Origin of the sequence: Pseudomonas agarici, assembly GCF_900109755.1 — a bacterium.
Taxonomy (GTDB): Bacteria; Pseudomonadota; Gammaproteobacteria; order Pseudomonadales; family Pseudomonadaceae; genus Aquipseudomonas; species Aquipseudomonas agarici.
Window position 1 is genome coordinate 115,343 of sequence record NZ_FOAR01000009.1, and the last position, 88,263, is coordinate 203,605.

Genomic DNA, 88,263 nt, shown 5'->3' on the forward strand with positions numbered 1-88,263 from the left:
GGCGGATCTGAAGATCGGCGTAGCGGGGCCTATGACCGGTGCCAACGCCGCATTTGGCGAGCAGTACATGAAAGGTGCACAAGCGGCGGCCGATGTGATCAACGCGGCTGGCGGCGTCAACGGCGAGAAAATCGTGCTGGTCAAGGGCGATGACGCTTGCGAACCGAAACAGGCAGTGACGGTCGCCAAGAATTTGAGCAATCAGAAGGTGGCCGGCGTTGTCGGGCATTTCTGCTCTTCTTCGACTATCCCAGCGTCGGAAATCTACGACGAGGCTGGCATCATTGCCATTACTCCGGGCTCCACCAACCCGCAAGTGACCGAGCGCGGCCTGTCGGCTATGTTTCGTATGTGTGGGCGTGACGACCAGCAGGGTATCGTCGCCGGTGACTACATCGTCGATATACTCAAGGGCAAGAAAGTCGCGGTCATCCATGACAAGGACACCTATGGCCAAGGTCTGGCCGATGCCACCAAGGCTCAATTGATCAAGCGCGGCGTGACCCCGGTGATCTACGAGGGTCTGACCCGTGGCGAGAAGGACTTCAGCGCCCTGGTCACCAAGATTCGTGCGGCCGGTGCCGACGTGGTCTACTTCGGTGGCTTACATCCGGAAGCCGGCCCCCTGGTCAAGCAACTGCGCACCGAAGGCCTGAAGAACGTCAAGTTCATGTCCGATGACGGTATTGTGACCGACGAGCTGGTGACTACCGCCGGTGGCCCGCAATACGTCGACGGTGTGCTGATGACCTTCGGTGCCGACCCACGCCTGTTGCCCGACAGCAAGGCGGTCGTTGAGCAATTTCGCAAGGCCGGTACCGAGCCTGAAGGTTACACGCTGTACGCCTATGCTTCGATTCAGACACTGGCTGCCGGCTTCAACGGCGCCAAATCGAACAAGGGCGAAGACGCGGCCAAATGGTTGAAGGCCAATCCAGTCAAGACCGTGATGGGTGAGAAGGCCTGGGATGGCAAGGGCGACCTGAAGGTCTCCGACTACGTGGTTTACCAGTGGGACGCGAGCGGCAAATACCATCAGTTGGAAAAACAGAAGTGACATGAAAGCCCGAACCGGCCAGCACTTTTGGACACTGGTCGGTCGTCATGCGTGTCCGTGCAGTAGCAGTACCTGTCTTTTCTCGTAGAACTGCACATGGCTGTACCGCGGCGGCGGTTGAACCCCGGTCCGTCGCGATGCGCTTCTGTACAGTCTCTCCAAATGCGTGAGATTGCGTTATGGATGGTATTTTCCTGCAGCAACTGGTTAACGGTCTGACCCTCGGGTCGGTCTATGGCCTGATCGCTATCGGCTACACAATGGTCTATGGCATCATCGGCATGATCAACTTCGCCCATGGCGAGGTTTATATGATTTCCGCCTACCTCGCGGCAATCAGTCTGGCTCTGCTGGCTTACTTCGGGATTGAATCCTTCCCGCTGCTGATGCTCGGTACCTTGATCTTCACCATCGTCGTCACCGGCGTGTATGGCTGGACCATCGAGCGCATCGCCTACAAACCGCTGCGCAACTCTACCCGCCTGGCCCCGCTGATCAGCGCCATCGGTATTTCGCTGATCCTGCAGAACTACGCACAGATCGCCCAGGGCCCGAAACAGCAAGGGGTTCCGACGCTGCTCACCGGCGCCTGGCGCATCGACATCGGCACCGGCTTCGTGCAACTGACCTACACCAAGGTCTTTATCCTGATCGCCGCTTTTTTTGGCATGGGCCTGCTGACCTACGTCATCAAATACACCAAGCTTGGCCGCATGTGCCGCGCCACCCAGCAAGACCGCAAGATGGCCTCGATTTTGGGGATCAACACCGATCGTGTGATCTCCTATGTATTCGTCATCGGCGCGGCGATGGCCGCCTTGGCCGGGGTGCTGATCACCCTGAACTACGGCACCTTCGATTTCTACGCCGGCTTCGTCATCGGCATCAAGGCGTTTACCGCTGCGGTACTCGGCGGGATCGGCTCGCTGCCGGGCGCGATGCTTGGCGGGGTGATCCTGGGGATCTCCGAGTCGCTGTTCTCCGGCTTGGTCAACTCGGACTACAAGGACGTCTTCAGCTTTTCGCTGCTCGTTCTCGTCCTGGTCTTTCGGCCCCAAGGCCTGCTCGGCCGTCCTCTTGTGTCGAAGGTATAAGCGATGTCTTCAAGCACTAAAAAAACCATTGATCTCAAAAGAAGCCTGACTGACGCGATCCTGGCCGGTCTGGTCGCCCTGATTGTGTTCGGCCCGATTGTCGGCGTGGTCCTCGACGGCTACGGTTTCAACCTCGAGGCCACTCGGGTGGCCTGGATTGTCGCTATCGTCATGCTGGGCCGCTTTGCCTTGAGCCTGTTCCTGCAGACGCCCAAGGGATTGCGCATTCTCGCCGGTTTCGAAAGCAGCGGCTCGGGCGTGCATGTGCTGGCGCCGGACTACAAGTCGCGCCTGCGCTGGATGGTCCCCCTGGTGATAGTCATCGCCGTGGTGTTCCCGTTCTTCTCCAACTCCTACCTGCTGGGCGTGGTCATTCTCGGCTTGATCTACGTGCTGCTGGGACTGGGACTGAACATCGTGGTGGGCCTCGCGGGTTTGCTCGACCTCGGTTATGTGGCGTTCTACGCCATCGGTGCCTACGGACTGGCACTGGGTTATCAATACCTGGGGCTGGGTTTCTGGACGGTATTGCCGCTGGCCGCGATCGCCGCCGCATTGGCCGGTTGCATCCTCGGCTTCCCGGTATTGCGTCTGCACGGCGACTACCTGGCCATTGTGACCCTGGGTTTCGGCGAGATTATCCGCTTGATACTCAACAATTGGCTGTCGCTGACCGGTGGCCCGAACGGCATGCCCGCGCCGCTGCCCACCTTCTTCGGTCTCGAGTTGGGCAAACGGGCCAAGGATGGCGGTGTCCCGTTCCATGAGTTTTTCGGCATTGCCTACAATCCGGACGTGAAGTACTACTTCATCTACGCGGTGCTGTTCCTGGTGGTGCTGGCGGTGCTGTACATCAAGCATCGCCTGGTCAAGATGCCGGTCGGGCGTGCCTGGGAAGCCCTGCGCGAAGACGAGATCGCCTGCCGCTCGATGGGTCTCAATCACGTACTGGTCAAGCTGTCGGCGTTCACCATTGGCGCCTCGACGGCCGGTCTGGCGGGGGTGTTCTTTGCCACTTACCAAGGCTTCGTCAACCCGACCTCGTTCACATTCTTCGAATCGGCACTGATCCTTGCCATCGTGGTCCTCGGCGGCATGGGCTCGACCATCGGCGTGGTGATTGCGGCCTTTGTGCTGACGGTGGCCCCGGAGCTGTTGCGTGGTTTCGCGGAATACCGTGTGCTGTTGTTCGGCGTGTTGATGGTGTTGATGATGATCTGGCGCCCGCGCGGCCTGATTCGGATCAGCCGTACCGGGGTGACCCCGCGTAAAGGAGTAGCGCCATGAGCGAAGTCGTCCTCTCGGTCGAGAAACTGATGATGCACTTCGGCGGCATCAAGGCATTGAGCGATGTCAGCCTCAAAGTCCAGCGCAACTCGATCTTTGCCCTGATCGGCCCCAATGGAGCCGGCAAGACCACAGTGTTCAACTGCCTGACCGGGTTCTACAAGGCCTCTGGCGGCAAGATCGAACTCAATGTCCGGGGCGAGCAAACCAACGTTATTCAGTTATTGGGCGAATCGTTCCAACCGCTCGATTTCGTCTCGCCGAAAGCCTTCCTCAGGCGCCTGTACTACAAGATGTTCGGTGGTACCCACTTGGTGAACCGTGCCGGTCTGGCGCGGACCTTCCAGAACATTCGCCTGTTCAAGGAAATGTCGGTGTTGGAAAATCTGCTGGTGGCCCAGCACATGTGGGTCAACCGCAACATGCTGGCGGGCATCCTCAACACCCAGGGTTACCGCAAGGCCGAGAGCGATGCTCTGGATACGGCGTTCTACTGGTTGGAAGTGGTCGACCTGGCGGAGTGCGCCAACCGTCTGGCGGGCGAGCTGTCCTACGGTCAGCAACGCCGTCTGGAAATCGCCCGAGCCATGTGTACCCGGCCACAGATCATCTGCCTCGACGAACCGGCCGCCGGCCTCAACCCTCAAGAAACCGAAGCGCTGAGCGCGATGATCCGGCTGCTGCGCGACGAGCACGATCTGACCGTGGTGCTGATCGAACACGACATGGGCATGGTAATGAGCATTTCCGACCACATCGTGGTGTTGGACCACGGCATCGTCATTGCGCAGGGCGGGCCCGATGCCATCCGCAATGACCCGAAAGTGATTGCGGCCTATCTGGGCGCCGATGAAGAGGAAGTGGTGCTATGAGCCAACCCATCCTCGAATTGAAGGATCTCGATGTGTTCTACGGGCCGATCCAGGCCCTGAAGAAAGTCTCGCTGCACATCAACGAAGGCGAGACGGTCAGCCTGATAGGCTCCAACGGTGCCGGTAAATCGACGTTGCTGATGTCGATCTTCGGCCAGCCGCGGGCGGCGGACGGGCAGATCATCTACCAGGGCGTGGACATCACCCACAAGTCTTCGCACTACATTGCCTCCCACGGCATTGCCCAGTCACCGGAAGGCCGGCGGGTGTTTCCCGATATGAGCGTGGAAGAGAACCTGCTGATGGGCACCATCCCGATTGGCGATCAGTACGCCAAGCAAGACATGCAGCGCATGTTCCAATTGTTTCCGCGTCTCGAAGAGCGGCGCACCCAGCGGGCCATGACCATGTCCGGCGGCGAGCAGCAAATGCTCGCCATCGCCCGTGCGCTGATGAGCCGGCCGAAACTGCTGTTGCTTGATGAGCCGAGTCTGGGCCTGGCGCCGATCGTGGTGAAGCAGATCTTCGCCACCCTACGAGAATTGGCCAAGACCGGCATGACCATCTTCCTGGTGGAGCAGAATGCCAACCATGCCCTCAAGCTGTCGGATCGGGCGTATGTGATGGTCAACGGGCAGATCCGCCTCAGTGGCAGCGGCCAGGAGCTGTTGGTCAACGAGGAGGTGCGTAACGCTTATCTGGGCGGGCATTGATTGGCCTGTTTTGCGCTGCAACGATGAAAACCCGAAACGCCTCGCGATCCTTGGATCCGGGGCGTTTTTCATATCCATGGCGGCGGCGCGAAATTGTGGACAACCCAATTGGAAACCTCCTGAAACGCGACATAAAATCGTCGCAAATAGTTGTTTTGTCACAGGTTTGAGTTGTCCCCGTTTGCTGTGGAGGTGGCTGTGGGTAACATGGGAGTAGCTCGCTGCAGGCCTTTGAAATCGTGGCTTGTAGCGTGTTGTGTGTTTTTTGATCAGTGATTTCTCCGCAAGTCTTCAAGGTATTTGTCAACAGATTTGTTACGGTTGAGTCAGTATCGAAAACCCCAGACAAACCTGTGGATAACTCTGTGGGCAAACTCTGGAAAGACCGCCGTGAGCAGCGTAGTTGCTGGCCTGGAGCCATCTCTATGAAGTCGGCTGGATGAGCTGCTCCGGCGAGCAGTGCATACGAGGTTGTCCGGGGTCAAGCGAAAAACTTTTGAAACAAAGCTGCGAGCCTTGTGGACAGGGGGTTCAACGCTTTTCGACTTGCCCCCAGAGACTGTGGACGAGACTGTGGATAAGGTGCGCACACCGGACGCGAAGGCCCGGCCCGTCTGTCTTGATGGTGATTGAGTGTTTTTTGTACAGGCGCGGCGGCGTCAATGTCGACAACGCACACAGTTGCCGGCCTTTCTTAGGCCGGGCATGCTGGGCAACAAACGAATTTACTTGCGGCTGTAACCGCGTCGAGCAAGGAGAACACTATGACATCCACGTTGTTCATTACGGGCGCCACTTCAGGTTTTGGCGAGGCTTGTGCCCGTCGTTTTGCCGAGGCCGGCTGGAAGTTGGTGCTGACCGGCCGTCGCGAAGAGCGCCTCAACGCTCTATGCGCCGAGCTTTCCCGGCAGACCGAAGTACACGGCCTGGTGCTTGACGTGCGTGACCGCAGGGCTATGGAAACTGCAATCGCCAACCTGCCGCCGAGTTTCAGCAAGCTGCGCGGGCTGATCAACAACGCCGGTCTGGCTCTTGGCGTGGAGCCGGCACCCCAGTGCGACCTGGACGACTGGGACACCATGGTCGACACCAATATCAAGGGCCTGATGTACAGCACCCGCCTGCTGTTGCCGCGGCTGATCGCCCATGGTCGTGGCGCCGGGATCATCAATCTGGGGTCGGTTGCCGGCAACTATCCCTATCCGGGCAGCCATGTGTATGGTGCGAGCAAGGCCTTCGTCAAACAGTTTTCTCTGAACCTGCGTTGCGACCTGCGGGGCGCGGGCGTGCGAGTGACCAATATCGAGCCGGGGTTGTGTGAAAGTGAGTTCTCGCTGGTGCGCTTCGGCGGTGATCAGGCGCGGTATGATGCGACCTACGCCGGGGCCGAACCGATTCAACCGAAGGATATCGCCGACACCCTCTTCTGGGTACTTAACACGCCGGCCCACATCAATATCAACAGCCTGGAGCTGATGCCGGTGAGCCAGACCTGGGCCGGGTTTGCCATCGAGCGCGACAAGAGCTGATCACTGGACCTGTGGCAATCAGCGCAGATAGTCTGCCAGGCCGTACAGGCAAGTCGCCAGATGATAAGGCGTGGTCGACGGCATGTCCTCGCGGCTGACCACGCCCGTGGCGTCCAGGCACTCATGCCAGCCACCCTCGTGCATGAAGCGTTGTTGCAGGCTCTGGAGCTGACGCCGCAGGCGTACCGAGTTATCCACACGCATGGTCAGAGCGCGCAGGTATTCGGCTTGGGCCCAGATCCTCTGGGTGCGGTCATGCGCGCTGCCGTCGATGGCGAGCATGGCGCTGACCGCGCCGGTCCGTGGATCGACACCCGTGCGCTCGGCATATTCGAAGCCGCGCTGCATGGTGGCATGCAGGGCTGTCCCGCGCATCAGTGGCGAGGACTCCAGGAGGAACAACCATTCGAACTGATGGCCGGGCTCGAACCAGTTATCCACGGCGCCCAACGGTTTTTCCAGCATCACGTCGTGTTGGTGATCGATAAAGTTTTTTTGCAGGGCACTGGTCAAGGTGATCAGATCGTGTTGCACGCGGGCATCGTCGCGTGCCGATAGCGTGGCTAGAAATGCCTCGGCCAGGTGCATCAGCGGGTTCTGCAACGGTCCACTGCCCAGGGGAGCCCAGTCGCGGTCCAGGCTCGCCTCATACAATCCGTCACCGCTGGCGAAACGCACGGCGATCGCGTCCAGGGCGGCGTCGAGCACCGACGCCACCTCTGGCTCGCGAACTTTGGCCCAGTAGTGGGCGCAGGCGAAGAGAATGAACGCGTGGGTGTAGAGGTCCTTGCGAGCGTCCAGCGGCGCGCCTTGCGGATCGATACTGTAGAACCAGCCGCCATGCTCGGCATCATGGAAATACCGCTGCAGGGAGCGCAACAGCGCGGCGGCGCGACCGGCGGCGTCGGGGAAGGCGCTGTCGCCGATCAGGCTGGAGAACAGGTATAGCTGACGTGCGCAAGCCATGGCGCGATAACGCCGCACCGGCAACGGTTGCCCCGTGGCGTCCAACGCTTCATAGGGCAACGCCAACTCGCCATTCCAGCCAGGGCCCTGCCACAGAGGCACGATCACCTGACGAAAGTGCTGTTGCAGTGCGTCGGACAGGGCAGTCAGTGCAGATTGGGAGGTGGAGCTGGAAACATCGGGCATCGTCTGGCGTCGTCAGAGCAAGGGCGTTTGTGCGACATGGTAACAGGCAGGCCGCTGTTGTGTCAGATAGGCCGTTGCTTGCGTCATGGCGCACGAGCTTACCCGTGACAGCGCCTAAACCGTACAAGCCACTACACCTCGGTCGTCCGCGAAGCCCCCTGGCCGTGTACGAACTGTGTTCGAAGCAAGGCCAGGTCGACCCTCGATGCTGCCTGGGCGAGCGCAGCGTCGGTCGGATATGAGCTCAAGCGATGTGGTACTGTCCCAATACGTCTTTATCCTTTTGCCACACTGAAACCCGAAAACAGGCTCGTTGCCGGTTTGTGATCGCCTTCGTTGCGATACTGGCCGAATTTGGCATACGAATCGCTACTGTGGGTATCGAACATGGTGGAGATGCCTTTCTTGTCGAAGACGTTCTCGCCGTTCTTCGTCACCGAGATTTCCCCATTGCCAATGCCGCGTTTGAAGTCGATCTGAAAGTCTGCCCACTTGCCGACATCTTTTGCCGCATCTCCTGGCTTGCCGATGTTGAACACTTTCGACGGTGCGTTGCTGTCTTGGCTGGTCTTCAGATGCAACTGGTATTGGCCATTCTTGGTAGTCAACCAAGCGCGCGGGCTGGGTTTGGCGTTGTTGTGGTCGAGTACCTGAAAGAAAGTGCCATCATTGTTAGACTCACGCTTCATGCCGAACTTGAAGCTGTATGGCTGCCCTTCCTGAAGCTTGGTGCCGTCCTTGATTTCGGCGCGGGGGCTGGTGGAGTGCTCGGTATAATGGCCTTTATTGAAGTCAACCTTGATCACATTGCCACGTTCTGGATCGTGGGCCATGCCAATTTTGTCTTCCGCGGATTTCTGCACACTCAATTGGTTGCCCAGTGAGTGCTCGGAGAAATTGCCATTCGCTGGGCTGCCCGGACCGCCTGGGTGATTCTGAGGCGCGCCAGTCGGGTGTGACTGGCTGTCGATAGGGGAGTGCCCCGAGGCGCCATTACCCTTTCCACCACCGGTCACTGCGCTGTTCGACGGCTCGTCGGAGGCGTCCGATTGGCCTTTCATCAACGTGCTCAATCGCTGAAGCATGTCCTGAATCAGCGTCATCAATTGCGTCAGGGGATCACTCTGATTGTCTGGGCCCGCCATGGCGTTGTTATGCGGTTGTTGTAGGAAATTGTGATGGCTGCCGAAATTGACCGGCGAGTTTTGCATGTGCGAGTGAAAGGAAATCGGCGAATTGCCAGTACCAGTACCAGCGCCTGATTGAGTGTTTGAAGGCGTAAGGTGCTGTGTGCTGGGCGGCAACTCGAGTGCAATGGTACGGATAAGCGAATTGATCGACGTCATGGTCTCGTCCTATCGTTGAGAAGTACAAACCGCCGACGTGACAGTGGGCAGCCCTCAGAAGACTGAGTGGCGATTGCAGTGGCTCGGTTCCAAATAGAAATACAGGTAGGAACGTTGCGCGGCGTGTCAGGCTCTGTCCGAAATGTAGCTGCGCTCGCCCACGCGGTGTTGAAAGCCCGGTTTACCGGTGATGCACCGCGTCTTGTGCTGGATTACTCGGTGCTGCCGAGTCCCTGCCAGTGTTTCAAGCCGATAAAGATGAAGCGCAATTGCTGGGTAATCTTGGCTTGCGGCGTCAGGTGTTCGGGCAGCGGTTCGAGCGGCGGGTCGATGATTTCCGGCAAGGTGGCGAACACGCTCTTGACGACCAGGTCGGCTATCACCGCCAGGCCGGGAGCATCCAAGTGCCGCAACTTGGGCATCAGGGTCAGGTCGGCGGCCAGATCGGAGCTGATGTGTTCGCGCAAGGTGGCGATGGCCTGGCGTACCCGCAATGAGCCGCCGTACTGCTCGCGAGCGAGAAACAGGAATTGTGAACGGTTCATCGCCACGACATCGAGGAAGATCCTTATCGAGGCATCAATGATTCCGCCCATGATGAATTCGTTGTGGCGAACCAGGCGGATGGTTTCCCGGAAGGTCTGGCCGACTTCGCAGACCAGCGCCAGCCCGAGCTGGTCCATATCGTCGAAATGTCGGTAGAAGCCGGTCGGCACGATGCCGGCGGTTTTCGCCACTTCCCTCAGGCTGAGGCCACCAAACCCGCGTCCACCCTCCATCAGTTGGCGCGCGGCGTCCATCAGGGCATGTCGGGTTTGTTGTTTCTGTTCGGCGCGAGGCAGCATCGAGAGAGGGGTTTTTCCGCAGGACAAGAGCGCAGCACTCTAGCAAATCAGCTTTGCCTGCGTCGAATGCGGTGGAGCAACAAGCGCGTGATGCGATGAGGCGGGGTTCCAGAAATGCCAAAGCCCGATCCAGGAGATCGGGCTTTGTTCCAGGCCAGCATGGGTTTAGCTCAAGGACTGATGACGTTCGGCCAGGCGATCGGCACCGCCTTCGACGATCAGGCCCTTGTCTCTCAGGCGATCATTACCACCTTCGGCGAGCGTTTGGCCTTTCTGGTTTTGCGGGGTCCGGTCACTGCCATCGGCGGCCAGGGAACGGATTTGTGGGGCCCGGTCGGAGGTGTCGTCCGAAGCCTGCAGACGACCTTGTGGAGTCCGTGCCGAACCATCGGCGGCCAGGGTCTGACCTTTCTGGTTTTGTGGGGTGCGGTCACTGCCATCGGCGGCCAGGGAACGGATTTGTGGAGCCCGGTCGGAGGTGTCGTCGGAAGCCTGGAAGCGGTCCTGCGGAGTCCGTGCCGAACCATCGGCAGCCAGGGTGTTGAGCGACTGGCTGACAGTGCCGTGGCTGCTTTGAGCTTGTGGCGTGGCTTGTTCGCGGGCCGGCAAGGCATAGGCGTTGGCAGCGAGGACGGCAAGGGTAAGGCTGAGTAGGAATTGGCGTTTCATGATCGGTTGCTCCGTGAGAAAGCTATAAAGTGGGTACGAAGCCAATGCTACTCTTGCAAAATCGATATGAAAGTTCATAAAGACAATGGTAATAATCAACGGAATTGATTGTTCTACCCCGACCCCTCTAGATCGGGGCTTTCCGAGCGTTACCCTGTGTTTTGTATTGGGTATTTTCTACCCACACCTAGGTCGTGAGAGGGTATTTACGGGGAAAATTTGCCTTGCCAGGCAGTTTCGGTGACTCCGAATTTGTCGATTAATGGCCTTTTGCATTAAACCTTGGCGGGTGTTCGTCAGTCGTAAAGGTATTGTGCATCGCTTTTTTGGACGTTCAGTTGTCATTAGGAGCCCCGTGCAATGACGCACACTCGAAAAATCCTCGCCTGGACCAGCGCCAGCCTTGTCCTGCTGCTGGCGGTGCTGGTGGCGATCATCGCGTTCTTCGACTGGAACCGGGTCAAGCCGCTGATCAATGCCAAGGTTTCCACTATTTTGCATAGGCCATTTGCTATCAATGGCAATCTGGCAGTGCGCTGGCAACGTGAGCCGGATGAGGGCGGCTGGCGGGCTTGGCTGCCCTGGCCCCATGTGATTGCCGAAGAGCTCACACTGGGCAATCCGGATTGGTCGAAGAACCGGCAGATGGTCGAACTCAAGCGCGTCGAGTTGCGGTTTGCGCCATTGTTGCTGCTGACGCGCCAACTGGCGATTCCGCGGATTGACCTGACCGCGCCAAATGCCAGTCTTGAGCGCCTGGCCGATGGTCGCGCCAATTGGACCTTCCAGTTCGACCCCACGGATCCGAATGAGCCACCGTCCGACTGGAGGGTGGATATCGGCGCCATCGGCTTTGACAAGGGGCATGTGAGCCTGGATGACCAAAGCCTGGACACCCGGCTTGACCTGCTGATCGATCCGTTGGGCAAGCCTGTTCCATTCAGCGATATCGTTGGCGACAGCGTGGCGAAGAAGGCCATGGAAAAGGGCGCTACGCCGCTGGATTATGCATTCGCGCTGAAGGTCAAGGGCCAGTACCATGGCCAGAACCTCGCAGGCTCCGGCAAAATCGGCGGCCTGTTGGCGTTGCAGGACGCAACCAGGCCCTTCCCGGTGCAGGCTGACGTAAAAATCGCCGATACCCGCATTGCCGTTGCCGGCACCCTGACCGACCCGCGCAATCTGGGCGCCCTGGACCTGCGCCTGACACTGGCCGGTAACAGCCTGGGCAATCTCTATCCGCTGACCGGGGTGACCTTGCCGGACTCACCGGCTTATGAAACTGATGGCCATCTGATTGCCCGACTCCATGAGCCGACAGGGGCGACCTTCACCTACGAGAAATTCAACGGCAAGATCGGCAGCAGCGACATTCATGGCGACCTGGCTTATGTCGCCAGTCAGCCGCGTCCCAAGCTTAGTGGGATGCTGGTATCCAACCAACTGCTGATGACCGATCTGGCTCCGCTGATCGGCGCGGACTCCAATGCCAAGCAGAAAGCCCGTGGCGGCGAAAGTCGCCAGCCCGCGGACAAGGCCCTGCCAGTAGAAGTGTTTCGTACCGAGCGCTGGCGTGATATGGATGCCGATGTGGCGTTCACCGGCAAACGTATTGTCCACAGCGCGGAGTTGCCCTTCACTGATCTTTACACCCACTTAGTGCTGACTGACGGCGAACTGAGCCTGGAGCCCCTGCGGTTCGGTGTGGCGGGCGGCAAGCTCGATGCGCAAATCCGCCTCAATGGCCGTACAGCGCCGATGCAGGGCCGGGCCAGGTTGACCGCGCGCAACTTCAAGCTCAAGCAGTTGTTCCCGACCTTCGAGCCAATGAAGACCAGTTTTGGCGAGCTCAACGGCGATGCGGACATCAGTGGCACCGGCAATTCGGTGGCCGAGCTACTGGGCACCTCCAATGGCGAGCTGAAAATGTTGGTCAACGATGGTGCGATTAGCCGGGGGCTGATGGAGATCGCCGGGCTTAATGTCGGCAACTACGTGGTTGGCAAGATCTTCGGCGACAAGGAGGTCAAGATCAACTGTGCGGCTGCGGACCTGGGGATCAAGGGCGGCTTGGCGACTACCCGGCTGTTTGTCTTCGATACCGAGAACGCGATCATCTATATCGATGGCACGGCCAATTTCGCCGATGAGCAACTGGACCTGAAGATCAGCCCCGAGTCCAAGGGCTTACGCTTGTTGTCCTTGCGTTCGCCTTTATATGTGCGCGGCAAGTTCATCAAACCCGATGCCGGTGTGCAGGCGGTACCCCTGTTGTTGCGGGGCGCGGGCATGGTTGCCCTGGGGGTGATCGCCGGTCCGGCGGCGGGGCTGCTGGCGCTGGTGGCGCCGAGTGGCGATGTGCCCAACCAGTGTGCGCCGTTGTTGGAGCAGATGCAGTCGGGCAAGGCGCCCAAGACCGTCAGCCATTGAGGGGTTGCCTCAACCTGCCGAGGCTTGTGGGAGTGGGTTTGCCCGCGAATGGAATACCGCGTTTTTCAGGTCTGGCGCCACCGTTTTTCGTCGCGATGCCGCCCAGATCGAGCTCCCACAGGGTGTGTCAAAGGTCCTTCAGGATATCCGCCATGTCATCGGCATGTTCTTCTTCCTGGGCGAGGATGTCCTCGAAGATCCGCCGCGTGGTCGGGTCCTGGTCACCGATGAATTGGATGATCTCGCGGTAGCTGTCCACCGCGATCCGCTCGGCCACCAGGTCTTCATAGACCATTTCCTTGAGGGTCTTGCCGGCCACGTATTGGGCATGGGAGTGCTGGGACAGCAGATCCGGATTGAACTCCGGCTCGCCACCCAGTTGTACGATGCGTTCGGCCAGGCGGTCGGCATGAGCCAGTTCCTGGTTGGCGTGTTCGAGAAATTCGTCGGCGGCGACGCTGGCCTTGAGGCCGGTGGCCATGAAGTAGTGGCGTTTGTAGCGCAGGGTACAGACCAGCTCGGTGGCCAGTGATTCATTGAGCAGCCGCAGGATCTCGTCGCGGTCTGCGTTGTAGCCTTCGGTGACCGCTCCGTTTTCGACATTCTTACGGGCGCGCTCGCGAAGAGTGGTTACATCGGACAGGTGCATGTCGCTCATCTCGATCTCCTGACTAATCTGGTTAGGTACCTCGCTCTGTCGGCGAGGTCGCTACCTGGTTGTGAGTCCCGACTGAGGGAAAAAGTTTTATCCAATTGGCTATTGGGGAAATCCTGGCGGCGCTCACGCCGATTGCGATAAGCCTGATCGTGGTGGGCGCGCTGGGGTTGAAATAAACAGCGGTGTCGCGTCGCTGTCATCTTCAATGCCAATGCTGGGGGTCTGACTGGCTCGTCGAAGCCAGCCTCCACTTCTTCTATCGTCATGGTAATCATCGATGTCGCAGGAACTTGCCACGCGTTATCCGTTGATATTGGTGCCGGGTATGCTCGGGTTTGTCCGTCTGGTGTGGTTTCCCTATTGGTACGGCATTGCCCCCGCGTTGCGCGGCGGCGGTGCGCAGGTGTTCGCTGTCCTGGTGTCGCCATTGCACTCCAACGAAGTGCGCGGCGAGCAGTTGCTGTTGCGGATCGAGCAAATTCGCCGCGAGACGGGGGCCGACAAGGTCAACCTGATCGGCCACAGCCAAGGCTCGCTGACCGCCCGTTATGCGGCAGCCAGACGGCCCGAGTGGGTGGCGTCCGTGACCTCGGTGGCGGGTCCCAATCATGGCTCGGAACTGGCCGATCATTTTCAGCGACACTATCGACCGACGAGCATTCGGGGGCGCCTGCTGACCCTGGTATTTTGCGCCGTCGCACGGATCATGACCTGGTTGGAAACCGGCTACCGCGGGCCGCGCCTGCCAATGGACCTGGTCGCGTCCCATCAGTCATTGACCAGCGACGGTGTGGCACTGTTCAATCGGCAATACCCGCAAGGATTACCGGATATCTGGGGCGGACAAGGGCCTGAGTCGGTCAATGGAGTACGTTATTATTCCTGGTCCGGCACCTTGCAACCGGGCATTACCGATCGTGGGCGCAACCTGTTCGACGGCACGAACCGCAGTTGCCGGTTGTTCGCCAGGACCTTTATCCGCGAAGCAGGGCAGTGCGATGGCATGGTCGGGCGCTACAGCTCGCACTTGGGAACGGTGATTGGCGATGACTATCCCCTCGACCATTTCGATATCGTCAACCAGTCATTGGGCTTGGTGGGCAAGGGCGCCGCGCCGATCCGCCTGTTTGTCGAGCATGCCCGGCGCCTGAAGGAGGCGGGGCTGTAGCACTGGGCCAATTGCTGGGCAGCCCTCGGCCTCGATCTACTGTCGCTATGCGGAGTTTGAGCCAGGCGGCCAGGTCGTGCCCCAGCGACATACCTGGCTTTCGCCCGAAAACCTTTCGCACAGAGCTGCGGATGGAGATGTAACCGTGTTTGTCTACACTGCTTCAGAGACCGTGCCTATCGGCGCGGTAACAAGGAGAAAACTCCATGAAGACACTGCGTATTCTTTTGTTGATGGTAGGCCTGCTTTTGTGTTCCCAGGGTTTTGCTGCCACCGCCGCGCAACAGGCCCAGCAGGATAAGATGAAGTCTTGTAACGCCGACGCCACTGCTAAGGCGCTCAAGGGCGATGAGCGCAAGACCTTCATGAGCAACTGCCTGAAAGCCGCCAAGCCCGCTACCCAGCAGGACAAGATGAAAACCTGCAATAGCGATGCGACCGCCAAGGCGCTCAAGGGCGATGAACGCAAGGCCTTCATGAGCACCTGCCTCAAGAACAAGTGATCCGGCCCGGTGAGGTCGGCGCCTGGAGACTTTGAGGTATTTCCCGTCGAGCCAGGAAATTGCCGCACTGCGGGCTGTCTCTTTGGTTATGATCCGGCGCGATAGTGGCGTTTGGTTACTATCGGTCTTTGACGCTCCGCGACTCCTTCCACGGTGCGTCCGTCGCCCCCCTAGTTCTGCCGGTGGAACGCTGGCAGACTGCTTATCCTTTGGCTGCATTTTGTTTTGAGGCTGTATGTCAGCGTTTTCCCAGCGTTACGTAGTCTTGGCCAGTTTGATCATCGTCTTCGGTGGGTTGCTGCTGGTATTGCCGTTGAAGTTGCTACCGAGCCTGCTGGCCGGCCTGCTGGTGTTCGAACTGGTCAATATGCTCACTCCCAAGCTTGAGCACCTGATTGCCGGACGGCGCGCGCGTTGGCTGGCGGTGGCCTTGCTGGGAACGTTGATCGTCAGTGTGTTGAGCCTGATCTTTGCCGGGGCCATTAGTTTTCTGTTGCATGAGGCGGAAAATCCCGGTGCCTCTCTGGGTAAGTTCATGCTCGTGGTGGACAAGGCTCGTGGGCAGTTGCCTCCGGTCATCGACGCCTACCTGCCGGCCAGCGCCGCGGAATTCCAAGTGGCTATCGGGCAATGGCTGAGCAAGCACCTGAGCGAATTGCAACTGGTGGGCAAGGACGCGGCGCATATGTTCGTGACCCTGCTGATCGGCATGGTGTTGGGAGCTATCGTGGCCCTGCAGCACGTCTCGGATGTCAGCCAGCGTAAACCCTTGGCCGCCGCCCTGTTCGACCGCCTGCGCCTGCTGGTGCAGGCGTTTCGCAATATTGTCTTTGCGCAGATCAAAATTTCCGCACTTAATACCTTCTTCACCGCGATCTTCCTGGCAGTGGTCCTGCCGCTGTGCGGGATCAAGCTGCCGCTGACCAAGACCCTGATCGTGCTGACCTTCCTGCTGGGGCTGTTGCCGGTGATCGGGAACCTGATGTCCAACACCCTGATCACTATCGTCGGCCTGTCGCTGTCGATCTGGGTGGCGGTGGCAGCGCTGGGTTACCTGATGTTTATCCACAAGCTGGAGTACTTCCTCAATGCGCGGATCGTCGGTGGGCAGATCCGTGCCAAGTCGTGGGAGTTGCTCTTGGCAATGCTGGTGTTCGAGGCCGCGTTCGGCCTGCCGGGGGTAGTGGCGGGGCCGATTTATTATGCGTATCTCAAGAGCGAGTTGAGGTTGGTCGAGCTGGTCTGAGTCCACGCCTGAGCCCCGCATGAACTTTGGCCTCGCCTGGCAAGCGCAGGCTGGCCGGCGAAGAACGATAACGCGCGATGGTCAGCCGTAACGCTTGCGTGCGTCGATCGCCAGGCCGCTGCCGATACTGCCGAAGATATTGCCTTCCACATGCCGGGCATTTGCCAGCATGGCCGAGATGCTCTGGCGCAGTGCCGGAATCCCGCTCGAGCCGCCGGTGAAGAACACCGTATCGACCTGTTCGACGCTCACGCCGGCATCATCGAGCAAACGAGTGACACTGTTGCCAATACGCTCCAGCAGGTTGCCGATGGCCGATTCGAACACTGCCTGACTCAGCTCCACGCTCAACCCCGGTTCGATACGATCCAGCGCTACGTGGCGGTTTTCGGCGCGGGTCAGTTGGATCTTGGTTTCCTCCACTTCCATCGCCAGCCAGTGCCCGGCGCGTTGCTCTATCAGCTTGAAGAGGCGGTCGATGCCGCCGGTGTCCTCTATGTCGTAGCGCATGCTACCCAGGGCCAACTGGGACTTCTGCGAGTACACCGAGTTGATGGTGTGCCAGGTCGCCAGGTTCATGTGGTGACTGGTGGGCATGTAGGCACCGCTTTTCATCCGGCTGCCATAGCCGAACAGCGGCATCACGCCTTGCAGGCTCAGTTGTTTGTCGAAGTCGGTCCCGCCGACATGCACGCCACCGGTGGCGAGGATATCGTCGTGGCGATTATCCAGGCGACGGCGTTCCGGCGACAGGCGCACCAGCGAGAAGTCGGAGGTTCCGCCGCCGATATCGACGATCAATACCAGCTCCTCGCGCTCGATGGTCGACTCGTAGTCGAAGGCCGCCGCAATCGGTTCGTACTGAAAGGACACGTCCTTGAAGCCAATCTTCTTCGCCACTTCCACCAGGGTATCTTCGGCCTCCTGATCGGCGACCGGGTCCTCGTCGACGAAAAATACCGGACGGCCCAGCACCACGTGTTCGAACTCACGACCGGCAGTTGTTTCCAGGCGACTTTTCAATTGGCCGATAAACAACCCGAGCAGGTCCTTGAAAGGCAGGGCGGTGCCCAGCACGCTGGTGTCATGCTTGATCAGCTTGGACCCCAGCAGGCTCTTGAGCGAGCGCATCAGCCGGCCCTCGTAGCCTTCCAGGTACTCGTGCAGCGCCAGCCGTCCGTAGACCGGGCGGCGTTCCTCGATATTGAAAAAGACCACCGAAGGCAGGGTGACGTTATCATCCTCCAGCGCGATAAGCGTTTCCATCCCGGGGCGCAGCCAGCCGACAGTGGAATTGGAGGTGCCGAAGTCGATACCGCAGGCACGGGCCGCAGAGGCGTTTTTCATGTCGTTCGAGCTCCGGTTAAAAACGGCCGCGCAGTGTATGTCAGTCGAGCGCGGAATCGAAGGCCGACTATCCGCTAAATCGTGCGTTGCCGACTTGAAAGACGAACCATCACCCCCAAACTTGCTGTCATTGGTTCGACTTGTGTCACGGCGATGAGCGGAAATCGCCCGCACGGCCGATAAACTTTTAACGCACCGCCCAGTCACAGTCTTGAGATCGGTCAATCCTTGCTGCGCCGAAAAGCGCATGCTGTGTGCTGCCGGGCGGCGCGATATCGATAACGCAGGGTGATCCTTAGATGGACTTCAAAGATTATTACAAGATCCTGGATGTTGAGCCGACGGCGGATGACAAGACCATCAAGGCCGCATACCGCAAGTTGGCGCGCAAGTACCACCCGGATGTCAGTAAGGAAAAGGACGCCGAGGCGAAATTCAAGGATGCTTCCGAAGCCTATGAAGCGCTGAAAAGCGCCGACAAGCGCGCCGAGTACGACGATTTGCGCAAATACGGCCAGCATGGCCAGCCGTTCCAGGGGCCACCGGGCTGGCAGGGGCGTGGCGCGAGTGGCGGCTTTGGCGGCGGTGCGGGTGGTGGTGACTTCTCGGACTTCTTCAGTACGATCTTCGGCTCGCGCGGTGCCGGTTTCAGTAGCGGACAATCGGGCCGCAGCGCCGGTCGTCGAGGGCAAGACGTGGAAATGGAACTACCGATCTTCCTGGAAGAGAGCCTGACCAACGAGTCGAAAAAGGTCACCTTCCAGGTGCCGCAGTACAACGCGGCTGGCCAGCATGTGAGCAACAGCAGCAAGAGCCTGAACGTGAAGATTCCGGCGGGCGTGACCGATGGCGAGCGTATCCGCCTCAAGGGGCAGGGCGCGCCGGGACTCGGTGGTGGGGTCAATGGCGACCTATACTTGACCATTCGCTTCACTCCCCACCCGAAATTCGATGTCGAAGGTGAGAACCTGATCATCACCTTGCCGTTGGCACCGTGGGAGCTGGCACTGGGAACCGAAGTGGCGGTGCCGACCCTGACCGGCAAGATCAACCTGAAGATCCCGCAGGGCAGCCAGAACGGCCAGCGCCTGCGCGCCAAGGGCCATGGCCTGCTGAACAAGGCCGGCCAGCGGGGTTATCTGTTCGTGCAACTCAAGACGGTCATGCCCAAACAGAGCGACGATGCCGTAAAAGCCTTGTGGCGGGAACTGGCGAAGAAGGCGGCATTCGACCCGAGAGAACAATGGAGTAGCTGATCATGAGCCCTGCCCTGAACGTTCAACTGGATATGCAAGCCTTCTGCGAGGCGTCCGAGCTATCGGCGGCGTATGTGATCGAAATCGTCGAACACGGTATTCTTGAACCTCAGGGCCGCTCACCGCAGGCCTGGCGCTTTCTTGAGCATGAGCTGATCATTGCCCGGCGTGCGGCGAAACTGCGCCGCGATCTTGAGTTGGAATGGCAAGGCGTCGCCCTGGCCCTGGAACTGCTGGGCGAGGTCCGCGAGCTGCGTGCGGAAAACCGCATGCTCCGACAGCGCCTGGAGCGTCTGGTCGAGGCCTAGTGGCTCGTGTGATCTCTGTACGAAATGCATCTGCGCTGGCCCGTATCGACGCCACAAGCCCGACGCTCGCTTAGGATACGGCACGTGATACTCGCGGTAGCACGATCCTGAATCGTGTGCCCTCTTCCTCGCTGGAGCTGACCTCGATACTGCCCCGATGGGCGCTCACCACTTCCTTGACGATAAACAAGCCCAGGCCCAGGCTGGTCGAGGCGCCCGTTTGCCCGAGTTCCTCTGCGGCGTTGCGCACCAGCGGATCGAAGATCGTCGCCAGGGCTTGGGCGGGAATCGGCAGGCCGAAGTTGTGTATGGACAAGCTGACGCTGTCGTCATCACCGATCAGGGTCAAGGTCACCTTGCGCTGGCTGGCGCCGTGCTGGAGGGCATTGCCGATCAGGTTCTGCAGCATCTGTTCGATCCTGCCCCGATCCCAGACTCCATGTACATTGCCTTTGACCTTGAGGCTCGGACGACAGTCCGGCTGTCCGGCCCAGGCTTCGTTGAGTGCGGCTTTGGCCGCGCTCACCAGGTCCATCGGCGCGGGATCTATCGGCAACGGACTGCCCAGGCGGCTGCGCACCAATTCCAGCAAGTCGTTGACCATGGTGCCCATATGATGGGCGCTGCGCTTGATGTTTTTCACATAGCCCATGGCCAGCTCATTGAGCGGGATCTTGCGTACTAGCATTTCCGTGGACATGGCCACCGCCTGCAACGGTGCACGCAGGTCGTGACCGAGAATGGCCAGGAAGATGTCCCGCGAGCGGTTGACCTGTTCGGCATAGGCGGCAGTTGACTCGGCCAGGGCTTCGTCGATGGCTTCGTTGAAGCGAATCATGTCCTGGAGGTAGGTCAGGTCCGGCGCAGACAGACTGCCGCCCCAGCGATGGATCACACAGGCACGCAGGTGACGGAACTCAGACGTCATCTGCACCAGGTCGAAACCGACGTTATGCCGTAGTTCGCCGTGGCTGGCGGCGGCGATATCGAGGCTGGGACTGTTCTCCGGACCTTCACCCTTGGCCTTGGCGGTTTGTTCACGGGTGCTTTGGGTGGTCTGCATATCCCGCGCGGCCGCCAGCAGGATTGATTTGGCGTGATCGCGCAAGGCGATCCGCCCCATGCTGTCTGCTGCGGGCGTCAGGGTTTTGGCAAACTGCTCCCAGTCATCGACGAGTGTGTCAACGTGTTGCACGATAAAATCAGACAAGCGCATGACCGATACCTTGATGAACAGTGCAAAAGAGGCTGGGCGTGTTGCATCTTAGCCGCTAATCGCTGCCCTGCCTGCGGCTGGAACCAGGGAATACCTTCACCCCATCGGCCTCGATCTGCCTTGAGCGCGCCGAAGGTGGCTTCGACAATTCGATCTGGGGTAGATGGGGTCGGGTATTGGCCATGAATCATTCTAGTGTCTTGTAGTAAATAGTGGTCGCCTGATGGCGCCCGTCCGGTGTCGTGCAGTAGTTTGGCAGTTCACCGACGCGGCTGTAGCCCAGTGCGCTGTAGAACGCCTCGGCGTCGGAACCGGTTTGGGTATCGAGGTACAGCAGGCCGCGCTTATGTTGCCTTGCCGCCTGCTCCAGGGCCTGCATCAGTTGCTGGCCGAGGCCATGGCGACGCGCCTCGCTGCGCACCAGCAGTTTCTGTACCTCGGCCCGGTTCAACCCGTTGGGCTTTAGGCACAGGCTCAGTTGCACGCTGGCCTGTACCTGTTTGTTACGCACCACCACCCAGAGCAACAGGCTGCCATCCCGCAGGGCAGCCTGCACGCTGTCGAAGTAGACGTGCGCCTGGAGAGCGTCGAGATCGGCCATGAATCCCACGCTGGCGCCGTGCCCCACGGCATCGAGCAATAGCTCGATCAAACCTTGACGGTAATGCGCAAAGCTTTCGTTATTGACGCGACGCAGTTGGGTGGTACTCATCGGCGGATCATTCCGTGTTGGCGGCGGGCGGTTCCGTGCCCGGATTCAGGCAGAGTTGCATGACGGTCAGGTCGAGCCGGCAGCCGAACTTGACGCTCACCTTTCAAGTGCTCCGACTCGTTTGTACCTGTCATTTCTGACAGTAGACGGCTGATCTTTCGAAGGCTTAATGTGCTGTTGAGTGCAGTTTGTTTCATCACGTTTGTATTCAAAGGAGCTATGTCATGGGTGTTATCACGATCACCGATGCGAGCGGTGACAGAGAAGTCTTGCAGCCTGAACTGGCGGTAGTTGCGAAATTCAGTAAGAGCAGGGTCAATAGTCGCCACCAACCCAATCCCAGCTCGAAGATGAACACCATCCTCGATAAGGTAGCGGGCACTTATACGGGCCAGGTCGTTTTTTTTAAAAGTAACGAGTCTGGTAAAAGAGCTTGGCAGCTCCCTCGCAGCGTTTGACTGTAGGTTTACCAGTACACAAACTATCAATGAGAGGGGTGTGAATCATGACTCGTTCAGATTTTTCAATTTATATTGACGCGACCATCAATGAGGCGGCGCAGAACCTCATCGATAAAGGCGATACGTCGGATGATATCGCATTCGGCAAATTGAGCTTTCTGCTGGCCTTGCGGCGAGCAGTCGACAAGAAGGCGACAGCACAGGATCTCGGCTTGCTCGGCGCGATCAACGACAGTTTGCAGCAATTGAGCATATTACCTGCGTCGAAAACCATGCTTTCCGATCTGCAAGACTGAACAAGCGACGGGTGACCCGATGGTAGCTGTCGCCCGTCCTTGAAGTCGACATCGGCGGTTTCGCAACAACAGCAGTGAGAACCGACCTGGATCGTTCGATCTCGCCGGGCTGGATCTGTTTATTGACGCGTCGCGGTTGGGCGGCGTTCATTGGCGGATCAGTCCATGTTGGCGACGGGCGGTTCCGTGCCCGGATTCAGGCAGAGTTGCATGAAGGTCAGGTCGAGCCAGCGACCAAACTTGACGCCCACCTGAGGCATTTGTCCGGTGCTCGTAAAGCCCAGGCGTGCATGCAAGCGAATAGAGGCGGCGTTACCGCTTTCGATCGCGGCGACCATGATGTGCTTGCCGTCATCCCTGGCGCGCTCGATCAGCGCTGCCATCAATTGTGGGCCAAGACCGTTGCCACGCTGGTCGTTGCGCACGTACACCGAATGCTCGACGGTGTGACGGAAGCCCTCGAAGGGCCGCCAGTCACCGTAGGAGGCATAGCCGAGCACACCGTTGGTGGCATCGACGACCACCAGGATCGGATAGGCCTGGGCCTGGCGGGCGCTGAACCAGGCCTGGCGATTGTCCAGGTCGACCGGTTGTTCGTTCCAGATCGCGGTGGTGTTGACCACCGCGTCGTTGTAGATGTCGCGAATGGCCGGCAGGTCGGCCTGCCGGGCGTCGCGGATAACGTAGGACATGAAGGGCCTCAGGCAATCGGTTGATGGACGGTGACCAGCGCAACGGTGAACATCAGCGGTTGGTCTTTTTCGCCGGGTAGATTCATGGCTTGCGATTATCGTCAGAACGCTACGGGTTAGATCCTAACAGCCTGCGCGCGCTCGGTTGCCCTATTTTTCCGCTACCTTGGTGGCCGAGGTGGGCTCGTCGGGGGCCGCAGTCGCGGGGGTGTGGCGCTTAGCGGCGGCGCATCAGTCCGATAAAAAACAAGCCGCCAATGGCCGCCGTCGCCACGCCGATCGGCAAGTCTTCTGGCGCGATCAGGGTCCGCGCCGCGACATCGACCCAAACCAGGAACACGCTGCCTAACAGCGCCGACACCGGCAGCAGCCGTCGATGCTCGGCACCGACAAGGCGTCGTGCGATGTGCGGCACCATCAACCCGACAAAACCGATGGAGCCGCTGATAGCAACCAGCACGCCGGTCATCAGCGAGGCGATCAGGAAGACCCTCAAACGTACATTGCGCACGTTCAGGCCAAGGGTCACGGCGGTCTGCTCGCCGGCCATCAGCGCATTCAGCGAACGGGCCATGCTGACCAGCAGGAACAGCCCCAGCAGCACGATCACCGTCGGAATCGGCAGCAGTTCCCAGCGGGCCAGACCCAGTCCGCCGAGCATCCAGAACAGCACAGCGGAACTGGCCCGGTGGTCGCCGAGAAACAGCAGCAGATTGGCGATCGCCATCATCACGAAGGACACCGCCACGCCGCACAGCAGCAAGCGGTCGCTGTCCAGTCGGCCTCGTCGGCTGGCAATGGCGAGCACCGCCAGCATGCTGCCTAAGGCGCCGAGAAAAGCGGCGATGGGTAAGGTCAGCAGGCCGACGATTTCACCGACATGCAGCACCACGATCACCGCGCCGAGGGTAGCGCCCGAGGTCACGCCCAGCAGGTGCGGGTCGGCCAGCGGGTTGCGGGTAACGGCTTGCAGCACCGCGCCGATCAAGGCCAGCCCGGCGCCGACCAGGGTGCCGAGCAGCAGGCGCGGGATACGGATCAGCCAGACAATATGCTCCTGCCCGGCGCTCCAGTCGACCGTGCCCGTGCCCAGCAGTTTGTACAGCAGGATCCGCCACACCACCTCCACTGGCACTTGCGCGGGGCCGAAGCCCAGCGATACCACGCAGGACACCAGCAACAGTGTACCCAGCGCGAGCAACAGCAGGGGGTAGCGGTGGCTCATCATTGTGAGTGGAAACCCTTGGCAAGAGTTTCGATGGCTTTGACGTTATCGATCCCCGGTGTCGCCTCGACATAGGGAATGACGATAAAGCGCTTGTGGCGAATTGCATCCACCGACTGCAAGGCCGGATGGGTTTCCAGAAAGTGTCGTTTCTGCTCGGCGCTGACCTCGCCGTAGTCGACGATGACGATCACCTGCGGGTTCTTCTCGACCACGCTTTCCCAGTTGACCCGGGTCCAGCTGGCGTCGACATCCTCCAGCACATTGCGCCCTCCCGCGGTCTCGATCAGCGCCTGGGGCATAGCCAGGCGGCCGGAGGTCATGGCGCGGTCTTCGCCGCTGTCGTAGAGAAACACCCGTGGGCGCTCGGCGGGCAGGTTCTTGCGCACCGCCGCGACCCTGGCCCGCATCTGGCTGATCAGGGTTTCGGCGCGGTCCTGGACGTCGAATATCTCGCCCAGGTTACGCAGGTCGTTATAGGTGTCGTCGAGGCTGGCACTTGGGCGCTTCATCATGAAGGCACAGGACTCGGTCAACTCGTAGACATTGATGCCCAGCGGCGCCAGGGTCTGCGGTGTGAGGTCGCCGCCGACGCGCATGCCGTAGTTCCAGCCGGCGAAGAAGAAGTCGACGTTGGCGTTGAGCAGGGTCTCCACGGACGGGTACTTGGCCGCCAGTTCCGGCAGGCCGTCGAGGCTCGTGGCCATTTGCGGGGGCAGCGCTTTCCAGCCGCTGACTCCGCTGTAGCCGGCCATCCGCGCCTTGAGGCCGAGGGCGAGCATCATCTGCGTCATATTGATGTCATGGCTGACCGCGTGTTTCGGCGCCTCGTTGAAGGTCACTTCGCGGTTGCAGCTCTGGAGGGTCAATGGGTAGTGGCTGGACTCGGCCAGGGTGGTCATGGAAGCGAGCAGGGAACCGAGGCAAAGCGCCAGAGGCCATAACTTCATGGTTGGGTTATCCAGGTGATTCGTGGGTAGCCGCGCAGGGGGTGACTATCGATCAGGGCCTCGACGCCGAACACGCTGCGCAACAGATCCTCGGTCAGCACGTCTTCGGGCGTGCCGCTGGCGACGATACGACCGTGGTTGATCACATACAATCGGTCGCAGAACGCCGCTGCCAGATTGAGATCGTGGATGCTCGCCAGGGTGCCGATCTTCAGGCGCTTGACCAGGGTTAGCAGCTCCAGTTGGTAACGCGGATCGAGGTGATTGGTCGGCTCATCGAGGATCAGCAGTCGGGGTTGCTGGGCCAGGGCACGGGCGAGGATCACTCGCTGTTTTTCGCCCCCGGACAGGGTGGCGAACTCATGGTCTTCGAAGCCCAATAGGCCGACCGACTCCAGGCATTGGCGAATCAGTTGGCGGTCCAATTCGCTGTCACCGTCGAACAGCTTCTTGTGGGGGGTGCGGCCCATGGCAACCACTTCTTCGACGCTCAGGCCAAAGGCATCGGGGAACTCCTGGAGCACCACGGCGATGCGCTGGGCGCACCAGCGGGGTGACTGTTTCCAGACGTTCTGGTGTTCGAGCAGGACCTCGCCGCTCTCCGGCCGGCTGAAGCGATAGGCACACTTGAGCAGGCTGGTCTTGCCACTGCCGTTGGGGCCGATCAGGCCGACGAACTCACCCGCCGCCACCCGCAGGTTGGCCTCACGCAGTTGGAACTGGTGATGGCAGTGGTTCTGGCCCAGGGGTGTCCAGGCCAGGTCGACGAGGGTCAGTGAGGTCATTTGGCGCTCATCAGAAGGTGTAGTCCGCCGTCACGAAGAACGAGCGCGGCTGTCCCATGATCCATTGTTGGCCGTCATTGTATTGGCTTTGGGCGTACTGGCGGTCGAACAAATTGTTCAGTTGCAGGCCCAGCGTGGTGTTGCGTAAAGCCTTCCATGACACATTGGCATCGACCACGGTGTAGCTCGGCAATTGGGCGGTATTGGCCAGGTCGGCATAACGCGCATCGACATAACGCACGCCGGCGCCTGCTTTGACATCGTCGCTGAGTGCCTTGTTCAGCCAGAGGTTGGCGGTGCGGCGGGGCACATCGGCAGGTCGGTTGCCTTTGTAGGACACGACGGTGCCGCCGAGCGACTGGTCAAAGTCATCGTATTGTGCCCGGAGAACCGATGCGTTGGCCTGCAACTGCCAGTCGTGCGTCAATTTCAGGTCGAGGCTGACTTCCAGTCCATCGGACGATTGCTGGCCCACCTGCAACTGGTTCTGCGCATTGCGTGGGTCGGTAGTGAGCAGCTTTTTCTTGACGATGTGATAGGCCGCCAGGGTCCATTCGCCGCGTTGGTCCCAGAACATCTGCTTGAGGCCGATTTCGCTCTGCTTGGCGGTCGACAGGTCAAACTTCTGATTGTTTGGACTGAGGGAAATCAAGCCGCTCACACCATCGGTGCTGGTCGCGTATTGGCCGTAGAGCGAAGTGTCGGGTGTTATGGCGTACACCAGGCCGACTTTCCAGTTGCTACCGGTCAGCGACTTGGCACTTTCGCTGCCATTGACCAGGTTGTCGCGATCTATATGCACGAAGTCGCGACGGACACCGGTCACCAGGGACCACTGCTCGTTGAGTAGCGTGCGGTTTTCGGCAAACGCCGAGAATTGGCGGGTGCTGCTGCTGTATTGGCTGCGAAACGGGCTGGCGCTCTCGAATACGCCGGGTGTCGGGTGGTTGATGTCGATGGGTTGCCCGCCGCTCGACACATCATCGAACGGCGAGTTGCTGGCCACGTTGAAGCGGATGCGATTGACGTCGATGCCCGTCAACGTCTGGCTGTCCAGGCCGAACAGGCTGTGTTTGAAGGTGAAGGTCTGGCGGTCGCCGATCTGTTCCTGGTAATGGCGGATGCCCAGGTAGCTTTGTCTGAGCAGTTGCTGACTGCTTTGATCGAAGTCGTAGCGCTCCGCGTTCTGCCAGCGACGCTGGGCCTTGAGGTAATAGAGCTCGTTGTTGGCACTGAGGTTGTCGTAGATCTGCCATTCGCTGCTCAGGCGCGTCCACTGGTCGTTGTAATGCTGTTTGTCGTTGCCGACGTTGTAGTTCTTGTCTCGCAGGCTTTGCCGGTAGTGGCCTTGGATCAAGGGGGTGCCGAAATTGTTCATCGGCTGTTGGTCGCCGTAGTCGTGGGCGAGAGTGACGACCAGGTTGTCGTTGGCCTGCCAGCGCAGGGCGGCGCTGACGAAGTCGCTGGCGGAGTCGCCACGGTCGATCCAGCCGTTTCCGCGTAGGCGATTGATGTTGATGCGGTAGCTCAGTTGGTCGGTCAGCGAACCGCCGCTGTCGAACGCCTGCTGTTGCTGGTCGTAGGCGCCATAGCCGAGGCGCAGGTGGTTTTCGATAGCGCCGTTGAACGGTTTTTTCGGGATCGTGTTGATCACTGCGCCGGTCGCGCCTTCGCCATAGAGCACGGACGCTGGGCCGCGCAGAACATCGACACGTTCCACGGACCAAGTGTCGACCGGGAAGGTTACGGTACCGGCACCGACATACATCCGGGTGCCGTCATATAACTGCATCACCGAGTTCTGCCCGGTAAAGCCACGGGCCTGCAGCGAGGTGCCGCCATCGCCGGGCGTACCTGTGCGGCTCAGGCCGGTGCTGCGCGACACCGCGTCCTGTACGCTGCTATCGCCGCGCTCGCGGATACGCTCCCCAGTGAGACTTTCGGTGCTGGCGGGTGTCTCAAGCGCCGTCAAACCCAAGCGCGAACCCGCCGTGGTGGGGGTCTTCAGATCGACTTCGGCGGTATCGACGGCAGGCGCGGTAATGGTGCCGGTGGGCAGAAGCAGCGTGGCATTTGCCTGGGCAGGGTCGAATGCCAACAGGCAAAGGCCGGATACAAGGTACTTGTTCATCGGGCTGGTAAGTCGCTTATCCTCAAGGGGACCCGCAGCGCATGGCCACGGGTCGGGTATCTCGCATTATTGTTATATGATAACAATGTCTGCTTGCAAGATGATGCCCCAAAAGTTTATAGAACCCTCTATTTCGCGCATCTCGGCGCTTTCAGGATGAAGGTGAGGCCGATTCATGTTGGTGCTCGGGCAACCGGACAGCGCAGATGAGTTCCCGCAGTGGACAGGCGCGTTCCATCCTTCAAGCGAATGCGACACGGCACCGCGTCTGGCGTTCAATGGTTTGGCTGGTTATTGAGCGTGCCTGTGCGGCATGTCCGAGGCGTCGTTGGGTGCTTGCTTGTGTACCACCACTTCAACGGTGACGTCGCCAGCCTTTTCAAAGTGCAGGGTCAACGGGAAGTGTTTGCCGTCCTGCAGCGGGCTGCGGTCCTCGAGGTCGAGCAACATCACGTGGTAGGCCATGGGGGCGAACTTCACCTCGCCCTTGGCCGGTACCTCGACGCCCGGTACCTGCTGCATTTTCATCAGGTCCCCTTGCATCACATGTTCATGCAGTTCGGCTTTTTTTGCGATGGGGCTGTCGACGCTCACCAAGCGATCAGACGTCAGGCCTTGGTTTCGAATGATGAAATAAGCAGCCACGGTGGGGGCATTGGGCGGCAGTTCCTGAGACCAGGGATGATCGATCTGCAACTGACCGATGCTGAATTCATGGGCATTGGCAAAACCGACGGGCAACAGCAATGCGGCCAGCAGCAGGATATTCTTGAGCATGGGTGTTCTCCATAACAATTCAAAACACAAAAAAAGGGGGGCGAGGGCGAATTCAGACGACTGGAGAGGCGCGGGGATTGAGCGAGGGCCATTGTTGGCGAGGCGTCGGCGATTCGCCATGGAACGCGAGGTGGCCAAGGCCCGTTTCGAGTGGGGCGACTGCCAACTGGGGCATATGCCCCGGCAATACCACCAGCGGCGCGGCGCCGGAGCAGCACCAGCAATGCTGCATCGTCGAGTGATCGTGGTTCGGCGCAGTGTTCCGCTCCCATTTGCCGATGGCGATGGCCGCGAGTCGGGTGCCGCTGGCCGAGCAGAAACTGCCCCAGAGCAATTGTTCGGAGGTGGAGCGATCCGGTGATGAGGCCATGGCTGTGGAAATCGGCATGGCGAGCAGATTGAACAGCATTGCCAAACAGGCGATCCAGGTAGCTACCGCGAGCCGTTGTCGGGACATGGAAGGGCTTCCGCCAGAAGTGCCAAAGTGCTGGGTTATTTAGCCTGAATGTTCTTGATAAGTAAAAGCAGGCGCTGCGGTGAAAGGTCGCAAAGCTTTATAGGACCTGCCCTGTGAATGCTTCTGGGCAAGCGTAGCAGTACTTGGCGTGATGACTGGGGCGGCAGGCGTCGTTGGCGAGTCAAGCGGCGGGCGCGTTGTGCACCACGATATGGATGCCCGGCGCCGCGCGAATCGCGGCAAAGATCGCCGCCAGGTTATCCATGCTCGGATTGCCATTGGCGCACAGTCTGCGGTGCAGGCTTTTGCTGGGTTTATCGGCTTTCCCGGCAGGGCCTTCAAAGCCGACGTTTGACAAGCGAAGATCCTGATCTATTGAAAAGCAATCGCCAACGCCGCCAGTGTTTCCTCAAGCGTCGAGAACTCGCGTGTGGTGGCTGGTAGTACGGGGCGCTTGAGGATCAGCACCGGTAGTGAGCGTTCACGGGCCACTTGCAGCTTGGGTTCGGTGGCGCTGCTGCCGCTGTTCTTGCTGATCAGCACATCGATGGCGCGATGCTCGAACAGCGCTCGCTCATCCTCCAGGTGGAACGGGCCACGGGCGCCGATGACTTCACAGCGCTCGGTACCGGGATACTGGTCGAGGGCTCTCAGGGTCCAGAACTGTCCGGCGGGGATTTCGTCGAGGTGCTGCAGCGGCTCGCGCCCGAGGGTGAACAGTGGTCGCTTGAACGGTTTCAGCGCGTCGACCAGTTCGGCCCAGTCGGCGACTTCCCGCCAGTCGTCTCCGGGCTCCGCGACCCAGGCCGGGCGGCGCAGGGCCCAGCAGGCAATGCCGCTGATACCTGCCGCCACGACAGCATTGCGGCTGATCTGGGCAGCATAGGGATGAGTAGCGTCCAGCAGCAGGTCGATGCCTGCGTCGCGAATAAAGCGCGCCAGTCCCTCGGCCCCGCCATAACCGCCGACCCGCACCTGGCAGCGCAAGTCGCCGGGCACCCGGCCGATTCCCGCCAGGCTATAGATATGTTCCGGCCCCAGTGTACGGGCAATCGCCAGTGCTTCGCTCACACCCCCCAACAAGAGTATTTTCATGGGCAAGCCCCGGCATGGCCAACGATGCCACCTTGGCGATCGATGGCGAATACTTCGACCTGTACCTGGGCCGGCACCACCCGGCGGGCAACCTCCAGCGCATGCTGGCAGACCACGTTACCGAGGGCGATCCCGGCAGCATGGGCCATGGCGAGTGCCTGCTGGCTGGTATTGGCCTGGCGGATGGCCTCCTGCAAGGTGTCATCGGCGCCCTCCGCCGCCGCCCACTCAGCCAGTTGTGGCAGGTCGATGCTCGAATGGCGGCTGTGCAAGTCCATGTGCCCGCCCGCCAGCTTGCTAATCTTGCCGAAGCCGCCGCACAGGCTCAATTTATCCACGGGCACTTTGCGCACATGTTTGAGCACGGCGCCGACGAAGTCGCCCATTTCGATCAGGGCAATCTCCGGCAGGTTGTACACGCGACGCATGGTGTCTTCGCTGGCGTTGCCGGTGCAAGCGGCGATATGCAGGTAGCCGTTGGTCTTGGCCACATCGATGCCTTGATGGATCGAGGCGATATAGGCAGCGCAGGAGAATGGCCGGACAATGCCGCTGGTGCCGAGAATCGACAGCCCGCCGAGAATGCCCAGGCGCGGGTTCATGGTCTTCAGGGCCAGGGTTTCGCCGCCCTGAACATTGACCGTCACCGAAAACCCGCCGGCATAAGCGTGTTCGGTGGCGAGTTGGCGCAGATGGTCGCTGATCATCTTGCGCGGCACCGGGTTGATCGCCGGCTCGCCCACCGCCAGCACCAAGCCCGGGCGCGTCACGGTACCGACGCCGGCGCCCGCGTGAAAGCGCACGCCGGGTTCGGCGATCAGGCGCACCTGCGAATACAACAGGGCTCCGTGGGTCACATCCGGATCGTCGCCAGCATCCTTGAGGGTCCCGGCTTCGGCGCCGTCTTCGTGCAGGCGGCAGAACTCCAGGCGCATCTGCACCTGGTTGCCCTTGGGCAGGATGATTTGCACCGCATCGTGGCGCACGCCTGTCAGCAGCAGCCGCGCCGCCGCCAGCGAGGTGGCCGTGGCGCAACTGCCGGTGGTCAGGCCGCTGCGCAGGGGCGCGGGTCGTTCCGGGGTTTCGTCACGCATCGAGAGGCTTGACCCCATCGAGCAGGGTGATGGGCAGTGCCTGGCGCCAGGTATCGAAGTTCCCCAGGGGCTGGGCCTGGGCGATATGGATCCGGGTCAGTTCACCGCCATGGGTTTGCTGCCAGCTCATTAACCGCATCTCGCTTTGCAGGGTTACGGCATTGGCCACCAGGCGTCCGCCGGGCTTGAGTCGGGCCCAGCAAGTGTCCAGCACGCCGGGGTGAGTCACGCCGCCGCCGATAAAGATCGCGTCCGGCGGCTCCAGCTCTGCCAGAGCCTCGGGAGCGCTACCGCGCACCAGACGCAAGCCGGGCACGCCGAGGGTGGCGCAGTTGTGTTCGATCAGTTGCTGGCGACTCTCGTGCGCTTCGATGGCAATCGCCCGGCAACTGGGGTGAGCACGCATCCATTCGATGCCGATGGAGCCACTGCCGGCGCCGACATCCCACAGCAGATCTCCGGGCACGGGGGCGAGGCGGGCCAGAGTGATGGCGCGTACATCGCGTTTGGTCAACTGGCCGTCATGGCGGAACGCGGAGTCCGGCAGCCCGCCGATTCGCGACAGGCGCGGAGTGGTCGGGTCGGCCAGGCAGTCGATAGCCACCAGATTCAACTTGGCGATGGTTTGCTCTTGCCAGGCGTCGGCTAGCGTGTCGATGCGGCGCTCCAGCGGACCACCGAGGTGTTCTAGGACACTGAGGCGACTCGGTCCGAAACCGCGTGCGCGGAGCAAGGCGGCGATGGCGGCGGGACTTCGCTCGTCATTGCTCAGGACCAGCAGGCGTAGCCCCGAATACAGTTGCGCACTCAGGGCCGCCACCGGTCGTGCGACTACCGACAGGCACACCACGTCCTGCAAGGCCCAGCCCAGGCGAGCGGCGGCCAGTGAATAGGCAGAGGGCGCGGGCAACACCTGCATTTCCTCACGGTTCATCTGCCGCGACAGGCTGGCACCGACACCGAACAGCATCGGGTCGCCGCTCGCCAACACGCACACCGGAGTGCCGCGCAGGGCCAGTACCGGCGCAGTGGAGAATGGGCTTGGCCAGACCTGGCGTTCGCCACGCACACACACCGGCAGCAGATCGAGCTGGCGTTGCCCGCCGAAGATCCGCGAAGCGCCCAGCAGGGCGCGCCGGGCATTTTTGCCCAGACCACTGAAGCCGTCTTCACCGATGCCTACTACTGTCAGCCAAGGCGTCATCTAAAATCCTCAAAACACCGCTGTTCCGACGGGCAGTCTTTTCATGCCTTCGGACAAAGCAGGCATAATACCGCGCCTTGGACGGCAAAATGCCTTTCCCTTACTGTCGGTTGCCCCTTGAACGAACGCCCGCTTGCCAATGCTATCCGCCCCTCGGCGTGTCCGGGGTTGCTGCGCATCGTCCCGGCGCTGGATGGCGGTATCTGTCGGATCAAGCTGGCCGGAGGCGTTATCAGCGCCGCCCAGGCTCAGGCCGTGGCCCAAGCCGCCGAGCGTTATGCCCATGGGGTGATCGAGGCGACCAACCGGGGCAACCTGCAAATTCGCGGGATCGGCGAGCAGCATGCGGCCTTGATCGCGACCTTGCTGGAGGCCGGTCTCGGGCCTGACGCCGAGACGCCGGACCGCCGCGAAAGGAGCCATGAGAGCGTCAGAGGCTTCGCGGATGCGTCCGCCTCCTGCGGCTTGACGCAGGTTGCTGGCGCCGACGATGTGCGCAATCTGATGCTCAGTCCCAGTGCCGGTATCGACGCACAGATGCTGATCGATACTCGCCCGCTCGCCGCGCAGATTCTCGCCACGCTACAGGGGCGCCGGCGCTTTCATGAACTGTCGGCCAAGTTCGCGCTGCAACTGGACGGCGGTGAAGCCCTGGCGATGCTCGAACATCCCCATGACCTATGGTTGTCGGCGCTGTTGATCGAGGACAGGCTATGTCTGGCATTTGGTCTCGCCGGCTGCCCGGCCTATGATGCGCCGTTGGCCGCGGTGCCTTTCGAGCAGGGTCATGAGTTGGTGGTGGCGGTGCTGGAACTGTTCCTCGACCTTGCCCGACCGGAGCAGACGCGCATGCGGCATTTGCTGGCCGAGGTTGCGGTCGAATCGTTCATGGCGCAATTGTCCGCTCGGCTAGATGTCGGGTTGACGCCCGTGCCGCATTGGCGGCGACCCCGTGCCGCGAGCCTGCGGCATATCGGGACTTATCCACAGCGGCAACCGGGGCGGGTGCATATCGGCGCCGCGTTCCCCCTGGGCCGACTCGACGCCACCCTGCTCGACGGCGTGGCTCGGTTGGCGCTGCGCCGGGGCGACGGCAGCCTGCGCCTGACGCCCTGGCAAAGCCTGTTGCTGGCCAATATTCGTCGCCAGGACGCCGCGAGCGTGACGGCCCGGCTGCGCCAACTCGGGCTGCTTTGCGAGGCTGACCAGGCGCTGGCGCGGATCATCGCCTGCAGCGGGTCCGGCGGCTGTACCAAGGGCCTGGCCGACACCAAGGCCGATGCCCGGCGGCTGGCGACGTGCTTGCCGGGACACGCCCAGGACGTCCATTTGTCCGGTTGTGGTCGGTCCTGTGCGGCGGCCCATGTGGCCCCGTGTACGTTGTTGGCGGTCTCACCCGGCCATTACGACCTCTATTTTCGCGATGTAGCTCAACCTGGCTTCGGTCTGCTGCACGCGCGCAACCTTACTATTGATGCGGCGGGCGCGTTGCTCGAAGCCCGCTCACGGAGCCGTACCGATGATTGATTACATTCGCGATGGTCAGGAGATCTATCGCAACTCCTTCGCGATCATTCGCGCGGAAGCGAACCTGGCGCGTATTCCCGCCGACCTCGAAAAGCTCGCCGTGCGTGTCATTCACGCCTGTGGCATGGTCGATGCCATCGACGGCCTGCGCTTCTCGCCGGGTGCCGGCCAGGCCGGACGCGATGCGCTGGCGGCTGGCGCGACGATCCTCTGTGACGCGCGCATGGTCGCCGAAGGCATCACCCGCTCACGTTTGCCGGCGAACAACCCGGTGATCTGCACCCTGCGTGACGAGCGCGTGCCGACGCTGGCGCGGGAGCAGGGCAATACTCGTTCGGCGGTGGCCCTGGAACTGTGGCGGCCACATCTGGAAGGCAGCGTAGTGGTGATTGGCAACGCGCCGACCGCCTTGTTCTACCTGTTGGAAATGCTCGATGCCGGTGCGCCGAAGCCGGCACTGATCCTCGGTTTTCCGGTGGGATTCGTCGGTGCCGCCGAATCCAAGGCAATGCTCGCCGCCGACAGCCGTGGCGTACCCTTCGTGATCATGCAAGGCCGCTTGGGTGGCAGTGCCATGGCCGCCGCCGCCGTCAACGCTCTCGCCACGGAGATTGAATGATGCCCCCACCTGGACGTCTGATCGGCCTCGGCGTGGGGCCGGGTGATCCAGAGCTGATCACCCTGAAGGCGCTACGCCTGCTGCGCGAGGCGCCGGTGGTGGCGTACTTCGTTGCCAAGGGCAAGAAGGGTAATGCCTTCGGTATCATCGAAGCGCACCTGCAGCCTGCCCAGTTGCTGTTGCCGCTGGTCTACCCGGTGACCACCGAAGCCTTGCCGGCGCCGTTGTCTTACGAGCAGGTGATCAGCGACTTCTACGACGAGGCCAGTCTGGAAGTGGCCGCGCACCTGGATGCCGGGCGCGACGTGGCGGTGATCTGCGAAGGCGATCCGTTCTTCTACGGTTCCTACATGTACCTGCACGACCGCTTGGCCGAGCGCTACGACGCCCAGGTGATTGCCGGCGTGTGTTCGATGCTCGGTGGCGCTTCGGTGCTTGGCGTGCCGCTGGTGTACCGCAACCAGAGCCTGTCGGTGTTGTCCGGCGTGCTGGCCCACGACGAACTCAAGCGGCGCCTGGTCGATGCCGATGCCGCAGTGATTATGAAACTGGGGCGCAACTTCCATAAGGTTCGCCAGGTACTCGAAGAGTTGGGGCTGGTCAGCCGTGCGCTGTATGTGGAGCGGGCAACCATGGCTAACCAGAAGATCGTGCCGCTCAATGAAGTCGAGCCAATGTCCTCGCCGTACTTCTCACTGATTATCGTGCCCGGCGAACGGTGGCAAGGATGAGCCGCCCGCAACCGGCCATTGTCACCCTCGGCAATGGCAGCCTCGCAACAGCCCGCAGGCTGCAACAGGTCTACCCGGATGCGCTGGTCTACGGACTGGTTGGGCGAGTCGAAGGCGCGGACCGGTTGTATCACGAGTTTGGCGCGACCTTGCGCCAGCTCTACCAACAGGACACGCCGATCATTGCCTTGTGCGCCGCCGGCATCGTGATCCGCACGCTGGCCCCGCTGTTACTGGAAAAGGGGGCCGAGCCGCCAGTACTGGCGGTGGCCGAAGACGGCAGCGCGGTAGTACCGTTGCTGGGCGGCTTGGGTGGGGTGAATGCCATGGCCCGGGAAATGGCGGCGGGCCTGGGGGTAGCAGCAGCTATCACCACCAGCGGCGAGCTGCGTTTCGGTACCTGTCTGCTGAATCCGCCCAGCGGTTATGCGCTGGGCGACCTGGAGCTGGGCAAACGCTTTGTCTCGGACTTGCTGGCTGGCGAAAGTGTGCGTATCGAAGGAGCGGCCCCCTGGCTGGCGCGGGCGCACTTGCCGGAGGATCGACAGGCGCGTCTGTCGATTCATGTCGGTAGCGCTGAGCGTGCGCCGGTTGCCGATGAATTGCTGATCTATGCGCGCAGCGTCCTGGTGGCGGTCACGGCCGCCGTGCCGGAGCTGGCGGGTGCGGTGCGTCAGGCCTTGCACGAGGCGAATATCGCCTGGCAATCGCTGGCTTGCCTGGTGGCGGCTGACAGTGAGATGGCCAACCCCGCCCTGCGGATGGCGGCTGCCGAATTAGCAGTGCCATTGCGCTTTGTCGCCTCGGTCGGTTCCGTCGCGCAAATGGCGCAACAAGCGATACCGCAGTTGTTACCGCCGATCTGTATCGGTGCCGAGCTGGCGATTGCGGTCGCCAGCCAGCCGTTGGAGCCGGAACGCATCGGTCGTTCTCGCGGACGCCTGGCGGTGATCGGCCTGGGACCCGGCGCCGCCGAACTGATGGTGCCGGCGGTAAAAGCCGAACTGGCCCGAGCCAACGATGTGCTGGGCTATGAAACCTATGTGCGCATGGCCGGCCCGTTTCGTGCCGACCAGGTGCTGCACTGTACCGACAACCGCGAAGAAATGCTGCGCGCCCGGCATGCGTTCGAACTCGCGGCCCAGGGGCGTTCGGTGGTAGTGGTGTCGTCCGGCGATCCGGGTGTATTCGCCATGGCGGCGGCGGTGCTCGAAGCCTTGCATGAGTCCGATGAGCCGAGCTGGCACGGCGTCGATCTGGAAATCCTCCCCGGCGTTTCCGCCTCTCTCGCCACTGCGGCCCAGGCCGGTGCCCCCCTGGGGCACGACTTCTGCGTGATGTCGCTGTCGGACAACCTCAAGCCCTGGAGCATTATCGAGAAGCGCCTCGACCTGGCGGCCCAGGCCGACCTCGCCCTGGCCTTCTACAACCCGATTTCCCGCTCCCGTCCCTGGCAGTTGGGACGGGCGCTGGAAATCGTCGCCCAGCACCGCACACCGCTGACACCGGTCGTGCTGGGGCGGGATATCGGTCGACCGGGTCAGACCTTGCGGGTGACCACGCTGGGTGCGCTGACGCCGGAGCAGGTGGACATGCGCACCATGGTTATCATCGGCTCGTCCACCACCTGTGTCTTCCCTCGTGCCGAGGGCGGCGAGTGGGTCTATACGCCGCGCTGGTATGGTGAAAAGCCCCGCTCCTGAGGCGCCGGGACTTCGGAAAGAGCTGACGATAAAAGGTCAGGGGATTGTCGTTTGACCTGACCGATGAAGAGGGGCGAGCGCGCTTTGCCGAGGCCATGTTCGTGTCAGGCGCAGTTCAGGGCACCAGGTAGCCGCGCACCCCGGTAAAGATGATCTGCGCCGCCAGGGCGCAGACGAACAATCCCATCAGGCGGCTGACGATCTGCAGGCCCTGGTCGCCGAGGATCTGTTCGATCCGGTTCGACAGGTACAGCACCACGCCGACGGTAAAACTGGCCAGGCCGATACTGACGATGGCGATAAGTTTGTCGTCCCAATGGGGCTGGCTCACGCCCATGACCAGCAACGCGCCGATGGTGCCAGGACCGACGGTCAGCGGGATGGTCAGCGGGACGATGGTCACGTCCTGTTGTACGTTGTCGCTCTGTATGGCTGACTTGCCCTGGGCCATGCCCAGTGCCGAGATGAACAACACGCTCCCGGCGCCAATGCGGAAGGCATCCACAGTGATGCCAAAGACACTGAAGATCACTCTCCCGAACAGGTACAGCAGCACGCTGGAGACCAGGGTGGCGAGCGCCACTTTCCAGGCCAGGCGTCGGCGCTCCTTGCTGGAGTAGCCACGGGTCAGGCTGATAAAGCAGGACAGGACGAAGAACGGGCTGTAGAGCACCAGCATCTTCAGGTAAACGCTGAACAACACGTGGAGCATGGCTTGGGCTCGAACGGGGGAGGGCCATGGCAGTCTATCAGGCGCCGCGCGGTCTGTCGGCTCAGGAGGTGGTCGGTGCCTGGACTTGTTGGTTGTTGCGCTGGGCCACCCAGTGTTCCACCAGCTCACGCAGTTGCGAGAGCTCAACGGGCTTGGCCATATGGCCGTCCATGCCGGCCTGGCGTGCCCGCTCCTTATGTTCGCTGAGGATATGCGCGGTCAGTGCCACCACCGGCGTGCGCACCCGTTGGTTGCCGACTTCCCAGGCCCGCAGTTGCTGGGTCGCGGAGAACCCGTCGAGTATCGGCATTTCGCAGTCCATCAGGACCAAGTCGTAGCGCTGGGCTTTCATCGCACGCAGCGCCTCTTCGCCGTTGCTGGCGGTGTCCGGCTGCAGATTGAGTTTGCCCAGCATACCGCGAATCACCTTGGTGGAAATACTGTTGTCTTCAGCGACCAGGATGCGGAAATCGCTCGGTACCGTGATGGGGGCCACCACGGGCGTGTTCAGGGTGAGCATCGAGGTCGGGCCGGTGCCGCGCTGGGTCAGTTCGTCGGCCAGGGTGGTCTTGAGGGTGTAGCCGGCCACCGGTTTGGCGAGGATGCGCTTGATACCGGCGTTACGCGCGATAATCTTGCTCGGCGCATTGCTGATACCGGTCAGCATGATCAGCAGAATGTCGTGATTGAGGCTCGGGTCTTCCTTGATCTTCGCCGCCAGTTGCATGCCGGTCATGCCGGGCATGTTCTGGTCGAGCAGGACCACGTCGAAGTAGTCACGCAAGTGCGCCTTGGTGCGCAACAGGGCCAGGGCTTCCTTGCCGGAGGGCACGGCACTGACATTCAAGCCCCAAGCGCTGCACTGCTGTACCAGAACCTTGCGGCAGGTGTCGTTGTCGTCGACCACCAGCACCCGTGCGCCTTTGAGCGGGCCGTCGAGGTCGCAAGTCGGGTGCTCCAGGTGCAGCGGGTCCAGCGGTAGCGTCAGCCACAGCGTGCTGCCTTGATTGGGGCTGTTCTTGATGCCGAACTCGCCCTGCATCAGCAGGATCAACTGGCGAGCGATCACCAGGCCCAGATGACCTCCCAGACGAGTCGCGGCCAGGAAATTCTTGCTCTGCAGCTCGGCGTGGAGCAGGGCATCACGTTCTTCGTCATCCATCGGCATGCCGCTATCCTGGACCGCAATGCGCAGGCGCGGCTGGCCGTTGCGTTCATCGAGGACGACAACGATGAGAATTTCGCCCTCATCGGTCTTTTTCAGGGCGTTTTCCAGCAGGCTGAGCAGGGCCTGGCGCAAGCGCGTGGGGTCACCGCTGATCACCCGTGGGACCTGCGGCTGGATAAAGCTGATCAGTTCGACGTTCTGCTGCTCGGCCTTGGCACGGAAAATACTCAGGCAGTCTTCGATCAAGGCATTGAGGTCGAATTGCACATCGTCGAGCTCGATCTGCCCGGACTCCAGCTTGGAGATGTCGAGAATCTCATTGATCAGGGTCAGCAGTTCGTTGCCTGCACTGTGGATGGTTTGTACGTAGTCGCGCTGCTTGACCGACAGTGGGGTGCCCAGCAGCAGCTCGGTCATGCCCAGCACGCCGTTCATCGGGGTGCGGATTTCGTGGCTGATCTTCGCCAGGAACTCCGCCTTGGCGGCGATTTCGGCATTGCTCGCCGCCAGGTCGCGGCTGACGCTGAATTGGTCTTCGGTGATGCTTCGGCGCCGCTCGCCCAAGGCGATGCTCATCAACAGGCCGCTGATGCAGATGAGGACCAGCAGGGCGACGATCAGACCTTGCGGCGGCACCAGGGTCAGGCCCAACAGGGCAGGCAGGATGACCAGCGTGCCGATATTGAAGATGACCATGGCGACGACGAACCACCGCGCCGGACGATAGCCCTTCTGCCAGTGATAGGCGGCGACCAGCAGGATGCTCAGGCTGGCCAGTCCGACCAGTCCGTAAGTCATCACGTTCAAGGGCAGAGTGTCAACGAACAGCAGCAACAGCCCGCCCAGGCAGATCACCAGAATGTCGCCCAGCAACAGCTTGTTCAGGGGATGCGGACCCAAGGGGGAGAAGAAGCAGTAGGTGAACATCAGGCCGCAGGGTGCGGTGAGTAGCAGTGCCAGGTAGGCGCCGGGTGTCTGCGCACCGTGCCAGTCGGGCAGCCACGGCCCTGCCAGGTTCAGCAGGAATAGGGCGCTGAGCAGCAGCAGGGCTTCGCACGCGGCCAGCCACAGGCTGCTGCTCGAACGGGTGTAGGCGAAGCGGGTCAGGTTATGCAGGATCAGCATCGACAGACAGCCGAACAACAGGCCATAGAGTAGCGTCTGGCCTTGGCCGGCAGCAGTCATCACTGCCGACTCGAGGGTGATGTGTGGCCGCAGCTCGTGTTTAGAGACCAGCCTCAGGTAGATGTCCAGAGGTTTGGAACTTTGTGTCAGGGGCAGCATGAAATCGCTGCTGGGCAACGGCCGTTCAGCTTTCGACAGGTCGTTGCCACTGCGGATCTGGTCGATCAGCGTGTCGCCGTCGAGGGTGTACAGGTCGAGGTGCGCGAGGTCCGGAGCAAAAACCCGCAGCAGCTGCTCGTGTTTGCTCGGCTGCAGACGAAAGCGCAACCACAGGGCACCTTCGGGGTGAGCGGCAGTCAGTCGATCAAGTTCGACGGGGCTGAATTGGTTGATGTAGCGCGAGGAGCGGATATCGCTAAGTTGCAGGTGGCCCTGATCATCGAGCAAAATCGCCCAGCCGCTGCCTTGCGAGGCTTGTGCGGCCGATGCGAGGCAAAGCAGGGTCAGCAGGCTGACGGTGAAACTTATGGCAATCCTGAGCCAGCGCACGGCGAAATCCCTTCGTAGGTTGATGCCTGAGTTATAACTATGCGCAGGGCGGGAATAATACGGCAAGGGTCTGAGGCCCTTGCCTATCCGGTCGGATAGTTTATTCCTGGCTTTCTGCGCGTTCGCGTGTAATTGCACGATAGCCAATATCACTACGGTAGAAGCAGCCTTCCCAATTGATTTTAGCTGCCAAGCGGTAAGCCTGCCCCTGTGCCGCCTCGACGCTGTTGCCCAGCGCCGTAGCGCACAGCACCCGACCGCCGGCAGTCACTACCTGACCATCCTTGAGCGCGGTACCGGCGTGGAAAACCTTGCCTTCCAGGCTGGCGGCGGCATCCAGGCCGTTGATCGGCGCGCCCTTGGCGTAATCGCCCGGGTAGCCGCCGGCCGCCAGGACGATGCCCAGGCTCGGCCGCGGGTCCCATTGCGCTTGGATCTTGTCCAGGGCTTGGGCCAGCGCGGCCTCGACCAGTAGCACCAGGCTCGATTGCAAGCGCAGCATGACCGGTTGGGTTTCCGGGTCGCCGAAGCGGCAGTTGAATTCGATGACCTTCGGATTGCCGGCTTTGTCGATCATCAATCCGGCATACAAGAAGCCGGTGTAGACATTGCCTTCCTCGGCCATGCCGCGCACAGTCGGCCAGATCACCAGATCCATCACGCGCTGGTGAACCTCGGCGGTGACCACCGGAGCCGGCGAGTAAGCTCCCATGCCGCCGGTGTTCGGGCCGCTGTCGCCGTCGCCGACGCGCTTGTGGTCCTGGCTGGTGGCCATTGGCAGGACGTTCTTGCCATCGACCATGACAATGAAGCTGGCTTCTTCGCCATCGAGAAACTCTTCGATCACCACCCGTGAACCGGCTTGGCCGAACGCGTTACCGGCGAGCATGTCGCGTACCGCGTCTTCGGCTTCGGCCAGGGTCATGGCAACGATCACACCTTTGCCGGCGGCCAGGCCGTCGGCCTTGATCACGATCGGTGCGCCTTTTTCACGCAGATAGGCCAGGGCCGGCTCGACCTCGGTGAAGTTCCGGTAATCGGCGGTCGGGATCTTGTGGCGGGCCAGGAAATCCTTGGTGAAAGCCTTGGAGCCTTCCAGTTGGGCGGCACCGGCGGTTGGCCCGAAGCAGTCCAGGCCACGGGCACGGAACAGGTCGACGACACCGGCTACCAGTGGCACTTCAGGGCCGACGATGGTCAGGGCGACGTTTTTCTCGGCAAAGTCGGCAAGTTGCTCCAGCGCCAGGACGTCGATGGCGACGTTCTCGCATTTGGCTTCGATGGCGGTGCCGGCGTTGCCGGGGGCAACGAAGACTTTCTCGACACGCGGGTCCTGCGCCACTTTCCAGGCCAGGGCATGTTCACGGCCACCGCTGCCGATGATCAAAACATTCATTTCAAAAACCTCGATGACGCAAAATTCTATGGAAACCTAAAGCGTCTGACGCTGTAGGAAGCGGTACTGAAGCCGGTAGATGCAAGGCGGAGTCGGCCTCGCTGAGCGCCGTTGCCTTTTGGCAATGAGCATCATCGAGGTCGGCTCCCGCGCAGCAGGTGCCGGTTTCCGTGCGGCCGTCGTCGTATCAGTGACGGAAATGGCGCATGCCGGTGAAGACCATGGCAATGCCGGCTTCATCAGCCGCCGCAATCACTTCATTGTCACGCATCGAACCGCCCGGCTGGATCACTGCAGTGATACCGACCTTGGCCGCGTTGTCGAGACCGTCGCGAAACGGGAAGAACGCGTCCGAGGCCATGACTGAGCCCTGCACCTGCAGGCCCGCGTGTTCGGCCTTGATTGCAGCAATGCGGGCGGAGTTGACACGGCTCATCTGGCCCGCGCCGACGCCGATAGTCTGGCGGTTTTTGGCGTAGACGATGGCATTCGACTTGACGTACTTGGCGACTTTCCAGGCAAAGATCAGGTCGTTGATTTCCTGTTCGGTCGGCGCGCGCTGAGTCACGACCTGCAGGTCTTGGCTGCCGATCATGCCGATATCGCGGCTCTGCACCAACAGACCGCCGTTGACCCGCTTGTAATCCCAGGCCGGGGCGCGGTGGACATCCCATTGGCCGCAGGCCAGCAGGCGCACGTTGGCCTTGGCGGCAACGATGGCGCGGGCTTCTTCGCTGACGGACGGGGCGATGATCACCTCGACGAACTGCCGCTCGACGATGGCGCGGGCGGTTTGGGCATCCAGTTCGCGGTTAAAGGCAATGATGCCGCCGAAGGCCGATTCGCTGTCGGTCGCGTAGGCCAGCTCATAGGCCCGACGGATGCCGCCCTCGGCGTCCGGGCTCACTGCCACGCCGCACGGGTTGGCGTGCTTGACGATGACGCAGGCCGGTTTGACGAAGCTCTTCACGCACTCAAGGGCGGCATCGGTGTCGGCCACGTTGTTGAACGACAGTTCCTTGCCTTGCAACTGGGTGGCGGTGGCGATGCCAACTTCGGCGGGTTTGGCTTCCACGTAGAACGCCGCGCTCTGGTGCGGGTTCTCGCCGTAGCGCATTTCCTGGGCCTTGACGAACTGGCTGTTGAAGGTTCGCGGAAACTCGCTGCGGCCTTCGGTGCTCAGGGTGGGCGCGGCCTGGTTCACGGTGCCCATGTAGTTGGCGATCATGCCGTCGTAGGCGGCGGTGTGTTCGAAGGCCTTGAGCATCAGGTCGAAGCGCTGGGCATAGGTCAGACCGCCGGCCTTGAGACTTTCCAGAACCTGGGCATAGTCGCCGGCATTGACCACGATGGCGACGTCCTTGTGGTTCTTGGCCGCCGAGCGAACCATGGTCGGACCGCCGATGTCGATGTTTTCGATGGCGGTCGGCAGGTCACAGCCGGGCTTGCCGATGGTCGCTTCGAACGGATAGAGGTTGACCGCGACCAGGTCGATCGGGCGGATGCCGTGTTCGCTCATGACGGCGTCGTCGATGCCGCGACGGCCGAGGATACCGCCGTGGATTTTCGGGTGCAGGGTCTTCACCCGGCCATCCATCATTTCCGCGAAACCGGTGTAGTCCGCCACTTCCACAGCGTCCACGGCGTTGTCGCGCAGCAGCTTGAAGGTACCGCCGGTGGAGAGAATCTCCACGCCCAGGGCTTGCAGTTCACGAGCGAAATCAAGGATCCCGGTCTTGTCGGAAACGCTGATCAGGGCGCGGCGGATCGGCAGGCGAGTAGTCTGGTCGGTCATCTCAGTGTCCATCAAAAAGCAAGGGAGTCAGCAAAAAAAGGCGACCGGTTCTACGCGGGCGCCTTTCTGGTTTGATTGAATGCTTACAGCAAATCGTACTGCTTGAGTTTCTTACGCAGGGTGCCGCGGTTCAGACCGAGCAGCTCGCTGGCCTTGGTCTGGTTGCCCTTGACGTAATTCATCACGCTTTCGAGCAGGGGCGCCTCGACTTCGGAGAGCACCAGGTTGTACACGTCGGTGACCGCCGCGCCCTCAAGGTGGGCGAAATAATTGTGCAGCGCCTTCTCGACGCTACCGCGAAGCGTCTGGCCTTCTTCGCTGGGCGTGTTGAGGTGCTGTTTCAAATTGACATTGTCGCTCACGGGCGTCGTTCCACTCACTAAAGTCTCGGTCATCATCGTCATGCGGCCACTCCCTCTGCGTTCCCTGTCGCCAGGCTCTTGTGACGCTCGGCAAAGAACTCATGAACGTTGGAGCACTGTGCTTCCGTCTCTTCCAAACGATTGAAGTGGGCGCGAAACTCCCTGGCGCCCGGCAAGGTTGCGAGATACCAGCCGACATGTTTGCGGGCAATGCGCACGCCCATGATCTCCCCATAGAAGGCATGCAGCGCGGCCAGATGTTCTAGCAGAATGCGTTCCACTTCGAACAACGGCGGTGCCGGAAGGGTCTCACCGGTACGCAGAAAATGCTCGATCTCACGAAAAATCCATGGTCGCCCCTGGGCGGCCCGACCGATCAACAGGCCATCGGCACCGGTTGCCTGCAGCACGTACCGGGCCTTTTGCGCCGAATCGATATCGCCGTTGGCGAAGACCGGGATCGACACCGCCTGCTTGATCGCGGCAATGGTGTCGTACTCGGCTTCGCCGGTGTACAGGTCGGCACGGGTTCGTCCATGCACCGCCAGGGCACTAATGCCTGCCTGCTCGGCGATCTTCGCCACCGTCAGGCCGTTCTTGTTCGCCCGGTCCCAGCCGGTCCGTATCTTCAAGGTGACGGGTACATCGACAGCCGCCACGACAGCGTGCAGGATCTCCTTCACCAGGTCCTGGTCTTTCAACAATGCGGAACCGGCCGCCTTGTTGCAGACCTTCTTGGCCGGGCACCCCATGTTGATGTCGATAATCTGCGCCCCCAGCTCGACATTGGCCCGGGCCGCATCTGCCAGCATCTGTGCATCACCACCGGCGATCTGTACCGAGCGAGGCTCGGGATCACCTGTGTGGATCATGCGCAGACGCGATTTGCGGCTGTTCCACAGGCTCATATCGCTGGTTACCATTTCCGAAACCACCAGGCCCGCGCCCAGGCGCCGGCAAAGCTGACGAAAGGGCTGGTCGGTGACCCCCGCCATTGGCGCGAGAATCAAGCTGTTCTGCAGTGTGTATGGGCCGATGCGTACCGCCGACATAGGACTTCCCTGTTGTGGGGCCGGATCATTAGAGTTCGAAAAAGGGTTGGCATGATACCCGCTCTCGATGACCGGATAAAGGCAAAGTTGGATAAAATCTGAACAGTTACTCCGTTATCGCCAACAGTTTGGTTAGCGCCGGAAAAAACCGGCAGACAGCACGGTGGACCCTGACTCACTCGGGTGAGTGGAAGCTGAGGCTATAGTTCACGGCCTTGGCACCTGGGTCGAGGATATCCAGGGCGATATGGATCGGGGTTTGGGGTGGCATTTCGCTTTGGCCGCTGAGGTCGCCACCCAGGTACTCGCTGGGCTTGAACCGTCGGCTGGCAATCAGGTGACCGTTGAGATCGGCGAAGCGCAATTCCAGCAGCGGGAATGGTTGGGAGAACGATGCGCGATTGTAGATGATCGCGTCGACTACCAATGCGCCATTGAAGTCCGGGTGGCTGCGCACTACCAGGTTGCTGCTTTTGATCCGGGCAATATCGACTTTGGAAGGCACCTTGCAGTCGATTTGTGGGCACAGCTGCTGGAACCAGGGGCGATATTGATCCTGGCGCGCCAGTTCGTCGAAATGATAGACGATGTACTGAGCGGCCAGCGACGCGCCCGCGAGCAGTACCAGCAGCAGCCACAGCAGGCGTTTGCCCCAGGGCGACCGGCGGCGTTGCCAGTCGAGATGAATCGGGTCGTCCTCAAGGTCCAGCAGCACGTCGTCATGCATGCCGGGCTCGTTGCGAGTGCGCGTGGGCTTCTGCGGAGGGCCGGTCACGGGTTCGTCTGCGTCGTGCGCGTCGGCGCTCAGCGATTGGTGAGTCGCATTGTCTGCCAGCTCGTGGTCTTCGATTTTCAGACGCGGGGCCTGGGGCTCTTCATCCAGGTCGGCGAGATCGAAGGACAGCGAGGGTTCGGTGCGGCTCGGCCCGGGCGGCTCGGCCTTGCGTTCGGTCCTGGCCGGAGCGGTTGGCGAGGACGGTTGAGCACTGGCGCTGTCGTCGTGTTCGGTGGCCGGCTCGCTGAACAGGCTGCCTGACCATGGCGTTTCGTCGTCATCGCTGTCGCGACGCGCACTGAAGGATTTGCCCTGGTCGCCGAATGCCTTGGCCGGCTGGATCTCGCGCTGTTCCAGGCGGGCCAGTTCTTCGTCGAGGTCCAGGCTGTCCAGGTCCAGCGCTTGCGTGGTCCATTGCTTCTGGCTGATGGCGCGTGGCGGCGCAGCGGCAGGTTCGGCAGGCAATGACGGCGCAGGAGGCACGACCGCAGAGGCCGCCGCAGGCTGGGCTGCCCCGGCCTCCTGGGTCGCACGTTGTTCGAGCAGCTGCCGTGCGGCGTTGAACACTTGCAGGCAGGAGCCACAACGAACCACTCCGCGGGCCACGCTCAACTGGGCATGGCTGACGCGGAAGCTGGTTTGGCAATGCGGGCACTGAGTGACGAAGCTATCGGTCATGCGGCGATCCGGTTGATCCAAGCGCTCATTCTAACGCCGACGGCCACTGATGCGCACCCAACCGTCGCGCTCGGCAAGCGGCTCCAGAGCAAAGTCATGGGCATAAGCGGCGGCCACTTCTTCGCCCTGTTCGGCGAGGATGCCCGACAGCGCCAGGCGGCCACCCGGCTTGACCAGGCTGGACAGTTGCGGGGCCAAGGACACCAGCGGGCCGGCGAGGATATTGGCGACCAGCACATCGGCCTGTATCCGTGGCAAGTGCTCTGGCAGATACAGGGAGAACAGCGCCTCGGCAATGTTGTTGCGTCCGGCGTTGTCGCGGGAGGCCTCCAGGGCCTGCACGTCGATATCGGTACCGACTGCTTGCTTGGCGCCGAGCAGCAGCGCGGCGATGGCCAGGATTCCCGAGCCGCAGCCGAAGTCGAGGACGTGGCAATCCTTGAGGTCCTGGCCGTCGAGCCATTCCAGGCAGAGCGCGGTGGTCGGGTGCGTACCGGTGCCGAAGGCCAGACCCGGATCGAGCAACAGGTTGACCGCGTCCGGCTGCGGGGCGGTGTGCCAACTGGGCACGATCCACAGGCGCTGACCGAAGCGCATGGGCTGGAAGTTGTCCATCCAACTGCGTTCCCAGTCTTGATCCTCGATCACCTCGCTATGGTGCTCGGGCAGCGGCGAACCGGTCAACAGCTCCAGGTGGGCAAGCACTCGGGCTGCTTCGGTGCCGCCTTCGAACAGCGCCAGCAGATGGGTATGGGTCCACAGCGGTGTGGTGTTGAGTTCGGGTTCGAAAATCGGCTGATCTTCGGCGTCCATGAAGGTTACCGAAACAGCGCCGACTTCAAGGAAAGCGTCTTCGTAGGTTTCGGCTTGTTCCGGGCTGATGGCGAGGCGTACTTGCAGCCAAGGCATGGCGGGCACCTGTGAAAAAAGTGAATGTGCAACCGGATCGGTCGCGAGCAACGCGCCAGTTTACGCGAGCGGGAAGCAGAAGACGACTATCATCCCTACTGGCTGAGAAGGTGGAAGTTGTGGTGAACGGGTGTGCCGGAGTGCGACAAGGCCGCAATCAAGCGGCCTTGTGTTGGATCACCTACTCATTGATGAGCAAGTTTGTGCTCCAGGTAATGAATGTTCACGCCACCTTCGCAGAACCCCGCGTCGCGAACCAGGTCGCGGTGCAGCGCGATATTGGTCTTGATCCCGTCCACCACGACTTCATCCAGGGCATTGCGCATGCGCGCCATGGCCTCGTCGCGAGTGGCGCCCCAGGTGATCAGCTTGCCGATCAGCGAGTCATAGTTCGACGGAACCTTGTAGCCGCTGTACAGGTGCGAGTCGACCCGCACGCCGTTGCCGCCTGGCGCATGGAAATGCTTGACCAGGCCGGGGCTTGGAATGAAGGTCTTGGGGTCTTCGGCGTTGATCCGGCATTCCAGCGCGTGACCGTGAATCTTCACGTCGTCCTGGGTGTACGACAGATTATTGCCAGCGGCGATGCTCAGCATCTCCTTGACAATATCAATGCCAGTGACCATTTCCGATACCGGATGCTCTACCTGCACGCGGGTGTTCATCTCGATGAAGTAGAACCGACCATTTTCGTACAGGAACTCGAACGTACCGGCACCACGATAGCCGATGTCGATACAGGCCTTGACGCAACGGGCCAGGACTTCTGCGCGTGCTTGCTCGTCGATGCCCGGAGCCGGTGCTTCTTCCAGAACCTTCTGGTGGCGCCGTTGCAGCGAGCAGTCGCGGTCACCCAGGTGGATCGCCTGGCCCTGGCCGTCGGAGAGCACCTGGACCTCCACGTGACGTGGGTTGGTCAGGAATTTTTCCAGATAGACCATCGGATTGCTGAACCAGGCGCCGGCTTCTTCGCGGGTCTGCTTGGCCGCTTCAACCAGCTCTTGTTCGCTGTGCACCACGCGCATGCCACGACCGCCGCCGCCGCCGGCGGCCTTGATGATCACTGGGTAGCCGACTTCACGACCAATGCGCAGAGCGGTGTCGGCGTCTTCGGGCAATGGGCCGTCTGAACCAGGAACGGTCGGCACGCCGGCGGCGATCATGGCTGCCTTGGCCGATACCTTGTCACCCATCAGACGAATGGTATCGGCTTTTGGGCCGATAAAGGCAAAACCGGATTTTTCGACCTGTTCGGCGAAATCGGCGTTTTCCGCAAGGAAGCCGTAGCCCGGGTGAATGGCCGTGGCGCCCGTGACTTCGGCGGCAGCGATGATGTTCGGGATATTCAGGTACGAGTGGGTAGCCAGGGGCGGGCCGATGCAGATGCTTTCGTCGGCCAGTTTCACGTGCATCAGTTCTGTATCGGCCGTCGAGTAAACAGCGACGGTCTTGATGCCCTCTTCCTTACAGGCGCGCAGGATGCGCAGGGCGATTTCGCCACGGTTGGCGATCAGGACTTTTTCCAGCTTCGCAGGTTTTAACATCGAAGGCGCTCCGCGGTTCAAACGATGGTGAACAGCGGCTGGTCATACTCAACCGGCTGACCGTTTTCTACCAGAATGGATTCGATCACACCGCTGGCTTCGGCCTGGATGTGGTTCATCATTTTCATCGCCTCAACAATGCAGATGGTGTCGCCTTTCTTGACGGTCTGGCCCACTTCGACGAACGCTGGCGAAGTCGGGGCCGGGGTGCGGTAGAAGGTGCCGACCATCGGCGACTTGACCACGAAGCCGTTCAGCTTCGGCGCGCCAGCGGCTTCAGGCACGGCAACAACCGCTGCGGACGGAGCGGCAACGGGGGCCGGAGCCTGGGCAGGCATCGGCGCGTAGTACTGCTGTGCCGGGGTCTTGCTGTGGCGGCTGATGCGTACAGACTCTTCGCCTTCCTTGATCTCGAGTTCGTCGATACCGGACTCTTCCAGCAATTCGATCAGTTTCTTAACTTTACGGATATCCATGAATCATCAACTCCCAAGGGTTGGTCAGGGGCGTTTATCGCTTGTCGTTCAAGCTGTTGCCTGTCTTTAAAGCTGCTCTAGGGCGGCCTCCAGGGCCAGTCGGTAACCGCTGGCGCCAAGGCCGCAGATCACGCCTACCGCCACATCTGAAAAATAGGAGTGATGGCGGAAAGGTTCGCGTTTATGCACGTTCGACAAATGCACTTCGATGAATGGGATGCTCACCGCCAGCAGCGCGTCACGTAATGCGACACTTGTATGTGTAAAAGCGGCTGGATTGATCAGGATGAAGTCCACGCCTTCGCCACCGGCAGCGTGGATTCGATCGATCAATTCGTACTCGGCGTTGCTCTGCAGATACAGCAGATGGTGCCCGGCTTCTCGGGCTCTACGTTCCAGATCCTGGTTGATCTCGGACAGTGTGACCGCGCCATAGACGCCCGGCTCGCGGGTGCCCAGCAGGTTCAGGTTGGGTCCATGCAGGACCAGTAGGGTCGCCATCGGCTGTTTCCTTGTTATCTGTGTGCAGTTGTCAATGCGCGCCGACTATGCCGCAAAGCCTGGATGACTGTCTAGTTAACTGCAATAGCCAGCACGATGTCCGATGTTTGCGCGAAGTTTGTGACCATGGCCTTGAATCTGGTCACTGGCGTGCCTCCTGGAAACCGGAGCCCTTGGCCGCCACTCGCGCAATCAGTGCCCAGGGGTGGTGCGCAAATAGATATTCACGGGGGTGTAGTCGACGCCATTGGCATGTCGATAGAGGGTGTTGCTGTGATAGTCGTAGACTTCTTTATCAACCGCTACGGTGATCGTCGAGTCCCGAATATCAAGGGTTATTGACTCATCCCGCGTGACGAGGAATGGGGTCGCGGTTTTCAGTTCGGACAAAATGTCGCTGTCGGCTGGCAGTGTTCGATACACATAATACCGATAGCTGAAGGGAACCGTCGCGCCACCGCGTTCGTCCTTTATACCGTAGATAAAGGCATCTGGAGCCAGTGGCGTGCGCAGTATCACTTCTGTCAGATGAGGCATATTCCGGGGGAAGATACATAGCCAGCCGATGTAAGCCAGCGAAAGCGCCAGTGATGCGGAAATGGCTACGAGATAAACAGGCTTTTTAGTAGTTTCTGAATTTGGCATACCTTATTCCTTCCTTGATCCATCGCTGATCTGCTGGATCGTCACCGAAAGGGGCTTGCCCCCACCAAGTGCCAAATTCTTCGGTGGATGTTCCTGCCCGGTTCTGGGCAAAACCTGCTGCCCGTAAAAGAACGCCTTCGCTGAAGCCTGCCGCGGTGCCAGTGGCGCCGTAATTGAAATTTCCAAAGGCTTCATATTCGCTGGATGTTTTTTTGTAGTCCCAAGGGCCGCGATTTCTGACTTGGGTGTAAAACCAAGAGTAAATAAAAGCCGATCCCGCCTTCAAAATATTTTTCTTATGGAAGGCCGTGGCCATATTTTCTTCGACAGAAACGCCGGGGGGCGACGTAGGTGCCCTCATAATATGCGCCCTTTGCATTGGTTTCAGCGCATGGAACCTATCATGAGCACAAGCTATTAAAGGGCTATGTTATAGGTGTTGAATTTTCTTATTGATCAATCAGATCTGCCCTTCGCATGGTCAAGGGCGCCAATCTTCATCGTTATGCCGTCCCAATAAATGACATGATCAGACGCGGAAGACTTGCACCGCCGTATGCAGTTCCCTACCCAGTTCCAGCAGGCGTTCGCCCTGGCGGCGACCCTCGCCGATGCGCAGCAGGTTGTCGCCGCCCAGTTGGTGGATGCGTTCCCTGTGGTCGCGGACTTCACTGAGTGTGCCTCCCACCAGCGCGTGCAGGCTGGCGAGTTCCTGTTCAATCACTTCGATGGCCTGGCTGGCACTGCTCAGGCGCAAGGCGTCGCCTCTGCCCAGACAGTCCTCGATATTGCAGCGCGGCCTGCACCTGGTTGCGCCCCGCATGTTTGGCGCAGTAGAGCGCTTCGTCGGCCTGGGTTGCCATTGTCAGGCTGTCACTGCCTGCATGCAGCTCGGCCACCCCGGCGCTGAAGGTACACCACAGATCCTGGGGCTGTGCCGGGTAATGGATTTCCGCGAAGCGCTGACGAATCTCGTCCAGTACCCGGTAGGCCGATTCCACGTCAGTGTCGGGCATGACAATGGCGAACTCTTCACCGCCATAACGGCCGATAAAATCGGTCTTGCGCAGGCGCTGCTTGAGAAACAGCGCCAGGCTCTTGATCACCCGGTCGCCCATGGGATGGCCATGGCTGTCGTTGACCCGCTTGAAGTGGTCGATATCGAGCATCGCGAAGCTCAGTGGCTTGCAGTCGCGACGGGCGCGCAGGCTGGCGTCTTCGAGTAATTGCAGGATATGGGTGTGGTTGTACAGCCCGGTCAGGCTGTCGCGGACCATCCTTGCCTTGAGGTTACGCGCCCGCGCTGCACGATTACGCACGGTAGTGATCAGGTGGCGTGGCTTAATCGGCTTGGTCAGGAAGTCGTCACCGCCCTCGCTCATGGCGTCGAGTTGCTTGTCCAAGTCGTCCTCGGCGGACAGGTAGATGATCGGCACGCTGACATACCGATCATTGTGGCGGATTACCTTGGCCAGCTCGGTACCGGTACAAGCTGGCATATACATGTCGAGAATGATCAGGTCTGGCTGGAAATCCGCCAATTCGGCCATGGCCTGGATCGGATCGATCAGTGTTCGGGTGACGATCCCGGCACCGTTGAGCAGGCGTTCGGTGTGTCGCGCCTGGGCCGGCGAGTCATCGATGACCAGGACTTTGTAGGGATCGTACTGGGCTACGCAAATCAAGACTTCGATTTTCTCCAGCAGACTGGAGGCCTCCAGGACGCCCGTGAGGAACTCCTGTCCGCCAGCGCGCACGGCGGCCAGGCGGGTCGGTGTATCGGTTTCGTGCAGGCTGAAAAACAGCAGCGGCAATTTGTGTTCGAGACCGAGCTGAGCTTCGACCGCCAGGCGTAGGCCCATGCCATTGCCACTGAAGTCGACGTCCATGACGAGCGCCGCCGGCAAGCGCTCGGCCATGGACGAACGGAACGCTGCGACACTGTCCAGCGGCTGGGCGCTGAGGCCGAAGAACGCCAGTTGCTTGGCCAGTCGCCCGGCGCATTCATGGTCCTGCAACATCAGGTAGACCGGCCTGCGCAAGGGGGGCAGGAAGGTGTGTTCGAGTTGATCGCCATGGCGCAGGCCGGTGTACGACAGACGCTGCATCAGGCGATTGAGGTCAGTGATCAGCGCGCTGCTCAGGCGACCGCGATTGGCATCCACCGCTTCCAGTGATTGGTTGATGCCATGAGCCAGTCGGATATGTTCCGGTTGCTCGAAACGTTCGGCGAAACGTAACAGGCGCAGGTTCGCTTCGCTGAGCTCGGCCATGTCGCTGCTCGACCATTCGCTGCGTTGTAGACGTTGCCATATCTCAAGAATCTGACGTGCCTGATGAATGACCCGCTGGGCAAAGTGGTGCTTAAGGCGCTCGCGACTGGGGTCTGCTGGCTCGGTCATATCCTGATTACCGGTTAGGCGAACAACGGAGGAGTAAATGGTGTCTTTATGCTATCACCTCTTTCTGTCAATACACTTGTCAGGTACTAATTTATCCGATTCATTAGGTGACCGGTCGGTCTGCTCGCAGGCCTTGTGTGGTGGGCGTTATCCATTGGACGGTGCTTGTGTGAAGCGTCCTAGGATGGCTTGATTTATAGTTGCCTGATGGATGACAACGCTGCGGCGTCCGGTTTTATTTGCCCCGGTTGATTTAAGCCGAAGCAGGCAAGGCACGATGACGTAGGGTTGTGGTCGAACCGATGAACTCAAGTGATTGAAAGGATAGAGCCATGCTGGACTGGAAAAAAAGCGCGGGCAGCGCGCCGGATCGTGCTGCCGAACCCGAGTCGGCGACCCGTGGCTACTTCGGCAGCCTGCTGTTGAGTCGCGCCCTGGCGACTTTGCTCGGCTTGTACCTGTTGGTGACGATCCTGCTCGGTTGGTACTGGAGCCAGGAGCCAGCGCTGTTTCCCGTGCAGCAGAACGCCCAGCTCGCCGCCGAGCAGGAAGGGCGCAAGATGGTCGTGGGGTTTACCACGGTCGCTACCCTCAAGACCGTTGTCGGTACGCTGTTGAGCAAGCCGGGCGGGTATCTCTCCAACGACCGCTTTCCACCCGGTCTATGGCTGGACAATATCCCCAGTTGGGAATACGGCGTGCTGGTTCAGGTTCGTGACCTGACCCGTGCCCTGCGCAAGGACTTCGCCCGTTCGCAGTCGCAGTCGGCCGAAGATGCCGACCTGGCTAAGGCGGAGCCGCGTTTCAACTTCGACAACAAAAGCTGGATGCTGCCGTCCAGTGAGTCGGAATACCAGGAAGGCATTAAATCCCTGACTCGCTACCAGGCCCGCCTGTCCGATCCGAACCAAAACAATGCGCTGTTCTACGCCCGTGCCGACAACCTGAACAATTGGCTTGGCGATGTCGCCACGCGTCTGGGTTCGTTGTCCCAGCGCCTGTCGGCCAGCGTCGGACGGGTCAAGCTCAATACCGCGCTGAAAACCGAAAGTGTGATTCCCGGCCAGGCACCGCAGGTCGATGAAGAGGTGGTCGAGACGCCGTGGTTGCAGATCGACAACGTGTTCTACGAGGCCCGCGGCCAGGCTTGGGCGTTGTCGCACCTGTTGCGGGCCATTGAGGTGGACTTCGCCGATGTGTTGGCGAAGAAGAATGCCACGGTCAGCGTGCGGCAGATCATCCGTGAGCTGGAGGCTTCGCAGGAACCGGTCTGGAGCCCGATGATCCTCAATGGCGGCGGCTTCGGTATCCTCGCCAACCACTCGTTGGTCATGGCCAATTACATTTCGCGAGCCAACGCTGCGGTGATCGACTTGCGCCAACTGCTCAACCAGGGTTGATCGATGAATGTCTCGCCGAAGGAGGCTGCCCATCGTCTCGCCTCCGATGCCGAACAGATCGCCTGGGTCGATGGCGAGGACCAGTTGCTGGGCGCTGTCGGTCGGGCCGAGCTGCGTGAACGTGGGCTGATCGGTCGCGGCACCTATATCCTGTTGTTCAATTCGGCCGGCGAGTTGTGCGTGCATCGCCGTACTTTGAGCAAGGCCATCTACCCCGGTTATTGGGATGTGGCGGCAGGCGGCATGGTCCTGGCTGACGAGAGCTACGCCGAGTCGGCGGCCCGCGAGCTGGAGGAGGAGTTGGGGGTGGGGGGTGTGGCGCTGACTGCCCATGAGCATTTTTTCTTCGACCAGCCAGGCAACCGGCTCTGGTGCGCGGTGTTCAGTGCTGTCTGGGATGGGCCGCTGTACGTGCAGCCGGAAGAGGTGCTGGAGGCGCGTTTTATCCCGGTCGATGCTGTCCTGCGCGAAACCGGGGAAAAGCCTTATTGCCCGGACTCTCTGGCGGCGCTGAAGCGCTATTTGCGGGCGCAGGGAGCGCAGGTCGCGAAACCTTTATGAAATGGCGCCGATTGGCTCTTGGGTCACCGGCTTTTTGCCGTTACACTGCGCGACTTTTCAAGCTCAAGCGGCCTGGCCGATTGAGTTGCGCTGCCCCTGCCTGAGTGGGGCTTCGCGGTCGCAGGCGCCTGCCCAGGCGTGGCGACCAGTCTTTATCCTCCCAAGAGGATTGCCGGTGGCCAAAAAAGCCGCATCCTTCGCCGCCCTCGGCGGCCTGGTGTTCTCCACCGACGCAGGTCGACATTGCCCGGACTGTCGTCAGCCGGTGGCCGCCTGTATCTGCAAGCAAACCCAGATCCCCGCCGGTGATGGCATTGCCCGTGTGCGTCGCGAAAGCAAGGGTCGTGGCGGCAAGACGGTGACCACCATTACCGGTGTGCCGCTGGCCGAAGACGCCCTCGGGGAACTGACAACCGCGTTGAAGAAACGCTGTGGTACCGGTGGCGCCTTGAAGGACGGCGTCATCGAGATCCAGGGCGATCACGTCGAGTTGCTGTTGACAGAATTGGGCAAACACGGTTTCAAGGCGAAGAAGTCCGGCGGCTAGCAGCCTCTGTGAAAACCACCGTGGAGTTGACCTGGCGGCCCGAATGAGCATGGCCCTGCGGCAGTCCCCATGGTTTTCACAGAGCCTGTTCCCGAACTGTCTCTAAACTCCAATCTGGATCCGGGGTCTTACCTGGATGCAGACGAATCGTCATTTTCATTCTTTAGACTGCGCGCAGCCTGGATCCAGGTGGCGCTATTTGACTTCATTTATAGGGGACTTCGATGTCCGTACGACGTACACGCAAAGACGATGGCAGCCAGTGGACAGTTGCGGATAGCCGCAGTGTTTATGGGATTCGTCATTGGGGGGCCGGGTATTTCGCGATCAATGACGCCGGTCGCGTCGAAGTTCGTCCGAACGGTCCGAGCAGTTCGCCTATCGACCTCTTCGAGCAGGTCGAGGAGTTACGCAAGAGCGGTTTGTCCCTGCCACTACTGGTGCGTTTCCCAGATATCCTGCAAGACCGTGTGCGGCGGTTGACCGGCGCGTTCGACGCGAACATCGAACGCCTGGAATACCAAAGCAAGTACACCGCGTTGTACCCGATCAAGGTCAATCAACAGGAAGCGGTGATCGAGAACATCATCGCCACCCAGAACGTCTCCATCGGCCTGGAAGCCGGTTCCAAGCCGGAACTGCTGGCGGTGCTGGCGCTGGCGCCAAAGGGCGGCACTATCGTCTGCAACGGCTACAAGGACCGGGAGTTCATTCGTCTGGCCTTGATGGGTCAGAAGCTCGGTCACAACGTCTTTATTGTGATCGAGAAAGAGTCCGAAGTGGAGCTGGTGATCGAGGAAGCGGCGTCGCTCAAGGTCAAGCCCCAGGTCGGTTTGCGGGTACGTCTTTCCTCCTTGGCCTCGAGCAAGTGGGCCGACACCGGTGGTGAGAAATCCAAGTTCGGCCTGTCGGCGGCGCAACTGCTGTCGGTGGTCGAGCGTTTTCGAGCGGCGGGGTTGGACCAGGGCATTCGTCTGCTGCACTTCCATATGGGTTCGCAGATCGCCAATCTGGCGGACTACCAGTACGGTTTCAAGGAAGCGATCCGCTATTACGGCGAACTGCGCAACCTCGGCCTGCCGGTGGACCATATCGATGTGGGTGGCGGCCTGGGTGTCGACTACGATGGCACTCACTCGCGCAATGCCAGCTCGATCAACTACGACATGGATGACTATGCTGGCGTCGTGGTCGGCATGCTCAAGGAGTTTTGCGATGCGCAGAACCTGCCGCACCCGAACATTTTTTCGGAAAGCGGCCGCTCGCTGACCGCTCACCACGCCGTGCTGGTGGTGCAGGTGACGGATGTCGAGAAGCACAACGACGATGTGCCGCATATCGAGAACCCCGAGAGCCTGCCGGAAACCGTGCAATGGCTGGTGGAGCTGCTGGGGCCTACCGATATCGAGATGGTCACCGAAACCTATTGGCGCGCCACGCACTACATGAGCGACGTAGCCACTCAGTACGCCGACGGCAAGTTGACCCTGGCCGAGAAAGCCTTGGCCGAGCAATGCTACTTCGCGGTTTGCCGGCGCCTGCACAACTCGCTGAAGGCCCGCCAGCGTTCGCATCGCCAGGTGCTCGACGAACTCAATGACAAGCTGGCCGACAAGTACATCTGCAACTTCTCGGTGTTCCAGAGCCTGCCCGATACCTGGGCCATTGGCCAGGTGCTGCCGATCCTGCCGTTGCATCGTCTGAACGAGGAGCCGCTGCGCCGCGCCGTGCTGCAAGACCTGACCTGCGACTCCGACGGCAAGATCAAGCAGTACGTCGACGAGCAGAGCATCGAGACCAGTCTGCCAGTGCATGCGCTGAACGAGGGCGAGGACTACCTGTTGGGGATCTTCCTGGTGGGCGCCTACCAGGAAATTCTCGGTGATATGCATAACCTGTTCGGTGACACCGACTCGGTGAACATCTACCAGAAGGAGGATGGCAGGGTGTACCACGCCGGTATCGAAACCCACGACACCATCGAGGACATGCTGCGTTATGTGCATCTGTCGCCGGAAGAGTTGATGACGCACTACCGCGACAAAGTTGCCAGCGCCAATATCAGTGTGAAAGAGCGGACCCAGTACCTCGACGCATTGCGTTTGGGTCTGACCCGCTCTTCCTACCTGTCTTCTTGAGGTAAGGCCGAGAGTTCCTGGGAAGAAGCCCTTTTAATATAGGTTTTTTTCCTTTAGTCATGTAGGCGGCGTCTGATTGTCGAAAAACCCACCCTTAGCGGTGGGTTTTTTGTTGGCTGAAGGCAAAGTGATGGCTTCCTCGGTTCCGCGTTTTGTGTAGGTCGTTTCCCTAACGTCTCTTCAGCCCTCTACTCGATCTTGTCTGTCGGCGAGAATCTCAAGTCGGTTCCATCCAGTCGGTCCATGTAGAGGAAAACCCATGTTCGATCCAGTCACCGAGTCGTTCTTTTGTCTGGATGTTGCCGGCTTGTCTCATTCGCTGCCTGTCACCTCGTTTCGCGGTCACGAGGCCGTCAGTGAGCTGTTCTCTTTCGAGCTGGATGTGTTGAACGAGGAAGCCGGACCGGACCTGAGTGGATTGATGTATCGCAGTTGTTTCCTGGTTCTGGGGGCGGACGGACAGGGCATCCACGCACAGATACAGGGCGTCAACCTGCGATGTGGCGGCCTGGCGCACGACCATTACCGCTTGCATCTGGGACCTCGTATGGGGTGTCTGGCACAGCGCTGGCGACGACGACTGTTCCAGCAGCGATCGGTGCCTGCCATTATTGCCCAGGTGCTCGGGGAGCACGGTCTGGGTGAAGATGACTTTCGCTTTGCGCTGAAGGGCCGCTGCACGTTGCGTCCGTATTGCGTGCAGTTCGAAGAGTCCGATCTGCAGTTCATCCTGCGATTGTGTGCCGAAGAAGGGATTCACTTTCACTTTCAGCATGCCAGGGACAATCATCGGCTGGTGTTCGCCGACAGCCTGGAGGCCCTGCGGCACGTTCACGCAGCACGCTTCTGTCCGGAGGACGGCGTGGGCGTCCGGGACTTTTGCGTCAATCTGTCGGGGCATTCCCGTCGACGCGCTGGACGTCCCCAGGACTGGGCGCAAGGTGAAAGTGATCTGCCGGGGCTGCACTGTGCCAGCTTGATGCCGTTGTCGGGCCATCCATGTGCGCCGTGGAACCGTCTGTGGTTGCTCACCGCCCTTGAGCATCGTGGCGACAGCAATCCCATGGACCCGCAGTCGATGATTTACTGCAATACCTTTCGCGCCACCTCCTGGGAAGTGGCCTTGCGTATTCCGATCCGGTACCCGAAGCCGCTGCTGTCCGGCCTGTTTCGCGCCTGGGTGGTTGCGGCGGATAAACACGGGGCCAGATCCGACGCGCCAGGGAAGGTGGCGGTGCGGTTGCTGGCGTTCTATCAGGGCGAGTGGGCCAGCGAGAGTGATTGTTGGCTGCCGCTCGCCGAGTCGACAGCAGGTGAGCGGCAGGTATCGGCGGCGGAGCTTGAGCCAGGTACCGCGATATGGGTACGTTTCCTGGGGGGCGATCCGGATCAGCCGCGGATCGTTGGCCGCTGCGATGCCTGGCGTTCGACCTCAATGCCTCGGATTGTGCCGGGGCGCCCTGGCGGGGTGGCATTCGAGCGGCTGCGAGAGGGGCATCCGCTGGTGCCTTTATGCCAAGTCGCGCCCGCGAGTGAGCGGTCCGCTGTCCGTGATTGCCCGGGGGCCGCCGCGGATGGCCGGGGCGGTGTCCCATGAGGGACGCTGATTGCACGATGCCCAGTACGCTGTGGCTGCTCCTGGACATTCCCAGCTCTGCGGGGCTGGTCGCGGTGTTGCAGGAACGCTACGCGAACTACGAGAGTCACTTGTTGTTCGAAGGCACGCCACTGCATGGCGTGCGTGACTGGGGGCCGCGACTGGTGAGGCTGGCCCCGGACTGCCCATTGGCGAAGCTGAGCCAGGCTTGGCCTCGCCAATGGGCCGGGCTTTTTCTGCTCAGCCGGGCTCCTGTGGCGGCTTTGCTGGCGCATCTGCGGCAGATGCTGCTGGTGCGCTTCGACGCGGATCGCGAAGGGGTGATCAGTTACTACAATCCGCAGACGGCCAGTTACTTCTTCGATGGTGTGGATGCCCGCGAACTGAGTCGTTGGCTCGGGCCGATCATCCTGCTCTACTGGCACGGTGGCACCTGGGCCGACAAGGCCGTTGGCAGTCTCGGTTGGCTACAACTGATCAATCCATGCCTGGAGGGGCCCGCCCTGAGCCACCGCAGGGGGCTTAGTGCCATGCAACAACGGCGATTACGAGCCTGCCTGCTGGAGCGCCATGCCTATCAGTGGAGCTGTGCCAGCGGCCATGATTACGACCGGACCTGGGGTCATCTGCAGGAAGGGATTGCCCAAGGCTTTCGCGACAGCGAGACCCTCGATGACTGGCTGGGTTTGCGCGCGCAGTATCCGGCGGCATCGGTTCCGTCTGGCTTGCAGGGCGACACGCCGAGCGAGCGCCTGGCAAACCTGCGTGTGACCTGGAGTCGAACGCATGGCTGATGGCCCGCGAGTGAGTGACGTCGACTCAGGCGCCGGTAGCGTTGGTGATACTCGGCTTCAATGACTCGGATTGTCGAACCAGCGGTCCTGTTTGCACAGCTTTAGGGCACAACCGACCAGGGTCAGGCCGCGTAGCAACATGAACAGCAGGAAACTTATCCACAGGCCATGATTGCCGTAGCCGCTCAAGGCCCAGGCAAAGGGCAGGCTGAGCAGCACGCTGAACAGCATGGCATCGCGCATTTCCCGGGCGCGGGTGGCGCCAATGAACAAGCCGTCGAGCAGGTAGCTCCAGACTGCGATCAAGGGCAGCGCCGCCAGGTAGGGCAGGTAGCCGAAAGCGGTTTCGCGCACGCTGGTAATATCGGTCTGCAAGGCAATGAACAGGTGGCCGCCGAGCAGGAACAGCAGGGCAAAGGCGAGGCTGGCTAACAACGACCAGCCAGCGGCAACGACCAGCGAGCGGCGCAGGGTTTGCCGCTCGCGGGCGCCGATGGCATGGCCGCACAGGGCTTCTACCGCATGGGCCAGGCCATCGAGAGCATGCGCCGTCAGCAACAGGCCGTTGAGTAGCAGGGCATTGGCCGCGACCGTGGCGTCGCCGAGCCGGGTGCCTTGCACCGTAATCAGGAAAAACACCGATTGCAGGGCCATGCTGCGGATGAAAATATCACGGTTCACCGCCAGCAACGGTCGCCAATTGGCCCATAGCGCCAGCGCGGCCCAGGCGATCTTACCGGGATAGGCGCGCAGGGCTTTGCCGGTCAGCGCCAGGCCGAGCAGGGCGCCGGTCCATTCGGCGATGACCGAGGCGCGGGCCGTGCCGACTACGCCCCAGTCAAGGCCGAGTACGAACCACAGGTTCAGCGCGATATTGATCAGGTTGGTGGTCAACAGGATTGCCAGCGGCGCCCGGGCGTTCTGAGTGCCGAGGAACCAGCCGACCAGGGCATAGCAGGCCAGGGCGGCCGGCAGCCCGAACAGCCGGGTGTGGAAGAAATCCAGGGTCAATTGATGCAGTTCGCTGGAGGGCTGCATGACCCTCAGGGCGAGGTCGCTGAAGGGCAGGGCGATTGCCCCGAGCAATGCCGCCAGCAGCAGACTCAGCAGCAGTCCCTGCAAGAGGATCTGCCGCAGCGCCGTGCCATCGCCGCGACCGGCGGCCTGTGCGGCGAATCCGGTGGAGCCCATGCGCAGGAAACCCATGGCCCAGGCGAGGAAAATATACAGGCTGGCACCTACCGCCACGGCGCCCAGTTGATGGGCGTGCGGCAGGTGGCCGATCACACTGCTGTCGACCAGGGCCACCAGGGGAACGGAAATATTCGATAGGATCATCGGCGCCGCGAGTGCCCAGACCCGGCGATGGGTTGGGCGGTCGCGCCAGTCAGCGATCAGCGTGGACATGCGGGCTCCTCGAAAGAGCGCGCATTGTAGCGCTGGTCTTGGCGGCTGCGGTGAGTGTCAGTGAATGATCCAGCTCAACAGCCACAACCCGAGCATCAGCCAGATAATGCCGAAAATGATCGAGGCCCGCATGAAGGCGCGGACCGCCGAGTAGAGGAACATCAGACCGATGATCAGGATCAGGATGCTGATCAGCGAGGTCTCCATGCCCAAGGCCCGTGCCAGGCCGTCGACGAAATTGCCGCCGGCGTGAGTCAGCAAATTGAACAGCCCGCTCAACCCGTCGACGATAAAACGAATCGCCGATCCCAATATCTGTCCCAGCCACTCGAAAAAATTCTCTACTTGCATATGTGTATCCTGATGAGGGCTTGGCAACGGGCTTCAGCGTTGGGCCATGCAGCGAGCCACGCGGTTCCCGCGGTAGGGTGGACAGCAGTTGTGACAGTCTGCAAGCCCTACAGGTCACGGGTGACACGCTGATCGATTCAACAAACCAACGGGCGCCTTAGATAAATCAAGGTCTGCGAGGCCTGCCCAGACACCAGGAGAACCACTACCTGGGCGGATAGTTGGCCAGCACCTGAGCCACCGTCTTGTTGATGGCGGCGCGGCGCTCGGCTGGGGTCGGCGTTTCATTGACCACCTGTTCGGCACTGCCGCGCCAGACCAACTTGCCATCTTGGCCATCGAGCAGGTCGATCTGAATTGTCGCCACCTGATAGTCGACATCACGGACTTCGCTATACCCCGGCGTGCCCCAGAGACCGCCACCTCGCCATGGGCCGCCCCAGCCGCCGCCGTAGTAAGTGCTGACCTGCTGCCGGCGATTGTCGACGATCAGGTAGGCCTGCACCCTGACATCGGCCTTGGCGCCTACCGGTGCCGGGCGCAAGCCGCGCTGGTCGAGCTGTTCAGCGACCGCCTGGCGAACACGCTGTTCGGTCAGGTCGCTCTTGATCCGTGGATCGTCGGGTCGATACTGCAGAGCGGGTTCTTTCCAGCTCCAACTGCGGTAAGCCGCGAAGTCGCGACTGGCGTCGAAGTCGTGGTTGACCTGAGTGCTTTGGCAGGCACTGAGCAGCGCCGCGAAAGCCACTAAAGCGAAACGGCGGAACATGATTTTTCTCCGGTTGCCAATTAGCTGGGTGGATAGGCGGCGAGGGCTTTGTGCACCGCCGCGCGTAAGGCGTCCGCGCGTTCGAGCTGATTGCCCTGGCTGGCGGTTTCGGCGCTGGCGCTCCAGATAGGCTGAGCGGTCGCGGCATCGAACAGGCTGATGCGGGCCACCAGCACCTGGACCTCATAGGTGCGCACGATCGGCACGCTGTTATACATACCGTAGCGGTTGCGGTAAGGACCACCCCCGTAGGCGCCGGCATAGCCGTAGTCTTCCTGGACCTGGCGCAGGCGTTTTTCCATATGCACCTCGGCGCTGACCCGCAGGTCCGCTAGTGTGCCCTCGCGACGGGGCCGTAGACCTTGTTCGTCGAGGGCGTTGCCGACCATCTCGGCCAGTTGCGCCGGGTCGGCCCAGGGGGTGCCGGCAGGCAGCCGGTCATTGAGCCAGGCCCAGGTACGGTAGCGGCCATAGTCACGGGCGGGTGCCGGGTAGGCACTCAGGTCCAGGGTTGCGGCGGCCTGCGCTGGTGCCGGCGGGATCGGCCGCGAGTCAGCGATATAAGGGTTCGGACTCGAACAGGCGAGTAAACCAAGGCACAGTGTCAACACGATAAAACAGCGATTCATTGCATCCTCCGCGTTACACCGGACGGCAAATCCAGTGCAGGTAACGCCCTAGCCCGGCAAAACTGGGGTGGCGACGATGGGCCAACTCCATTTCCAGCAGATCGGCCAGTTCGGTGCGGGCCTGAAATTCGACCGGCATATAGTCATGGAAAACCCGCACGCCACTCTGGGTTTCGACTGTCCATTGACCTTCAAGTTGCGCTGCCAGCTCTCGTGGATCAAGCGGTTGTTGTGGAGTCAGGCTGTGCTTTTCGCCGGCCATGTCGTTCTGGCGCATCTTGCGGAAATGGCCCTTGAGCAAATTGCGATAGATCAGCGCATCGCGGTTGTAGAAGGCCAGGGACAATTGGCCGTCCGGGCGCGTCAGTTGGTGCAGTACCGGCAGGATCGCATGGGGTTCGGCCAGCCACTCCAGCACCGCATGGCATAGCACCAGATCGTAGGGTTCGGTCAGTTGCCCGAGCAGATTCTGCCACGGCGCCTGGATAAAGGTCGCCGTCTGTCCCGCCTCGGCGAAGCGCTGGCGCGCGCCTTCGAGCATCGGCTCGGCGGGTTCGGCCAGGGTCAACCGATGACCGCGCTCGGCCAGCCACAACGACATATGGCCCAGCCCAGCGCCGATATCCAGCACCCGCAACGGTCGATCCGGCAGGGCTTCGATAAGATCGGCCTGAAGTACCGCGAGACGAATCGCGCCCTTGGCGCCACCGTAGATTTTTTCCGCGAAGCGGGTGGCCAATTGATCGAAATGGCGGTCGCTCATTGGCCGAACCGCCGTTCACTGTCGGCCAGCTTGGCCCGCACCACTGCGTTCATGTCCAGCCCCAGCTCGCTGCACAGCAACAGCAGGTAGAGGATAATGTCCCCGACCTCCTGCCCGGCATGGGCCAGCTCTTGCGCGGGCAACTGGCGCGACTGATCCTCCGTCAGCCACTGGAAGATCTCCACCAGCTCGGCCATTTCCACGCTGGCGGCCATTGCCAGGTTTTTCGGGCTGTGGAATGGTTTCCAGTCGTTGCGATCGCGGATACCGTGCAGGCGTTGGGTCAGTTCGTCGAGGTTCATGCGCAGTGTTCTCCTTCAAGACGGCTAGCTTCCGGCGGATGGGCACGGGAAGCAAGGCCTTGGCGCAGGGATAACATCAGGAGCAGATAAAATATTCGTCAGGACGGCTGGGCGTGCGATGTTTGGCGGCAATCAGCGGCGGCGCCGACGCTTTTTGTAACGCTGCTGAATTTCTTCTCGTAGCTGGCGAACCGTCACAAGGACCCTGCGCATTTCGCGATGACGTTGGCTATTGAGGGCTAGTAGGCTCAAAAGTGGAAGAATGATTCCTGTTATATAGACGATAAAATGAGGCGTATTACCTGTGAGTGAAAGTATCAAACATAGGCAAAGCACATTCAATGCAACAACACCCCACATCGCCCCTGGACGGCCAAGCAGCACCAGGTAATTGAACATCGTTAGTATTGTTGATACAAGGATAGCTACAATTATCGTATATGTGGCGCGCTTGGGGTAATCTTTAAAATAAGTGCTTGCCATCAGAGAGATAGTGCATGATGCTGAGAAGGAGCTTGAAAAAAATGCACACAAAAAAATAGGAAAATAGCGCGCCTTAAACGCCTTGAATTTTTTGCGCTCCAAATCATAAAAATCTATAATTTTCATAAAGTACTCCCGTTGCGACGGACTTTATACTTGCAGAGTAAGCATCAGCGGCGGCGCCGACGCCCTTTGTAATGCTGCTGAAGTTCTTCTCGTAGCTGACGAACCGTCACAAGGAACTTGCGCATTTCGCGGTGGCGTTGGCTATTAAGAACTAGTAGGCTCAAAAGTGGAAGAATAATCCCTGTTATATAGGCGATAAAATGAGGCGTATTGCCTGTGAGTGAGAGTATCAAACATAGGCAAAGCACATTGAATGCAACAACACCCCATATCGCCCCTGGACGGCCAAGCAGCACCAGATAATTGAACATCGTTAGTGTTGTTGATACAAAGATAACTACAATTGTCATGTATTTGGTGTGTCCGGGATAACCTTTAAAGTAAGCGCTTGTCATCAGAAGGATAGTGCATGCTAACGAGAAGCAACTTAAAAAAATTGCACACAAAAAAATAGGAAAGTAGCGCGCCATAAACAACGCCTTGAACTTTTTTAGTTTGAAATCAAAAAGAATTATACTCCTCATAAAGTACCCCCATTGCAATGGTGTTTATGTTTCCAGAGTAAGCGCTACCTGCCAGGCTTATGGAAGCGCCAAGAGCATCTTGTATCTGCGTAAGCGTCACATGCTGAATTTGGTCACTGGTATAGCGTTTTGGAAGTTTTCCAAGATGTTGTTCAAGTTTCAGTTGCTTTGCAGTCAGACTGGGATGCCGAATGGGCAATAATTCGCGGGTCAATGATTTTTGCTGTTGCCGTGAAAGCCCTTTCGAAAGGTCATACCAACTTCTACCAGTTGCAACTTTTCGAGCGTGCAATAACTTGAAAGTTGCAGTTGCCGAGGTGCCTGCGCCAAACAACGAAACAGCATCCAGAACGGGCATCATGTATCGATACCAGTCCTCTCGATCCATCTCATCGTTCAAAACAGGATCTGTGACTTCGTTATGGACCCTGACCATGCCCACGGCACACTGCGCGAAACTCGCTACCGCAACACCTAGCCCAATTTTCGAGACGATTAAGCTCGCTCCTCCGCTGAACGGAACAAGTACAGTTCCACTCAGTACAACAACCCATCCCAAGATGGCGCTAGTACAAGCCAAGCCCGCGCTCACCGCCTCTGCAACCAGTCGTGATTCCCGTGGCTGCGTCTCCAGCGCCCGCGCAAACTCCAACGGCGCCATGTACCTGGGCACCTCACGCAATATCACCTTTTTCGGCACAATGCTGCAAATCACCTGGAACTCGCGCAACGTTACTACCGTGAAATCGCTTTCGATATACACCACGCCAGCGCCCGCTATCGCCGGGTCCGCATCGATAGCGCGAAATAGGCGTGGCAGATCGACCTTGCCCTCTACGCGCTGCCGAGCGTTGCTGTGCGCCCCGGGAACACCGCTTTTCAATAGTTCGGAAATCATCCCATCATTCCCTGACCTGTTATGACGGTCTGGGAGCATAAGCAGTCCAATCAGCGGAAAATGTAGGACTTGCGAGTTAATGAGGTGGGCACATTCCCTTTCGCTGTTCCGCGCCTTGATCCAGACAGCCCCCTGCGAAGACAGTACCTGCCAACGCCAGTTCGGCGTGGATCAACGACACGGAGTGTGTATGGCAACCGATATGTTTTTGAAGCTGGGCGATATCAAAGGTGAGTCCAAAGACCAGCAACACCGGGACGAGATCGAAATCCAATCGATTCAATGGGGCATGAACCAGTCCGGCTCCATGCACACGGGCAGCGGTGGCGGTTCCGGCAAGGTCAGTATCAACAACTTGTCCTTCAGTAAATCCATGGACAAGTCATCCCCCAATCTGATGGCGGCGTGCTCCAGTGGCAAGCACTTTCCCGAAGCGACGCTCACCGTGCGCAAGGCCGGCGGCACCAGCCCGGTGGAATACCTGGTGATTACCCTCAAAGAAGTGATGGTGGCGTCCTATGGAACCCATGGTAATCAGGGTGAGGATATTTTGCATGAGGATATAGCGCTGAACTTCGCCAAGGTCGAAGTCAGCTACCAGGCGCAGAAAGCCGATGGTGGCAAGGATGGTGGGGTCATCAAGTATGGCTGGAATATTCGTGAGAACGTGAAGATCTGACCGTCGTTGACAACGCTGCTGCCGATGGATGTTAGGATCAAACCCTTAACGTTGCTCCCGTCATCATCAATAATGTTCTAGTGGCCTGTACGGTGAATAGAACTAACCCCACAGGCCACTAGTTCCGATGGATGGTCTGTCAGGCAATGGGTTGCCAAATACCGCTCAGATGTTCCAACCTCTCGGCGCCGGATAATTTGAACGCGCCGTTCGAGCCTGGCGCACTGGCCCACAAGTCGACTTCGCTGGGTAGGCGCACCGGTTTGCGGAAGGTCACGTCGATTTCGATATTCGCCGCCGGCAGGTGATTGCCCAGGGCCGCCAGCGTGCGTGCTTTGTTCCACAGGCCATGGGCGATGGCCTGGGGGAAACCGAACAGCCGGGCACTGAGGGCGCTCAGGTGGATCGGGTTGTAGTCGCCGGAGACCCTGGCGTATTGGCGGCCGATATCGGCGGGGCATTGCCAGCGGGTCAGTTGCGCCAGCTCTCCAGGTTGCCACTCGGTTTGCTCGGGCGGTTCGCCCGCCAGCTCGACCCCTCGGCAGAGCATGCGACTTTCGGCTTCCCACAACGGCCCCAGTGCGTCGTCGATCTGGGTCAGCAGGTCGAACGTCGCGCCCTTGGCGTGGGGCTGCAGGTTGCGCACCTGGACGCCGACCCGCAGGCTGGTGACGCCACCCAGTGGGCGCAGGATGCGGATACGGTTGTTCAGGTGGACCAGACCCATCAGGGGGAACGGAAAGCCCTTGGCGGTGAGCAGTTGCAACTGCAGGGGAAACGCCAGCACATGGGGGTAGGTTGCGGGCATCAGGCCGGTATCGGCAAAACCACACACCTTGCGGTAGGCCGCCAGGCGCTTAGTGTCGACAGTGACCCAGCAGCACAGGCCCTCGGCGGGCAACTGCGTGCCGGTGATCTTGCGCCGCCGTGCGGCGCGGATATACAACCCCGGCAACGCGGGGGCAATGGTCAGGTACTGCCAATTCACTTGCATGTTCAGGCCCCCAATACACTTTGTCCGCAGACCCTCAAGGCCTGACCGCTAAGCGCTCCCGAACCCGGTTGGGCCAGCCAGGCCACCGCCTCGGCGACATCCTGAGGCAAGCCGCCCTGGCCCAGAGAGCTCATGCGTCGTCCGGCTTCGCGCAAGAGGAAGGGGATATGCGCGGTCATCTGGGTCTCGATAAACCCAGGGGCCACGGCGTTGATACTGATACCGCGCTCGCGCAATAGCGGCGCCCAAGCCTGAGCGAGGCCGATCAGCCCGGCCTTGCTCGCGGCATAGTTGGTCTGGCCGCGATTGCCGGCGATGCCACTGATGGAGGCCAGCAGGATCACCCGGCCATCATCGTGTAGGGTACCGCTGTCGAGCAGGGCGCGGGTCAGCACCTGTGGGGCATTGAGGTTGACGGCCAGCACCGCATCCCAGAACTCCGGTGTCATGTTCGCCAGGGTCTTGTCGCGGGTGATACCGGCGTTGTGGACGAGAATATCGAGGCCATGGGGCAGTTGTTCGACCAGTTGCGCAGCGGCGTCTTCGACACAGATATCCAGGGCAATGCCGTGCGCGCCGAGCCGGGCGGCGAGGGCTTCGAGATCGGCCTGGGCAGACGGCACATCCAGCAGGATGAGCTCGGCACCGTCGCGCGCCAGGGTCTCGGCAATCGCCGCGCCGATGCCTCGCGCCGCGCCGGTGACTAGCGCCCGGCGCCCGGCCAGGGGCCGGCTCCAGTCCTGGACCTGGCTGGCGCAGGCCGAGAGGTGCAGCACCTGGCCGCTGACGTAGGCACTTTTCGGCGAAAGAAAGAAGCGCAGTGCGCCTTCGAGCTGATCTTCGGCATCCTCGTCGATCCGCAACACCTGTAGGGTGGCGCCGTGGCGTAACTCTTTGGCCAGCGAACGGCCGAAGCCTTCCAGGGCGCGTTGCGCACTGGCGGCGAAAGGATCGCGCAGGCTACTCGGAGCGCGGCCAAGTATCACCCCATGAGCGCAGGACTCCAGGTTTCTGAGCAACGGCTGGAAGAATTCACGCAACTGCTTGAGCTGCTCGGTCTGCACAATAGCGCTGGCGTCGAATACCAGGGCCTTGAGTTTCGGTCCGTGGCCGGGAATCCAGGCGGTACATCCCGGCACCTCGCTGTCGTAGCTGTAGACGGCATCGGTCAGCTTCAGGGCAAATGCGCCGACTTTTGCTGCCAGCGGTCCGCCGCCCAGCAGCAAGGCGCCTTCGATCGGCCGTAGGCGTCCGGCCTGCCAGCGTTCCAGGCGTGTCGGTGTCGGCAGGCCGAGGGCACCTACCAGACGTTGACCGATTGTCGAGTTGGCGAAGTCGATATAACGGTCAGACATGGAACGCTCTCCGGCAGCAGGGGTTCAAAGGTTGACCGCAAAGGATCGATAGTGGTTCGTTTTGCAGGAAAAGACCTACGCTTTTAACGGCAATGTCACTCAAATAATAGGGAGTTTTTTATGAATACGTTGCGCCGTGTTGCCATTATCGGGGGCAATCGCCTCCCGTTTGCCCGCTCCAATGGCCCTTATGCCACCGCGAGCAACCAAGCGATGTTGACGGCGGCGCTGGAGGGCCTGATCGAACGTTTCAACCTGCATGGCCTGCGGCTTGGGGAAGTGGTCGCGGGGGCGGTGCTCAAGCATTCGCGGGATTTCAACCTGACCCGCGAATGCGTGCTGGGCTCGCGGCTATCGCCGCAGACCCCGGCCTATGACATCCAGCAGGCCTGCGGCACCGGGTTGGAAGCCACACTGTTGGTGGCGAACAAGATTGCCCTGGGACAGATCGAGTGCGGTATTGCCGGTGGCGTCGATACCACGTCCGACGCCCCGATCGGCGTCAGTGAAGGGCTTCGACAGATTTTGTTGCAAATCAATCGCAGCAAAAGCATGGGCGAGAAGTTCAAGACGCTGCTGCAATTGCGCCCGCATCACCTGAAACCGCAACTACCGCGCAACGGCGAGCCACGTACCGGGCTGTCCATGGGGCAGCATTGCGAGTTGATGGCCAAGACTTGGAACATCCCCCGTGGCGAGCAGGATCAACTGGCCCTGGAAAGCCACCAGAAGATGGCGGCCGCCTACGCCGAGGGCTGGTACGACGACCTACTTACGCCATTTCTCGGTTTGACCCGTGACAACAACCTGCGTGCGGACCTGACCCTGGAGAAGCTCGCCGCGCTCAAGCCGGTGTTCGAACGTAGCGCCAAGGGCACGCTGACGGCGGGCAACTCCACCCCGCTGACCGACGGTGCCTCACTGGTGCTTTTGGGCAGTGAGCAATGGGCTCGGGAGCGGGGGCTGCCGATTCTGGCCTATCTGCGCGATGGCGAAGCCGCGGCGGTTGATTTCGTCAAGGGCGCTGAAGGCTTGCTCATGGCGCCGGCCTATGCGGTGCCGCGTTTGCTGGCGCGCAACAAGCTGACGCTGCAAGACTTCGACTACTACGAGATCCACGAAGCCTTCGCCGCCCAGGTCCTGTGTACTCTGAAGGCCTGGGAAGACCCGCAGTACTGCGAGACTCGCCTGGGGCTCGACGCGCCGTTGGGCTCGATCGAGCGCGCTAAGCTCAACGTCAAGGGCGGCTCCCTGGCGGCCGGGCACCCGTTTGCCGCGACGGGTGGGCGGATCGTCGCGAGCCTGGCGAAATTGCTCGACACGGCGGGGCAGGGGCGTGGGTTGATTTCGATCTGTGCCGCTGGCGGTCAGGGGGTGACGGCGATTATCGAGCGTTGATCGCGCATCGAGGCGATCTGATCGCAGGATCGCCACTCCCTTCGCGGGGGCCAACTCTGACCAGGACCGCACACAGGTTTCCCCAGGCATTGTCAGACCGACGGTCTTGGCCTAAGGTCGCAGCCGCCAGCCATCTTGCGACACAAGGTTGATCTATGCCGATTAACGGACAACGTGGGCTCGAAAGACAGATTCCCGTGCTGTCGACCCTGCCGCGCCCGCTTTACGCCCGCTCCGAGAGCCTCAATGCTGGCTCCTGGACGCCGCGGCATCGCCATGATTGGGTGCAGTTTTCCTATGCCATCAGCGGTGTGCTCGGGGTACATACCTGCGAAGGCAGTTTCTTTGCCCCGCCGCAGTGGGGCGTGTGGATTCCCGCCGGTCTGGAGCACGAGGTGGTAACTTCGATGCAGGCGCAAATGCGCAGCCTGTATGTGCGGCGCGAAGATTGCTCGTGGGCGGCGCAGCGCTGCCGGGTGCTGGAGGTGACACCGCTGGCGCGGGAGCTGATCAAGAGCTTCTGCCTGCTGCCGGCGGATTACCCACAGGAGGGCAGTGCGCAGTCGCGGTTGGTCCAGGTGTTGCTGGACCAGTTGGCGAGTCTGCCGGAGGTCGGTTTTTCGCTGCCGTTGCCACGTCATCCTCGCCTACTGGAATTGTGTAACCACTTAATCGAAAGCCCGGAGCAGGGCGTGACCCTGAGCGAATGGGCGGTGCGCCTGGGTATGTCCGAGAAAACCCTGATGCGGCTGTTCCAGCGCGAGACCGGACTGAGCTTTCGCGGCTGGCGCCAACGTATGCGCCTGCTGTCGTCGCTCAATGCTCTGGAGAAAGGCGACAGCGTGACCCATGCGGCGCTGTCCTGCGGCTATGACTCCACCTCAGCGTATATCGCGGCTTTCAAGGGCCTGTTCGGTTATACACCGGGAGAGTTGTTCCGCTAGGCGCGGGTTTCGAAGCGTTTCATCAGAGCGTTCCGTGCGCTGTACTGCGCTGTCAGCCGTTGCGCGTCGTCATGGCGCTACCTGAGTCTCCTAGCGGCCTGTGTGGTGAGTTCTATGAGTCAATTTCGGCGCCAGAAGTCCCAGGCCGGCGTTGCTGTTCCTCGCCATAGCTGGGCTATGACTCGTCACAGCGTCTTGGCCATGAACTTCTGGCATCCGAACTTGAGCTAACGAACTCACTGTACAGGCCACTAGGCTTCGTCCCAGACAGGAAAAATTGAGATTGTCTGGCAAAAATTCCTGTTTTTTGCTGAGTATTTAACGGCTGGAAATTGTCGGAAATGACCGGGTACTCTCCTGTTAATGGTCTGGCGAGTGTCAGCTATTATCTTTTGGGCTCATGGATTTGCTGCGCTAATCTGGCACATTGAGTGCTTTGGAGAACATTCGAGGTCGGCATCTTCCTTCCTGCTGTGAGAGGATGGCCGTATAACAAGTGACATTCGCGTGTTTGGCAATAAAGGACCCACAATTAAAGCTGATGAAGACTCCAAAACGCATTGAACCCCTGATCGAGGACGGTCTGGTCGACGAGGTGCTGCGCCCACTCATGAGTGGCAAAGAAGCAGCTGTTTACGTAGTGCGCTGTGGCAACGAGCTGCGTTGCGCCAAGGTCTACAAGGAGGCGAATAAACGAAGTTTTCGTCAGGCGGCCGAGTATCAAGAAGGCCGCAAGGTGCGTAATAGTCGTCAGGCTCGGGCGATGGCGAAGGGCTCCAAGTTCGGTCGCAAGGAAACCGAGGATGCCTGGCAGAACGCCGAGGTGGCCGCTCTGTTCCGTCTGGCCAGTGCCGGTGTGCGAGTGCCCAAGCCGTTCGATTTCCTCGAAGGCGTGCTGTTGATGGAACTGGTGGCGGACGAGTATGGCGATGCCGCGCCGCGCCTCAACGACGTCGTGCTGGAACCGGACCAGGCGCGCGAGTATCACGCGTTCCTGATTTCGCAGATCGTGTTGATGCTGTGTACCGGTCTGGTGCACGGTGACCTGTCGGAGTTCAATGTGTTGCTGACGCCGGATGGCCCGGTGATCATCGACCTGCCCCAGGCGGTGGATGCGGCGGGCAACAACCACGCCTTCAGCATGCTCGAGCGGGATGTCGGCAACATGGCCTCCTATTTCGGTCGGTTTGCCCCGGAGCTCAAGCGCACTCGCTATGCCAAGGAAATGTGGGCGCTGTACCAGGCCGGTACCTTGCATCCGGCTAGTGTTCTGAGCGGCGAGTTCGAGGAGCCGGAAGAATTGGCGGATGTCGGTGGTGTGTTGCGCGAGATCGAAGCGGCGCGCTTCGACGAGCAGCGCCGCCAGGCAATCCGTTCGGCCGACGAGGCCCCACCGGGTAAAATTGCCGAAGAGCCACCGCCACCCTGGATGCAGCACTGATCCGCATAGACGAGCGCCGCCACGCAGGCGGAGTGTGGCGGCTCAGGCTTTCGCGCAACGGCTCCCCGATGCCAGATCCCTGAGGATCGGGCAGTCCGGGCGCTGATCGCCTTGGCAATGTTGTACCAAGTCCAGCAGGGTATCGCGCAACCCGATAAGCTCGCCGATCTTGTGGTTCAACTCGTCGACATGTTGCCGGGCCAGGGCCTTTACATCGGCGCTGGCGCGTTGCCGGTCCTGCCAGAGCGTCAGCAACCTGCCGACTTCCTCCAGGGAAAATCCCAAGTCCCGCGAGCGTTTGATAAATGCCAGGGTGTGCAACTCGTCCGCCCCGTACAGGCGATAGCCACTGTCCGTGCGCGTGGCTGCCTTAAGTAGGCCGATGGACTCGTAATAACGAATCATTTTGGCGCTCAGGCCACTCTGGCGGGCTGCTTGGCCGATGTTCATGACGTCTCCTTCAGTCGAAGTCTTTGGGTTTCCAGGTCTTGAGCAGCAAGGCATTGCTGACCACGCTGACGCTGGAAAGGGCCATGGCCGCTCCCGCCAGCACCGGATTGAGCAGGCCGAAGGCGGCTAGCGGGATACCGATCAGGTTATAGACAAACGCCCAGAACAGGTTTTGCCGGATCTTCGCATAGGTCTTGCGGCTGATTTCCAGCGCTGCCGGTACCAGCCGTGGATCGCCCCGCATCAAGGTAATGCTGGCGGCGTGCATGGCGACATCGGTGCCGCCGCCCATGGCAATGCCGATATCCGCGGCGGCCAGGGCCGGGGCGTCGTTGATGCCGTCGCCGACCATGGCCACGACACCGCTCTTCTTCAGTTCGCTGACAATGGCGGCCTTGTCTGCCGGCAACACTTGGGCGCGAACATCGCCGATGCCCAGGGCCTCGGCCACCACCCGGGCGCTGCCAGGATTGTCGCCGGTCAGCAGGTGGCTGCTGATCTGCCGTGCATGCAACTGCGTGATCGCTTGCCGGGCACCGGACTTGAGTGTGTCACCGAAGGCAAACAAGGCGAGCACTCGCGACAGCGGTCGCTGTTCGATCAGCCAGGACAGGGTGTTGCCCTCGGCTTCCCAGGCGCTTGCCATTTCCTCCAGGGGGGCGATTGCCAGGCCGCTTTCCTCCAGCAGGCGCCGGTTGCCCAGGGCCAGGGCCCGACCACCGAATTCGCCGGCGATGCCACGTCCGGGCAATGAGCGGCTGTTGCGGATATCTGCAACAATCAGGTCACGCTCTGCGCAGGCATCGAGCACCGCCTTGGCCAGCGGGTGTTCGCTGCCGCGCTGAAGCGCTGCGGCCAGCTGCAGGGCAAGGGCTTCGTCACCGTCCACTGCGCTTAAATGAGTAATCTGCGGGGTGCCGGCGGTCAGCGTACCGGTCTTGTCGAAGACCACGGCGCTGACTTCATGGGCGCGCTCAAGCGCCTGGGCATCCTTGATCAGAATACCGTGACGTGCCGCAACGCCGGTCCCGGCCATGATCGCGGTTGGAGTGGCCAGGCCCAAAGCACAAGGGCAAGCGATCACCAGCACCGTCACGGCATTGATCAGCGCTGTCTCCAGGGGGGCGCCGTGCAGCCACCAGCCGACCAGCGTCGCCAGTGCCAGTAGCAGTATGCACGGTACGAATACCTGGCTGACTTTATCCACCAGTTTCTGGATCGGTGCCTTGCTGGCCTGGGCGTCTTCCACCAGGCGGATGATTCGTGCGAGCACGGTTTGCGTCCCCAGTGCCTGGGTCTTGATCAGCAACCGGCCTTCACCGTTGATGGCGCCGCCGATGACTTTGTCCCCCGGCTGTTTGGGCACCGGCAGGCTTTCGCCGTTGATCAGCGCTTCGTCGGCATGGCTCTGTCCCTCGATTACTTCACCGTCCACGGGAAAGCGCTGACCGGGCTTGACCAACACCAGGTCGTCGAGTCGCAGGGCGCTGATAGCGATGTGCTGCTCTCGTCCATCGATCACCCGGATCGCCCGTTCCGGACGCAAAGCTTCCAGGGCCAGGATGGCGCTGGCGGTGTGGCGCTTGGCACGGCTTTCGAGGTATTTGCCCAATAGCACCAGGGCGATCACCACCGCCGAGGCTTCGAAATACAGGTGGGGTATATGAGCGTGGCCGGCGCTGGCCCATTGGTAAAGGCTCAAGCCATAGCCGGCGCTGGTGCCGAGGGCAACCAGCAGGTCCATATTCGCGGCGCCGGCTCGGAGCGCTTTCCATGCGGCGCGATAAAAGCGTGCGCCGAAGATGAACTGCACCGGTGTCGCCAAGGCGAACTGCAGCCAGGCCGGCAGCATCCAGTCGTAACCGAATGGCTGGGCGAGCATCGGCAAGACCAACGGCAGTGCCAGGGCAATTGCCAGCAGTAGCGACCGGCGTTCGCCGCTCAGGCGCCGCTGTGGCGTTTGCGCCGTGGTGGCTTCGCCCTGCTGGGACAGGGGGGTGGAATAACCTGCCGCGCTGACGGCGGCGATCAGCAGCGCAGGGTCGACCTGGCCAAGCAATTGGAGGTGGGCTCGTTCATTGGCCAGGTTGACGCTGACGCTACGTACCCCGACGACCTTGCTTAGTGCCCGCTCGACACGGCCAGCACAGGACGCACAGGTCATGCCGACGATCGGCAGGTCGAGGAAGGTAGATTCGAGCATGGGCGCTACTCCTAGAGAAATTGCCCACAGGATCAACCTTGCCACCCTGGTAAGGTCAAGCCTCTCTTTTTTAACCCGGCTTATTGATAACCCAGCGGTACTGGCTTGAGGCGCAAGCCATTCGGCTCGTCGACGATGGCAAACTTGCGCACCTCACCGCCACGGAGCCTGATCAATTGCTCCGATGTCGCGAGCATGCTTGCGGCGCAGCCTGGAACCTGGCTCGGCAAGGTCTTCAAGCGCACGGAGATGTTTCCGGGCGGCAAGTTGAATGAGGTCGCCCGTTCCTGGAACAACCGAGCCGACAACTGATCGTGCAGGTAAACGCCTATTTCGCAGGAGGTCGAGACCTCCAAACGTTCACGGGAGATAATCAGTACCCCGTAGTTTTCTCCGGCAGCGCAGGCAAAGGGTGTCGCACCGAAAAGGCTGAGAAGGCCGAACAGACTGAAAACTGACCTGCGCATGGCAGAGTCTCCTGCGGTTGAATCGTCGATGACCAAGCTTGGCGTAGGGGCGAGCGAAATGCCAGCCCGGCAGCTTCACGAGGAACTTGACCTTGCTATCATGGCAAGCTTGAGACTGCTGCCGACCTCAATACAGGAGAAGTGTCATGCAAATCTTCAATGTCCAGGGCATGTCGTGCGATCACTGCGTCAAGGCTATTGTTCAGGCCGTGCGAGCCAAGGATCCGGCTGCCAGCGTGCGGGTGGACCTCGGCGCGAAGGAAGTTGGCGTGCAGAGCAGCCTATCGGTTGACGAAGTTATCGACGTGATCAGCGCCGAAGGTTACGAGGTGAAGCTGGCAAGCTGACCTTGCCGAGAGACGGTCAGTTATTTATTGAGCGACCTGTCGGAATGTTCAAGGCATCCTCGTGCAGCTAGACTAGGCGGCTGCGCGCACTGCCACCGGATGCCTGATGAACTTACGAATAATCCTGATTCTCGGTGCCCTGAGCGCCTTCGCTCCCCTGGCTATCGACTTCTACCTGCCGGGTTTCCCGTCGATGGCCATCGCCCTCGACACCGACGAAAAGCATATCCAACTGACGCTGGCGGTGTACTTCCTCGGACTGTCTATCGGGCAACTGGCTTATGGTCCATTGGCGGATCGCTTCGGTAGGCGCAGGCCATTGCTGGGAGGCGTCTTGCTGTTCAGCGTGGCGTCGCTGGCCTGTGCCTTCGCATCGAGTCTGGAATGGCTGATCGCTGCGCGTTTCCTGCAAGCGCTGGGGGGGTGCGCCGGGGCCGTGATTCCCCGTGCGGTGATCAGCGACAAGTGCGACGCTGTCGGTTCGGCCAAGGTTTTTTCGCAGTTGATGCTGGTGACCGGCCTGGCGCCGATCCTGGCGCCAATGTTCGGTGGTGTACTGGTCAATCTCTATGGCTGGCAGTCGATCTTTATCGTGCTGACGTTATTCAGTGCGTTGTCCGCCGTCGCCGTGGCCCTCGGCCTGCCGGAAAGCTTACCGGCCAACCAATCGCGCCCAGCGCTGTCGAGGGCGCTCCAGCAGTACGTCAGCCTGGTGTCGGATCGGGTGTTCTTCGGCCATGCCGTGACGGGTGGGATCGCCATTGCCGGGATGTTTGCCTACATCGCCGGTTCGCCTTTCCTCTTCATCCAGTTGTATGGGGTTCCCGCCGAGCACTACGGTTGGCTGTTCGGCAGCAACGCGGCGGGGTTTATCCTGGTGGCGCAGGTCAACGCGCGCTGGCTGGGCAAGCATGGCCCGGCCTTTCTGCTGGTACGTGCGGTCTGGGTCTATCTGGCGGCGGGACTTGCGCTGCTGGGCATCAGCACCTTGCACACCGCGCAACTCTGGCCGGTGCTGATTCCGCTGTTTATCTGCATTTCTAGCTTGGGTTGCATTATGCCCAATGCGGCGGCCTGTGCCATGCGTGGCCAAGGCGCGCGGGCCGGCAGCGCCTCGGCGATGTTCGGTTGCCTGCAATTCAGTGTCGCGGCGGGCGCGGCGTCGCTGGTCGGACTGTTGCATGACGGCAGCGCTACGCCGATGGCGTTGGTGATCGGCCTGTGCGGGGTGCTGACGGTGGTGGTTGCCATGGGGACTCGTCGTCTGGAGAACGCCCGAGTCGCACGCAGCTAGTAACTTGTGCGGTTAACTCAAAATGGTCAAGGCGTTGTGACGAGTCATGGCCCGCTAAGGCGAGCAACGGCTACGCAGGTCGGCGCTTGTGGCGCCGAAATTGGCTCACGAAACTGGTCACGGAGGCCACTCGATAGTGTGCGGGTCAACCGACGGTTTGCCTTTGTTGCTTGGGAAAGGAATAAGGGGCATACAGGCGTGCCTGCAGCGTGCTGACAAAGGCGCGTGCTTCACTTTCGCTACGGAAAATGACCGCATGCTGATCGAGCTGGACCTGCCACTGGCTGCCGTGGGACTTTGCTAACTCTTTTACAAGGATCTTCATGGCTGACTTCCTTTGGTTGGCAAGGCGGCCATTGTAAACCTGAATACGTTCGCTGAGATGACCTGGGTCAAGGATCTGACTGACGGTGTTTCCGTTTGTTTTTGTAGGTCCTCAATGACCTGCGAGAGTGCCGATGCGGCCTTGCGGCCTGGTCTTCGCGGCGTGCCGTTGTGAGAGTGGGCGAGCCCACACAGCTTTTGGTGGTCTTGACGCCCGCTCCCACCCTGATGCACCTGGCCCCGCATAAGTGCCGGCTGGTCGGTGTGCGGTTTGTTACAACCGGTGCAGGAATAAAAGTCGGCATCGATCCTATTGTGGTTTAGGCTTGATTTATTGGATCCAATGTTTTCCGCTTGAAACGTATTTTGTTACGTTCGCCGGAGTTACTTGCCGAAACGAGAAAAATCTCCAGGTTTTGGCACTTTTGCGCCTTGGTTTGAATGCCGGGATTTCCCAATATGGCTTCATGCGGTCGATCAATGTTTCAACAGGGAGTGAAGACATGGAATATGCACCTTGCATCAGTCAGATAGCCGCGTTGCTTGCAGATCCCAAGCGTAGTGCGATGATGTGGGCGTTGCTCGATGGCAGCGCACGGGCTGCCGATGAATTGGCCTTGCTGGCCGGTTTGTCCCTTTCATCCGCCAGCGCCCACCTGGCTCGCTTGAGTGCCGGAGGGTTGTTGCGGCTCGAGGCTCGTGGCCGCAAACGTTTCTTCCGCCTGGCCGCGCCAGAGATCGCCACGGCCGTCGAGGCGCTGGCGAGCGCTTCCCTGGCGAGCGCGCCGCTGGCGGTGCAGCACTCGATCAAGCTGCAGGCGCCGGATGCGCAGGCGCTCAAGCGTGCCCGTCTGTGTCACGATCACCTGGGCGGGGAACTGGCCTGCGAGTTGTATCAACGATTGCTGGCGGCGGGCTGGATTGAACAAGACGAGCAACGGATTCGCGTCACCAGCGCTGGCGCCCAGCGTTTTGCCGAGCGTGGGCTCTATATCCAGGCGTTGGCGCATGGCCGCCGCGAGACGGTCTGTGTTTGTCACGATGTACGTGAGCGGCGCCCGCACCTGGGTGGTGTGCTCGGTGCGGGGTTGTTGCAGCTGTTTCTGCAATCGGGCTGGTTGGTGCCCATGGAGGAGTCCAGGGCGTTGCGGGTTTCTGCGGCTGGAGAGCGACAGATCGACAAGTTCACCCCCATCGTCGAACTCGAACTGGCCGGCTGAAGTCTCGGTTGCGGTCGCCTGCGACAGGGATGCGAATAGATCGCAACCAAAAATAAACCCCTCCGGTGATACCGCACACTTGATCGAGCATTCGAATCGAGGAGTATCCCATATGGAAACCCAAGGCCGAACCCCACTAGGGTTTGATCAGTCGCGCCTCCAGGCTGTTCTGCGCCAGGCGCCGAGCCTGGTCTTGGGTCATGCCCAGGTGGGTGTGTAAGGCGTGGAAGTTTTCGGTGATGTAACCGCCGAAGTAAGCCGGGTCATCGGAGTTCACCGTCACCCTCACCCCACGTTCGAGCATGTCGAGGATAGTGTGTTGGGACATATGATTGAATACACGCAGTTTGGTGTTCGACAACGGGCAGACGGTTAATGGAATCTGTTCGTCGATGATCCGCTGCATCAGCCGCTCATCTTCGATGGCCCGCACGCCATGGTCGATTCGCTGAATCTTCAGCAGGTCGATGGCTTCCCAGATGTATTGCGGTGGGCCTTCTTCGCCAGCATGGGCGACGGTCAGGAAACCTTCGTTGCGTGCCCGCTCGAAGACTCGCTGAAATTTGCTCGGCGGATGACCCATTTCCGAACTATCCAGCCCGACTGCGACAAACGCATCGCGAAACGGCAGTGCCTGGTCGAGGGTTTTCTGCGCGTCGTCTTCGCTCAGGTGACGCAGGAAACTGAGAATCAGCCCGCTGCTGATGCCCAGTTGCTGCTCACCGTCCTTCAGAGCCGCCGCGATGCCGTTAAGCACCACTTCGAAGGGAATACCCCGATCGGTGTGAGTCTGCGGGTCAAAGAAGGGCTCGGTGTGGATGACGTTCTGAGCCTTGCAGCGCAGCAGGTAGGCCCAGGTCAAGTCATAGAAGTCCTGGGATGTGCGCAGCACATTGGCACCCTGGTAATACAGGTCGAGAAATTCTTGCAGATTGTTGAAGGCGTAGGCCTGGCGCAGGGTGTCGACGTCGGTCCAGGGCAAGGCGATCTTGTTGCGCTCGGCCAGGGCGAACAGCAATTCGGGCTCCAGCGAGCCTTCAAGGTGCAGGTGCAGTTCCGCCTTGGGCAGGGCGTTGAGCCAGTCGTACATAGGTTTTTCTCAGCAGGTGCGATGACCGGCATTCTACAATTGAGCGCCGAAGTGTTTGCTAAAATCTGTCAAAGCGGCTCATGGCTCCCGGACAGGGACCATGAGCCTGGGCAACCGTGGCGGGTTCACCATCGATGCCCAGGTCGGATCGGGCACGGATCCACTAACGTGTTCACGGGCAGGCGCCGGCTCCTCTGAAGTGTGGGTCCAGGTGTGCCTGCTCAGTGTTGCCGTGTTCGCTGATCCTGGGATAACGCGTGGGTCTTACCAGGGAATGGTTTCGCCCTTGTAGTTAATGAAGTGGTGACCGCCTCGGCCTGCATAGGCATTCACCTGGTCGATCAGGCCACGGGTGCTGGTGGCGATCTCGACCTGCGCCTCTTCCCCGCCCATATCGGTTTTCACCCAGCCCGGATGCATCGACAAGACGGTGAAGGTCGGCGCCTCGATTTCGCTCAGGAAGGTATTGGTCATGGAGTTCAGCGCGGCTTTGCTCGCCTTGTAGAACGCCAGCTCTGGGGCATCGGGCGTGGTCACGCTGCCCAAGCCCGAACTCATGAAGGCAATCACCCCGGTGCCGGGACGGATCTGGCCGACGAAGCGCTGCGCGAGGGCAACCGGGGCGATGGCGTTGGTCAGGAACAGCTGGCCGATCTCCGTCAGCGAGGCACTGGCGGGTGTCTGGTCGACCGGGCCCTTGACCCCGGCATTGACGAACAATAGATCGAATACCTGGCCTTCCAGGCGGTGGGCGAGGGCGGTGGCGGCCTTCTGATCATCCAGTTCCAGGCTTTCGATCCGCACCGGGCCGGCGGCTTTCAATGCATCGGCCTTGTGTACATCGCGCACGGTGGCAGTGACGTTCCAGCCGTCGGCCAACAACAATTGCACCAAACCGAGACCGAGTCCCCGGGAGGCGCCGATGATCAATGCGTTCTTATCGCTCATAAGAAAATTCCTTGTGAAGTGAAAACGGGCATCTCAGAGGACAACTCCGTTGCGGGCAATGCTGCAACGCCTGATGCCGTTCGCCGAGTTCAGCAATAGGCGCTTCGAGCAGTTTCAGCCTGCTCCTGGGTCGGGAGTACTCCACAGCGCGGCGAGGCTATCGTTGATCTCGCCGAGACCGAAGCGCGGGCGCCGGGCTCTCTGAGAGCCTGAGGTGGGAGCATACCCCAGGCTTTGTGCGCGTTGTCTGAATTCGTGGTTGCGAGCCACGCACACTGCCGTCGATTGATTCGGGTCAGCGCCTGTAGGAACTGATCGTTACCGCTGCGGTTGTCACTCCGTCGGGAAGTTTTCATTGGTTAAAAAATAACCAAACATCCTCAGGCTCGGCCAGATCGACAACCGCGCCACCCTTGCACGGGTTATCCACAGGTTGCTCCACAGTATTTGTGCGCAAGCGAGGAACTTGGCTATAACCACCGGGCGGCTATGCCCAAACGCGATAAATCCGGCTAAGCCATTGTTTTCAGAAAGTTTCGACGGCTCCACAGAACAATTGAGCGAAAATTGATCAGTGCTCGCAAAGCCACGTTACATAAGGGTTACAGGCGAATGTGCTCAGGTTATCCACAGTCGGGTGCACAGTCATTGTGGGCAAAAGCCAGCGTTTGTTGGTCATTCGCGTTCGGTGCCTGTGGACAACACGGGCACGGCTTGTCGCTGCAAGAGGATGCGCCCGCGACTGAGGTCGGACAATTGTCGTTGCAGAGGGTGTATATGACTTTCGCCGAGGGCAAGTTGCAGTTCCACCCCGTTGGCGGTGAAGTGCTCCTCGACAATCAGGCCACCGGCTTCGGCGACCCGCATCTTGACCCGTGTCAGCTCACTGAAGTCGCAGGCACAGCTTAGCGGCAGCCGGCTGATCAGCTCGATGCGGCTGGCATTCTGCAGGCACTTGTTGGCGCCGCCGCCATAGGCGCGGGCCAGGCCACCGGTGCCCAGTTGGATGCCGCCGTACCAGCGAATGACCAGTACCACCACCTGGTCGCAGTTCTGGGCCTCGATGGCCGCGAGGATCGGTCGGCCCGCAGTGCCGCCGGGCTCACCATCGTCGCTGCTGCGGTAATGATCGGCGAGCTTCCAGGCCCAGCAATTATGGCTGGCATCCAGGTCGCTGCGTTGCTCGATAAAGGCCTGGGCTTGGGCGACGTTGGTGATCGGCGCGGCGAGGGTGATAAAGCGGCTTTTGCGAATTTCTTCGCGATATTCGCAAAAGCCGGCAAGGGTAAACGACATAGGGAATCGGCTTTGAGTGTGAGGTCAGAGTGGCGGTGTTAGGCCGCAGCCCTTGAGAATGATGCGAATCAGGTTGTGGCTGGCGTCTTCCATGTCCTGCCTGGTCAGGCGTGTGCGGCCAGTGACGCGGCAGATCTGGGTCGCGAAGTCGGCGTAATGCTGGGTGCTGCCCCAGAGTAGGAAGATCAGGTGTACCGGGTCCACCGGATCCATTTTACCGGCGTCGATCCAGGCTTGAAAGACTTCGGTCCGTCCCTGGAACCAGGTGAGGTAGTCCTGATTAAAATAGTCGCTCAGGCATTCTCCTCCGCTGATGATTTCCATGGCGAAGATTCGCGAAGCCTGGGGGTAGCGGCGAGAGAATTCCATCTTGGCGCTGATATAGTGCGCCAGGGCCTCGGCTGGGTCGTCCTCGGCAGTGAGGTGATTAAAGGTGCTATCCCACAATTCGAGGATGTTGCTCAGCACCGCGATGTACAGCCCCAGTTTGTTGGTGAAGTAGTAATGCAGATTAGCCTTGGGCAGCCCGACATGCTGCGCGATGGTGTTCATGCTGGTGCCTTTGAAACCATGACGGGCGAACTCGTCTTCGGCGGCCTTGATGATTGCCTCTTCGTTTCTCCGCCGGATGCGGCTGGCGGGTTTTGCGACATGGACGGGGACTTCAACGGTCATAGGCGCTTCCGGGCTGATCGGTGGTTGCGGCTTGTCACAGATAACTTACCCACAGGAATCAGACAAGCCTTAGCGCCATAAAAGCCAGAATGACGCGTCATTCTGTCGCTTTCGAGGGCGGGATTTGCGTCAGTTGTCAGTGACAATCGGCATATAGAGGGCGGCAGGGCGCTGGGGCAAGGTAGCTTCGTGTTCGGCGCCTCAGCGCGTCGCGGCCAGACTTTCCAAGAAGCTTTCCAACACCAAATGGGGGCGCCTACCCTTGCGTGTGACCGATGCCAGGCTCAGATCATAGAAACGGCTGCCGGCCTTCAGTGCGCGCAGCCGGCCCTGCTGTACCCAGAGACTGGCGTAATGATCCGGTAGGTAACCGATATAGCGACCGGTCAGGATGAGAAAGGCCATGCCTTCACGGTCGGACGCGCTGGCCGTGCAATTGAGAGCTTGGTAATGCGCCTGGATGTCGGCGGGCAGACGGAAGGTGGGGGCAATCGCATCCAGATTGTTGAGGCGCGTGTCGTCCAATTGGCGGTCATCGACATAAAACAGCGGATGGCCCACCGCGCAGTACAGCAGCGAACGCTCGCTGTACAAGGGCTGGTATTCCAGTCCCGACAGGGCGCTGGCCTGGGGCACGACACCAACATGCAGGCGACCGTCGAGCACACCTTGTTCGACCTCGTTGGGAGCGATCATGCGGATCTGGATTTGCACGTCCGGCCCGCGCTCCTTTAACTGTGCCAGAGCATGGGTGATGCGCATGTGGGGCAGGGTGACCAGGTTGTCGGTCAGGCCAATGGTCAGTTCGCCACGCAGGTGCTGGTGCAGGCCGTTGACCTCGGTGCGGAAACTCTCCAGCGCACCCAATAGCTGCAAGGCCGAGTGATAGACCTCGCGCCCTTCTTCGGTCAGGGAGAAACCGGCGCGGCCACGTTGACACAGGCGCAGGCCGAGACGTTGTTCCAAGTCGCTCATCTGCTGGCTGATGGCCGAGCGACCGATGCCGAGCACGGTTTCCGCCGCGGAAAAACCACCGCATTCCACGACGCCGCGAAAGATCCGCAATAGACGGATATCGAAGTCGCTGACTTGCGCCAGGGGATCGGGGCGGCTGCTGCTCATAGTTTAGTCATCTGTTAACTAAAGATTAGAAATGTTGTATTTCAGCGACTTTATCGCTGTGGCAATTTAGTCGCAACATCGCTTTTAACACCCACGCTGCTTAATGCCTTGCGAGGTTTCGCCCATGAACATGCCTGAAAACGCTCCGTCGTCCCTGGCCAGCCAGCTCAAGCTCGACGCCCATTGGATGCCCTACACCGCCAACCGTAACTTCCAGCGCGATCCGCGCCTGATCGTCGCGGCCGAAGGCAGTTGGCTGATCGATGACAAGGGCCGCAAGGTTTATGACTCGCTGTCGGGCTTGTGGACCTGCGGCGCTGGGCATACCCGCAAGGAAATCCAGGAAGCGGTCGCCAGGCAACTGGGCACGCTCGACTATTCGCCGGGCTTCCAGTACGGCCATCCGCTGTCGTTCCAACTGGCGGAAAAAATCACCGCGTTGACGCCGGGCAATCTTAATCATGTGTTCTTCACCAACTCCGGTTCCGAGTGCGCCGATACTGCGGTGAAGATGGTCCGCGCCTACTGGCGCCTGAAGGGCCAGGCAACCAAGACCAAGATGATTGGCCGCGCCCGTGGTTATCACGGGGTGAACATCGCCGGCACCAGTCTCGGTGGCGTCAACGGTAACCGCAAGCTGTTCGGCCAGGCGATGATGGACGTCGACCACCTTCCACACACCCTGCTGGCGAGCAATGCCTTCTCCCGTGGCATGCCGGAGCAGGGGGGGATCGCCCTGGCCGACGAACTGCTCAAGCTGATCGAACTGCATGACGCGTCGAATATCGCCGCAGTGTTCGTTGAGCCCCTGGCCGGGTCCGCAGGTGTGCTGGTACCGCCACAGGGCTATCTTAAGCGCCTGCGGGAAATCTGCGACCAGCACAATATCCTGTTGGTATTCGACGAAGTGATCACCGGTTTCGGTCGTACCGGCGCGATGTTCGGTGCCACCAGCTTCGGCGTCACCCCGGACCTGATGTGTATTGCCAAGCAGATCACCAATGGCGCTATCCCAATGGGCGCGGTGATCGCCAGCAGCGAGATCTACCAGACCTTCATGAACCAGCCGACCCCCGAGTACGCAGTGGAATTCCCCCACGGCTACACCTACTCGGCACACCCGGTAGCCTGTGCGGCGGGCTTGGCGTCGCTCGAACTGCTGCAGAAGGAAAACCTGGTGCAGAGCGTGGCTGAACTTGCGCCGCATTTCGAGAGCGCCCTGCACGGCCTCAAGGGCGGTAAGAACGTCATCGACATCCGCAACTATGGTTTGGCTGGGGCGATACAGATCGCCAGCCGCGACGGTGACGCCATCGTGCGTCCGTTCGAGGCAGGCATGGCACTGTGGAAAGCTGGGTTCTACGTGCGCTTCGGCGGCGACACCCTGCAGTTCGGCCCTACCTTCAACAGTCGGCCGCAAGACCTCGATCGTTTGTTCGATGCGGTCGGCGAAGTGCTGAATAAGCTCGACTGACCCTTCTCTTTAGAAAAGCTGCTTTTGCGGGAGCGAACCTTCGCTCCCGTTAACTCTGTTCAGGAGCCCGTAATGAGCGCAATCCAACATTTGATCGATGGCCAGATGGTCAGCGATCATGGTCGCACCGCCGCGGTGTACAACCCGTCGACCGGTCAGGTCATCCATCAGGTACCGCTGGCGGATCGCGAGACTATCCAGCAAGCCATCGACTCAGCCAAGGCGGCGTTCCCGACCTGGCGCAATACGCCACCGGCCAAGCGTGCCCAGGTGATGTTTCGCTTCAAGCAACTGTTGGAGCAGAACGAAGCGCGTATCGCCCAGCTGATCAGTGAAGAACACGGCAAGACTCTGGAAGATGCTGTCGGCGAATTGAAGCGTGGGATTGAAAACGTCGAATACGCTTGCGCCGCCCCGCAGTTGCTGAAGGGCGAGTACAGCCGCAACGTCGGCCCGAACATTGACGCCTGGTCGGACTTCCAGCCGCTGGGCGTGGTGGCGGGTATTACCCCCTTCAACTTTCCGGCCATGGTGCCGCTGTGGATGTACCCGCTGGCGATTGTCTGCGGTAACTGCTTTATCCTCAAACCGTCCGAGCGTGACCCCAGCTCGACCCTGCTGATTGCCCAGTTACTGCTCGATGCCGGTCTGCCCAAGGGCGTGCTGAACGTGGTGCATGGTGACAAGACCGCGGTGGATGCGTTGATCGAGGCGCCGGAAGTCAAGGCACTGAGCTTTGTCGGTTCGACGCCGATTGCCGAGTACATCTATGCCGAAGGTACCCGGCGCGGCAAGCGGGTCCAGGCGCTGGGTGGCGCGAAAAACCATGCGGTGCTGATGCCCGATGCCGACCTGGACAATGCCGTCAATGCCCTGATGGGGGCTGCCTACGGCTCCTGCGGCGAGCGTTGCATGGCGATCTCCGTGGCGGTCTGCGTAGGTGACCAGGTCGCGGACGCTCTGGTGGCCAAGCTGGTGCCACAGATCAAGGCGTTGAAGATCGGTGCCGGTACTTCGTGCGGTCTGGACATGGGGCCTCTCGTCACTGGCGCCGCGCGCGACAAGGTGGTCGGTTATATCGACGACGGCCTGGCCGCCGGTGCCGAGCTGGTAGTGGATGGGCGTGGCCACAGCGTTGCCGGTCATGAAAGTGGGTACTTCCTCGGTGGCACCTTGTTCGACCGCGTCACCACACAGATGCGCATCTATAAGGAAGAGATCTTCGGGCCGGTGCTGTGTATCGTCCGGGTCGATAGCCTGGAAACCGCCATGCGGTTGATCAACGATCACGAATACGGTAACGGCACCTGCATCTTCACCCGTGACGGTGAAGCGGCGCGCCTGTTCTGTGACGAGATCGAAGTCGGTATGGTCGGGGTCAACGTGCCGCTGCCGGTGCCGGTGGCCTATCACAGCTTCGGTGGCTGGAAGCGTTCGTTGTTTGGCGACCTGCATGCCTATGGCCCGGATGGCGTGCGTTTCTACACCCGGCGCAAAGCTATTACCCAGCGCTGGCCGCAACGTGCCAGCCATGAAGCTTCGCAGTTCGCGTTCCCGAGCTTGTAAGTAGAGGGCAGAAGGCCGGCCCCTTGGGGTCGGCCTTCTGCTTTTTTGGTTTTTTTCTGACCCTTTCGACAGAAAATAAAAATAAGGGTTGACGGCGAATTCCATGGGCCTATAATTCGCCCCACTTCCGACGCGGTCTAAACGAAAAACTCCTTTTTATTCAGTGAGTTAAGTAGATTTAGATCGGTGCGGTCTTCAGTTCATCGAAGCCCGGAAGCGCTGTAAAAGAGGTGTTGACAGCAGCGTGTAACGCTGTAGAATTCGCCTCCCGCTGATGAGAGATCGACAGCGCAAGTGGTTGAAGTTGAAGCGTTTTTTGAACGAAAAGCGTTGAAAACTTCTCAAATAATCACTTGACAGTAACTGGCGCTGCTGTAGAATGCGCGCCTCGGTTCAGCGAACAGCTCAACCCACCGCTCTTTAACAACTGAATCAAGCAATTC

General features: G+C 60.5%; 86 protein-coding genes and 1 pseudogene (1 of these 87 running past the window's edge). 33 read left to right on the forward strand and 54 right to left on the reverse strand.

Features of this window, described 5'->3' with window-relative positions; all coding sequences use genetic code 11:
- From BMX68_RS10785 to BMX68_RS10810, 6 genes are all read left to right on the forward strand, one after another.
- On the forward strand, window positions 1-1,057 hold the 3' portion of the coding sequence (locus BMX68_RS10785) for a branched-chain amino acid ABC transporter substrate-binding protein (RefSeq protein ID WP_017130232.1). Its footprint begins 77 nt before the window's first position; only the last 1,057 of its 1,134 coding nucleotides appear in the window; its start codon lies beyond the left edge, outside the window; it ends in the stop codon at window positions 1,055-1,057.
- Between the two features lie 179 nt (window positions 1,058-1,236).
- Window positions 1,237-2,151 carry an ABC transporter permease subunit gene (locus BMX68_RS10790; RefSeq protein ID WP_017130231.1) on the forward strand — a complete coding sequence of 305 codons (915 nt, stop codon included), beginning with the start codon at window positions 1,237-1,239 and terminating at the stop codon, window positions 2,149-2,151.
- A gap of 3 nt (window positions 2,152-2,154) precedes the next feature.
- Window positions 2,155-3,438, forward strand: coding sequence for a high-affinity branched-chain amino acid ABC transporter permease LivM (gene livM, locus BMX68_RS10795; RefSeq protein ID WP_017130230.1), 1,284 nt, complete (start codon window positions 2,155-2,157; stop codon window positions 3,436-3,438).
- Window positions 3,435-4,310 (forward strand): ABC transporter ATP-binding protein, encoded by an 876-nt coding sequence (locus tag BMX68_RS10800; protein WP_017130229.1) that lies wholly within the window; start codon window positions 3,435-3,437, stop codon window positions 4,308-4,310. Before livM ends, BMX68_RS10800 begins: the two co-directional genes overlap by 4 nt.
- Entirely contained in the window at window positions 4,307-5,023 is a 717-nt protein-coding gene (locus BMX68_RS10805) for an ABC transporter ATP-binding protein (RefSeq protein ID WP_017130228.1), read from the forward strand. Before BMX68_RS10800 ends, BMX68_RS10805 begins: the two co-directional genes overlap by 4 nt.
- Window positions 5,024-5,787: 764 nt before the next feature.
- The gene (locus BMX68_RS10810) at window positions 5,788-6,552 is read left to right on the forward strand and encodes an SDR family oxidoreductase (protein WP_017130227.1); all 765 of its coding nucleotides are present in this window, start codon (window positions 5,788-5,790) and stop codon (window positions 6,550-6,552) included.
- An 18-nt stretch (window positions 6,553-6,570) separates the two neighbouring features.
- Here the strand turns inward: BMX68_RS10810 and BMX68_RS10815 are convergent, their stop codons facing one another.
- The 4 genes from BMX68_RS10815 to BMX68_RS10830 all read right to left on the reverse strand — a co-directional run bounded on the left by BMX68_RS10815 (window position 6,571) and on the right by BMX68_RS10830 (window position 10,564).
- Complete coding sequence (locus tag BMX68_RS10815) at window positions 6,571-7,704, reverse strand: AGE family epimerase/isomerase (RefSeq protein WP_017130226.1); 1,134 nt, start codon at window positions 7,702-7,704, stop codon at window positions 6,571-6,573.
- Window positions 7,705-7,979: 275 nt separating this feature from the next.
- A complete protein-coding gene (locus BMX68_RS10820; protein ID WP_081503006.1) occupies window positions 7,980-9,050 on the reverse strand; it encodes a heparin lyase I family protein in 1,071 nt (356 codons plus the stop codon).
- Window positions 9,051-9,262: 212 nt separating this feature from the next.
- Window positions 9,263-9,895: a TetR family transcriptional regulator gene (locus tag BMX68_RS10825; protein ID WP_017130224.1), complete on the reverse strand. Its 633-nt coding sequence runs from the start codon at window positions 9,893-9,895 to the stop codon at window positions 9,263-9,265.
- A 165-nt stretch (window positions 9,896-10,060) separates the two neighbouring features.
- Window positions 10,061-10,564 (reverse strand): hypothetical protein, encoded by a 504-nt coding sequence (locus BMX68_RS10830; protein ID WP_017130223.1) that lies wholly within the window; start codon window positions 10,562-10,564, stop codon window positions 10,061-10,063.
- A gap of 360 nt (window positions 10,565-10,924) precedes the next feature.
- On the opposite strand from BMX68_RS10830, the gene BMX68_RS10835 reads away from it, so the two are divergent.
- Window positions 10,925-12,994, forward strand: coding sequence for an AsmA family protein (locus BMX68_RS10835; RefSeq protein ID WP_017130222.1), 2,070 nt, complete (start codon window positions 10,925-10,927; stop codon window positions 12,992-12,994).
- Between the two features lie 127 nt (window positions 12,995-13,121).
- Here the strand turns inward: BMX68_RS10835 and BMX68_RS10840 are convergent, their stop codons facing one another.
- Window positions 13,122-13,652: a ferritin-like domain-containing protein gene (locus tag BMX68_RS10840; RefSeq protein ID WP_017130221.1), complete on the reverse strand. Its 531-nt coding sequence runs from the start codon at window positions 13,650-13,652 to the stop codon at window positions 13,122-13,124.
- A 277-nt stretch (window positions 13,653-13,929) separates the two neighbouring features.
- Between BMX68_RS10840 and BMX68_RS10845 the strand changes: the two genes are divergently transcribed.
- The 3 genes from BMX68_RS10845 (at window position 13,930) to BMX68_RS10855 (ending at window position 16,569) form a co-directional block, all read left to right on the forward strand.
- Window positions 13,930-14,820, forward strand: coding sequence for an esterase/lipase family protein (locus BMX68_RS10845; protein WP_017130220.1), 891 nt, complete (start codon window positions 13,930-13,932; stop codon window positions 14,818-14,820).
- Window positions 14,821-15,026: 206 nt separating this feature from the next.
- Complete coding sequence (locus BMX68_RS10850; RefSeq protein ID WP_017130219.1) at window positions 15,027-15,323, forward strand: PsiF family protein; 297 nt, start codon at window positions 15,027-15,029, stop codon at window positions 15,321-15,323.
- A 235-nt stretch (window positions 15,324-15,558) separates the two neighbouring features.
- Window positions 15,559-16,569 (forward strand): AI-2E family transporter, encoded by a 1,011-nt coding sequence (locus BMX68_RS10855; RefSeq protein WP_017130218.1) that lies wholly within the window; start codon window positions 15,559-15,561, stop codon window positions 16,567-16,569.
- Between the two features lie 81 nt (window positions 16,570-16,650).
- Here the strand turns inward: BMX68_RS10855 and BMX68_RS10860 are convergent, their stop codons facing one another.
- Window positions 16,651-17,916, reverse strand: a complete 1,266-nt coding sequence (locus BMX68_RS10860) for an Hsp70 family protein (RefSeq protein WP_017130217.1) — start codon at window positions 17,914-17,916, stop codon at window positions 16,651-16,653.
- Between the two features lie 299 nt (window positions 17,917-18,215).
- Between BMX68_RS10860 and BMX68_RS10865 the strand changes: the two genes are divergently transcribed.
- Together BMX68_RS10865 and BMX68_RS10870 are read left to right on the forward strand one after the other, a co-directional pair.
- A complete protein-coding gene (locus tag BMX68_RS10865; RefSeq protein ID WP_017130216.1) occupies window positions 18,216-19,172 on the forward strand; it encodes a DnaJ C-terminal domain-containing protein in 957 nt (318 codons plus the stop codon).
- Between the two features lie 2 nt (window positions 19,173-19,174).
- Window positions 19,175-19,480, forward strand: coding sequence for a chaperone modulator CbpM (locus tag BMX68_RS10870; protein WP_017130215.1), 306 nt, complete (start codon window positions 19,175-19,177; stop codon window positions 19,478-19,480).
- A 70-nt stretch (window positions 19,481-19,550) separates the two neighbouring features.
- On the opposite strand, the gene BMX68_RS10875 is transcribed toward BMX68_RS10870, so the two are convergent.
- Both BMX68_RS10875 and BMX68_RS10880 read right to left on the reverse strand, forming a co-directional pair.
- On the reverse strand, window positions 19,551-20,696 hold the full coding sequence (locus tag BMX68_RS10875) for a sensor histidine kinase (protein ID WP_017130214.1): 1,146 nt from the start codon (window positions 20,694-20,696) through the stop codon (window positions 19,551-19,553).
- Between the two features lie 187 nt (window positions 20,697-20,883).
- Window positions 20,884-21,408, reverse strand: coding sequence for a GNAT family N-acetyltransferase (locus BMX68_RS10880; RefSeq protein WP_017130213.1), 525 nt, complete (start codon window positions 21,406-21,408; stop codon window positions 20,884-20,886).
- Window positions 21,409-21,632: 224 nt separating this feature from the next.
- On the opposite strand from BMX68_RS10880, the gene BMX68_RS10885 reads away from it, so the two are divergent.
- Both BMX68_RS10885 and BMX68_RS10890 read left to right on the forward strand, forming a co-directional pair.
- Window positions 21,633-21,866: a hypothetical protein gene (locus BMX68_RS10885; RefSeq protein ID WP_017130211.1), complete on the forward strand. Its 234-nt coding sequence runs from the start codon at window positions 21,633-21,635 to the stop codon at window positions 21,864-21,866.
- A gap of 47 nt (window positions 21,867-21,913) precedes the next feature.
- Complete coding sequence (locus tag BMX68_RS10890; RefSeq protein WP_017130210.1) at window positions 21,914-22,165, forward strand: hypothetical protein; 252 nt, start codon at window positions 21,914-21,916, stop codon at window positions 22,163-22,165.
- Window positions 22,166-22,323: 158 nt separating this feature from the next.
- Here BMX68_RS10890 and BMX68_RS10895 read toward each other — a convergent pair whose 3' ends face one another.
- From BMX68_RS10895 to BMX68_RS10940, 11 genes and pseudogenes are all read right to left on the reverse strand, one after another.
- Window positions 22,324-22,857: a GNAT family N-acetyltransferase gene (locus BMX68_RS10895; protein ID WP_017130209.1), complete on the reverse strand. Its 534-nt coding sequence runs from the start codon at window positions 22,855-22,857 to the stop codon at window positions 22,324-22,326.
- Between the two features lie 217 nt (window positions 22,858-23,074).
- On the reverse strand, window positions 23,075-24,085 hold the full coding sequence (locus BMX68_RS10900) for a FecCD family ABC transporter permease (RefSeq protein ID WP_026012990.1): 1,011 nt from the start codon (window positions 24,083-24,085) through the stop codon (window positions 23,075-23,077).
- Window positions 24,082-25,032, reverse strand: a complete 951-nt coding sequence (locus BMX68_RS10905; RefSeq protein WP_017130207.1) for an ABC transporter substrate-binding protein — start codon at window positions 25,030-25,032, stop codon at window positions 24,082-24,084. Before BMX68_RS10905 ends, BMX68_RS10900 begins: the two co-directional genes overlap by 4 nt.
- Window positions 25,029-25,817, reverse strand: a complete 789-nt coding sequence (locus tag BMX68_RS10910; protein WP_017130206.1) for an ABC transporter ATP-binding protein — start codon at window positions 25,815-25,817, stop codon at window positions 25,029-25,031. The genes BMX68_RS10905 and BMX68_RS10910 overlap by 4 nt, the downstream gene beginning before the upstream one ends.
- Window positions 25,818-25,827: 10 nt before the next feature.
- On the reverse strand, window positions 25,828-27,948 hold the full coding sequence (locus BMX68_RS10915) for a TonB-dependent receptor (RefSeq protein ID WP_017130205.1): 2,121 nt from the start codon (window positions 27,946-27,948) through the stop codon (window positions 25,828-25,830).
- Window positions 27,949-28,239: 291 nt separating this feature from the next.
- Window positions 28,240-28,725, reverse strand: a complete 486-nt coding sequence (locus tag BMX68_RS10920; protein WP_017130204.1) for a copper chaperone PCu(A)C — start codon at window positions 28,723-28,725, stop codon at window positions 28,240-28,242.
- 52 nt (window positions 28,726-28,777) lie between these two features.
- Window positions 28,778-29,182, reverse strand: a complete 405-nt coding sequence (locus tag BMX68_RS10925; RefSeq protein ID WP_026012989.1) for a DUF2946 domain-containing protein — start codon at window positions 29,180-29,182, stop codon at window positions 28,778-28,780.
- A gap of 181 nt (window positions 29,183-29,363) precedes the next feature.
- Window positions 29,364-29,552 (reverse strand): annotated as a pseudogene (locus BMX68_RS25900) (transcriptional regulator); the annotation flags it as partial.
- A 2-nt stretch (window positions 29,553-29,554) separates the two neighbouring features.
- On the reverse strand, window positions 29,555-30,277 hold the full coding sequence (locus BMX68_RS10930) for a cobalt-precorrin-6A reductase (RefSeq protein WP_017130201.1): 723 nt from the start codon (window positions 30,275-30,277) through the stop codon (window positions 29,555-29,557).
- Window positions 30,274-31,371, reverse strand: a complete 1,098-nt coding sequence (locus tag BMX68_RS10935) for a cobalt-precorrin-5B (C(1))-methyltransferase (protein ID WP_017130200.1) — start codon at window positions 31,369-31,371, stop codon at window positions 30,274-30,276. The genes BMX68_RS10930 and BMX68_RS10935 overlap by 4 nt, the downstream gene beginning before the upstream one ends.
- Window positions 31,364-32,575: a bifunctional cobalt-precorrin-7 (C(5))-methyltransferase/cobalt-precorrin-6B (C(15))-methyltransferase gene (locus tag BMX68_RS10940; protein WP_017130199.1), complete on the reverse strand. Its 1,212-nt coding sequence runs from the start codon at window positions 32,573-32,575 to the stop codon at window positions 31,364-31,366. The genes BMX68_RS10935 and BMX68_RS10940 overlap by 8 nt, the downstream gene beginning before the upstream one ends.
- A gap of 117 nt (window positions 32,576-32,692) precedes the next feature.
- Here BMX68_RS10940 and cobG point away from each other — a divergent pair, with 117 nt between their 5' ends.
- The 4 genes from cobG to cobJ are packed head-to-tail and all read left to right on the forward strand — an operon-like array spanning window position 32,693 to window position 37,155.
- Window positions 32,693-34,102: a precorrin-3B synthase gene (cobG, locus tag BMX68_RS10945; RefSeq protein ID WP_039792104.1), complete on the forward strand. Its 1,410-nt coding sequence runs from the start codon at window positions 32,693-32,695 to the stop codon at window positions 34,100-34,102.
- A complete protein-coding gene (locus BMX68_RS10950; RefSeq protein WP_017130197.1) occupies window positions 34,095-34,721 on the forward strand; it encodes a precorrin-8X methylmutase in 627 nt (208 codons plus the stop codon). The genes cobG and BMX68_RS10950 overlap by 8 nt, the downstream gene beginning before the upstream one ends.
- Window positions 34,718-35,452: a precorrin-2 C(20)-methyltransferase gene (locus BMX68_RS10955; RefSeq protein WP_017130196.1), complete on the forward strand. Its 735-nt coding sequence runs from the start codon at window positions 34,718-34,720 to the stop codon at window positions 35,450-35,452. Before BMX68_RS10950 ends, BMX68_RS10955 begins: the two co-directional genes overlap by 4 nt.
- The gene (gene cobJ, locus BMX68_RS10960) at window positions 35,449-37,155 is read left to right on the forward strand and encodes a precorrin-3B C(17)-methyltransferase (RefSeq protein ID WP_060783554.1); all 1,707 of its coding nucleotides are present in this window, start codon (window positions 35,449-35,451) and stop codon (window positions 37,153-37,155) included. The genes BMX68_RS10955 and cobJ overlap by 4 nt, the downstream gene beginning before the upstream one ends.
- Window positions 37,156-37,270: 115 nt before the next feature.
- Here cobJ and tspR read toward each other — a convergent pair whose 3' ends face one another.
- The 15 genes from tspR to BMX68_RS11035 form a co-directional block, all read right to left on the reverse strand.
- Window positions 37,271-37,867 carry a MarC family protein gene (tspR, locus tag BMX68_RS10965; RefSeq protein ID WP_017130195.1) on the reverse strand — a complete coding sequence of 199 codons (597 nt, stop codon included), beginning with the start codon at window positions 37,865-37,867 and terminating at the stop codon, window positions 37,271-37,273.
- 61 nt (window positions 37,868-37,928) lie between these two features.
- Window positions 37,929-40,709, reverse strand: coding sequence for a hybrid sensor histidine kinase/response regulator (locus BMX68_RS10970; protein WP_017130194.1), 2,781 nt, complete (start codon window positions 40,707-40,709; stop codon window positions 37,929-37,931).
- Window positions 40,710-40,809: 100 nt separating this feature from the next.
- Complete coding sequence (gene purD, locus BMX68_RS10975) at window positions 40,810-42,105, reverse strand: phosphoribosylamine--glycine ligase (RefSeq protein ID WP_060783553.1); 1,296 nt, start codon at window positions 42,103-42,105, stop codon at window positions 40,810-40,812.
- Window positions 42,106-42,292: 187 nt separating this feature from the next.
- Entirely contained in the window at window positions 42,293-43,900 is a 1,608-nt protein-coding gene (gene purH / locus BMX68_RS10980) for a bifunctional phosphoribosylaminoimidazolecarboxamide formyltransferase/IMP cyclohydrolase (protein WP_074862155.1), read from the reverse strand.
- An 83-nt stretch (window positions 43,901-43,983) separates the two neighbouring features.
- Entirely contained in the window at window positions 43,984-44,304 is a 321-nt protein-coding gene (gene fis / locus BMX68_RS10985; protein WP_003186237.1) for a DNA-binding transcriptional regulator Fis, read from the reverse strand.
- Window positions 44,301-45,314 (reverse strand): tRNA dihydrouridine synthase DusB, encoded by a 1,014-nt coding sequence (gene dusB, locus BMX68_RS10990; protein WP_017130193.1) that lies wholly within the window; start codon window positions 45,312-45,314, stop codon window positions 44,301-44,303. The genes fis and dusB overlap by 4 nt, the downstream gene beginning before the upstream one ends.
- A 175-nt stretch (window positions 45,315-45,489) precedes the next feature.
- The gene (locus tag BMX68_RS10995) at window positions 45,490-46,767 is read right to left on the reverse strand and encodes a DUF3426 domain-containing protein (protein WP_017130192.1); all 1,278 of its coding nucleotides are present in this window, start codon (window positions 46,765-46,767) and stop codon (window positions 45,490-45,492) included.
- A 30-nt stretch (window positions 46,768-46,797) separates the two neighbouring features.
- Window positions 46,798-47,676, reverse strand: coding sequence for a 50S ribosomal protein L11 methyltransferase (prmA, locus tag BMX68_RS11000; RefSeq protein WP_017130191.1), 879 nt, complete (start codon window positions 47,674-47,676; stop codon window positions 46,798-46,800).
- A 185-nt stretch (window positions 47,677-47,861) separates the two neighbouring features.
- Window positions 47,862-49,220 (reverse strand): acetyl-CoA carboxylase biotin carboxylase subunit, encoded by a 1,359-nt coding sequence (gene accC, locus BMX68_RS11005; RefSeq protein WP_017130190.1) that lies wholly within the window; start codon window positions 49,218-49,220, stop codon window positions 47,862-47,864.
- A gap of 17 nt (window positions 49,221-49,237) precedes the next feature.
- Entirely contained in the window at window positions 49,238-49,696 is a 459-nt protein-coding gene (accB, locus tag BMX68_RS11010) for an acetyl-CoA carboxylase biotin carboxyl carrier protein (protein WP_017130189.1), read from the reverse strand.
- 66 nt (window positions 49,697-49,762) lie between these two features.
- Complete coding sequence (gene aroQ, locus BMX68_RS11015; protein ID WP_017130188.1) at window positions 49,763-50,197, reverse strand: type II 3-dehydroquinate dehydratase; 435 nt, start codon at window positions 50,195-50,197, stop codon at window positions 49,763-49,765.
- Window positions 50,198-50,389: 192 nt separating this feature from the next.
- Window positions 50,390-50,842: a hypothetical protein gene (locus BMX68_RS11020; protein WP_017130187.1), complete on the reverse strand. Its 453-nt coding sequence runs from the start codon at window positions 50,840-50,842 to the stop codon at window positions 50,390-50,392.
- Window positions 50,820-51,158 carry a polymorphic toxin type 44 domain-containing protein gene (locus tag BMX68_RS11025; protein ID WP_081503009.1) on the reverse strand — a complete coding sequence of 113 codons (339 nt, stop codon included), beginning with the start codon at window positions 51,156-51,158 and terminating at the stop codon, window positions 50,820-50,822. The genes BMX68_RS11020 and BMX68_RS11025 overlap by 23 nt, the downstream gene beginning before the upstream one ends.
- A gap of 213 nt (window positions 51,159-51,371) precedes the next feature.
- Window positions 51,372-51,599, reverse strand: a complete 228-nt coding sequence (locus BMX68_RS11030; protein WP_017130186.1) for a hypothetical protein — start codon at window positions 51,597-51,599, stop codon at window positions 51,372-51,374.
- Window positions 51,559-53,244: a diguanylate cyclase gene (locus tag BMX68_RS11035; protein WP_017130185.1), complete on the reverse strand. Its 1,686-nt coding sequence runs from the start codon at window positions 53,242-53,244 to the stop codon at window positions 51,559-51,561. The genes BMX68_RS11030 and BMX68_RS11035 overlap by 41 nt, the downstream gene beginning before the upstream one ends.
- 332 nt (window positions 53,245-53,576) lie before the next feature.
- Between BMX68_RS11035 and BMX68_RS11040 the strand changes: the two genes are divergently transcribed.
- The 6 genes from BMX68_RS11040 (at window position 53,577) to BMX68_RS11065 (ending at window position 60,281) form a co-directional block, all read left to right on the forward strand.
- Entirely contained in the window at window positions 53,577-54,644 is a 1,068-nt protein-coding gene (locus tag BMX68_RS11040) for a DUF2333 family protein (protein ID WP_017130184.1), read from the forward strand.
- A 3-nt stretch (window positions 54,645-54,647) separates the two neighbouring features.
- Window positions 54,648-55,205, forward strand: a complete 558-nt coding sequence (locus BMX68_RS11045; RefSeq protein ID WP_017130183.1) for an NUDIX hydrolase — start codon at window positions 54,648-54,650, stop codon at window positions 55,203-55,205.
- Between the two features lie 175 nt (window positions 55,206-55,380).
- On the forward strand, window positions 55,381-55,752 hold the full coding sequence (locus BMX68_RS11050) for a translation initiation factor Sui1 (RefSeq protein ID WP_017130182.1): 372 nt from the start codon (window positions 55,381-55,383) through the stop codon (window positions 55,750-55,752).
- A 224-nt stretch (window positions 55,753-55,976) separates the two neighbouring features.
- The gene (gene speA, locus BMX68_RS11055) at window positions 55,977-57,890 is read left to right on the forward strand and encodes an arginine decarboxylase (RefSeq protein ID WP_017130181.1); all 1,914 of its coding nucleotides are present in this window, start codon (window positions 55,977-55,979) and stop codon (window positions 57,888-57,890) included.
- 259 nt (window positions 57,891-58,149) lie between these two features.
- Window positions 58,150-59,487: a contractile injection system protein, VgrG/Pvc8 family gene (locus BMX68_RS11060; protein ID WP_017130180.1), complete on the forward strand. Its 1,338-nt coding sequence runs from the start codon at window positions 58,150-58,152 to the stop codon at window positions 59,485-59,487.
- Between the two features lie 17 nt (window positions 59,488-59,504).
- On the forward strand, window positions 59,505-60,281 hold the full coding sequence (locus BMX68_RS11065) for a DUF4123 domain-containing protein (RefSeq protein ID WP_017130179.1): 777 nt from the start codon (window positions 59,505-59,507) through the stop codon (window positions 60,279-60,281).
- Window positions 60,282-60,338: 57 nt separating this feature from the next.
- Here the strand turns inward: BMX68_RS11065 and BMX68_RS11070 are convergent, their stop codons facing one another.
- The 9 genes from BMX68_RS11070 to ssp4 all read right to left on the reverse strand — a co-directional run bounded on the left by BMX68_RS11070 (window position 60,339) and on the right by ssp4 (window position 66,533).
- The gene (locus BMX68_RS11070) at window positions 60,339-61,688 is read right to left on the reverse strand and encodes an MATE family efflux transporter (RefSeq protein WP_017130178.1); all 1,350 of its coding nucleotides are present in this window, start codon (window positions 61,686-61,688) and stop codon (window positions 60,339-60,341) included.
- 57 nt (window positions 61,689-61,745) lie between these two features.
- Window positions 61,746-62,039 (reverse strand): hypothetical protein, encoded by a 294-nt coding sequence (locus tag BMX68_RS11075; protein WP_017130177.1) that lies wholly within the window; start codon window positions 62,037-62,039, stop codon window positions 61,746-61,748.
- Between the two features lie 205 nt (window positions 62,040-62,244).
- Window positions 62,245-62,808, reverse strand: coding sequence for a DUF4136 domain-containing protein (locus BMX68_RS11080; protein WP_017130176.1), 564 nt, complete (start codon window positions 62,806-62,808; stop codon window positions 62,245-62,247).
- Between the two features lie 20 nt (window positions 62,809-62,828).
- Window positions 62,829-63,437, reverse strand: a complete 609-nt coding sequence (locus BMX68_RS11085; RefSeq protein ID WP_017130175.1) for a DUF4136 domain-containing protein — start codon at window positions 63,435-63,437, stop codon at window positions 62,829-62,831.
- A gap of 13 nt (window positions 63,438-63,450) precedes the next feature.
- Entirely contained in the window at window positions 63,451-64,200 is a 750-nt protein-coding gene (locus BMX68_RS11090; RefSeq protein WP_074862157.1) for a methyltransferase domain-containing protein, read from the reverse strand.
- Window positions 64,197-64,502, reverse strand: a complete 306-nt coding sequence (locus BMX68_RS11095; protein ID WP_017130173.1) for a MazG-like family protein — start codon at window positions 64,500-64,502, stop codon at window positions 64,197-64,199. The genes BMX68_RS11090 and BMX68_RS11095 overlap by 4 nt, the downstream gene beginning before the upstream one ends.
- Window positions 64,503-64,634: 132 nt before the next feature.
- Window positions 64,635-65,111, reverse strand: coding sequence for a hypothetical protein (locus BMX68_RS11100; protein WP_074862160.1), 477 nt, complete (start codon window positions 65,109-65,111; stop codon window positions 64,635-64,637).
- A 44-nt stretch (window positions 65,112-65,155) separates the two neighbouring features.
- Complete coding sequence (locus BMX68_RS25435; RefSeq protein ID WP_143063275.1) at window positions 65,156-65,581, reverse strand: hypothetical protein; 426 nt, start codon at window positions 65,579-65,581, stop codon at window positions 65,156-65,158.
- 31 nt (window positions 65,582-65,612) lie between these two features.
- Window positions 65,613-66,533 (reverse strand): Ssp4 family T6SS effector, encoded by a 921-nt coding sequence (gene ssp4 / locus BMX68_RS11110; RefSeq protein ID WP_074862165.1) that lies wholly within the window; start codon window positions 66,531-66,533, stop codon window positions 65,613-65,615.
- A gap of 190 nt (window positions 66,534-66,723) precedes the next feature.
- On the opposite strand from ssp4, the gene BMX68_RS11115 reads away from it, so the two are divergent.
- Complete coding sequence (locus BMX68_RS11115; RefSeq protein WP_074862168.1) at window positions 66,724-67,212, forward strand: Hcp family type VI secretion system effector; 489 nt, start codon at window positions 66,724-66,726, stop codon at window positions 67,210-67,212.
- Window positions 67,213-67,351: 139 nt separating this feature from the next.
- On the opposite strand, the gene BMX68_RS11120 is transcribed toward BMX68_RS11115, so the two are convergent.
- Complete coding sequence (locus BMX68_RS11120) at window positions 67,352-68,206, reverse strand: MaoC family dehydratase (RefSeq protein WP_017130258.1); 855 nt, start codon at window positions 68,204-68,206, stop codon at window positions 67,352-67,354.
- 2 nt (window positions 68,207-68,208) lie between these two features.
- Window positions 68,209-69,561, reverse strand: coding sequence for a 3-oxoacyl-ACP reductase (locus BMX68_RS11125; RefSeq protein ID WP_017130257.1), 1,353 nt, complete (start codon window positions 69,559-69,561; stop codon window positions 68,209-68,211).
- Between the two features lie 120 nt (window positions 69,562-69,681).
- Between BMX68_RS11125 and BMX68_RS11130 the strand changes: the two genes are divergently transcribed.
- The 3 genes from BMX68_RS11130 to BMX68_RS11140 all read left to right on the forward strand — a co-directional run bounded on the left by BMX68_RS11130 (window position 69,682) and on the right by BMX68_RS11140 (window position 73,344).
- Window positions 69,682-70,959, forward strand: a complete 1,278-nt coding sequence (locus tag BMX68_RS11130; protein WP_017130256.1) for an acetyl-CoA C-acetyltransferase — start codon at window positions 69,682-69,684, stop codon at window positions 70,957-70,959.
- 155 nt (window positions 70,960-71,114) lie between these two features.
- Window positions 71,115-71,903: an AraC family transcriptional regulator gene (locus tag BMX68_RS11135; protein WP_017130255.1), complete on the forward strand. Its 789-nt coding sequence runs from the start codon at window positions 71,115-71,117 to the stop codon at window positions 71,901-71,903.
- A gap of 541 nt (window positions 71,904-72,444) precedes the next feature.
- Window positions 72,445-73,344, forward strand: coding sequence for a PA4780 family RIO1-like protein kinase (locus tag BMX68_RS11140; RefSeq protein WP_017130254.1), 900 nt, complete (start codon window positions 72,445-72,447; stop codon window positions 73,342-73,344).
- 42 nt (window positions 73,345-73,386) lie between these two features.
- Here BMX68_RS11140 and cueR read toward each other — a convergent pair whose 3' ends face one another.
- The 3 genes from cueR to BMX68_RS11155 all read right to left on the reverse strand — a co-directional run bounded on the left by cueR (window position 73,387) and on the right by BMX68_RS11155 (window position 76,464).
- Entirely contained in the window at window positions 73,387-73,794 is a 408-nt protein-coding gene (gene cueR / locus BMX68_RS11145) for a Cu(I)-responsive transcriptional regulator (RefSeq protein WP_017130253.1), read from the reverse strand.
- A gap of 10 nt (window positions 73,795-73,804) precedes the next feature.
- Window positions 73,805-75,997: a heavy metal translocating P-type ATPase gene (locus tag BMX68_RS11150; protein ID WP_017130252.1), complete on the reverse strand. Its 2,193-nt coding sequence runs from the start codon at window positions 75,995-75,997 to the stop codon at window positions 73,805-73,807.
- A gap of 80 nt (window positions 75,998-76,077) precedes the next feature.
- Window positions 76,078-76,464, reverse strand: a complete 387-nt coding sequence (locus BMX68_RS11155) for a hypothetical protein (RefSeq protein ID WP_017130251.1) — start codon at window positions 76,462-76,464, stop codon at window positions 76,078-76,080.
- Window positions 76,465-76,610: 146 nt separating this feature from the next.
- On the opposite strand from BMX68_RS11155, the gene BMX68_RS11160 reads away from it, so the two are divergent.
- Entirely contained in the window at window positions 76,611-76,811 is a 201-nt protein-coding gene (locus BMX68_RS11160) for a heavy-metal-associated domain-containing protein (RefSeq protein WP_017130250.1), read from the forward strand.
- Between the two features lie 106 nt (window positions 76,812-76,917).
- Complete coding sequence (locus BMX68_RS11165; protein WP_017130249.1) at window positions 76,918-78,105, forward strand: multidrug effflux MFS transporter; 1,188 nt, start codon at window positions 76,918-76,920, stop codon at window positions 78,103-78,105.
- Between the two features lie 145 nt (window positions 78,106-78,250).
- Here the strand turns inward: BMX68_RS11165 and BMX68_RS11170 are convergent, their stop codons facing one another.
- Window positions 78,251-78,430: a hypothetical protein gene (locus BMX68_RS11170; protein ID WP_060783541.1), complete on the reverse strand. Its 180-nt coding sequence runs from the start codon at window positions 78,428-78,430 to the stop codon at window positions 78,251-78,253.
- A gap of 502 nt (window positions 78,431-78,932) precedes the next feature.
- Between BMX68_RS11170 and BMX68_RS11175 the strand changes: the two genes are divergently transcribed.
- The gene (locus BMX68_RS11175; protein WP_017130248.1) at window positions 78,933-79,649 is read left to right on the forward strand and encodes an ArsR/SmtB family transcription factor; all 717 of its coding nucleotides are present in this window, start codon (window positions 78,933-78,935) and stop codon (window positions 79,647-79,649) included.
- Between the two features lie 136 nt (window positions 79,650-79,785).
- Here the strand turns inward: BMX68_RS11175 and BMX68_RS11180 are convergent, their stop codons facing one another.
- From BMX68_RS11180 to BMX68_RS11200, 5 genes are all read right to left on the reverse strand, one after another.
- Window positions 79,786-80,739, reverse strand: coding sequence for an adenosine deaminase (locus tag BMX68_RS11180; RefSeq protein WP_017130247.1), 954 nt, complete (start codon window positions 80,737-80,739; stop codon window positions 79,786-79,788).
- A 264-nt stretch (window positions 80,740-81,003) separates the two neighbouring features.
- Window positions 81,004-81,687 carry an SDR family oxidoreductase gene (locus BMX68_RS11185; protein ID WP_017130246.1) on the reverse strand — a complete coding sequence of 228 codons (684 nt, stop codon included), beginning with the start codon at window positions 81,685-81,687 and terminating at the stop codon, window positions 81,004-81,006.
- Window positions 81,688-82,362: 675 nt separating this feature from the next.
- Window positions 82,363-82,983, reverse strand: a complete 621-nt coding sequence (locus tag BMX68_RS11190) for an IMPACT family protein (protein ID WP_017130245.1) — start codon at window positions 82,981-82,983, stop codon at window positions 82,363-82,365.
- Between the two features lie 24 nt (window positions 82,984-83,007).
- Window positions 83,008-83,658 (reverse strand): TetR/AcrR family transcriptional regulator, encoded by a 651-nt coding sequence (locus BMX68_RS11195; protein WP_017130244.1) that lies wholly within the window; start codon window positions 83,656-83,658, stop codon window positions 83,008-83,010.
- Between the two features lie 201 nt (window positions 83,659-83,859).
- A complete protein-coding gene (locus BMX68_RS11200) occupies window positions 83,860-84,780 on the reverse strand; it encodes a LysR family transcriptional regulator (protein ID WP_017130243.1) in 921 nt (306 codons plus the stop codon).
- A 124-nt stretch (window positions 84,781-84,904) separates the two neighbouring features.
- On the opposite strand from BMX68_RS11200, the gene aptA reads away from it, so the two are divergent.
- Both aptA and BMX68_RS11210 read left to right on the forward strand, forming a co-directional pair.
- Entirely contained in the window at window positions 84,905-86,254 is a 1,350-nt protein-coding gene (gene aptA / locus BMX68_RS11205) for an omega-aminotransferase AptA (protein WP_017130242.1), read from the forward strand.
- Window positions 86,255-86,326: 72 nt separating this feature from the next.
- Window positions 86,327-87,820 carry a CoA-acylating methylmalonate-semialdehyde dehydrogenase gene (locus tag BMX68_RS11210; RefSeq protein WP_017130241.1) on the forward strand — a complete coding sequence of 498 codons (1,494 nt, stop codon included), beginning with the start codon at window positions 86,327-86,329 and terminating at the stop codon, window positions 87,818-87,820.
- The last annotated feature ends 443 nt before the right edge of the window (window positions 87,821-88,263 follow it).

What these genes read in the sequence shown, in the direction of transcription:
- BMX68_RS10790 (WP_017130231.1), top strand. Translation starts at nt 1,237, where the DNA reads ATGGATGGTATTTTCCTGCAGCAACTGGTTAACGGTCTGACCCTCGGG.
- livM (WP_017130230.1), top strand. Translation starts at nt 2,155, where the DNA reads ATGTCTTCAAGCACTAAAAAAACCATTGATCTCAAAAGAAGCCTGACT.
- BMX68_RS10800 (WP_017130229.1), top strand. Translation starts at nt 3,435, where the DNA reads ATGAGCGAAGTCGTCCTCTCGGTCGAGAAACTGATGATGCACTTCGGC.
- BMX68_RS10805 (WP_017130228.1), top strand. Translation starts at nt 4,307, where the DNA reads ATGAGCCAACCCATCCTCGAATTGAAGGATCTCGATGTGTTCTACGGG.
- BMX68_RS10810 (WP_017130227.1), top strand. Translation starts at nt 5,788, where the DNA reads ATGACATCCACGTTGTTCATTACGGGCGCCACTTCAGGTTTTGGCGAG.
- BMX68_RS10815 (WP_017130226.1), bottom strand. Translation starts at nt 7,704, where the DNA reads ATGCCCGATGTTTCCAGCTCCACCTCCCAATCTGCACTGACTGCCCTG.
- BMX68_RS10820 (WP_081503006.1), bottom strand. Translation starts at nt 9,050, where the DNA reads ATGACGTCGATCAATTCGCTTATCCGTACCATTGCACTCGAGTTGCCG.
- BMX68_RS10825 (WP_017130224.1), bottom strand. Translation starts at nt 9,895, where the DNA reads ATGCTGCCTCGCGCCGAACAGAAACAACAAACCCGACATGCCCTGATG.
- BMX68_RS10830 (WP_017130223.1), bottom strand. Translation starts at nt 10,564, where the DNA reads ATGAAACGCCAATTCCTACTCAGCCTTACCCTTGCCGTCCTCGCTGCC.
- BMX68_RS10835 (WP_017130222.1), top strand. Translation starts at nt 10,925, where the DNA reads ATGACGCACACTCGAAAAATCCTCGCCTGGACCAGCGCCAGCCTTGTC.
- BMX68_RS10840 (WP_017130221.1), bottom strand. Translation starts at nt 13,652, where the DNA reads ATGAGCGACATGCACCTGTCCGATGTAACCACTCTTCGCGAGCGCGCC.
- BMX68_RS10845 (WP_017130220.1), top strand. Translation starts at nt 13,930, where the DNA reads ATGTCGCAGGAACTTGCCACGCGTTATCCGTTGATATTGGTGCCGGGT.
- BMX68_RS10850 (WP_017130219.1), top strand. Translation starts at nt 15,027, where the DNA reads ATGAAGACACTGCGTATTCTTTTGTTGATGGTAGGCCTGCTTTTGTGT.
- BMX68_RS10855 (WP_017130218.1), top strand. Translation starts at nt 15,559, where the DNA reads ATGTCAGCGTTTTCCCAGCGTTACGTAGTCTTGGCCAGTTTGATCATC.
- BMX68_RS10860 (WP_017130217.1), bottom strand. Translation starts at nt 17,916, where the DNA reads ATGAAAAACGCCTCTGCGGCCCGTGCCTGCGGTATCGACTTCGGCACC.
- BMX68_RS10865 (WP_017130216.1), top strand. Translation starts at nt 18,216, where the DNA reads ATGGACTTCAAAGATTATTACAAGATCCTGGATGTTGAGCCGACGGCG.
- BMX68_RS10870 (WP_017130215.1), top strand. Translation starts at nt 19,175, where the DNA reads ATGAGCCCTGCCCTGAACGTTCAACTGGATATGCAAGCCTTCTGCGAG.
- BMX68_RS10875 (WP_017130214.1), bottom strand. Translation starts at nt 20,696, where the DNA reads ATGCGCTTGTCTGATTTTATCGTGCAACACGTTGACACACTCGTCGAT.
- BMX68_RS10880 (WP_017130213.1), bottom strand. Translation starts at nt 21,408, where the DNA reads ATGAGTACCACCCAACTGCGTCGCGTCAATAACGAAAGCTTTGCGCAT.
- BMX68_RS10885 (WP_017130211.1), top strand. Translation starts at nt 21,633, where the DNA reads ATGGGTGTTATCACGATCACCGATGCGAGCGGTGACAGAGAAGTCTTG.
- BMX68_RS10890 (WP_017130210.1), top strand. Translation starts at nt 21,914, where the DNA reads ATGACTCGTTCAGATTTTTCAATTTATATTGACGCGACCATCAATGAG.
- BMX68_RS10895 (WP_017130209.1), bottom strand. Translation starts at nt 22,857, where the DNA reads ATGTCCTACGTTATCCGCGACGCCCGGCAGGCCGACCTGCCGGCCATT.
- BMX68_RS10900 (WP_026012990.1), bottom strand. Translation starts at nt 24,085, where the DNA reads ATGATGAGCCACCGCTACCCCCTGCTGTTGCTCGCGCTGGGTACACTG.
- BMX68_RS10905 (WP_017130207.1), bottom strand. Translation starts at nt 25,032, where the DNA reads ATGAAGTTATGGCCTCTGGCGCTTTGCCTCGGTTCCCTGCTCGCTTCC.
- BMX68_RS10910 (WP_017130206.1), bottom strand. Translation starts at nt 25,817, where the DNA reads ATGACCTCACTGACCCTCGTCGACCTGGCCTGGACACCCCTGGGCCAG.
- BMX68_RS10915 (WP_017130205.1), bottom strand. Translation starts at nt 27,948, where the DNA reads ATGAACAAGTACCTTGTATCCGGCCTTTGCCTGTTGGCATTCGACCCT.
- BMX68_RS10920 (WP_017130204.1), bottom strand. Translation starts at nt 28,725, where the DNA reads ATGCTCAAGAATATCCTGCTGCTGGCCGCATTGCTGTTGCCCGTCGGT.
- BMX68_RS10925 (WP_026012989.1), bottom strand. Translation starts at nt 29,182, where the DNA reads ATGTCCCGACAACGGCTCGCGGTAGCTACCTGGATCGCCTGTTTGGCA.
- BMX68_RS10930 (WP_017130201.1), bottom strand. Translation starts at nt 30,277, where the DNA reads ATGAAAATACTCTTGTTGGGGGGTGTGAGCGAAGCACTGGCGATTGCC.
- BMX68_RS10935 (WP_017130200.1), bottom strand. Translation starts at nt 31,371, where the DNA reads ATGCGTGACGAAACCCCGGAACGACCCGCGCCCCTGCGCAGCGGCCTG.
- BMX68_RS10940 (WP_017130199.1), bottom strand. Translation starts at nt 32,575, where the DNA reads ATGACGCCTTGGCTGACAGTAGTAGGCATCGGTGAAGACGGCTTCAGT.
- BMX68_RS10950 (WP_017130197.1), top strand. Translation starts at nt 34,095, where the DNA reads ATGATTGATTACATTCGCGATGGTCAGGAGATCTATCGCAACTCCTTC.
- BMX68_RS10955 (WP_017130196.1), top strand. Translation starts at nt 34,718, where the DNA reads ATGATGCCCCCACCTGGACGTCTGATCGGCCTCGGCGTGGGGCCGGGT.
- cobJ (WP_060783554.1), top strand. Translation starts at nt 35,449, where the DNA reads ATGAGCCGCCCGCAACCGGCCATTGTCACCCTCGGCAATGGCAGCCTC.
- tspR (WP_017130195.1), bottom strand. Translation starts at nt 37,867, where the DNA reads ATGCTCCACGTGTTGTTCAGCGTTTACCTGAAGATGCTGGTGCTCTAC.
- purD (WP_060783553.1), bottom strand. Translation starts at nt 42,105, where the DNA reads ATGAATGTTTTGATCATCGGCAGCGGTGGCCGTGAACATGCCCTGGCC.
- purH (WP_074862155.1), bottom strand. Translation starts at nt 43,900, where the DNA reads ATGACCGACCAGACTACTCGCCTGCCGATCCGCCGCGCCCTGATCAGC.
- fis (WP_003186237.1), bottom strand. Translation starts at nt 44,304, where the DNA reads ATGACGATGATGACCGAGACTTTAGTGAGTGGAACGACGCCCGTGAGC.
- dusB (WP_017130193.1), bottom strand. Translation starts at nt 45,314, where the DNA reads ATGTCGGCGGTACGCATCGGCCCATACACACTGCAGAACAGCTTGATT.
- BMX68_RS10995 (WP_017130192.1), bottom strand. Translation starts at nt 46,767, where the DNA reads ATGACCGATAGCTTCGTCACTCAGTGCCCGCATTGCCAAACCAGCTTC.
- prmA (WP_017130191.1), bottom strand. Translation starts at nt 47,676, where the DNA reads ATGCCTTGGCTGCAAGTACGCCTCGCCATCAGCCCGGAACAAGCCGAA.
- accC (WP_017130190.1), bottom strand. Translation starts at nt 49,220, where the DNA reads ATGTTAAAACCTGCGAAGCTGGAAAAAGTCCTGATCGCCAACCGTGGC.
- accB (WP_017130189.1), bottom strand. Translation starts at nt 49,696, where the DNA reads ATGGATATCCGTAAAGTTAAGAAACTGATCGAATTGCTGGAAGAGTCC.
- aroQ (WP_017130188.1), bottom strand. Translation starts at nt 50,197, where the DNA reads ATGGCGACCCTACTGGTCCTGCATGGACCCAACCTGAACCTGCTGGGC.
- BMX68_RS11020 (WP_017130187.1), bottom strand. Translation starts at nt 50,842, where the DNA reads ATGCCAAATTCAGAAACTACTAAAAAGCCTGTTTATCTCGTAGCCATT.
- BMX68_RS11025 (WP_081503009.1), bottom strand. Translation starts at nt 51,158, where the DNA reads ATGGCCACGGCCTTCCATAAGAAAAATATTTTGAAGGCGGGATCGGCT.
- BMX68_RS11035 (WP_017130185.1), bottom strand. Translation starts at nt 53,244, where the DNA reads ATGACCGAGCCAGCAGACCCCAGTCGCGAGCGCCTTAAGCACCACTTT.
- BMX68_RS11040 (WP_017130184.1), top strand. Translation starts at nt 53,577, where the DNA reads ATGCTGGACTGGAAAAAAAGCGCGGGCAGCGCGCCGGATCGTGCTGCC.
- BMX68_RS11045 (WP_017130183.1), top strand. Translation starts at nt 54,648, where the DNA reads ATGAATGTCTCGCCGAAGGAGGCTGCCCATCGTCTCGCCTCCGATGCC.
- speA (WP_017130181.1), top strand. Translation starts at nt 55,977, where the DNA reads ATGTCCGTACGACGTACACGCAAAGACGATGGCAGCCAGTGGACAGTT.
- BMX68_RS11060 (WP_017130180.1), top strand. Translation starts at nt 58,150, where the DNA reads ATGTTCGATCCAGTCACCGAGTCGTTCTTTTGTCTGGATGTTGCCGGC.
- BMX68_RS11065 (WP_017130179.1), top strand. Translation starts at nt 59,505, where the DNA reads ATGCCCAGTACGCTGTGGCTGCTCCTGGACATTCCCAGCTCTGCGGGG.
- BMX68_RS11070 (WP_017130178.1), bottom strand. Translation starts at nt 61,688, where the DNA reads ATGTCCACGCTGATCGCTGACTGGCGCGACCGCCCAACCCATCGCCGG.
- BMX68_RS11075 (WP_017130177.1), bottom strand. Translation starts at nt 62,039, where the DNA reads ATGCAAGTAGAGAATTTTTTCGAGTGGCTGGGACAGATATTGGGATCG.
- BMX68_RS11080 (WP_017130176.1), bottom strand. Translation starts at nt 62,808, where the DNA reads ATGTTCCGCCGTTTCGCTTTAGTGGCTTTCGCGGCGCTGCTCAGTGCC.
- BMX68_RS11085 (WP_017130175.1), bottom strand. Translation starts at nt 63,437, where the DNA reads ATGAATCGCTGTTTTATCGTGTTGACACTGTGCCTTGGTTTACTCGCC.
- BMX68_RS11090 (WP_074862157.1), bottom strand. Translation starts at nt 64,200, where the DNA reads ATGAGCGACCGCCATTTCGATCAATTGGCCACCCGCTTCGCGGAAAAA.
- BMX68_RS11095 (WP_017130173.1), bottom strand. Translation starts at nt 64,502, where the DNA reads ATGAACCTCGACGAACTGACCCAACGCCTGCACGGTATCCGCGATCGC.
- BMX68_RS11100 (WP_074862160.1), bottom strand. Translation starts at nt 65,111, where the DNA reads ATGAAAATTATAGATTTTTATGATTTGGAGCGCAAAAAATTCAAGGCG.
- BMX68_RS25435 (WP_143063275.1), bottom strand. Translation starts at nt 65,581, where the DNA reads ATGGCGCGCTACTTTCCTATTTTTTTGTGTGCAATTTTTTTAAGTTGC.
- ssp4 (WP_074862165.1), bottom strand. Translation starts at nt 66,533, where the DNA reads ATGATTTCCGAACTATTGAAAAGCGGTGTTCCCGGGGCGCACAGCAAC.
- BMX68_RS11115 (WP_074862168.1), top strand. Translation starts at nt 66,724, where the DNA reads ATGGCAACCGATATGTTTTTGAAGCTGGGCGATATCAAAGGTGAGTCC.
- BMX68_RS11120 (WP_017130258.1), bottom strand. Translation starts at nt 68,206, where the DNA reads ATGCAAGTGAATTGGCAGTACCTGACCATTGCCCCCGCGTTGCCGGGG.
- BMX68_RS11125 (WP_017130257.1), bottom strand. Translation starts at nt 69,561, where the DNA reads ATGTCTGACCGTTATATCGACTTCGCCAACTCGACAATCGGTCAACGT.
- BMX68_RS11130 (WP_017130256.1), top strand. Translation starts at nt 69,682, where the DNA reads ATGAATACGTTGCGCCGTGTTGCCATTATCGGGGGCAATCGCCTCCCG.
- BMX68_RS11135 (WP_017130255.1), top strand. Translation starts at nt 71,115, where the DNA reads ATGCCGATTAACGGACAACGTGGGCTCGAAAGACAGATTCCCGTGCTG.
- BMX68_RS11140 (WP_017130254.1), top strand. Translation starts at nt 72,445, where the DNA reads ATGAAGACTCCAAAACGCATTGAACCCCTGATCGAGGACGGTCTGGTC.
- cueR (WP_017130253.1), bottom strand. Translation starts at nt 73,794, where the DNA reads ATGAACATCGGCCAAGCAGCCCGCCAGAGTGGCCTGAGCGCCAAAATG.
- BMX68_RS11150 (WP_017130252.1), bottom strand. Translation starts at nt 75,997, where the DNA reads ATGCTCGAATCTACCTTCCTCGACCTGCCGATCGTCGGCATGACCTGT.
- BMX68_RS11155 (WP_017130251.1), bottom strand. Translation starts at nt 76,464, where the DNA reads ATGCGCAGGTCAGTTTTCAGTCTGTTCGGCCTTCTCAGCCTTTTCGGT.
- BMX68_RS11160 (WP_017130250.1), top strand. Translation starts at nt 76,611, where the DNA reads ATGCAAATCTTCAATGTCCAGGGCATGTCGTGCGATCACTGCGTCAAG.
- BMX68_RS11165 (WP_017130249.1), top strand. Translation starts at nt 76,918, where the DNA reads ATGAACTTACGAATAATCCTGATTCTCGGTGCCCTGAGCGCCTTCGCT.
- BMX68_RS11170 (WP_060783541.1), bottom strand. Translation starts at nt 78,430, where the DNA reads ATGAAGATCCTTGTAAAAGAGTTAGCAAAGTCCCACGGCAGCCAGTGG.
- BMX68_RS11175 (WP_017130248.1), top strand. Translation starts at nt 78,933, where the DNA reads ATGGAATATGCACCTTGCATCAGTCAGATAGCCGCGTTGCTTGCAGAT.
- BMX68_RS11180 (WP_017130247.1), bottom strand. Translation starts at nt 80,739, where the DNA reads ATGTACGACTGGCTCAACGCCCTGCCCAAGGCGGAACTGCACCTGCAC.
- BMX68_RS11185 (WP_017130246.1), bottom strand. Translation starts at nt 81,687, where the DNA reads ATGAGCGATAAGAACGCATTGATCATCGGCGCCTCCCGGGGACTCGGT.
- BMX68_RS11190 (WP_017130245.1), bottom strand. Translation starts at nt 82,983, where the DNA reads ATGTCGTTTACCCTTGCCGGCTTTTGCGAATATCGCGAAGAAATTCGC.
- BMX68_RS11195 (WP_017130244.1), bottom strand. Translation starts at nt 83,658, where the DNA reads ATGACCGTTGAAGTCCCCGTCCATGTCGCAAAACCCGCCAGCCGCATC.
- BMX68_RS11200 (WP_017130243.1), bottom strand. Translation starts at nt 84,780, where the DNA reads ATGAGCAGCAGCCGCCCCGATCCCCTGGCGCAAGTCAGCGACTTCGAT.
- aptA (WP_017130242.1), top strand. Translation starts at nt 84,905, where the DNA reads ATGAACATGCCTGAAAACGCTCCGTCGTCCCTGGCCAGCCAGCTCAAG.
- BMX68_RS11210 (WP_017130241.1), top strand. Translation starts at nt 86,327, where the DNA reads ATGAGCGCAATCCAACATTTGATCGATGGCCAGATGGTCAGCGATCAT.